103 protein-coding genes, 3 tRNA genes, 1 other RNA gene and 2 pseudogenes (1 of these 109 only partly in view) are annotated in these 113,727 nt (G+C 58.9%); 58 read left to right on the forward strand and 51 right to left on the reverse strand.

What is annotated here, in order from left to right; all coding sequences use genetic code 11:
* Positions 1–160 precede the first annotated feature (160 nt).
* The 3 genes and pseudogenes from NW816_RS05360 to NW816_RS05370 form a co-directional block, all read right to left on the reverse strand.
* A pseudogene (locus NW816_RS05360) lies at positions 161–894 on the reverse strand (helix-turn-helix domain-containing protein); the annotation flags it as partial.
* Positions 782–1,324 (reverse strand): annotated as a pseudogene (locus NW816_RS05365) (IS607 family transposase); the annotation flags it as partial. The pseudogenes NW816_RS05360 and NW816_RS05365, both read right to left, overlap by 113 nt.
* Before the next feature lie 73 nt (positions 1,325–1,397).
* Complete coding sequence (locus NW816_RS05370; RefSeq protein WP_414357891.1) at positions 1,398–2,780, reverse strand: nicotinate phosphoribosyltransferase; 1,383 nt, start codon at positions 2,778–2,780, stop codon at positions 1,398–1,400.
* A gap of 318 nt (positions 2,781–3,098) precedes the next feature.
* Here NW816_RS05370 and NW816_RS05375 point away from each other — a divergent pair, with 318 nt between their 5' ends.
* Both NW816_RS05375 and NW816_RS05380 read left to right on the forward strand, forming a co-directional pair.
* Positions 3,099–4,160 (forward strand): isochorismatase, encoded by a 1,062-nt coding sequence (locus NW816_RS05375; RefSeq protein ID WP_414408493.1) that lies wholly within the window; start codon positions 3,099–3,101, stop codon positions 4,158–4,160.
* Positions 4,161–4,601: 441 nt separating this feature from the next.
* Positions 4,602–5,906: an ATP phosphoribosyltransferase regulatory subunit gene (locus NW816_RS05380; protein ID WP_414408494.1), complete on the forward strand. Its 1,305-nt coding sequence runs from the start codon at positions 4,602–4,604 to the stop codon at positions 5,904–5,906.
* Here the strand turns inward: NW816_RS05380 and NW816_RS05385 are convergent.
* From NW816_RS05385 to tsaB, 5 genes are all read right to left on the reverse strand, one after another.
* Positions 5,890–6,969 (reverse strand): DNA polymerase III subunit delta', encoded by a 1,080-nt coding sequence (locus NW816_RS05385; protein WP_414408495.1) that lies wholly within the window; start codon positions 6,967–6,969, stop codon positions 5,890–5,892. The genes NW816_RS05380 and NW816_RS05385 overlap by 17 nt on opposite strands.
* 3 nt (positions 6,970–6,972) lie before the next feature.
* Positions 6,973–9,336 (reverse strand): hypothetical protein, encoded by a 2,364-nt coding sequence (locus NW816_RS05390; RefSeq protein ID WP_414408496.1) that lies wholly within the window; start codon positions 9,334–9,336, stop codon positions 6,973–6,975.
* A gap of 469 nt (positions 9,337–9,805) precedes the next feature.
* Complete coding sequence (gene accB, locus NW816_RS05395) at positions 9,806–10,279, reverse strand: acetyl-CoA carboxylase biotin carboxyl carrier protein (RefSeq protein ID WP_414408559.1); 474 nt, start codon at positions 10,277–10,279, stop codon at positions 9,806–9,808.
* A gap of 70 nt (positions 10,280–10,349) precedes the next feature.
* Positions 10,350–10,907 (reverse strand): elongation factor P, encoded by a 558-nt coding sequence (gene efp / locus NW816_RS05400; RefSeq protein WP_414335241.1) that lies wholly within the window; start codon positions 10,905–10,907, stop codon positions 10,350–10,352.
* Positions 10,908–10,973: 66 nt separating this feature from the next.
* On the reverse strand, positions 10,974–11,651 hold the full coding sequence (tsaB, locus tag NW816_RS05405; protein ID WP_414408497.1) for a tRNA (adenosine(37)-N6)-threonylcarbamoyltransferase complex dimerization subunit type 1 TsaB: 678 nt from the start codon (positions 11,649–11,651) through the stop codon (positions 10,974–10,976).
* A gap of 105 nt (positions 11,652–11,756) precedes the next feature.
* Here tsaB and psbA (NW816_RS05410) point away from each other — a divergent pair, with 105 nt between their 5' ends.
* Together psbA (NW816_RS05410) and ruvB are read left to right on the forward strand one after the other, a co-directional pair.
* Positions 11,757–12,821, forward strand: a complete 1,065-nt coding sequence (gene psbA / locus NW816_RS05410) for a photosystem II q(b) protein (protein ID WP_414351839.1) — start codon at positions 11,757–11,759, stop codon at positions 12,819–12,821.
* A gap of 138 nt (positions 12,822–12,959) precedes the next feature.
* Positions 12,960–14,096, forward strand: coding sequence for a Holliday junction branch migration DNA helicase RuvB (gene ruvB, locus NW816_RS05415; RefSeq protein WP_414408498.1), 1,137 nt, complete (start codon positions 12,960–12,962; stop codon positions 14,094–14,096).
* 50 nt (positions 14,097–14,146) lie between these two features.
* Here ruvB and NW816_RS05420 read toward each other — a convergent pair whose 3' ends face one another.
* The gene (locus NW816_RS05420) at positions 14,147–16,840 is read right to left on the reverse strand and encodes a phycobilisome rod-core linker polypeptide (protein ID WP_414408499.1); all 2,694 of its coding nucleotides are present in this window, start codon (positions 16,838–16,840) and stop codon (positions 14,147–14,149) included.
* Between the two features lie 193 nt (positions 16,841–17,033).
* Here NW816_RS05420 and NW816_RS05425 point away from each other — a divergent pair, with 193 nt between their 5' ends.
* Positions 17,034–19,223, forward strand: a complete 2,190-nt coding sequence (locus NW816_RS05425; protein ID WP_414408500.1) for a glycosyltransferase 61 family protein — start codon at positions 17,034–17,036, stop codon at positions 19,221–19,223.
* On the opposite strand, the gene NW816_RS05430 is transcribed toward NW816_RS05425, so the two are convergent.
* The 13 genes from NW816_RS05430 to nifB form a co-directional block, all read right to left on the reverse strand.
* Positions 19,224–19,307 (reverse strand) — tRNA-Leu (locus NW816_RS05430).
* Between the two features lie 156 nt (positions 19,308–19,463).
* Positions 19,464–20,687, reverse strand: a complete 1,224-nt coding sequence (locus NW816_RS05435) for an OFA family MFS transporter (protein WP_414408501.1) — start codon at positions 20,685–20,687, stop codon at positions 19,464–19,466.
* Between the two features lie 131 nt (positions 20,688–20,818).
* A complete protein-coding gene (nifT, locus tag NW816_RS05440) occupies positions 20,819–21,025 on the reverse strand; it encodes a putative nitrogen fixation protein NifT (protein WP_414408502.1) in 207 nt (68 codons plus the stop codon).
* Positions 21,016–21,285 carry a nitrogen fixation protein NifZ gene (locus tag NW816_RS05445; RefSeq protein ID WP_414408503.1) on the reverse strand — a complete coding sequence of 90 codons (270 nt, stop codon included), beginning with the start codon at positions 21,283–21,285 and terminating at the stop codon, positions 21,016–21,018. Before NW816_RS05445 ends, nifT begins: the two co-directional genes overlap by 10 nt.
* Complete coding sequence (locus NW816_RS05450; protein WP_011432085.1) at positions 21,282–21,431, reverse strand: hypothetical protein; 150 nt, start codon at positions 21,429–21,431, stop codon at positions 21,282–21,284. Before NW816_RS05450 ends, NW816_RS05445 begins: the two co-directional genes overlap by 4 nt.
* On the reverse strand, positions 21,421–22,608 hold the full coding sequence (gene nifV, locus NW816_RS05455) for a homocitrate synthase (RefSeq protein WP_414408504.1): 1,188 nt from the start codon (positions 22,606–22,608) through the stop codon (positions 21,421–21,423). The genes NW816_RS05450 and nifV overlap by 11 nt, the downstream gene beginning before the upstream one ends.
* Positions 22,609–22,861: 253 nt before the next feature.
* Positions 22,862–24,397 carry a nitrogenase molybdenum-iron protein subunit beta gene (gene nifK / locus NW816_RS05460; protein WP_414408505.1) on the reverse strand — a complete coding sequence of 512 codons (1,536 nt, stop codon included), beginning with the start codon at positions 24,395–24,397 and terminating at the stop codon, positions 22,862–22,864.
* Positions 24,398–24,462: 65 nt separating this feature from the next.
* Entirely contained in the window at positions 24,463–25,926 is a 1,464-nt protein-coding gene (nifD, locus tag NW816_RS05465; RefSeq protein ID WP_414408506.1) for a nitrogenase molybdenum-iron protein alpha chain, read from the reverse strand.
* 95 nt (positions 25,927–26,021) lie between these two features.
* Positions 26,022–26,900: a nitrogenase iron protein gene (nifH, locus tag NW816_RS05470; RefSeq protein WP_414355674.1), complete on the reverse strand. Its 879-nt coding sequence runs from the start codon at positions 26,898–26,900 to the stop codon at positions 26,022–26,024.
* Between the two features lie 277 nt (positions 26,901–27,177).
* The gene (gene nifU / locus NW816_RS05475) at positions 27,178–28,089 is read right to left on the reverse strand and encodes a Fe-S cluster assembly protein NifU (protein ID WP_414408507.1); all 912 of its coding nucleotides are present in this window, start codon (positions 28,087–28,089) and stop codon (positions 27,178–27,180) included.
* Between the two features lie 56 nt (positions 28,090–28,145).
* Positions 28,146–29,345 (reverse strand): cysteine desulfurase NifS, encoded by a 1,200-nt coding sequence (gene nifS, locus NW816_RS05480; RefSeq protein WP_414408508.1) that lies wholly within the window; start codon positions 29,343–29,345, stop codon positions 28,146–28,148.
* A gap of 39 nt (positions 29,346–29,384) precedes the next feature.
* A complete protein-coding gene (gene fdxB / locus NW816_RS05485) occupies positions 29,385–29,678 on the reverse strand; it encodes a ferredoxin III, nif-specific (protein ID WP_414355671.1) in 294 nt (97 codons plus the stop codon).
* 23 nt (positions 29,679–29,701) lie between these two features.
* Positions 29,702–31,138 carry a nitrogenase cofactor biosynthesis protein NifB gene (nifB, locus tag NW816_RS05490; protein WP_414408509.1) on the reverse strand — a complete coding sequence of 479 codons (1,437 nt, stop codon included), beginning with the start codon at positions 31,136–31,138 and terminating at the stop codon, positions 29,702–29,704.
* 771 nt (positions 31,139–31,909) lie between these two features.
* On the opposite strand from nifB, the gene NW816_RS05495 reads away from it, so the two are divergent.
* From NW816_RS05495 to NW816_RS05565, 15 genes are all read left to right on the forward strand, one after another.
* On the forward strand, positions 31,910–32,203 hold the full coding sequence (locus tag NW816_RS05495) for an Asr1405/Asl0597 family protein (protein ID WP_414408510.1): 294 nt from the start codon (positions 31,910–31,912) through the stop codon (positions 32,201–32,203).
* A 54-nt stretch (positions 32,204–32,257) separates the two neighbouring features.
* Positions 32,258–32,803, forward strand: coding sequence for a ferritin-like domain-containing protein (locus NW816_RS05500; RefSeq protein ID WP_414355669.1), 546 nt, complete (start codon positions 32,258–32,260; stop codon positions 32,801–32,803).
* 42 nt (positions 32,804–32,845) lie between these two features.
* Positions 32,846–33,070 carry a DUF2949 domain-containing protein gene (locus NW816_RS05505; RefSeq protein WP_414355668.1) on the forward strand — a complete coding sequence of 75 codons (225 nt, stop codon included), beginning with the start codon at positions 32,846–32,848 and terminating at the stop codon, positions 33,068–33,070.
* 3 nt (positions 33,071–33,073) lie between these two features.
* Positions 33,074–33,433, forward strand: a complete 360-nt coding sequence (locus NW816_RS05510; protein WP_414355667.1) for a Mo-dependent nitrogenase C-terminal domain-containing protein — start codon at positions 33,074–33,076, stop codon at positions 33,431–33,433.
* Positions 33,424–34,830 (forward strand): nitrogenase iron-molybdenum cofactor biosynthesis protein NifE, encoded by a 1,407-nt coding sequence (nifE, locus tag NW816_RS05515; protein WP_414408511.1) that lies wholly within the window; start codon positions 33,424–33,426, stop codon positions 34,828–34,830. The genes NW816_RS05510 and nifE overlap by 10 nt, the downstream gene beginning before the upstream one ends.
* Positions 34,818–36,155, forward strand: coding sequence for a nitrogenase iron-molybdenum cofactor biosynthesis protein NifN (nifN, locus tag NW816_RS05520; RefSeq protein ID WP_011432072.1), 1,338 nt, complete (start codon positions 34,818–34,820; stop codon positions 36,153–36,155). The genes nifE and nifN overlap by 13 nt, the downstream gene beginning before the upstream one ends.
* A gap of 74 nt (positions 36,156–36,229) precedes the next feature.
* Positions 36,230–36,649 (forward strand): nitrogen fixation protein NifX, encoded by a 420-nt coding sequence (gene nifX, locus NW816_RS05525; protein ID WP_414342057.1) that lies wholly within the window; start codon positions 36,230–36,232, stop codon positions 36,647–36,649.
* A gap of 2 nt (positions 36,650–36,651) precedes the next feature.
* Positions 36,652–36,819: a hypothetical protein gene (locus NW816_RS05530; RefSeq protein ID WP_414408512.1), complete on the forward strand. Its 168-nt coding sequence runs from the start codon at positions 36,652–36,654 to the stop codon at positions 36,817–36,819.
* A gap of 1 nt (position 36,820) precedes the next feature.
* Positions 36,821–37,168 (forward strand): NifX-associated nitrogen fixation protein, encoded by a 348-nt coding sequence (locus NW816_RS05535; protein WP_414408513.1) that lies wholly within the window; start codon positions 36,821–36,823, stop codon positions 37,166–37,168.
* Positions 37,169–37,234: 66 nt separating this feature from the next.
* Complete coding sequence (locus NW816_RS05540; RefSeq protein ID WP_011432070.1) at positions 37,235–37,498, forward strand: CCE_0567 family metalloprotein; 264 nt, start codon at positions 37,235–37,237, stop codon at positions 37,496–37,498.
* Positions 37,495–37,860 carry a nitrogenase-stabilizing/protective protein NifW gene (gene nifW, locus NW816_RS05545; RefSeq protein WP_414408514.1) on the forward strand — a complete coding sequence of 122 codons (366 nt, stop codon included), beginning with the start codon at positions 37,495–37,497 and terminating at the stop codon, positions 37,858–37,860. Before NW816_RS05540 ends, nifW begins: the two co-directional genes overlap by 4 nt.
* Before the next feature lie 42 nt (positions 37,861–37,902).
* Positions 37,903–38,202, forward strand: coding sequence for a 2Fe-2S iron-sulfur cluster-binding protein (locus tag NW816_RS05550; RefSeq protein WP_414408515.1), 300 nt, complete (start codon positions 37,903–37,905; stop codon positions 38,200–38,202).
* A gap of 136 nt (positions 38,203–38,338) precedes the next feature.
* Positions 38,339–38,608 carry a FeoA family protein gene (locus NW816_RS05555; RefSeq protein ID WP_414408560.1) on the forward strand — a complete coding sequence of 90 codons (270 nt, stop codon included), beginning with the start codon at positions 38,339–38,341 and terminating at the stop codon, positions 38,606–38,608.
* 94 nt (positions 38,609–38,702) lie between these two features.
* Positions 38,703–38,960, forward strand: a complete 258-nt coding sequence (locus NW816_RS05560; protein WP_011432066.1) for a hypothetical protein — start codon at positions 38,703–38,705, stop codon at positions 38,958–38,960.
* 343 nt (positions 38,961–39,303) lie between these two features.
* Positions 39,304–40,956, forward strand: coding sequence for a helix-turn-helix domain-containing protein (locus NW816_RS05565; protein WP_414408516.1), 1,653 nt, complete (start codon positions 39,304–39,306; stop codon positions 40,954–40,956).
* A gap of 28 nt (positions 40,957–40,984) precedes the next feature.
* On the opposite strand, the gene NW816_RS05570 is transcribed toward NW816_RS05565, so the two are convergent.
* Entirely contained in the window at positions 40,985–41,194 is a 210-nt protein-coding gene (locus NW816_RS05570; RefSeq protein ID WP_011430671.1) for a TOBE domain-containing protein, read from the reverse strand.
* A gap of 255 nt (positions 41,195–41,449) precedes the next feature.
* Between NW816_RS05570 and modA the strand changes: the two genes are divergently transcribed.
* Both modA and modB read left to right on the forward strand, forming a co-directional pair.
* Positions 41,450–42,211 (forward strand): molybdate ABC transporter substrate-binding protein, encoded by a 762-nt coding sequence (gene modA / locus NW816_RS05575; RefSeq protein ID WP_414382931.1) that lies wholly within the window; start codon positions 41,450–41,452, stop codon positions 42,209–42,211.
* Positions 42,212–42,234: 23 nt separating this feature from the next.
* A complete protein-coding gene (gene modB, locus NW816_RS05580; RefSeq protein ID WP_414408517.1) occupies positions 42,235–44,022 on the forward strand; it encodes a molybdate ABC transporter permease subunit in 1,788 nt (595 codons plus the stop codon).
* 18 nt (positions 44,023–44,040) lie between these two features.
* Here the strand turns inward: modB and cobJ are convergent, their stop codons facing one another.
* A complete protein-coding gene (gene cobJ, locus NW816_RS05585) occupies positions 44,041–45,963 on the reverse strand; it encodes a precorrin-3B C(17)-methyltransferase (protein WP_414408518.1) in 1,923 nt (640 codons plus the stop codon).
* A 76-nt stretch (positions 45,964–46,039) separates the two neighbouring features.
* On the opposite strand from cobJ, the gene NW816_RS05590 reads away from it, so the two are divergent.
* From NW816_RS05590 to NW816_RS05605, 4 genes are read left to right on the forward strand one after another with little or no spacing between them, the layout of a single operon-like run.
* Positions 46,040–46,720, forward strand: a complete 681-nt coding sequence (locus NW816_RS05590) for a hypothetical protein (RefSeq protein ID WP_011432060.1) — start codon at positions 46,040–46,042, stop codon at positions 46,718–46,720.
* A 60-nt stretch (positions 46,721–46,780) separates the two neighbouring features.
* Positions 46,781–47,245: an FKBP-type peptidyl-prolyl cis-trans isomerase gene (locus NW816_RS05595; protein ID WP_011432059.1), complete on the forward strand. Its 465-nt coding sequence runs from the start codon at positions 46,781–46,783 to the stop codon at positions 47,243–47,245.
* A 44-nt stretch (positions 47,246–47,289) separates the two neighbouring features.
* Positions 47,290–47,916 (forward strand): 5-formyltetrahydrofolate cyclo-ligase, encoded by a 627-nt coding sequence (locus NW816_RS05600; protein ID WP_414408519.1) that lies wholly within the window; start codon positions 47,290–47,292, stop codon positions 47,914–47,916.
* Between the two features lie 31 nt (positions 47,917–47,947).
* Complete coding sequence (locus NW816_RS05605) at positions 47,948–48,406, forward strand: FxLYD domain-containing protein (protein WP_414332474.1); 459 nt, start codon at positions 47,948–47,950, stop codon at positions 48,404–48,406.
* Here NW816_RS05605 and NW816_RS05610 read toward each other — a convergent pair.
* Positions 48,314–49,684 carry an amidohydrolase family protein gene (locus NW816_RS05610; protein WP_414408520.1) on the reverse strand — a complete coding sequence of 457 codons (1,371 nt, stop codon included), beginning with the start codon at positions 49,682–49,684 and terminating at the stop codon, positions 48,314–48,316. The two genes, NW816_RS05605 and NW816_RS05610, sit on opposite strands and share 93 nt — an antisense overlap.
* 401 nt (positions 49,685–50,085) lie before the next feature.
* Between NW816_RS05610 and NW816_RS05615 the strand changes: the two genes are divergently transcribed.
* The 10 genes from NW816_RS05615 (at position 50,086) to NW816_RS05660 (ending at position 60,344) form a co-directional block, all read left to right on the forward strand.
* On the forward strand, positions 50,086–51,114 hold the full coding sequence (locus tag NW816_RS05615; RefSeq protein ID WP_099812061.1) for a BMP family protein: 1,029 nt from the start codon (positions 50,086–50,088) through the stop codon (positions 51,112–51,114).
* Complete coding sequence (locus tag NW816_RS05620) at positions 51,086–52,648, forward strand: ABC transporter ATP-binding protein (protein WP_414408521.1); 1,563 nt, start codon at positions 51,086–51,088, stop codon at positions 52,646–52,648. Before NW816_RS05615 ends, NW816_RS05620 begins: the two co-directional genes overlap by 29 nt.
* On the forward strand, positions 52,638–53,687 hold the full coding sequence (locus NW816_RS05625) for an ABC transporter permease (protein WP_414352111.1): 1,050 nt from the start codon (positions 52,638–52,640) through the stop codon (positions 53,685–53,687). Before NW816_RS05620 ends, NW816_RS05625 begins: the two co-directional genes overlap by 11 nt.
* A 6-nt stretch (positions 53,688–53,693) precedes the next feature.
* On the forward strand, positions 53,694–54,650 hold the full coding sequence (locus NW816_RS05630; protein WP_414408522.1) for an ABC transporter permease: 957 nt from the start codon (positions 53,694–53,696) through the stop codon (positions 54,648–54,650).
* Positions 54,651–54,716: 66 nt separating this feature from the next.
* Positions 54,717–55,400: a dual OB domain-containing protein gene (locus NW816_RS05635; protein WP_011432051.1), complete on the forward strand. Its 684-nt coding sequence runs from the start codon at positions 54,717–54,719 to the stop codon at positions 55,398–55,400.
* Positions 55,397–56,014, forward strand: a complete 618-nt coding sequence (locus NW816_RS05640; protein ID WP_414342081.1) for a DUF488 family protein — start codon at positions 55,397–55,399, stop codon at positions 56,012–56,014. The genes NW816_RS05635 and NW816_RS05640 overlap by 4 nt, the downstream gene beginning before the upstream one ends.
* On the forward strand, positions 56,011–56,442 hold the full coding sequence (locus NW816_RS05645; RefSeq protein ID WP_414400650.1) for a DUF488 family protein: 432 nt from the start codon (positions 56,011–56,013) through the stop codon (positions 56,440–56,442). The genes NW816_RS05640 and NW816_RS05645 overlap by 4 nt, the downstream gene beginning before the upstream one ends.
* A 51-nt stretch (positions 56,443–56,493) precedes the next feature.
* Entirely contained in the window at positions 56,494–56,667 is a 174-nt protein-coding gene (locus NW816_RS05650) for a hypothetical protein (RefSeq protein ID WP_414408523.1), read from the forward strand.
* 46 nt (positions 56,668–56,713) lie between these two features.
* Complete coding sequence (gene hflX, locus NW816_RS05655; RefSeq protein WP_414408524.1) at positions 56,714–58,480, forward strand: GTPase HflX; 1,767 nt, start codon at positions 56,714–56,716, stop codon at positions 58,478–58,480.
* A 115-nt stretch (positions 58,481–58,595) separates the two neighbouring features.
* Positions 58,596–60,344, forward strand: a complete 1,749-nt coding sequence (locus NW816_RS05660; RefSeq protein ID WP_414408525.1) for a diflavin flavoprotein — start codon at positions 58,596–58,598, stop codon at positions 60,342–60,344.
* Between the two features lie 107 nt (positions 60,345–60,451).
* Here the strand turns inward: NW816_RS05660 and NW816_RS05665 are convergent, their stop codons facing one another.
* The 6 genes from NW816_RS05665 to NW816_RS05690 form a co-directional block, all read right to left on the reverse strand.
* Complete coding sequence (locus NW816_RS05665) at positions 60,452–60,934, reverse strand: hypothetical protein (RefSeq protein ID WP_414408526.1); 483 nt, start codon at positions 60,932–60,934, stop codon at positions 60,452–60,454.
* A 500-nt stretch (positions 60,935–61,434) separates the two neighbouring features.
* Complete coding sequence (locus tag NW816_RS05670) at positions 61,435–62,085, reverse strand: precorrin-8X methylmutase (protein ID WP_414408527.1); 651 nt, start codon at positions 62,083–62,085, stop codon at positions 61,435–61,437.
* An 85-nt stretch (positions 62,086–62,170) separates the two neighbouring features.
* Entirely contained in the window at positions 62,171–62,512 is a 342-nt protein-coding gene (locus NW816_RS05675; RefSeq protein ID WP_011432043.1) for a histidine triad nucleotide-binding protein, read from the reverse strand.
* Between the two features lie 84 nt (positions 62,513–62,596).
* A complete protein-coding gene (locus NW816_RS05680; RefSeq protein WP_414329426.1) occupies positions 62,597–62,935 on the reverse strand; it encodes a hypothetical protein in 339 nt (112 codons plus the stop codon).
* Positions 62,936–63,686: 751 nt separating this feature from the next.
* Positions 63,687–65,813 carry an NAD(P)/FAD-dependent oxidoreductase gene (locus NW816_RS05685; protein ID WP_414408528.1) on the reverse strand — a complete coding sequence of 709 codons (2,127 nt, stop codon included), beginning with the start codon at positions 65,811–65,813 and terminating at the stop codon, positions 63,687–63,689.
* Positions 65,814–65,845: 32 nt separating this feature from the next.
* Positions 65,846–66,547 (reverse strand): molybdenum cofactor guanylyltransferase, encoded by a 702-nt coding sequence (locus NW816_RS05690; RefSeq protein WP_414408529.1) that lies wholly within the window; start codon positions 66,545–66,547, stop codon positions 65,846–65,848.
* Between the two features lie 77 nt (positions 66,548–66,624).
* On the opposite strand from NW816_RS05690, the gene NW816_RS05695 reads away from it, so the two are divergent.
* From NW816_RS05695 to psbA (NW816_RS05710), 4 genes are all read left to right on the forward strand, one after another.
* Positions 66,625–66,909 carry a DUF2103 domain-containing protein gene (locus NW816_RS05695; protein ID WP_414408530.1) on the forward strand — a complete coding sequence of 95 codons (285 nt, stop codon included), beginning with the start codon at positions 66,625–66,627 and terminating at the stop codon, positions 66,907–66,909.
* 108 nt (positions 66,910–67,017) lie between these two features.
* Positions 67,018–68,460: a TIGR03279 family radical SAM protein gene (locus NW816_RS05700; protein ID WP_414408531.1), complete on the forward strand. Its 1,443-nt coding sequence runs from the start codon at positions 67,018–67,020 to the stop codon at positions 68,458–68,460.
* Between the two features lie 4 nt (positions 68,461–68,464).
* Entirely contained in the window at positions 68,465–71,008 is a 2,544-nt protein-coding gene (locus NW816_RS05705) for a UPF0182 family protein (RefSeq protein WP_414408532.1), read from the forward strand.
* Between the two features lie 106 nt (positions 71,009–71,114).
* Positions 71,115–72,179 carry a photosystem II q(b) protein gene (psbA, locus tag NW816_RS05710; RefSeq protein ID WP_414351839.1) on the forward strand — a complete coding sequence of 355 codons (1,065 nt, stop codon included), beginning with the start codon at positions 71,115–71,117 and terminating at the stop codon, positions 72,177–72,179.
* 533 nt (positions 72,180–72,712) lie between these two features.
* Here the strand turns inward: psbA (NW816_RS05710) and NW816_RS05715 are convergent.
* Positions 72,713–73,015: a Mo-dependent nitrogenase C-terminal domain-containing protein gene (locus NW816_RS05715; protein ID WP_414408533.1), complete on the reverse strand. Its 303-nt coding sequence runs from the start codon at positions 73,013–73,015 to the stop codon at positions 72,713–72,715.
* 664 nt (positions 73,016–73,679) lie between these two features.
* On the opposite strand from NW816_RS05715, the gene bchB reads away from it, so the two are divergent.
* The 4 genes from bchB to coaD all read left to right on the forward strand — a co-directional run bounded on the left by bchB (position 73,680) and on the right by coaD (position 77,173).
* Positions 73,680–75,212: a ferredoxin:protochlorophyllide reductase (ATP-dependent) subunit B gene (bchB, locus tag NW816_RS05720; RefSeq protein ID WP_414408534.1), complete on the forward strand. Its 1,533-nt coding sequence runs from the start codon at positions 73,680–73,682 to the stop codon at positions 75,210–75,212.
* 54 nt (positions 75,213–75,266) lie between these two features.
* On the forward strand, positions 75,267–76,271 hold the full coding sequence (gene galE, locus NW816_RS05725; protein ID WP_414408535.1) for a UDP-glucose 4-epimerase GalE: 1,005 nt from the start codon (positions 75,267–75,269) through the stop codon (positions 76,269–76,271).
* Between the two features lie 66 nt (positions 76,272–76,337).
* Positions 76,338–76,673, forward strand: coding sequence for a divalent-cation tolerance protein CutA (gene cutA, locus NW816_RS05730; protein ID WP_414384006.1), 336 nt, complete (start codon positions 76,338–76,340; stop codon positions 76,671–76,673).
* A 20-nt stretch (positions 76,674–76,693) separates the two neighbouring features.
* Complete coding sequence (gene coaD, locus NW816_RS05735; RefSeq protein ID WP_414355759.1) at positions 76,694–77,173, forward strand: pantetheine-phosphate adenylyltransferase; 480 nt, start codon at positions 76,694–76,696, stop codon at positions 77,171–77,173.
* Between the two features lie 29 nt (positions 77,174–77,202).
* Here the strand turns inward: coaD and NW816_RS05740 are convergent, their stop codons facing one another.
* Positions 77,203–77,562: a pentapeptide repeat-containing protein gene (locus NW816_RS05740; RefSeq protein ID WP_414408536.1), complete on the reverse strand. Its 360-nt coding sequence runs from the start codon at positions 77,560–77,562 to the stop codon at positions 77,203–77,205.
* A 481-nt stretch (positions 77,563–78,043) separates the two neighbouring features.
* On the opposite strand from NW816_RS05740, the gene NW816_RS05745 reads away from it, so the two are divergent.
* Complete coding sequence (locus tag NW816_RS05745) at positions 78,044–79,156, forward strand: ATP-dependent 6-phosphofructokinase (protein ID WP_414332294.1); 1,113 nt, start codon at positions 78,044–78,046, stop codon at positions 79,154–79,156.
* On the opposite strand, the gene hpxZ is transcribed toward NW816_RS05745, so the two are convergent.
* Positions 79,108–79,545 (reverse strand): oxalurate catabolism protein HpxZ, encoded by a 438-nt coding sequence (hpxZ, locus tag NW816_RS05750; protein WP_414408537.1) that lies wholly within the window; start codon positions 79,543–79,545, stop codon positions 79,108–79,110. The genes NW816_RS05745 and hpxZ overlap by 49 nt on opposite strands.
* Before the next feature lie 107 nt (positions 79,546–79,652).
* On the reverse strand, positions 79,653–80,672 hold the full coding sequence (locus NW816_RS05755) for an FHA domain-containing protein (protein ID WP_414408538.1): 1,020 nt from the start codon (positions 80,670–80,672) through the stop codon (positions 79,653–79,655).
* 184 nt (positions 80,673–80,856) lie between these two features.
* Here NW816_RS05755 and NW816_RS05760 point away from each other — a divergent pair, with 184 nt between their 5' ends.
* Together NW816_RS05760 and NW816_RS05765 are read left to right on the forward strand one after the other, a co-directional pair.
* Entirely contained in the window at positions 80,857–81,342 is a 486-nt protein-coding gene (locus tag NW816_RS05760; protein WP_011433781.1) for a CGLD27 family protein, read from the forward strand.
* Between the two features lie 33 nt (positions 81,343–81,375).
* Positions 81,376–82,308: a bifunctional riboflavin kinase/FAD synthetase gene (locus NW816_RS05765; protein ID WP_414408539.1), complete on the forward strand. Its 933-nt coding sequence runs from the start codon at positions 81,376–81,378 to the stop codon at positions 82,306–82,308.
* Positions 82,309–82,314: 6 nt separating this feature from the next.
* Here the strand turns inward: NW816_RS05765 and NW816_RS05770 are convergent, their stop codons facing one another.
* The 4 genes from NW816_RS05770 to rpoD all read right to left on the reverse strand — a co-directional run bounded on the left by NW816_RS05770 (position 82,315) and on the right by rpoD (position 85,119).
* The gene (locus tag NW816_RS05770; RefSeq protein WP_414408561.1) at positions 82,315–82,782 is read right to left on the reverse strand and encodes a molybdenum cofactor biosynthesis protein MoaE; all 468 of its coding nucleotides are present in this window, start codon (positions 82,780–82,782) and stop codon (positions 82,315–82,317) included.
* Positions 82,779–83,570, reverse strand: a complete 792-nt coding sequence (locus tag NW816_RS05775) for an adenosylcobinamide-GDP ribazoletransferase (RefSeq protein ID WP_414408540.1) — start codon at positions 83,568–83,570, stop codon at positions 82,779–82,781. The genes NW816_RS05770 and NW816_RS05775 overlap by 4 nt, the downstream gene beginning before the upstream one ends.
* A 61-nt stretch (positions 83,571–83,631) precedes the next feature.
* Complete coding sequence (locus NW816_RS05780) at positions 83,632–83,826, reverse strand: hypothetical protein (RefSeq protein ID WP_414408541.1); 195 nt, start codon at positions 83,824–83,826, stop codon at positions 83,632–83,634.
* A gap of 84 nt (positions 83,827–83,910) precedes the next feature.
* Positions 83,911–85,119, reverse strand: coding sequence for an RNA polymerase sigma factor RpoD (rpoD, locus tag NW816_RS05785; RefSeq protein WP_414350793.1), 1,209 nt, complete (start codon positions 85,117–85,119; stop codon positions 83,911–83,913).
* A 279-nt stretch (positions 85,120–85,398) separates the two neighbouring features.
* On the opposite strand from rpoD, the gene NW816_RS05790 reads away from it, so the two are divergent.
* Both NW816_RS05790 and metH read left to right on the forward strand, forming a co-directional pair.
* Positions 85,399–85,524, forward strand: coding sequence for a hypothetical protein (locus tag NW816_RS05790; RefSeq protein WP_414383983.1), 126 nt, complete (start codon positions 85,399–85,401; stop codon positions 85,522–85,524).
* Positions 85,525–85,753: 229 nt separating this feature from the next.
* Positions 85,754–89,455 carry a methionine synthase gene (gene metH, locus NW816_RS05795; RefSeq protein WP_414408542.1) on the forward strand — a complete coding sequence of 1,234 codons (3,702 nt, stop codon included), beginning with the start codon at positions 85,754–85,756 and terminating at the stop codon, positions 89,453–89,455.
* A gap of 91 nt (positions 89,456–89,546) precedes the next feature.
* On the opposite strand, the gene NW816_RS05800 is transcribed toward metH, so the two are convergent.
* Entirely contained in the window at positions 89,547–90,338 is a 792-nt protein-coding gene (locus tag NW816_RS05800; RefSeq protein ID WP_011433789.1) for an ABC transporter permease, read from the reverse strand.
* A gap of 460 nt (positions 90,339–90,798) precedes the next feature.
* Between NW816_RS05800 and NW816_RS05805 the strand changes: the two genes are divergently transcribed.
* On the forward strand, positions 90,799–91,563 hold the full coding sequence (locus NW816_RS05805) for a TIGR03943 family putative permease subunit (RefSeq protein WP_414408543.1): 765 nt from the start codon (positions 90,799–90,801) through the stop codon (positions 91,561–91,563).
* Between the two features lie 10 nt (positions 91,564–91,573).
* On the opposite strand, the gene apcB is transcribed toward NW816_RS05805, so the two are convergent.
* Together apcB and truB are read right to left on the reverse strand one after the other, a co-directional pair.
* Positions 91,574–92,077, reverse strand: a complete 504-nt coding sequence (apcB, locus tag NW816_RS05810; RefSeq protein WP_011433791.1) for an allophycocyanin subunit beta — start codon at positions 92,075–92,077, stop codon at positions 91,574–91,576.
* A gap of 239 nt (positions 92,078–92,316) precedes the next feature.
* A complete protein-coding gene (truB, locus tag NW816_RS05815; protein WP_414408544.1) occupies positions 92,317–93,225 on the reverse strand; it encodes a tRNA pseudouridine(55) synthase TruB in 909 nt (302 codons plus the stop codon).
* Positions 93,226–93,311: 86 nt separating this feature from the next.
* Between truB and NW816_RS05820 the strand changes: the two genes are divergently transcribed.
* Positions 93,312–94,328 carry a DMT family transporter gene (locus NW816_RS05820; protein WP_414408545.1) on the forward strand — a complete coding sequence of 339 codons (1,017 nt, stop codon included), beginning with the start codon at positions 93,312–93,314 and terminating at the stop codon, positions 94,326–94,328.
* Between the two features lie 22 nt (positions 94,329–94,350).
* Here the strand turns inward: NW816_RS05820 and trpS are convergent, their stop codons facing one another.
* Positions 94,351–95,346: a tryptophan--tRNA ligase gene (trpS, locus tag NW816_RS05825; protein ID WP_414408546.1), complete on the reverse strand. Its 996-nt coding sequence runs from the start codon at positions 95,344–95,346 to the stop codon at positions 94,351–94,353.
* A 123-nt stretch (positions 95,347–95,469) separates the two neighbouring features.
* On the opposite strand from trpS, the gene NW816_RS05830 reads away from it, so the two are divergent.
* The 3 genes from NW816_RS05830 to gatC all read left to right on the forward strand — a co-directional run bounded on the left by NW816_RS05830 (position 95,470) and on the right by gatC (position 96,860).
* On the forward strand, positions 95,470–95,754 hold the full coding sequence (locus NW816_RS05830) for a chlororespiratory reduction protein 7 (protein WP_414408547.1): 285 nt from the start codon (positions 95,470–95,472) through the stop codon (positions 95,752–95,754).
* A 193-nt stretch (positions 95,755–95,947) separates the two neighbouring features.
* Positions 95,948–96,469: a photosystem I assembly protein Ycf3 gene (locus NW816_RS05835; RefSeq protein WP_414350803.1), complete on the forward strand. Its 522-nt coding sequence runs from the start codon at positions 95,948–95,950 to the stop codon at positions 96,467–96,469.
* 97 nt (positions 96,470–96,566) lie between these two features.
* Positions 96,567–96,860: an Asp-tRNA(Asn)/Glu-tRNA(Gln) amidotransferase subunit GatC gene (gatC, locus tag NW816_RS05840; protein ID WP_414400282.1), complete on the forward strand. Its 294-nt coding sequence runs from the start codon at positions 96,567–96,569 to the stop codon at positions 96,858–96,860.
* Between the two features lie 2 nt (positions 96,861–96,862).
* Here the strand turns inward: gatC and NW816_RS05845 are convergent.
* Positions 96,863–96,934 (reverse strand) — tRNA-Lys (locus NW816_RS05845).
* A 100-nt stretch (positions 96,935–97,034) separates the two neighbouring features.
* Between NW816_RS05845 and ssrA the strand changes: the two genes are divergently transcribed.
* Positions 97,035–97,436: a transfer-messenger RNA gene (gene ssrA, locus NW816_RS05850) on the forward strand.
* Between the two features lie 134 nt (positions 97,437–97,570).
* Here ssrA and NW816_RS05855 read toward each other — a convergent pair.
* Positions 97,571–99,514 (reverse strand): primary-amine oxidase, encoded by a 1,944-nt coding sequence (locus NW816_RS05855; RefSeq protein ID WP_414408548.1) that lies wholly within the window; start codon positions 99,512–99,514, stop codon positions 97,571–97,573.
* 967 nt (positions 99,515–100,481) lie between these two features.
* Between NW816_RS05855 and NW816_RS05860 the strand changes: the two genes are divergently transcribed.
* On the forward strand, positions 100,482–103,142 hold the full coding sequence (locus NW816_RS05860) for an ATP-binding protein (RefSeq protein ID WP_414408549.1): 2,661 nt from the start codon (positions 100,482–100,484) through the stop codon (positions 103,140–103,142).
* Positions 103,143–103,155: 13 nt separating this feature from the next.
* On the opposite strand, the gene NW816_RS05865 is transcribed toward NW816_RS05860, so the two are convergent.
* Positions 103,156–103,228: transfer RNA gene (locus NW816_RS05865), tRNA-Arg, on the reverse strand.
* Positions 103,229–103,437: 209 nt separating this feature from the next.
* Here NW816_RS05865 and NW816_RS05870 point away from each other — a divergent pair.
* Complete coding sequence (locus tag NW816_RS05870) at positions 103,438–103,875, forward strand: hypothetical protein (protein WP_414329770.1); 438 nt, start codon at positions 103,438–103,440, stop codon at positions 103,873–103,875.
* A gap of 102 nt (positions 103,876–103,977) precedes the next feature.
* On the opposite strand, the gene rpsT is transcribed toward NW816_RS05870, so the two are convergent.
* Entirely contained in the window at positions 103,978–104,307 is a 330-nt protein-coding gene (gene rpsT / locus NW816_RS05875; RefSeq protein ID WP_414355736.1) for a 30S ribosomal protein S20, read from the reverse strand.
* Between the two features lie 87 nt (positions 104,308–104,394).
* On the opposite strand from rpsT, the gene NW816_RS05880 reads away from it, so the two are divergent.
* Positions 104,395–105,759, forward strand: coding sequence for a CRTAC1 family protein (locus NW816_RS05880; RefSeq protein WP_414408550.1), 1,365 nt, complete (start codon positions 104,395–104,397; stop codon positions 105,757–105,759).
* Here the strand turns inward: NW816_RS05880 and moaA are convergent.
* From moaA to adhE, 4 genes are all read right to left on the reverse strand, one after another.
* Positions 105,756–106,733 (reverse strand): GTP 3',8-cyclase MoaA, encoded by a 978-nt coding sequence (gene moaA, locus NW816_RS05885; protein WP_414375005.1) that lies wholly within the window; start codon positions 106,731–106,733, stop codon positions 105,756–105,758. The two genes, NW816_RS05880 and moaA, sit on opposite strands and share 4 nt — an antisense overlap.
* A 767-nt stretch (positions 106,734–107,500) precedes the next feature.
* On the reverse strand, positions 107,501–108,541 hold the full coding sequence (locus NW816_RS05890) for a sulfate ABC transporter substrate-binding protein (RefSeq protein WP_414408551.1): 1,041 nt from the start codon (positions 108,539–108,541) through the stop codon (positions 107,501–107,503).
* A gap of 141 nt (positions 108,542–108,682) precedes the next feature.
* The gene (locus NW816_RS05895; RefSeq protein ID WP_414408552.1) at positions 108,683–111,493 is read right to left on the reverse strand and encodes a GNAT family N-acetyltransferase; all 2,811 of its coding nucleotides are present in this window, start codon (positions 111,491–111,493) and stop codon (positions 108,683–108,685) included.
* Between the two features lie 10 nt (positions 111,494–111,503).
* Positions 111,504–113,727: the 3' portion of a bifunctional acetaldehyde-CoA/alcohol dehydrogenase gene (gene adhE, locus NW816_RS05900; RefSeq protein WP_414408553.1), read on the reverse strand. 413 nt of this gene lie beyond the right edge of the window; the window shows 2,224 of its 2,637 coding nt (coding positions 414–2,637); its start codon lies beyond the right edge, outside the window; its stop codon occupies positions 111,504–111,506.

The raw sequence follows: 113,727 nt of genomic DNA on the forward strand, positions 1-113,727 counted from the left end.
AATAAACTGTTTACAGTTTGCTTCTTTCCCAATGTTAACTCTCTCTTCTGTCTGTAAAAAAGCCAATATCTTCTGCCGTTTGTTTTCATCTAAAAAACCAACTTCATCCTCTTTCCACCATAAATTATTCTCTCTATCTTAACATAAGATCAACACGACCTAAGTTCCTGATTTTTTGACGCAAGCGAAACGCTGCTTGCCGCATTCGCCTACGCTTTTGCCTCGGTGCTTGGCTCAGCCTCGATTGCAACTCATCCAGGTAGTGGCACAGCCGTGTTATCCGGCCAAAGTCGCCTTTGGCGATATCCACAAAACCTTCCCCATCAAACCCGGTGAGGAAAGTTCTCACCCCAGGGTCAAGCGCTATGATTCCCGTTGCCAACGAGCACTGCTCGTTCACAGGTTCAGGGAAGATGGCATACCACCTGTCTTTCACCCGCATCAGCTCAGTTCCATGTGCCCATTCTCTGGGCATCTCCTCGGATGCACGAAACGCCAAGCCTCGGGTGAGTTTCGGATACCACGTCCCATTGCGAAAGTTGCCGACGTTGAATTGCAGCGTATGCGACCTGTCCCGCACACTGCGAAACTTCGCGTCCTTGCCTCGATGACCGCGTTCTGCTTGATGTGGCAGGGAGCCTCCTTCACCCACCGGGGCAGGTCGGAGTGCAGGATGATGTCCCGCAGCTTTCTGGCCGCTTTGGGGGCACCGTGCTGGCGCTGATGGGCAATCGCTTGGTTGTAGCAATACCGACACGCTGCTTGCCAATGCTTCCACACCTTAGCCAGAGCGGGTTCGGGATAAATCCTGATCTTCCTGGATTGCAGTTCGGTACTTCCTGAGTCCGCTGAGCCGACGACTGAAGCCGTGCAAAATGGCAAGAATATCCTCAACCCATTCTTGTTGGGGAGAGTGGTCTCGGTGATCGAGAACCACGTTTGCGTCAGCGGAGCGGAGCTCTTTCTCGAACCCGTGTTGACGGCAGTACCAGGCAACAAGCTCAAATCCAAAGCGGCAGAGGCGGTCTTTATGGGCGACCACAAGTGTGCCGACATCTCCTGCACCGATTCGTTCCAGTAGGGCAAGGAACCGTGGTCTTTGGAAGTGGAGACCGCCGCCAATGTCTCCGACCCCTTCGGCTCCAGAATGGAGGCTAACCAATCGAGCAATCTGTCGCTCCAAGTCGGGTTTTTGCGCTCGGCTGATAACTCTGGCGTAGAGAACAATGTGCTTCTGCTTTCCGGGTAACTTGATGTAGCTATCGAGGTCATATCGCCTTGCTCGTCCTGAAGGTGTTCGTACTGCCGACGAGCAACTTCTTTGGGAGTTACATATCGCGCCATGCTGAATACTATGTTCAGCATGGTTCAATGTTGCTTGGATTAGAATCCGCTCCTCAGGCAGTGCCCGCCGAGGCACAGTCCTGACCGAGGGTGTGGTCTTTCAACCGCTGCAAAGTTGCAGTCAGGGCCATGGGCCAGGGATCCGGCTGGCGCAGTTGTCGCACCCCCTGAGGCAGGCGCAGCACAGAAGCGCGGCTGGTGCGGGCAATGGCTTCCAAATCCGGCAAGGGATCCAGCAGCAGCCCTTTTTCCATGACTTTGCGCAACAGCGGTTCGTAGCCGGGGGGCGGGGGCTCGTCGGCATGGCCCAGCAAGTCTCCCTCGGGGCCGCGAAAGATCTGCTTGCGACCGGGAAGGGTGGCTTTGGCAAAGGAAGCTTTGGCCACCGGGATCCCGTTGATTTCCACCAATTTGTACACCCCGTTCACGCCTTCTCCGGTCACCAGGCGGGTGCCCACTCCATAGCCGCTGATGGGGGCCTGGGAGCGATGCAGGCGCTCGATCTCGTATTCATCCAAATCCCCACTGACGAACACCGGGGCTCCTTGAGGCAAAATCTGTTTCACCCGGCGAGAGAGATCTTCCAAATCTCCTGAGTCGATGCGCACCCCGCCGATTTCCCCGCGGGATCCCAGTTGATCCGGGCTTCCGGCTGCAAAAAGCTGGGCTGCCGTGCGCGCCCCTTGGATGGGGTCGTAGGTATCGATCAGCAGCGCAGCCTGGGGAAAGTAGCGCCGAAAGGACTGAAAAGCGCGGGTCTCATCTCCCGAAAGAGCGGCAATGGCCATCACCAGGGAATGGGCCATGGTTCCTGCCGGCTTGCGCCCCAATTTCAGGGCTGCCAAAACATTGGAGGTGGCATTGAACCCTGCCGCCAGAGCCGCCCGGGCTGCCCATAGCCCCGCCTGGGGCCCAAAAGCTCGCCGGGTGCCGAACTCCAGCAAGATGGCCTCATCCCCTGCTGCATCGCGCATACGGGCCGCCTTGGTGGCAATCAGGGTCTGGTAGTTAAAGGTGGACAGCAGATAGGTCTCCACCAGTTGGGCTTGCCAGAGGGGGGCTTCCACCCGCAATAGGGGCTGGTTGGCGAAAATGGCCGTTCCTTCCGGCACCGCCCACATATCCCCCTCAAACCGGCAGCGGGCCAGCAGATCCCAAAAGCGCTCCGGCGCATCGGCGAAAATGCCCGTTTCCCGCAGTGCTCGCAAAGCCTCGGGGGCGAAGCTGAGCTGCTGCAGGTATTCCACCGCCTGGGTGAGCCCCATGGCAATCAGATAGCCATAGTCGGTGGGCAGCCGCCGCACGAACAGCTCAAAGGCAGCGGGCTGAGCCTCTAGCCCTTCCCCCACATAGCAAGCGGCCATGGTGAACTGGTACAGATCGGTTAGCAAGCCATAGTCTTGGGGCTGCAACGACGAGAAATCAGGGCTCAACATGAAAAAACCTCAAGGCAGAAGCCGATGGGGAGCGATGGGATCGAGCAGAGAGCTGTCGCCAAGGTTATAGTGAAACTTACCATAAGTAAGCCTGCCTGTCCGGGATCCACCAGAAGCACCGCAACCCCCGAAAAGCTCGAAAAATCGGTCTCAACAAGACGCCAAATCCAAACTTAGCCGAGAACACAGGCGGCCATCTGGACAAAACCTCTTCCCCAACTTATAGTGAAACCAACCATAAGTACCAGCCCGACTTCCTTTAACCTTAGATCAAGCTTGTGCAAGCCTGGTCAATCCAGCCCCCACCGGGAGAACGCCATGAATGCCACTCTACAGGAGCTAACGGTTGCGGCTCCAGCGGGCCTTCCCCCCCACTTTGATCCGGAGCGGGTGGGGGAGATTTGGCGCGTGCCCTACCAACAGCGGGCAGCAGAAGCCGAGCGCTGGGCCAAGGAGCAAGGGATCCCGCCGGCGGAGGCCGATCAGGTGCGGGTGGGCTTGTTGCTCATTGATGTGCAGAACACCTTTTGCATTCCCGGCTTTGAGCTGTTTGTGGCCGGTTCCAGCGGGTTGGGAGCGGTGGAAGATAATCGCCGGCTTTGTCAGTTCATCTACCGCAATTTGGCCTGCATCACCCAGATTGTTGCCACCCTCGACACCCACACGGCCATGCAGATCTTCCACCCCGTCTTTTGGGTGGACGCACAGGGATCCCATCCTGAGCCGGCCACGGCCATTTCGGCAGCCGATATCCGCTGCGGGCGGTGGCGGGTGAACCCGGCTGTAGCCGCCAGCCTGACCCAAGGGGATCTAACCCGGTTGCAGGTCTACGCTCTGCATTACGCCGAGCAATTGGAGCAGGGGGGGAAATATCCCCTCATCGTCTGGCCCTACCACTCCATGCTGGGGGGGATCGGCCATGCCTTGGTGCCGGCGGTGGAGGAGGCGATTTTCTTTCACGGCATGGCCCGCCTTAGCCAGCCCAGCCTGCAGCTCAAGGGAGCCAACCCCTTGACGGAGAATTATTCCGTACTCAGCCCGGAGGTCTTGACCGGGCCGGAAGGGGATCCCATCGACGAGAAAAATGAGCCTCTTATCCGCCACCTGCTGCAGTTTGATGCGCTGATCGTGGCTGGCCAAGCCAAAAGCCATTGCGTGGCCTGGACGGTGAGTGACCTGCTGCAGGAAATCCAAGCCACGGATCCCAGCTTGGCCAAGAAAGTTTATCTTCTGGAGGACTGCACCTCGGCGGTGGTGATCCCCGGCGTTGTGGATTTCAGCGAACAGGCGGAGGCCGCTTTCGCCCGCTTTGCGGAAGCAGGAATGCACCGAGTACGCTCCACGGATCCCATCCGGGAGTGGCCTGAGTTTCCGCTCTGAAAGACTTATACAACACCGAGCAAAAGCGGACTTTCGCGCAGGTTGATGCTTTCTTTTTGCTTCCACGACCCATGGCCAGTGGTAGAGCTCACCTCTACCACCCCGCCAAAGGGATCTCCACAGGCGCGACTTCCCCGCAAGCTGCAGGTAGTTGCTCCTCGCTCTGAAAGAGCACACAGGCTGAAGGTGGAGCAAACTTTAGCCTAGGCGAAATGCCTACAAAAAATGTGCCAGCCAGCTCACCGGTTTGGCCAATCCACGTCAAGCTGCTATCGCCCAGACCAACAACGTCTGTCGGAAGGTTCGTCAGCGAGGTTGAGCATTGTGCTGCAAGCTAACCGATAGCCCGGTAAATCGAGGACTAGAGGGAAGCCCAAAGATCCCGGTCGATCTCCCTTCCAAGTGGTAGGATGCGGCAGGACAGCCTGTCGGAGTTGCCCTGTGTACAATCGCGTTAGCGGTGCGGAGCACTCTCGCGTCAGCGGTGCGGAGCGCCCTGAAGCCAGTTCTACCGTCTCCAGCAGCCTGCGCCCCCCCAGCGGTGCCCGGGATCTCCTGCCGCGGGAGGTACAACGGCGGGAGAAGCTGGAGGCTCAGCTTACCCAGGTTTTCCGACGCTACGGCTACCAGCGCATCATCACTCCCACCCTGGAGCGGCTGGAAACGCTGCTGGCGGGGGGATCCATCCGTGCCGAGTCGGTGCTGCAATTGCGGGATGGCGAAGGGACGATGCTGGGGCTGCGCCCCGAGTTGACCGCTTCCATTGTGCGGGCGGCAGCCACCCGTCTGGCCGGTGGGCCCTTGCCGTTGCGGCTCTACTACCACGGCAGCGTTTTTCGCAACAGCCGCCGGGAGGAGGGATCCTACAGTAGCCAGGAGTTTTTTCAGTCCGGAGTGGAGCTGATCGGGGCAGGGGGATGGCTGGCAGATGCCGAGATTCTGCTGCTGCTGGCCGATTGCATTCGCTCGATCGGCATCTCTTCTTGTGTAAACGGGACGGAGGCCGCCTGGACGCTGCTGCTGGGAGATGTCAGCCTCACCGAGAGTTTGCTCAGCGCCGTTGCCCCCACGGCTCAAGCGGCAGTGCGCCGTGCCATTGCCCAGCTCGACTACGTTTACCTGGAATCGGCCCCTCTGCCGGAAGCCGCCCGCCAGATTGGCTTGCAGATTCTGGGGCTGCGGGGCCAGCCCGGCTCAGTTCTTTCTGACCTGGCTCAGTTGCCTGTGCCGCCTGAGCGGCTGCGGGATCTGCGGCAGCTCTGCCAGGTGCTGGAGGAACATGGGGTGCGGGTGGTGCTGGATCTGAGCTTGTTGCAAACCCTGGCCTACTACACCGGTATCGTTTTTCAGGCGGTGGCGAGCGGGGAGGTCATTGCTCTGGGGGGGCGCTACGACCGGCTGTACGCCCTCTACAGCCCTCAGCAGGCCAGTCGCGCTGGCGGCGGCACGGAATCCTCGCAGCCGGGGATTGGCTTTACCCTTCTGCCGGATACGCTGCTGCGGCTCTTGCCCCCCGATCCCCAAACCGAGGAGATGGGCTGCAAACGGTTGGTGGTGCCCCTGGTGCCGGCAGGGATCCCGGCGGCGCTGGCCTTGGCCGCCCGCTGGCGAGAATCGGAGGCGGTGGAGCTGGAATTGCTGGATCGGGCCCCTGAAGAGATCGAAGCCTATGCCCGCCAATGTCGGATCCCGGAGATCGCCTGGGTACAAGCCGACGGCAGCTACCACATCACCCACCCGGGCTAATGCTGGCAAGGTTGACCTCCCAACAGAGACGGGGCTGCACCAGTTGCAACAGGTGTTGGCGAATGCGTTCCAACTGCCGGATGGCGCTCTGCACCCCTGGCGCAAACGGCTGACGGGATCCCTGCGCCCAGAAATGCTGCTGCAAATAATCGATCAGCCACAGTTGGGTCGGCAGCTCCAAACCGGCCACCGCCCTGCCCAATTCCAACGCCTGCTGGAGAGAAGAGTGCCAGGGCCAACGTTTGAGTTCCTCAAGGAGCGACGGCGGGATCTGCCGTAGGTGCTGGTGGGCCAGCAGTGCCAAGCCGGGGCTGCCCTGGGCCAAGGCAATCAGCTCGGATCGAGGGATCCCTGCCAGATCTGGGCAACCCAGCCCGCTCAACACCCGGTCGACCTCTTCTGGGCTGAGGCGGCGAAAAGGCACCATCTGGCAGCGGGACAACAGCGTCGGCAACAGCGAGGCCGCCTGGGGGGCGATGAGTATAATATGGGCTGGGCCTGGCTCCTCCAGGGTTTTCAACAAAGCATTGGCAGCGCTTTCCGCCAAGGTTTCGGCTCCCTCCAGCACCACCACCGCTCCCGATCGCGTAAGCGGGACGGAGTCCTTTAGCGGGGCGGAGCCCTTTCGCTGGGCTCGAATCGGCTTGCGGGCACAGAAGCGGGATACCCCCTGCACCTGCTCCAGGCGAATTTGGGGCGGCGAGCGCCGTTGCAAGGTTTGCGCCTCCGGGGAGTCTGCCGCAATTAGGCGGCCTTGGTGCAGGTAGGTGGGGCTGACCCAGTGGAGATTGGGATGGTTGCCCGCCAGCAGCCAACGGCAGTGGGAGCACTTGCCGCAAGGGATCCCGGAGCTGGATTCGCACAAGAGGGCCTGGGCAAACCAACGGGCCATCAGCTTCCGCCCCACCCCTTGGGGGCCCAAGAAGCAGTAGCTGGAAGTCACCCGCCCCTTCTCCAGGGCCGCCACAAGCAGTCGTGCCGCCATCTCCTGCCCGACAATGTGCTGTGGAGGCAAGACCTTCATCCGCTTGACGGTCTCGGCGCTCGGACGGAGTTCTGGCATATCTCAGCATCCGCTGGCAGAAGCTGGCAGGAAATGTTTGCGAAAATACTGCAGCGTCTCCGGTCGCAATAACCCCCGCTCCACCAAGGGATCCCCCCAGTGGGGCGAAGATTCATCCATCGGCGGCAAGGACTCCAGCACTTCAGCAGCCAACAAGTCGGCAGCCTTGAGGAACTCTCCCACCGTGCGGCACCCCGACAAACGGGCAGAATACCCCCCATCCGCAAAGAACTTGATCGTGGTTGCCTTCAGGCCGGTACACTCGCCAATGACCGCGGTCAGCTTGCCCCCCGACTGTTGCCAGCGGCTGAGGATGTCTTGGATCTGGGGCCGATCCAGCAAGCCCGCTGCCTGCAAGTTTTGGAACAGATGCCTGGCCCAGGGGGTGAGTTCCGCCAGCAAAGGATCCGTCGGCGTGTCCTCAGGATTGGCGGGAAGCTCCCCGGCATCGGTCGCAGGTTCCTCCAGTCTCCTCGTAAGGACTGTGTTTCGCTCACGCGAACGTGCTGGCTCATCTTTGGCGGTTGAACCAGAGAAGTTGGCTGCTCTCAACTGGGCTTGGGCTGCTTCGGCGATCAGCTTTTGCTGTTCGTAACTCACCTGCAGCAGACGGTTGCGATTCTGCTCAATCTTGAGGTTCTCCTGTAAAGTCTCCAAGCTCTGTCGGTAGGCCGCTAGCAGCTCTCGCGCATCTCGCAGTTCCACCGTCAAGTTGGCCTGCTGCTGTTGAAGGGCGCTGAGGCGGGATCCCATCGTTTTCAGTTGTTGTTGAGCTTGCTCCAAGGCTTCTTGGCGGGCTTGCAGGGATCCCTCCAGTTGGACAATGCGCTGGTCGGCCTCGGCCCGTTCTGCCCTGAGCTGGTGGATCAGGGCTTGGCTCTGCTGCAGTTGCTCCTCCAGTTGAGCAAGGTGCGCTTCGTAGTCACGGTTGGCTGCCATCAGCTGTGCTATTTCCGCTTGCAGTTGTTGTAGCTGCGCCTGTAAGCTTTCCACCTGCTCTGGGGGAACATAGCCGGAAAGCCGCGCCATTTGGGCCTCGTGCTCTTGCTGTAGCTGGGCGTAGCGCTCTTGCCACATCTGCAAAGAGGCCCTCAGCTCCAAAATCTGTTGCTCTAAAGCGGCAACCTGCTCTGGCCAGAAGGAATCCAGATGCCGGGATGGGGCAGCCTCTGACTCTGCAGCTTGCTGGGCAAGTTGGGCCTGCAACTGATCCCGCTCCGATCGGAGCTGCTGGATTTGATGAAGCGCTGCCTCCAATTGGGCGCGTAGGTCAGCCACAACGCTGCTGGGCACCGAGTCCAACTGGCGTTTCTGCAGAATCTGGATTTGCTCTTGCAACTGCTCCAGTTCCGACTGATAGCAATCTCGCTGGGTTTGCAACTGCCGCTGCGCCCTTTGCTCAGCAGCGCGGGCAAGAGCCAGCTCCGTTTCTAGACGTTGCAGTTGTTCCCGCCAAACCCGCAAATCCTGCTGCAGCGTAGCCTGGTGCTGGAGCTCCGCCTGCTGGAGACGAATGGTGGCTTCCAGTTTTTGAATGCGCTGCTGATACTGGCTTTGAAAATCGGCAATCTGCTGGTTCATGCTGGCCAGGATCCGATCCCATTCCTGTTCCTGGAGCTCGATTTGTAGCCGCAAGGCTTCCACTTGCTTGCGGTAGTCAGCCAAGGTGGCCGGTTGAGGCTCATCGGCAAAGGGATCCGAGGCTGCCGCGGCTAATGTTCCAGGGATGGAATCTCCCCCAACTGCGGATTCGAGACTCGATGGCTGAATTGTTCCCTCGCAAGGGATCTTGGCCTCTTCGGGTACAGCCAAATCCTGGGCCAGAGCTTCTCGGCCAGGAGTTGCCGCTCTTTGGGGGGTAAGCTGAACCTCGGGTTTGGGATCCCTGGCCAAAAAAGGCTGCAGCGCCTCCCACGCATTGGGGGAAGCCATCCGCTGCAGTTGCACCTGGACATCCAAGGCGCGATCCAAAATGGCAGGCTGTACCCAACCTTTCCAGGTGAGGATTTCCCCCAATTTCCGCCCATAGCGACGCTGTTGAGCCAGAGCAACCCGCAATTGCTCGAAATCCAAATGGCCCAGCGCCACCAAAATCTCTCCTAGAGAAAGGGACTGGCTGGGCAGGAAGCGGTAGAGATCAGCCAGAGTGAGCCAGCCGCGCTCGAGACACACTTCTCCCAACTTGAGGTGGTTTTGCTGTTGCTCTCGCAGAGCCTGAGCCAACTGGGATTGGGAGATCAGACCCGCCCGCAGCAAACGCTGTCCCAGCGGTAAGCTCGACTCAGCCCCGTCGGCAGCAGCACCCCGCCCCTCCAGAAAGGGGAATGGGGTAGATCCACTCTGGGAGGAAGAGGAGCGCGGAGGCATCAATAAAGTTCCCAGTTTAGGACTGTGTTGTTGCTGTACTTTAGCTTATCGCCCCTCAGGATAGAGCATAAAGAGATGACAACGCCACATTGCCGTATTGGCATTGTGGTCGTTTCAGGTTAGGGTGAGATGCCTGGGCTGTTGAGAAAAGCCTTTGGCCGGGGGCATTATGGCTCCGCAACGCTGACGCGACAACGCGACCGACGTTTTAGGCGTGGGCGCAGTGTCCTAGTTTGAATTGATGATTTGAATTGATGAATTGAAATGGCCATAATCGGAATGGCCATAGGCCATAATCGGAATGGCCATAATTGTGGACATAACTGACAGACATCAATGTTGGCTCTAAAGCCAACTCACTTTCTTCCTGCTTGAGAGAGAAGTCAAGCTCACCTGGCCCCTCTCGGGAGCGCTGCACCGGCAAGGCAAAGGAAATTGGGTCGCCAAAATCCGGCTTCTCCCTTGCCCACTAACCCGTGGGATCCAACCGCATCAACACCTGCCCAAACTCCACCGATTGCCCATTGCTCACCAAAATCTCGGTCACCACACCTGCCGTTTCAGCCTCGATTTCGTTCATCAGCTTCATGGCTTCGATGATGCACAGGGTTTGGCCCTTGTTCACCCGTTGGCCGACCCGCACAAAGTCAGGTTCACCTGGAGCCGGGGCACTGTAGAAGGTGCCCACCATCGGCGCCGTCACGTCTATCCAATGGCTGGGGGTGGATTTGGGAGCAGTGGGAGGAGGGGGCGCTTCTACAGGAGCAGGAGGAGGCGCAGAGGAGACAATAACCGGACTGGCGGGGGTGGAGGAGAGCTCAGCCGGGATCCCTTTGCGCAAGGTGAGGCGAAAATCTTTGAACTCCAGAGTTAGCTCGGTAACATCGCTCTCTTGCAGAGCGGCCAGAAGAAGCCGAATTTCCTGCCAATTGACGACATCCAAGGGAAAGTTCACTCCTGATGCATCACCTGTCCACAACGGAAATCCATAACCGGATAAGGAGAAGGAGAACTTACTCCCGGCCCAGATAGGTGTCGGTGCGGGTATCGACCCGAATCCGTTCCCCCACCTTGATGAACAAAGGCACCTGGATCTCGGCACCGGTCTCCAGCTTGGCCGGCTTGGTTCCCCCGGTTGCGGTATCTCCCTTCACCCCTGGATCTGTTTCCACCACTTCTAGAACGACCGTGTTGGGCAATTCCACATCGATCACCTGCCCATTCCAGCGCAGGATTGACACTTGCATGTTTTCTTTCAGATATTTCACGGCGGAGCCAATTTGGGCGGCGGTAATTGGAGCCTGCTCATAGGTCTCCATGTCCATAAACACCAAGTTGTCCCCTTCCGCGTAGAGATACTGCATCTCGACTTTTTCGATGGTGGCTGCGGGCAGGGTTTCACCGGCGCGGAAAGTCTTCTCCACAACGTTGCCAGTCTGCATGTTTTTGAGCTTGGTGCGCACAAAGGCTGCTCCCTTGCCGGGCTTCACATGCAGGAACTCGATCACTTTATAGGGAGCTCCGTCAATTTCCACAGAGACGCCAGGGCGCAAATCGTTGCTTGAGATCATGTCAGCAGAGGGATCCGTTGCTTAGACTTCCCAATCTTACCGTGACGATGGGACACTCCGTTCGCGCTAGGGAGACGGAGTCGGATTCAGTCCTCGGAGATCGATCGGGGGCTGGCGACCGTAAAGGGGCAACACCTCCTGCCACTGAGGGCGCAACCCAGCCCGAAAATCGGCGCGGGCCAATTCTGCCAACGCCACCACAGGTGCAGGATCCACAAAATCGGCGGCATTCACGGATAGAGCTTGCGGCCACTGTCGGAGAGTTGCCTGCCAAGCCTCTTCCTCCCAGAGCCGATCGGCCACTTCTGCAGCGACACCCTCTTCTGTCACCCGATACACGCCGCCATACCACTCTTCTCGTTTGGCGTCCATCTGCACCGCCACCGTCAAGGGCTGTGCCGGGGATCCCTGCCAGATCCACACATGGCGGGCTAGGACGGCCAAAGCCGAGTAGCCGAACACGGGGATGCGCAGTTGCTGGCCCAGCAGGCGGGCTACACTCACCCCCAAACGGCTGCCCGTAAAGCTGCCCGGCCCCAAAGCCACAGCGATCCCGGCTACCTGTGACCAAGCCTGACGGGCCAAGAAGTCTCTCAAGCAGGGGTGCAACTGCGCTGCCATCTCCCGATCCAGCCACCAGCTCTGGCTGCGGGGTTCTCCCAGCCCCGGCTCCAACGGCAGCAGGGCCAGGCCCAAAACGGGTGTGGTGGTGTGGATCCCTAACATCCACCGAGGGGCGGACACGATCTTTCTCCCTCTTTCGGGTTGTATTGGGTGGTTGACGAAACTTAACGGATGTTTTAAGGTTAGGGTGTCAATCTTCGCACTTCCTCAGGGAAGTTTGTTCTCATGACTACTGTTATCCAACGTCGCTCAACCAGCAACGTGTGGGAGCAGTTCTGCGAGTGGGTCACCTCCACCGATAACCGCCTTTACATTGGCTGGTTTGGGGTGCTGATGATTCCCACCCTGCTGACTGCCACCACCTGCTTTATCATCGCCTTCATTGGGGCTCCGCCGGTGGACATCGACGGGATTCGCGAGCCTGTTTCTGGTTCTTTGCTGTACGGGAACAACATCATTTCTGGGGCTGTGGTGCCCTCTTCAGCAGCCATTGGCCTGCACTTTTACCCGATTTGGGAAGCCGCCTCACTGGATGAGTGGCTGTACAACGGCGGCCCCTACCAACTGATTGTGCTGCACTTTTTGATTGGGGTGTTCTGCTACATGGGCCGGGAGTGGGAGCTGAGCTACCGGCTGGGGATGCGTCCCTGGATTGCGGTGGCCTACTCGGCGCCGGTGGCAGCGGCCACAGCAGTGTTTTTGATTTACCCGATTGGGCAGGGGTCGTTTTCGGACGGGATGCCCTTGGGGATTTCGGGCACCTTCAACTTCATGCTGGTGTTTCAAGCGGAGCACAACATCCTGATGCACCCGTTCCACCAGTTGGGGGTGGCCGGCGTGTTTGGTGGGGCGTTGTTTAGCGCCATGCACGGGTCGCTGGTGACCTCCACCCTGATTCGGGAGACCTCGGAAGAGGAGTCCCAGAACCTGGGGTACAAGTTTGGGCAAGAGGAAGAGACCTACAACATTGTGGCGGCGCACGGGTATTTTGGCCGGTTGATTTTCCAGTATGCGTCGTTCAACAACAGCCGGAGCCTGCACTTTTTCCTGGCGGCGTGGCCGGTGGTGGGGATCTGGTTTACGGCGCTGGGGATCAGCATTATGGCGTTCAACCTGAACGGGTTCAACTTCAACCAATCGATTGTGGACAGTAACGGTCGAGTGGTGGGGACCTGGGCAGACGTGTTGAACCGTGCCAACCTGGGGATGGAAGTGATGCACGAGCGGAATGCGCACAATTTCCCGCTGGACTTGGCGGCGGTGGAAGTGGCGCCTGCGGTGCGTGGCTGATGGTCTGACCTGACGGCTTGACAAAAGCAGCCGATCCCCTGGCCAATGCCGGGGGGTCTTTTTCTTTTTTTCTGCAGCAATCTTGCCTGGAGCTTTTCTGGGGTTAAATTGGGGCCATTGCCTCTGTGACTTAGGAACATGGCAATTATTTCTTCTCGAGATGCAGGCCAGAACGCTGAGAGCCCCAAGCGGCGGCAGCAAAAGTCTTCAGCCTGGAGAAAAGAAAGCGAGGAGTTGAGCCTTGCCGGGGAAAGGGAAGCGGATCCCTCTGCCCTGTTGCAGCCGCAAGCCCACCTCGGTGAAGCCCAGGAAGAATCGCTTCGCCCGCGCACTCTGGCGGAATACATCGGCCAGACGGAACTTAAGGAAGTGCTTTCCATTGCCATTGCAGCGGCCCGCGCTCGCCAAGAGCCCTTGGATCACCTGCTGTTCTACGGCCCGCCCGGCTTAGGCAAAACCACGGTGGCGGCAGTGCTGGCGGCAGAAATGGGATCCCAGTTCTACATGACCACCGCGCCGGCTTTGGAGAGCCCCCGCGACATTGCCGGGTATTTGGTGCGCTTGAAGCGGGGGGATGTGTTGTTTATTGACGAGATCCACCGCCTGCCCAAGGTTACAGAAGAATTGCTCTATCCGGCGATGGAGGATTTTCGTCTTGATATCACCATTGGCAAAGGTCGCTCTGCCCGCATCACCTCTCTGCCCTTGGAACGCTTTACCCTCATTGGGGCCACAACCCGCATTGGTGCCCTCACTTCTCCGCTTCGGGATCGCTTTGGCCATGTGCAACGGCTGCGCTTTTACGAGCCTCACGAGCTGGTGCAGATCGTGCTGCGCACGGCTCGCCTCTTGAATGTCTCCACCGATCCAGAAGGGGCTGCAGAGATCGCCCGCCGTTCTCGGGGCACACCCCGCATTGCCAACCGCCTGTTCAAGCGGGTGCGAGATTACGCCCAGGTGCGAGGGGATGGCCACATTAGCCAAGAAGTGGCAGCAGCCGCTCTGGAGCTGTTCCAGGTGGATCCCATGGGTTTGGATTGGATCGATCGCAAGCTGCTGACGGTGCTGGTGGAGCAGTTCGGTGGAGGGCCAGTGGGCTTGGAGACGATGGCCGCGGTGACGGGTGAGGATCCCCAAACCATTGAAGAAGTGTATGAGCCTTATCTGCTGCAGATCGGCTACCTGCAGCGCACGCCCCGGGGTCGAGTGGTTACCCCTGCTGCGCTACGGCATCTGGGCTATGAAGCCCAGTCTCCTCTGCCTTTGTGGAGCTAATTTGTCTTTCCCTTCTCCCGCAAGGGGAGAAGGGGTTGAGAGCTCCATATCTAGCTGCGGTCATTGCCCACAGGGCTGAAGCTGGGCACCACCAGCTCGCGGTTTTGCTTGGTAAGGCGACCGTACAGCTCCTGCGTGTTGGGGAAGTTGGCCGCCGGCAAGGTGGGGAAGCGGCGATAGGGCACCGTGTCCTCGCCGAAGAGATCCCGATATTCCTGGGTGTTCAGCAAAGCGCGCACAAAGGCTTTCACCCCCTGGGTGGCCAAGATCTGGTTGTACTTGCGGATCTCCTGCTGATTGAGGGGCGCACGGCCCAGAAAGTGCTTGGTGCCCAGCTCGATCACCTTGGTATTGGGATAGGGGGCATAGAACTCGGAGCGGTACAGCTCTGAACACCCCAGCGCCTCGATGAACTCCTTGACGGTGATCTCGCCGTTGCGCAGCTTGGACTCGGCGGAGCTGAGCTCGGCACTGATGTTGTAGATGTCCATATCCCGCTCGAAGACCTGCCGATAGGCGGCGCGGATGAGGTTGTTCACTTCCGCTTTGTTGGCCAGGCTGGTGAGCTTGAAGATGGGGATCTCTTGGCGTACCTTGGGCACCCCCTGCTGAGCCCGCCGCTGGATTTCCAGCTCGCCGGAAGGCATGTCCTGGGGCTGGCCCAACTTGACAAATAGCGGAATGTCCTCGTCGGTGCGAATGGGCTTGGTCACTGCCATGTCGGTGGAGCCGGGGCGCATCCGCCGCAGCGCCAGGCCGCCGGGGGTGAGGTAGCGCTCGTAGGGCACGATATCTTCCCCGAAGACCCGCTGGTACTCCTCGCCGTCCAAGATGGCATCCACCACCGCGTAGAACCCCTGCTTGGAGGCAATGTCAAACAGGCGGTTCATCTCTTGCCGTCCGTAGGTGGGTCGGCCCAGTAGCTTGCGGTGGATGAACTCGATGGCTTTGCAGACATACAAGCTGGACCAGTACTTGTTGCGGAAGAGATCCGACTTGGCCAGTTGGCGCACAAACTCTTTGACGGGAATTTCCCCCGACTCCAGCTTGATCTCCCAGCGGGTCAGCCGTTGGCCTTCGTAGGGCACATAGCCGTATACCTGTTGGTAGCAGGCGCGGATCACCGCCTGGGTGGATCCCTCGCTGCCGACAATGCCGGCCCGCACCCCCAGCCGTCGGCTGCGATCTCCCGGAGTCTGGGTGAGCTTGAAAACCTTCGGGCCAAGGCTGCCGGGATCCCCTGCTGCTCTGGGATTGGTGCGCTCGTTGGTGAGGGCAAAGCCGCGCCGGATGAGGATGCGCTTGACATCTTTGTTGAAGGGAGCAGGGCGGGCGCTGAGGGAACGGGTTTCCTTGGGGAAGATGGCCCCAAATTGGATCTCCAGCGGGTCATTGCCGGAGCCATAGGCATGCTGATCCGGCAGGGGCCGGTTGTAGCGGGCAAAGAGGGTAATGAACTGGGGCACCTTGCGGCGGGGGGCAGCGTAGTTGTAGAGGTCGAATTTGGCCCCCCAGTTGGCGCTGGTTTGCGCTTCTACCCCCAGCTTGCGCAGGTAGGGTACCGTCTCTTCGCCGAAGTAGTCTCCGTACTCGCGGCTATCCACCAGCGCGTCCACCAGGCCAGCCAGACCCTTGCTGGAGATGATGGAGAAGTAGGTCTGCACTTCCTCGCGGGTTTCGGGAGCCCGCCCCAGGAAGTGGCGGAAGGCCAGCTCCACGACGCGGCTGTTGATGTAAGGCTCGTAGAACTGCTTGCGATACAGCTCCGATTTGCCTAGGCGGCGAATGAACTCCTTCATGGAGATCTCGCCGTTTTTCACCTTCGACTCCAGGTCGGAAAGCTTGAGGCCGTAGGCGCGGCGGATATCCCGCTCAAACACCTGTCGATAGGCGGCCTTGATGACTTCTTCTTTCTCGGCGTTGGACAGCCCCGGCTTCATGGCAAAAACGGGAACTTTTTCGGCAGCCAAGTTGTAGATCTGGGGTAGCTGCAGCCCTTGCAGAGGGATCCCGTCGGCGGTGCTGGCATTGCGCTGCCGCAGCTTGTCGGAAGGGGCGGGGGCGATGAACTCGCTCAGCAAGACATCGAAATATTGGTTGATGATGGCAACTGCTTCGGCATCTTTGCGGAAGTAGCCAGCCGCCGCCCGTTTCATCTCTTGAATGGCGACAATGGTGGCCTCGGCGGAGCAGGCATTTTCGATGATCTCCCGCAGGCCGCGGGTGTTGACGGCGATGATACTGGGATCCCCGGCCACCAAAGCGTAGGTGACGTAGCGCAAAAACCAGCTCAGATCCCGCAGCGATTTGCGCATGTTGGCAGCCCCGTAGCGGGAGATGTTGATGGGGCGGAAGTTGGGGGGAATCTCCACGCCGCTGGCGCTGAAGATGTTGCGGATGGCCTCGATGAATCCGCCGGTGGATTCCACATAGAAGGCAGTGCCCAGCTTGAAGGCTTCCTTCTCATCTTGAGTAACTTCGGGCCGCTCCAGATAGGCCATGGGCGAGCCCCCCGTGAAGATGCGGTTGGCGGCGCGACTGACGATGATTTCGGAGTTGGCTGCAATCACCTGGGCAATGTCCAGCCGTTTCAGGCCGCTGGAGAAAAAATCCTCGAGGCGATCCAACTCGGTGCGTCCCAGATAGCGATCCTGCTGTTCCGCCTGGGAGATGGTCGATACAGGCACGGTTTGGTACAGACGGGGGCTGGAAACGACTGCGCCAGCGGATACGTTGATACCCATCGATCTCTTAAACTCCGTTTTGATCGAAAAAACTGCCGACAAAGGCCGAGGACAGTGCCATCGAAGGGGGTGAAGAGGCTGACCCACGACTGGAGGAGCATCCCTCTCTGAGCTGAGAAGGATCGATGCCCGATCCCTGAGGGGGAAGCCAAGCCTAGAATACTAGGGGCACGGGCCCAGAGTGGGGAGGTTGTTGCAGTTTGTAACACTGTTTCTCATCCACAAAGACATGGCTCTCAACCCAGCTCTACCCTCCCATCTGTTGTCTTCCGCTTTTCTCCTTGAGGATTGGGAGCAGGGACATTACGAACGCGTTACCCAGGTTTTACAGCAACAGCTCGAGCAGGGATCCCCCTCTCCAGAGCTGTATTGGGAGCTGGGAGCCGCCTATCTCCTGCTGGGTCGGGAACTGGAGGCGCAGCTGGTGTGGCAAGAGGGCTTGGCGATGCTGCAAGCGGGGGGGGTGGCCGAATCCGAGGCCGTCTACCACCTGCTGAGGGGCTTGCAGGCTTTGGCGGAAAGGCTGTGGGAGAAGGGCCATTGGCCGCAGGCAGCAGCTCTGTATCGGCAGCTTCTGGAGGTGGGGGATGGGCTTTCTGGGCTGGAGCCGTCTTCTGGCCAGGCTTTGGCTGCCCACCGCATTGGCCTGACCCAAGAGCGGAGCCGGCTGTGGAGCTCGGCAGCGGAGTGGTTTGAGCGGGCTTGCCAGCAGGATCCGACGGCGGCAGAGAGTTTTTGGCGCTGGGGCTTGGCCCTGATGAAGCTGGGCCGTTTGCGAGAGGCGATTTCCCCTCTGCAGGAGGCTGCGCGGCTGCGCCCTGAGTGGGGGGATCCCTGGGTACAGATGGGCCTGGTGTGGCTGGATCTGCAGGATCCAGTTCAGGCTGTGGGGTGTTTCCAGGCGGCTGAGGCGCGGGGCACCGGGACGGCGCAACTCTACAGCTACTGGGCGGAAGCGGAAGTGCGGCTGGATCACCCTGAGGCCGCTTGGGAGAAGGTTTGCCGAGCGGTGGCAGCGGAACGGAATTGGGTGCAGGCGTGGTGCGAGGGCAGCGGCGGAGAAAGCCCTCTGCGGTCTGGACTGGAGCAGGCATGCAGAGGGGAGGGCCCCGATTGCCTGCTGTACTCGGCTTGGCGGCAGCGTTGGGCTCCAGAAGGCGTTGCCCCTCCAGCAGACTCCTTTTCCCAGAGCACTCCCCCTACAACTGACTTCTGGCCAGTGCCAACCCAAGGCTACCTCACCACCCGACAGTGGCATCAGGCCACGGGCGAAGGGGACTACCAACTGCTGGATCCAGGGGGGGTTCTCTGTCTAAAAGCGCCCCCTGCCGCTGATCCCGACATTTTGCAAAAGTTGCGCCCGCAGCGCATCCCCTTGGCAGAGACCTTTGTCGCCCAGATCCCCCGAGGATCCGTCCACGTGGGCCACTATCCCCGCCACCTCTACGCCAGCTTTGCCAGCGGGGTGCTCACCCGCCGGGGAGAATTGCTCGCCGATCTATCCCTGAGCTTGCCGCCGCCGGAGTTCCTCGACTGGGACTACAGGCCAGATCACCTGCGACACCACCCCCTGCTGGGCTTGCCCCATCTCCCCCCACCGATCCCACTGGATGGCCCCGTTGCCCTTTTGCCCTTGGGGGCAGTTAATTACTTTCACTGGATGGTGGATATTCTGCCGGCCCTCGATATCCTGCAGCGGTCGGGTGCCCTGGAAAAGGACATCCCCATCTTGATCCACGGGTATCAAAGAAAGCCCTTTCAGGTGCAGAGCTTGGCTGCTTTGGGGATCCCAGCCGAGCGCATCCTCAGCTTTGAGCAGTTGGGGGGATCCCATCTGCAAGCCCAGAACCTGATCGTGCCCTCGGCAGGCGCTCCGGTGGGGTGTTTGACGCCCAGGGGATTGGAGGTGCTGCGGCAACTGGCCCAGCCGAGTTTATCCATTGACCCCTTACAACCGCGGCGAATTTACATCAGCCGTCGCTCTGCCCGCTGGCGGCGGGTGATCAACGAAGCGGAGGTGCTGGCCTGCTTGCGCCCCTGGGGATTTGTACCGGTGCAGATGGAAACCCTCTCTCTTCCCGAGCAAATAGCCCTGATGCAGGGGGCAGAGGCGGTGATCGGGATCCACGGGGCGGGCCTGACCAACCTCGCCTTTTGTCAACCCGGCACCACCGTCATCGAGATCTTGCCCAGCAATGCAGTGCTTCCCTATTTTTGGAGTATTGCTCAGGTGGCAGGGTTAAGGTATTTCCCCTTGGTGGCGCCTGTTTGCGATCCGGCTTTGGTGGCTCTTCTTTCCAGCCCCGATTTGGATCGAGAAGATGCCTGGGTTCGGATCCCGGACTTGCTGAATGTGCTGGAACAGACAGGGATCAGGGGATAATGGGATCGGAGGGACTCGAACCCTCACGTTCTTGAGGAACAACGGATTTTAAGTCCGTAGCGTCTACCATTCCGCCACGATCCCAATCTGTCGGCAATAGCCGTACTACTCTACCAAACTGCTTGCCTTGGGGGGGCAAGTCTTTAAGTTGGTTCACCCAGCCCTGCAGTGGAGGGTATGAAGTAGGGGATTGCTGCCCCTGCTGATGGGATCCCTGCTGTGCCCGCTGGCTTGAAGCTCCTACAACTTCTCTTTCAAAAAAACGTTGGCCACCCAGATCCCCACCACCGCCAAGGCGGCCATCCCATAAAAGGTATAGCTATAGCTGCCCAGCCTATCGCGAATTTGCCCCGCGATCATCGTTCCCACCAAGGCCCCAACTCCATAGGCGGTAAACACAATGCCGTAGTTCTGGGCGTAGCGTTCGGGATCAAACAAGCGCAGGGTCAGGGCGGGAGCCATGGCCAGCCACCCCCCCAGGCAAAACCAAAGCAAGGAAAAGGCTACCCAATAGCCCAGAAGGGATCCCTGAGGAGGCAGGAGCATTAGCCCACAGGCCAGCAGGATCAGCCCATAGGAGCCCGTAGTAACCTGATGGGGATGTAATCGATCGGCCAACCAGCCAAACAGAGGACGGCTGATCCCGTTGAAAATGGCGAAGAGAGCCACGCTGTTGGCAGCCGCAGGGGGATCCAGGCCGATCAGCTCTTCCCCCACAGGACCAGAAATCCCAATGGCGCTTAAACCAACCAGGGTGCCGATGGCATAGCAGATCCACAGGCCATAGAAGGAGGGGTTTCTCAGCAGAGGGAGAGAGCGCCTAGAAGCCGGTAGAGGGTGATCTGGGCTGTCCGTGGATTTTCTTGGAAAAGATGGGGAAGGGATCCAATCGGGGGGAGGAAATCTCAGTTGGGTTGCGATCCCCAAGATCACCGCTGCAAAGAGGATCCCCAAAATCAGCAGCGTAGGCCGAGCCCCCAGTGCCTCGATCAAGCAGTTGGCCAGGGGAGCAGTGAGCAGGGGAGATAGGCCAAAGCCGACAATGGTGGATCCCACGGCCAATCCCTTGCGATCCGGGAACCAACGGGCTGCCACGGCCATTGGCACTCCATAGGCTATTCCCACACCGCTGCCGGCAATGACTCCATAGCAGAGGGCAATCCACCCAATGGAGGGGGCGAAGCTGGCCAGCCCATAGCCCAGGCCCACCAAGCTGCCCCCCAGAGCCAGTACTCGGCGGGATCCCCAGCGGGGGATGACAAACCCTGTGATGGGCATGAGGGTAGCGTAAAACACGAGGGCAACGGTGTAGGGCAGCAGGCTCTCACTGGCCCCGATCCCCAGCTCTGTTTCCAGAGGCTTGCGGAAAATGCTCCAGGAATAGACGGTTCCCAGGCAAAGAAGAACCAGGAGCCCCAGGAGGATAAAAAGCCATCTCCCTCCATAGGCTGGTTGTCTATACAAAGTAATGGGGGATCCAACCCTTTTCATGGGTATTTGGAGCTTGTTAGAGCTGAGTTCAACCCATTCTCTCAGCCCTTTCGAGGATGAGCCGATAGGAATAGAATTGCTTGAATTGTTCAGCCAACCGTTGGCTAGAGGCGTTTGGCCTCTACCGTCTTGGGCAGAGACAAAGGCTCCGGCAGCTCCGGGATGGACAATTCCCAACCGTTGCTCAAGGTGAAAATGGTTTCCCCGGCCTCTGAACGGGTGGCCACAACCGACTCTTCCAGATCTTTTTTGGGAACGTAGACCATCAAATGCCCGTAGGCACTTTCGTGCAGGATGACTTTCATAGCCATAGCCCTTTCTCCACAAGTTCCAGCTCTTGGGCACGGCACCCCACCACCAAGCCTTTGGCCAAGCAGTGGACGGCATAGACGTAAAACCGTTGTAGAAAGGTGCCAATGGAAATCACGTAACCTTCGTCGCCCGGAACGGCCAAGATTTTCCCCACCGGCTGGCCGAAGAAGGTGCCATCGTTGCGGATGACCTTACGGATGCGGACTTTGTCGCCCAGCTCAAATTGGGGAGGGCGATCCAGCTCCAGTTCGTCGCTCATGGGGTACCTCCTGTGATTTCTGCCAGCACCTGACAAAGCTCTTGGCGGGTTAGGCTGCGGCCTACTTGGCGCGCCCGTCGAGACACGGCTGCCAAAATGGCCTGAGATTTGGAAGTTTCCTTTCCGGACAAGCGGTTAGACAACATCGGGATGGCTCTCCTCTGGGATGGGTTCTGGAGTGTGTTGCGCCCATTGCGTCAGCGTTGCGCGGCAATAACGGGCCAGTTCCGCCGGTGGGATCGGATGCTTGCAGTGGGTGACGTGCTGCCGCACCTGTTCCAGGAGCTTTTCCAGTTGGCCAGGTGGGATCTGCTCGACAGGGATCCCGTGTTCCTTGAGGATCTGGAGCAGCAAATGCCTGCCGGAGTGTTTGCCCAACACCAGCCGCCGCTGGCTGCCTACCGCCTCTGGCGGGAAAGGCTCATAGGTCTGGGGATCCCGTAGCACCCCTGCAGCGTGAATGCCCGACTCGTGGGCAAAGGCGTTGTCACCGACGATGGCCTTCCAGGGAGGTAGGGGAGCACCGCTGGCCCGCGCCACCTGTTGAGACAGCTCCCGCAGACGGCAGGTATCCACCCCAACGTCGATCCCCAAGGTGTAGCGCAAAGCCATCACCACCTCTTCCAAGGGGGCATTGCCGGCCCGTTCCCCCAAGCCGTTGACGGTGGTGTTCACCGACTGAGCGCCGGCGCGGATCCCGGCTAAGGCATTGGCAGTGGCCATGCCCAGGTCGTCGTGGGTATGCATCTCCACAGGGATATCGATGGCCCGCACCAGACGGCGAATCTGCCTGTAGGTGCTAAAAGGATCCAAAACGCCCACCGTATCGCAGTAGCGGAAGCGCCGACAGCCCCAGCTTTGGGCCATTTGGGCCAACTCGATCACCTGCTCCAGGGGGGTGCGGCTGGCATCTTCTGCCCCCACCGAGACCCACAGCCCTTGCTCCAAGGCCATCTCCACGCATTGGCGCAACTGTCGCAGCAGCCGAGGGCGATCCCCTTGGAACTTAGCGGCCATTTGCCGATCCGAGACCGGCACGGAGATGTGGATCCGCTTGAGGCCGCAACGAATAGAGGCGAGGATATCGCTGGGCACAGCCCGGTTCCACCCCAGCAGGTGGGCCCGCAGCCCCAGGCTGAGCATGGCGCGAATGGCTTCCGTTTCCACAGCGCCCATGGCCGGGATCCCCACCTCGATCTCGGGCACGCCAATGGCATCCAAGAGGGCAGCAATGGAGATTTTCTCGGGGATTTGGAAGGCTACCCCTGCTGCTTGCTCCCCATCGCGCAGGGTGGTGTCGTTGATGGTAACAGAGGAATTCATGGGATCCATCCTCCAAGACCTACGGCCCGCCTAGGCAATCGGTAACCGTCGATGGTGCTCCGCACCGCTAGCGGGACCCCGGTTGCGTCAGGGCAATCATGTCCAGGGTAGAAAGCTCAACCAAGTTGCCGCAGAATTCATCAGATTCCTGTAAGGCTTGGCTGTTCCTCTTAGCGGGGTGGAGTCTTTGGAGCAGGGGATCCTTGACAAAGTCCGACAAAGTCCGGCCTTTGGGATCCCGCTGCTCTGGCCATCAACGAATTAAGTCGAAGGAGATGTCGGTTTTGCCGGGGATGATGCTGCGCCGATCTGCCTCATCCAGAATGGTGTTGACAATCCAGTTAAGGAGGTTGAGCGCCCCCACATAGCCATAGGTGGGATAGCGATGCAGATGGTGGCGGTCGAAGATGGGGTAGCCGATGCGCACCAAAGGCGTGCCCGTATCCCGCCATAGGTATTTGCCGTAGGAATTGCCGATCAGCAGATCCACCGGCTCGGTGAACATCAGAGAGCGCAGATGCCAGAGATCCTTGCCCCCCCAGACGGTTGCCCCCTGTCCATAGGGACTGGAGGCCAGCAGTGCCCGCGCCTCGGCTTCGAACTCCTCGTTGCTGTTGGTCACCACCACATGGATCGGCTCCGCTCCCAGCTCCAGCAACAGGCTGAGCAAGCCCATCACCAGATCCGGATCCCCATACAGGGCTACCCGCTTGCCGTGGATCCACGCTTGGGAGTCCGTGAAAGCATCCACCGCCCGGCCCCGTTCGATCTCCAGCTCGGCGGGAATGGGCTTGCCCGTTAACTGGGATAGCTGCATCAAAAACTCATCCGTGCCCCGAATACCCACTGGCCGCGCCGTCAGGGTGGGCCGACCCGAGGCCTCTGCCAGAAACTCCAGGGTCTTGGGCGTGGTGTAGCGCTGGAAGGAAAAAGTAGCCTCGGCGTTGAGGCATTGGGCAGCCGCCTCCAAAGGGGTTCCTCCGGGATACATGTGGAAAGTGCCGTCGTTGGGCGAATCCAAATAGTCGGAGTTGTCCGCCAGCAGGGTCAGCGGGATCCCGAATAAGCCGAAGATGCGCTTGATCTCCCGCAAGCTGCCCATGTAGGTATCGAAACCGGGGATGACGTTGATGTAGCCATTGCTACCCGTGCGGCCCACCGGCTCGGTGAGGGTGCTGAGAATGCTCTTGAGCATGTTGTCATAGCCGGTGATGTGGGATCCCACAAAGCTTGGCGTGTGGGCATAGGGCACCGGGAAGTTGTGGGGAATAACTCCCTCATTTCTGGCCGTGGTGATGAAGGCTCCCAGGTCATCCCCGATCACCTCCGCCATGCAGGTGGTGCACACGGCGATCATCTTGGGCTTGTAGAGGGCGTAGGCATTTTCCAGTCCCTCGATTAGGTTTTTGAGGCCGCCAAACACCGCCGCATCTTCCGTCATCGAGGTGGAGACCGCCGAAAAGGGCTCCTTAAAGTGGCGGGTGAGATGGGTGCGAAAATAGGCCACACACCCCTGGGATCCATGGACAAAGGGCAGAGTTCCCTCAAAGCCGACAGCGGCGAAGATGGCCCCTAAGGGCTGGCAAGCCTTGGCAGGGTTTATCGTCAAAGCTTCCCGCTGAAAGTTTTTCTCCCGGTATTCCCAAGATTTTGTCCATTCGGCCACCCGGGCCACTTCTTCCGGGGAAGGGAGATCTTCAAAGGTTTGCTTGCACTGCAGAAGCGCCTGATATTCCGGATCTTGAAACAGGCGGGCGTGATCTTTGATGTCTTGGATATCTTGCGGCATGGTCGGTCTCCTAATGAGGGGCAGGGGAAGGAAGGGCCGTTCGCGTTTGGGATCCCGGCGGCAAGCTAGGATTTCCAGGGGGCTTTGACCAGATCCCAGGTGGGGCTATTCAAAGCCAAATCCATATCGCGAGCGAACACGGCAAAGCCGTCGTAGCCGTGATAGGGGCCGGAGTAGTCCCAAGAGTGCATCTGGCGGAAGGGCAAAGCCATCTTTTGAAAGACGTACTTCTCCTTGATGCCGGAGGCGATGAGATCTGGCTTCAACCTCTTGGCAAATTCTTCAAACTCGTAGCCGGACACGTCATCGTAGATGAGGGTGCCATCGTCGATGTACTGGGTGGTGCGCTTGTAGTCGTCGCCGTGGCCGAATTCGTAGCCGGTGGCAATCACCTCCATGCCCAGCTCCCGGAAGGCCGGGATGACGTGGCGGGGCCGCAGTCCGCCCACCATCAGCATCACCCGCTTGCCCTCCAGGCGGGGACGGTACTTGGCAATGATGGCCTCGCTCTGGGGCTTGTACTTGGCGATCACCTGCTCTGCCTTGGCCTGGATGGTCTCGTCAAACCGCTGGGCGATGGCCCGCAGCGACTTGGCAATTTGGGTAGGGCCAAAGAAGTTGAACTCCAGCCAGGGGATCCCGTAGGCTTCCTCCATGTGGCGGCAGATGTAGTTCATGGAGCGGTAGCAGTGGATGAGATTCAGCTTCACCCGAGGGGCAAGCAGCATCTCGTTCCAGGTGCCATCGCCGGAAAACTGGGTCACTACCCGCAGGCCCATCTCCTCCAGCAAAATCCGGGAAGACCAAGCGTCGCCGCCGATGTTGTAGTCCCCAATCAGGGCCACATCGTAGGGGCCGGGCTCAAAGTTGAGGGATCCCTCCTTGGCTTTCTTGTCGGCAATGGGCAGAACCCAGTCCCGCACTGTATCGTTAGCAATGTGGTGGCCCAGGGACTGGGAGACCCCCCGAAAGCCTTCGCAGCGCACCGGTACCACCGGCTTGCCAATTTCTTTGGAAACTCTCTTGGCCACTGCCTCGATGTCATCCCCGATCAAGCCGACGGGGCATTCGGACTGGATGGTAATGCCTTTGGCCAAGGGGAAGAGTTCGCTGGCTTCCACCAAGAGTTTGGCCAGTTTTTTGTCCCCCCCGAACACCACATCTCGCTCCTGAAAATCGGAGGTGAACTGCATGGTAACGAAGGTATCTACCCCGGTGATTCCCACGTAGTAATTGCGCCGTCCCGACCAGGAGTAGTAGCCGCAGCCCACGGGGCCGTGGCTGAGGTGGATCATGTCTTTGACCGGCCCCCACACCACTCCTTTGGAACCGGCGTAAGCACAGCCGCGGGTGGTCATGACGCCGGGGATGGATTTAATGTTAGATTTTACTCCGCAATCTGCTTTGCCCTCGTCATAGACGTTGAGGTGCTTAGCTCTCTTTTTCTGAGCTTTTTCGGGGTAGGTTTCCAGAACCTCCGTTACGATTTTCCGGGTTTCCTCTTTGAGGGTACTTTTCAGAGTAGTCATGAGAACCTCAGCTATTGGGTGTCATGGATAAAAGCCACAGTGCGAGGGGGGGCTGAGGGAGGAAACCAGCTACCCCCAGCCCGTCTTTTCGGGGATCAGACAGGGGCCAGCTCTTTTTCGGTTTTGCCGATGAGGTGGGCGATTTTCTGGTCGTCGTCCAAAACGCCGAACTCTATCAACAACTGCTCCAGCTCATCCATAGAGATGGGGGTGGGGATCCTCAGATCCGTGTTGTTGATGATTTTTTTGGCCAGGGCGCGGTACTCGTCAGCTTGGTTGCAGTTGGGGGAGTACTCGATCACCGTCATGCGGCGCAATTCCGCGTGCTGAACCACGTTGTCGCGGGGGATGAAGTGCAGCATCTTGGTGTTGAGCTTTTCGGCTAGAGCTTCGATCAGCTCGATCTCGCGATCCACTTTGCGGCTGTTGCAGATCAAGCCACCCAAGCGCACGCCGCCAGAGTAGGCGTATTTCAGCACGCCGCGGGCGATGTTGTTGGCCGCATACATGGCCATCATTTCGCCGGAGCAAACAATGTAGATCTCTTGGGCCTTGCCCTCCCGAATGGGCATGGCAAAACCGCCGCAGACCACGTCCCCCAGCACGTCGTAGCAGACAAAGTCCAGATCCTCGTAGGCACCGTTTTCTTCCAAGAAATTGATGGCGGTGATGATGCCTCGTCCGGCACAGCCAACGCCAGGCTCGGGGCCACCGGATTCCACGCAGCGCACCCCTCGGTAGCCGGTGAGAACCACTTCTTCCAGCTCCACGTCTTCTACGGATCCCCGCTCAGCCGCCAGGTGAAGGACGGTGGTCTGGGCTTTGCAGTGCAACATGAGGCGGGTGGAATCGGCCTTCGGGTCGCAGCCGACGATCATGATCCGCTGCCCCAATTCGGCCATACCGGCAACGGTATTCTGACAGGTGGTGGATTTGCCGATACCGCCTTTGCCGTAGAATGCAATTTGTCTCATGGTTCAGTTCTCCTAATGAAGACTTGAGGAAAAACTTGAGGGCGACTTAAGGGTTAGAAATCTCTTGCCAATGGGCGCAACTGGTCGCATTAGCGAGACGGGATCCTTACTGCAAAGGATTTCAGCTCGCGGGAAGGCAGCCTTGGATCCCTTGGAATCCAAAAGCAAACCGGTTGAACGGTGGGGCTCTCCCGAATCGAGGCAGGAGATGGGGGAAGCGACGGGGAGTAACAGTGGGGCAGATCATAGGGCTCTCAGGCTTATCGAGAATGGGGAACTAGAGGGCATGCACGGTTAAGGTGGGCCACACCTGTTCTTGCAGGCGGGTTTCGATGAGCAACCGCAGGGTGTTTTGCTGGCTGGGGCAGGTGGTGCAGGATCCCTTGAGGCGCACCCACACCTGATCCCCTTCCAGGTCGTACAGCTCCACATCGCCGCCATCGGCCAACAGCAGCGGGCGAACTTCCTCCTCCAGGACGGCCTGAATGCGGGCGATCTTTTGCAAGGTGGTGAGGGGAGAGGGAGCAGCGGGAGAGGGCTCTGTCTGGTTTTGGGAGTTCCCTTTTGAATTTCTTGAATCTTCTGAAGGGGTTGCGTCAGTCTCGGCCAGAACAGCGGCAATCAGGTCTTCAATCTGGGCCAGGCAGGAGCCACAACCGCCGCCCGCTTTGCTGTAGGCTGTTACTTCCTCAGCGGAGGTGAGGTGGTTTTCCCGGATCAAGCGGCGGATCTTTTGCTCGCTGACGCCAAAGCAGGAGCAGACCAAAGCGCTGTCATCATCCGTGTGGTCAGGCAGAGGAAGGCCGCGATAGCTGTAGATGGCTGCCTCCAGAGCCTCTTGCCCCATCACCGAGCAGTGCATCTTGGCGGGGGGCAGGCCGCCTAGGTAGTCAGCGATTTGGCGGTTGTCGATCCGCAGGGCTTCATCCAGAGTGAGGCCGGTGATCAGCTCCGTCAGAGCCGAGGAAGAGGCGATGGCGCTGGTGCAGCCGAAGGTTTGGAAGCTGGCAGCTAAAATCCGCTCGCTAGCCTCGTCCACCTTTAAGTAGGGCCGCAGGGCATCGCCGCAGGTGATGCTGCCCACTTCTCCAACCACCACCCGAACACCGGGCTCGGAGCTGGGATCCATCGCCCCTTGGTTTTTGGGGTGGTAGAAGAGTTCCAAAACTTTTTCGCTGTAGTCCCACATGGCTGGATCCTGAGTTGAGGATGCGAACGGTCGAGGGAAGATGAGTTTGAGGGGGGTCAGCGGCGAGCCAGTTCCCGTTCCTGCTGTTGCAGCCAGTCTTCCGCCTCGTGGCTGAAGGGGGAGATGGCCCGCAAATGCTCAATGATCCCCGGCAAAACCTCCAGCACCCGCTCCACCTCTGCCGGCTGGGTAAAGCGAGAGAGGCTGAAGCGGATTGAGCCGTGCAAAACGGTGTAGGGCAGGCCCATGGCCCGCAGCACATGGGAGGGCTCCAGGGATCCCGAGGTGCAGGCGGAGCCGGAGGAGGCGCAGATGCCGTATTTGTTCAGCCAGAAGAGGATCGCTTCCCCTTCCACGAACTTGAAGCCCAGGTTGGTGGTGTTGGGCAGCCGCCGGGTGGGGTGGCCGTTAACCTGGATATCCGGGATCCGCTGCAGCAAGCCCTGCTCCAGGCGATCCCGCAGCAGCCGCTCATGGGGATCCCCGAGGTGGGCTTGGGCCAGCTCAGCCGCTTTGCCCAGGGCGATGATGCCCGGCACATTTTCCGTTCCGGCGCGACGGCCCCGCTCTTGATGTCCTCCCAGCAACAGAGAACGGAAGCGAAAGCCCCGCCGCACATAGAGGGCGCCGATCCCCTTGGGGGCATGCAGCTTGTGCCCGGAAAGGGTGAGGAGATCCACTGGCAGGCGCTGCAGATCGAGAGGGATCTTGCCCACCGCCTGTACTGCGTCCACATGGACAACAGCCCCATAGCTGCGAGCCAGGGATCCCACCGCCTCGATGGGGAAAAGCACGCCCGTCTCGTTGTTGGCGGCCATGCAGCTCACCAGGGCAGTATCGCCGGTCAGGGCTGCTTCCAACTCCAGAAAGTCCAGGCAGCCTTGCTCATCCACCGAGAGGTAGGTGACGCGGTAGCCTTGTTTTTCCAGGTGCTTGCAGACGTTGAGCACCGAGGCGTGCTCTACCTGCGTGGTGATGATGTGGCGCTTCTGGGGTTGGGCTGCCAAGGCTGCATAGATGGCTGTGGTGTTGCCTTCGGTGCCGCCACTGGTGAAGACAATCTCCGTCGGGTCGGCTCCCAGAAGGGCTGCCACCTGTTCGCGGGCTTGGTTAAGGGCACGCCCCACCTGGCCGCCAAAACTGTGCATCGAGGAGGGGTTGCCGTAGAAGGTCTGCAAATAGGGCAGCATCGCCTCCAGAACCAGGGGATCCACGGCGGTGGTGGCGTTGTTGTCCAGGTAGATCACGGGGTTCATACAGGCTCCGAATCGATACAAGGTAGGGGTTGGGCAACGTTAAACGGCTTGCGGAGCGTGAGAATGGCACTGCTTTGGGCAAATGCGGGCGCAAGCCTGACAGCCGATGCAGAGGGCGGCATTGAGGATGGTCATCACTTTGCGCTCACTTTCTTCTTCCTCTTCGTTTTCGACAAACTCGCCGTCTTCGTTGAGGGCTCTGAGGGCGAACACACCCCGGCCACAGACCTTGAGGCAACGGCTACAGCCGAGGCAGCGGCTGATATCCAAGCTTTCGATAAACTGTGGGATCCAGGGCAGTCCGCCTTTGGTGAGAGCAGTTGCAGTAGCCATAGCCAAGCTCCAAAGCGAGATTTTTAGGATCGGGGAGATTTGCTGTCCAAGGTCTGGTTGACCAACCAGGTGCGGTAAAACTTGAGGGCCACCGTTTCAATGAGGTCGTAGTCTTCCACCACTTCGATGCCGGCCTCGCGGATGCGCTTCATGGGGCAATCGCCGATCTTGGAGACCAATACAGCTCGGCAATCCCGGATGAGATCCAGAATTTGCTCTAGGTTGTTGTCCTCCCCGGATCCCCCGTGGCAGTACTGCGGGATCTTGCGGTGGCCGACAAACTGCGCCCCACGGGCGTTGACCTCGTAGATCAAAAACTCCCGTGCATGGCCGAAGTGGCGATTGACCAAGCCGCCGCCTTTGCTGGCTACGGCCACCAGGATGGAGGGGCTGTCGGGAGGCAGGTCGGCTGTCCAGTGGGTTGGGGTTGACTGCTGCTGAGCTTGCAGTTGGGCAATGCTTGCCTGGACCTGGCGGCGTTTTTCGGGGTCGTATTCGGGGGTCATCTGCATAAAGCGCTCCTTGGTAAACTCTTGGCTGCGGTCTTCCCCCAGCAGGCCCACCGCGTCCGCCCGACACTGGCGACAGTGGCGCATCATCCGCATGTTGCCGGAGCACCGATCTTGCAGGGCTTTCAATTCCTGAGGGGTGGGGCCCCGCTGGCCGATGAGGCCGAAGTAAGTGCCGTGTTCGGGCGCCGAGATCAGGGGCATGATGTTGTGCAAGAAAGCCCCTTTCTCCTGGATCACCCGGTTCACTTCCAAGAGGTGGGTGTCGTTGATGCCGGGAATGAGAACGGAGTTGACTTTGCAGAGGATGTCTGCCTCCCGCAACAGATCCAGGCTTTCCATCTGCCGCTCGTGCAGGATGCGGGCTGCCTCCACCCCCCGAATGCGCTTGCGTCGCCAGCGGATCCAGGGGTAGATCCTGGCCCCGATCTCCGGATCCACCATGTTGATGGTCAGGGTGACGTGGTCGATGTTCAGCCGTTTGATCTCGTCGATGTAGTCCGGCAACATCAGGCCGTTGGTGGAAAGGCAAAGCTTGAGATCCGGAGCTTTCTCGGCAATGCGGGCAAAGGTCTCGAAGGTTTGCTTGGGGTTGGCCAAGGGATCCCCAGGCCCAGCAATGCCCACCACCGTCAGTTGCGGGATCTTGCCGGCAATCACCAGCACTTTGTGGGCGGCTTCCGCCGGGGTAAGCAGCTCGCTGACCACACCGGGCCGGCTCTCGTTGGCACAGTCGAACTTGCGGTTGCAGTAGTTGCACTGGATGTTGCAGGCGGGGGCTACCGCCACGTGCATGCGGGCGTAGTGATGGTGAGCTGCTTCGCTGTAGCAGGGATGGGTGGCGATGCGTTGCTGCAGATGAGGGGGGAGGGCCTGGCGGGGGCTGCTGCTGCAAGCGCAGGCCGATGGGAAGGGGGATCCCTGGCGGGGCGGAGTTGAAAGGGGCGGCATAGTGGGGTCAACCAGGGGATAGAACGTTACTGGCGGTTATATCAACCGCCCTCTGCCCGCTCCGTTGCACTCAGCCCGGTAGAACTGATCGAGTTTATTGGCTTTGTACTCAAGACCTGCAAAGCCTGATGGCAGGCCAAATCCAACTTTTTTTAGGGGTCAAGGGTCTGGTTTTTCAAGGCCGGGGATGCCGTATTTTGACCCAAAGGGGCGGGGGATCCGGCTGTGGGGAGGATCCCCGGAATCCCTGATTCGACAAGGGCTTGGGGCAATGCTTAAGAAATACTAAAAATCTGCTCAGATGCACTCAAGCGCCGCAGCCTCGGCTGCGTTTTGCATCAATTGCTACGATTTAATATCGTATCAGCCCAAAAGTGTATTGAAAATAGCCGTTTGAGTTTGAGGAAAGATCCCCCTGGGGCAAAGTCCTCGCCAAGGAAGTGAAGACTATTGCGGCGGCAGGCCGTCGGACTTTCTTGTTGTGACAGGGGGGATGTACTCGCTCAAATACCCATACCCTTCCCCAAAAATACCGGATCCCTGCGGGCAAAAGACTCAACCCCCTGCCCTCAGAAAAACTTTTTTTGCCCTCTGGGCCAAGCTTCCAGGGTTTGAGTACATCGGCAATAACTCAATCAATCCTGATCGCCCGCTGCCAAGCCTGAGCCCCTGCAGCCGCTTGCTATAAGCGGGGGATATAAGCGGGGGAACAGAACCCCAACGGTTCTGCCCTCTGCTGAGACTCCCTCCTGCTTCCCAACCGGTGAGCTTATGTTCCCCCTTGTTTCTCCCCAACCGGAAACGGCTGAAGTGCTGCAGGTGCCCCGTTGCGATCGCTGGCGGATTCTCTACCGTCTGCAAGAGCTGGATTTGACCTGTGGCTGTACCTCGACCGGCCAACTGTGGGTGGTGATTCACACCCCCACCGAAGCCCTCCTCGTCCACAGTGTGCTCCGCCTTTTCGCCCTTGACCGCTCTGGCTGGCTGAGTTGGTTGGATCGCTGCTGGTCTCTCCAGACCTGGGATCCCCCTGAGAGATCTGCAGGAGGGGATGACCACCCCTGAACCTCTGCCGTTTGCCTTCTTGCTTCTCCTGTTCACCTCGTTTTGGTAGCGCCAATGACCACTCCATCCCCCTCAACTCGCTCCTTCCAACAAGTCCGAGACAACCCCGTTCACCTGGGACGGGAGATCACGGTTCCCATCTGCGAGGGCCTCAACCTGGCTTGGGCCAGTCTTCAGGGGCTGTATTTGCAGTATCTGAAGCACCATCTGGTTGTCGAAGGAGCAGAGTTCTACTCAATTCATCAATTTTTCAACGAAAGTCTACAGGAAGTTCAGAACCACGCCCATGAGGTGGGGGAGCGCCTGAACGGCCTGGGTGGGATCCCGGCCTCCAGCTTTGCCAAGCTGGCGGAGCTGTGCTGCTTCAGCCCGGAAGGGGACGATGCATTGGCCGTGCGGCCCATGCTGGAAGCGGATTTGCGGGCCGAGCAAAGCCTGATCGATCTGCTGCGTCGCCAGGCGGCTCTGGCGGAAAGTGTTGGGGATCGCGCCACCCGTCACCTCTACGAGCAGATTTTGCTGCAGACAGAAGAACGGGCCTTTCACCTGGCCCACTTTCTCGCTGCCGACAGCTTGGTTTTGGGCTTGTCCCCACCCTAGCCTGCCCATTCACGCCCACCTCTCGTTTTGGGAGACTCTGCCATGCTTACCCCCGATCGGGCGCCGCTGCTCCAGTTTTTGCAAGTCGAGCTTGGGATCCCGGAATCCGCCCTCACCTTCGCCCTGAAACGGCATGGGTGTGAACAGGGCCCCCTGCCGATGATCCTCTGGCATTACGGGCTGATTTCTTTGGAGCAACTGGAGCAGATTTTTGAATGGTGCGCTCTACGTTCCCTTGTTACAAGTCCTACCCATTCGGAGGTTTAAGCCATGACTTATCCCTACCCTTCTCTTCCCTATCCCAGAGTCGGCAACCCTTTGGGATGGCTCGGCCTGGTTTTTAACCCAATTTTCAGATCTGCCCTGCAGTGGCCACGCCGCTGGCTCAACAGCATTGAAATTCGCGGATCCCGGCAGGCCCGTTGGATTTGTCGTTTGATCCCGGCTTCCTGTCCCTTTGAGCGGGATATCCGACTGGGATCCCGCACCGTCCACATTCCGGCCCTCTGTCGCATCAACCCCCTCTACGAGGAGATCATCGCCCTGCGGCTACGGGCGGCGGCTTATCTGGCCGAAGCTGCGGCTCAACCCCAGCCCCCCTCTTCTCAGGAGATCCCATCATGCCCATGATCAGCCGAACCAAAGTGGCGGAGCTGCTCAACGAGACCGCCTGCGAGCACAACCACAAGAAAGACGGCAAAGGCAAAAACAAGGTCTGTGCCGAGCAGGCCAAGCCCGGAGGAGCGCAGGGAGGCTGTGCCTTTGATGGGGCCTCGATTGCCCTGGTGCCGATCGCCGATGCCGCCCATCTGGTGCATGGACCGATCGCCTGCAGCGGCAACTCTTGGGGGACGCGGGGCAGCCTCTCTTCTGGCCCCCAGCTTTATCGGGTGGGCTTCACCACCGATCTGAGCGAGAACGAGATCATCTTCGGGGGGGAGGAAAAGCTGTTCCAGGCCATCCTTGACTTGCAGGCCAAATACCAGCCTGCCGCCATTTTTGTCTATCTCACTTGTATAACTGCCCTCATTGGCGACGATGTGGAGGCCGTGTGTCAGCGGGCCAGCCGCCAGCTTGGGATCCCGGTCATTCCGGTGAATGCGCCCGGCTTTGTGGGCAGCAAAAACCTAGGCAACCGTCTGGCCGGAGAAGCCCTGCTGGACTATGTTATCGGCACCGCCTCCCCGGAGTACACCACTCCCCGCGACATTAACCTCATCGGCGAGTACAACATTGCCGGCGAGCTGTGGGATGTCTTGCCTCTGTTTGACGAGCTGGGGATCCGCATCTTGGCCAAGATCACCGGCGATGGCCGCTACCGCGAGATCTGTACCGCCCACCGGGCCAAGCTGAACGTCCTCATCTGCGCCAAAGCCCTGCTCAATGTGGGCCGCAAGATGCAGGAGCGCTACGGGATCCCCTACATCGAGGCTTCCTTTTACGGGCTGCAGGAGATGAGCCACTGCCTAAGGGCCATTGCCCAAGGGCTGAAGGATCCGCAACTGCAGGAGCGTACCGAGGCCCTCATCGAGCGAGAAACTCGCGCCGCTGAGGCGGCTTTGGCCCCCTACCGGCAGCGGCTGGCGGGCAAACGAGTTGTCCTTTATACCGGCGGCGTGAAAAGTTGGTCGATCATCTCCGCCGCTCGAGATCTGGGGATGCAGGTAACGGCCACCAGCACCCGCAAAAGCACCGAAGAAGACAAAGCCCGCATCCGCGAGCTGCTTGGCCAAGAGGGCATTCTCCTGGACAAGGGCAGCCCCCAAGAGCTGCTCCAAGTGGTGAGGCGCACGAAGGCGGACTTGCTCATCGCCGGCGGACGCAACCAGTACACCGCCCTCAAGGCCCGCATCCCCTTTCTGGACATCAACCAGGAGCGGCACCATGCCTATGCCGGCTATCGCGGCCTGGTGAACTTGGCGCGGGAAATCGATGCTGCCCTCCACAGTCCCATTTGGGAGCAGTTGCGACGGCCTGCCCCCTGGGAGACCTCAGCAGCAAAGGAGGTGGGAGGATGGCCCAGTTGATTCAAGAACGCAAGCCCCTCAGCGTCAACCCCCTCAAACTCAGCGCTCCGCTGGGGGCGGCCCTGGCCTTTCTGGGGATCAAGGGCTGTCTGCCCCTCTTCCACGGTTCCCAGGGCTGCACGGCCTTTGCCAAAGCGCTGCTGGTACGCCATTTCCGCGAGGCCATTCCCATGTCCACCACTGCCATGTCCGAGGTGGACACCATCTTGGGAGGCGAGGAGAATGTCGAAGCTGCCATTCTCACCTTGGTGGAGAAGGCCCAGCCGGAGCTAATCGGCCTCCTCACTACCGGCCTCACGGAAACCCGCGGCGACGATATGCCGCGCATCCTGCGAGAGCTGCGCCGGCGCCAGCCGCAATTGCAGGATCTGCCCATCGTGTTGGCCTCTACGCCTGACTTTAAAGGATCCCTGCAAGACGGCTATGCCATCGCCGTCAACAGCTTGGTCAGCACCCTGCCGGAATCGCCGTCGGGATCCGTCCGCCCTGCCCAGGTAACGGTGCTGTGCGGGCCTGCCCTCACCCCTGCCGACGCCCAGGAGATCAAAGAAATGGCGGAGGCTTTTGGCCTAGAGCCGATCCTGGTGCCGGATCCCGCGGGTTCCCTGGACGGACACTTGGGCACCGGCTTTAGGGCGACCCCAGACGGCGGCACCACCCTTGAGCAATTGCGCCAGCTCGGGCGTTCCGGCCTCACCATAGCTGTCGGCGAGAGCATGCGCCCTGCCGCTCAGATCCTGGCCCAGCGCTTTGGCACCCCCTATCGGGTTTTCCCCCACCTGACCGGTCTCAAGGCTGTGGATCCCTTTTTGGCAACCTTGGCCGATCACAGCCAGCAGCCGGTGCCCTCTCGCTACCGCCGCCAGCGCAGCCAGGTTCAAGATGCCCTCCTGGATTGCCACTTTTTCTTCGGCAACCAGCGGATTGCCTTGGCCCTAGAAGCCGATCTGCTCTGGGGGTGGGTGGACTGGCTGCTGGATATGGGCTGTCAGATCCAGGCGGCCATCAGTCCCACACCGGATCCCCACTTGACCACCCTTCCCATTGAGGCAGTGCGGGTGGGAGATCTGGGGGATCTGGAGGAGCTAGCACCCGGGGCTGACCTGCTGGTGGGCAACTCCCACGTGGCGCGCCTGGGCAAGCGGCTGGGGATCCCGGTGCATCGGATGGGGATCCCCATCTTCGACCGGCTGGGGGCCAACCACCTCTGTCAGGTGGGCTATCGCGGCACCCTATCCCAACTGTTTGCTGTCGGCAACCTGCTGATGGAGCAGGAGGAAGCCCGTCACCCCAGCCCACCCCAGGTTTCTGGGCATGGATTCTAAGGGATCCAGAGCTTCGAGCTAGATCCCCCTAGCTCCCCTAAACCCTCAAGTTCACGGTTCTAAGGAGAACGCCTATGCAAGTGGCCTTTACAACCCGCGACGGCAAGCACGTCAATGCCCACTTTGGCTGGGCCAACCAGATCGACCTCTACGAAGTCACCCCCGAAGGCTACCGATTTTGTAAGACCCTCACCTTTGGGGGCAACTTGGAGGCAGATGGCAACGAGGACAAGCTGGTGCCCAAGCTGCAGGCTTTGGCCGATGTCACCCTCATCTACGTGGCTGCCATTGGCAGCAGTGCCGCCGCCCGCCTGATCAACCGCCGCATCACCCCCATCAAAGTGCAGTCGGAAGAAGAATCCATCGAGAGCTTGTTGCAGCGCCTGGTAACCACCCTGCACAATCCTCCCCCCTGGCTGCGCAAAGTGCTCTTGGCCGAGCGCGCCCGCAAAGCCGAAGCCCCAAATCCCTCTACTTCCCCTGCGGAGGTTTAGCCATGACGGTTACCCCTCTTTCCCCCTCGACCAGCCCCATCCTGCAGGAGATCGTCCGCCAGATGCGGGCGGCGGATCCCTACGGCACCTACCGCACCTGGAGGGATGGGCAGGCGGGACAACTGCAGCTCGCATCAGAACTACGGCACCTACCGCACCTGGAGGGATGAGTTGCTGCTCAAGCCCTTTGTCGTCACCAAAGCCCAGAAGCGCCAAATATCCCTGGAAGGGGAGGTGGATCCGGCAGTGCGGAGCCGCATCCTCATCTACTACCGCGCCATTGCCGCCCTGATCGAAAAGGAGACGGGCCTCCTGGCTCAGGTGGTGCTGGATCTCAACAGCGAAGGCTTTGGTTGGGTGCTGGTCTTCTCAGGGCGGTTGTTGTTGGTGGTCAACACCCTGCGGGATGCCCATCGCTTTGGCTTTGACTCCCTCGAACAGCTCAGCGAAAAAGCCACTGCCCTTATCGACAAAGGGATCCAACTGGCCCGAACCTACCCTGAGGTGGGCCGACTGTAGCCGCTTGTCTCCGTCCCGGCAGCCATTTTTTCTTCTTTTTCTTCAGCAATTAGGAGTGCCTTGCCCATGTTGAATGAGAGTGACGTTGAGAATGTTGTGAACGGCCTGGATTTCGAGCCCTTTGAACACCTGTCTGCCGACCAGCTCCGCACCGAGATCAAACGACTAAACAGCAAAGCAGGCCAACTGAAAATGGATCTGCACGATCTGGCCGAGGGGCTACCCGACGGGTTCGAGCGACTCCCCGACTTGGCAGCCCGCACCTATGCCCTGTTTGCCCGGCTGCACACCCTCAGACAACGCTTGAAAACCCTGGAGACCTGCCGATGAGTTGGAACCACAACCGCCGTTGGAAAGACTTCCAATCCCTAGTCAATGCCGAAGATTATTTCGCTTTTTTCGAGCTCCCCTACGATCCGCGGGTGGTCAATGTAAATCGCTTGCATATCTTACGCAAATTTGCTCAGTATCTAGGCCCTCTGGAGTGTTTCCAGGGCAGCGAAGAAGAGCGATTGGAGCAAGCTCGGCAAGCGCTGGAAAAAGCGTACCAAACCTTTCTCACCTCTACTCCGCAGCAGGAGAAGCTATTCCGAGTCTTTCAAGACTACGGTTGTCCAGATGCTGTCGGCGGCTGTGCCGGCTGCAGCTCTTTGGGAGAGCGGGGCGAATGCAGCCCTGGGATCCCTGCCTAAGATCTCTTGTTTACCCCTCGTCAGCTCTCTGGAGACTCCATCATGGCTACCTACACAGTTCACTTGGTTAACCTAAAACGACAGCTTGATACCTATATCTCAGTAGATGAAGATTCAACCATCCTAGAGGCGGCTGAGGATCAAGATGTGGACTTGCCCTCTTCCTGCCGCTCCGGTAGTTGTTCCTCTTGCGTGGCCAAAGTGGTAGAAGGAGAAGTCGATCAATCGGAGCAAACCTTTCTGGATGAGGAGCAAATAGCCAAGGGATTTGTGCTGCTCTGTGTGGCCAGACCTCGCTCCAATTGTACGATTCGCACTCACCAGGAAGCTTACTTGGTTTGATAGATCGCTGCTTCCAAGCTGCTCGCAAATGGACTCGGGCAAGGCTCAAATGGCCTCTTCTAAGATTAGGGATCCCTGTATGTTGGCCCCGTCCACGGTTCCTAAGATCTCAATAACCATATCTCCTCTCCAACTCATGAAGATTGGAGAAGAAGGTCGCATTTACCGACTGCGCGGATCCGAAGCTGTTTGCACCCAATTGCAGCAAATGGGGCTCACTGTGGGCACCTATCTCCAGGTTATCCAACGTCATCCTGAGTGGATCCTACTCCTACCCAATGGCCAACTTTTCCTTCCTGCTTATTTGGCTAAACCTATCTGGGTTTGCATGGATCCCCGTTGCACCCTAGCGCCTCCCCAAGAACCGAATAAGAAAACAATCTTAAATTTGCCAAGAGCCTTCTAAAATGTAGTCTATTTACCCAATTTTTAACTTGCAATGAGAGACACTCAAGGTAAGCACATCTCTTCATAATCTATCTTGATTTGGGAGCAAAGCTATGAACACCTGTTTGCTACACCTGGGCTCCATCCTTAAAGCTGCTGAAGAGCTTAGCCTTGTGGAAAAGCCATTTCCCAAGTTGCAACACATTCAACTCTGCACAGGGCTCAGCCCAGAAGAAATCGTGCGGGCGCTGGAGCTAGAACCCAATCCCTTGGGTTGGCATCTAGAGCCAAGCCACAACCTTGCCGATGAATCGACGTATTGGGTGGGCGGACGACCTTGTGTCGGCTTGGTTATTGAGCGTTTCGCCTGACACTTGTTGCAGTTCGGATCCCTAAAAGGCTCTCAAGGGGGGAGGAGTAGCCTGCAAAGCCATCTCAAAAGTTCACTGCAAACATTAGAAGTTAAGAGAAAACAAAGCTTTCCAGAAGGTTCACCCTAGACCAAATCTCCCTGGCCTGCCGGGGATCTTTTGAGGTATCGCTCAATCCAGTTCACGAATTGAGCTTAGGAAACAGACCTTAAACTAAGGTCTCTCGCCGGGCTGCCACGGCTTTGCGAGGAAGGTCTCCATGGCCGGGTTTAGGGTTTTGCAGATGCGATAGCAGGCGTGAACAAAGGAGAGCTACAGGGAAACGCTATGGAGTTCGAGGGCTATGGCTTATCAAATCTCAGGGGATTGTATCGGTTGCCACGCTTGCGTAGATAGCTGTCCTACAAAAGCTATCGTTGTCCAGGATGGGGAATACTGGATTAATCCTCTGTTGTGCAATGACTGCGAAGGTTTCTTCCCAGAACCTCAGTGCGTTAGCCTGTGTCCCGGTTCTGCCCCGCAGCCTTATGAAGCCATGAAGGGGCGCAACCGCACGGTCACGGCCCGCATTCGCAGCAGTCCACCTCTATTTTTGAACGGCCATAGCCAGGCTTTTGCTTCGTCAATTGTGGTCTGGGAAGCTTGCAATTTCCTATCTCAATTTCAATCTCTCAACCTGCAAAAGCAGGGAGATAACCAGGTTTACTATCAGAAATCTGTTGGCCACAACCAGGGATCTCTGACCCTAACTCTGTGTTTGGACGGGATCCCACAAAGTGCTCCGATCGATGTGCGAACTGCCTGTTTGCATCTTATTTTTGCTGCCTATGCCGCCGGGTTGGATAGCCCCTGGAAGGAATCCTTTGTTTTCACCGACTCACAATTGGAGTCCTATTTGGGCTGGGATAAACGTAAAGATCTGAGCAAGATGACCCGTCTCCACCTGTTCATGACCTGGATAGAGCAGCTCTGTCGGATTCAAGTCTCCATCGATTGGCCGGATCAGGGGCGGGTGAAGGGGTTTTCGGTACCGGCTGGCCCTCTGTGGAGGCTGCTCAAGATGCATCGCCACTTTCAAAAAGATGAGCAGGGCTGCAACCATCTGGTGGGCCTGACTTGGGCGATTCAGCCCGGCGAATGGACACGGTACTTTCTCAATCGACAAGGGTGCCGCCAGGGGCAAGCCTTTTATCAGTACAGCAGCCTGCCCCTATCCCTGCTGCAGGCCGTGATGAGCCATTGGCAACACCATGAAGGAGCCATGCGCCTGCTGCTGTGGCTGTTGTTCAAAGTGAGGATGGGGCGGCAACAGCGTCTGACGGTGCCCACCCTGATGCGAGTGGCCTACGGGGAAGAGCGACTGCAGGAAGCTTATCTCAATCTCCAAGAACGCAAACGGCTGGTGCGCACCTTTGAAAGCGATCTGGAGGTTCTCAACCACTACGGCCTCAAGCCGGAGTTCGATCCCCTCACCTATCCTTCTTCCATTCAACCCCTGTGGGCTCGCCTGGAAGCTGTGCCCGAGGATGCGGACGAGGCATTGAACTTTTGGATTGAAGATGCCAACAACGGTGGCTTGCTGACGGCTGCCGGGCCGCGGGGCAAGTGGGGACTCTTGATGCAGGCTCGCATTCAACGATTTCATCTGCCCTCCGACTGGCATCGTCGAGTAGTTCAAGAAGCCAGATCCCCGACCCGAGAATCGGGATCCCGGCGGCAGCGTAGGGCAAAGTCTGCGCCTGTTGCAACAGACTCGGATCTCCCTGGCCCTCCCGAAAACCCAAAAGACTTCCCCTCAAGCAAAGCTTTGCGTGGAGCGGATATCTCGGCGGCACGCCAGCAAAAGGGAATCAGCCAGCGGGAATTGGCCCAGAGGCTGGGGCGCAGCCAGAGCTGGGTGCGGGATGTAGAGAATGGGCGGCTTCAGATCAGCCTAAACGATCGCCAGCGCCTTATCAAAGCCCTGTATTTGGATCCCAGGCAACAGCAAGTCTAGGCCAGTCACTCAATTTGCTAATCCACCACTAATCCACGGCGATGACCACATCTGAGGCTTTAATGGCAGCATACGCTTCTTTTCCAACTGCTATACCCAACCGTTCGGCAGAGTGCTTAGAAATAATGGCTGTTATTTCTATGCCTGGTGCAACTTCCAGAACAATTTCGGCATTGACCATGCCCACCTGGAAGCTTTTTACAGTTCCTTTAAAAAAGTTGCGAGTGCTGATTTGCATGACTTCTCCTTTGTTGAACAAGCAGAGCAACAGGGGTGTTGACCGAACTGAACAAGAGAGGAGCTTGCCGGATGGTCATTCAACACCGGTTTCAATACTATCAGATGCTTATCGTTGCCTCTGGGGAGGAAGGGCTGCCAATAGTCTAGATTATGTATCTTAAAGATACAAACTGCAACCTCTAATGGTCAAAGTACCGAGCGATTGGTGGATTTTCCTGTTCTGAAAGTCGTCACGGGTCAAAGAAGAATGGCTATGAAACGAAGAACTGCAATGTTATTCCTGGGGATCCTGGCCGCTCTGGCTTTGAGGTGGGGGTCGGCTCCCGGCTTGGCGCAATCTCAGCCCATTTTGGTGGGGGCTGCGGTGAGCTTGCAACCGGCTTTAACGGAAATCGACCGGTTGTTCACCGCCCGCTATCCCGACATCAAGGTTGAGTACAACTTCGCCAATTCCGGCTCTCTCCAGCAACAGGTGGAGCAGGGGGCTCCTTTGGACGTGGTATTTTTCGCAGCCGCCTCTTTTATGGACGCCCTTGCCAAGCAAAACCTGCTGGTGGAGGGATCCCGGCGAGATCTTCTCAGCAACCGCATGGCTTTAATTGTGCCTGCCAATGCCAGAACCAAGGTTCAGGATTTTGCCGACTTGGTGGCGGAAGAGATCCGGGTTCTGTCCATTGGGGATCTGCAGGCCATGCCCGCCGGACGCTATGCCCAGGAAATTCTCACCGAGGCGGGGGTGTTTGAGACGCTGCGGCCCAAGATGGTGTTTGCCAGCACGGTGCGGGAAATTTTGACGGCGGTGGAGCAGGGCAATGCCGACGCCGGGATCCTGTTTACCTCGGATGCTCAGCTTTCGGATCGGGTGCGGGTGGTGGCTACGGCGGATCCCATTACGCCGATTGTCTATCCGGTGGCCTTGGTGCGCGATACTCCCGCCGGACGGTCTTACTTGGAGTTTTTGACCTCAGGGGAAGCGGCAGAGGTGTTTGTGAAGTACGGCTTTATCCGCCTGTAAGGGATCCCTCTGCAATTGCCCAGATGAGCGACTACGACCTGTCTCCGCTGTGGATCTCGTTGCGGATTGCCAGCTTAGCCACAGCTATCACCTTTGGGGTGGGGACGCTGGCAGCTTATGGGATGTTGCACTACCGAGGTCGGTGGCGCTCTCTCCTCGAGGCCATCTTATTGGCGCCGCTGGTGTTGCCGCCCATCATGGTGGGGTTCCTATTGTTGCTGCTATTTGGTCGGCGAACCCTTCTGGGACAACTTTTGGCCTCGCTGAACCTATCGGTCATCTTCACCTGGTATGCCGGGGTGATCACGGCAGTGGTGGTGGCCCTGCCCCTGATGTACCGCACGGCCCTGGGAGCTTTCCAGCAGATTGACCCGACGCTGGTGGCGGCAGCCCGCACGCTGGGGGCAAGCAGGGCCAAGATTTTTACGCAGGTGCTGATCCCTTTGGCCTTACCAGGGATCCTGGCGGGGATTACCCTCAGTTTTGCTCGCGCTCTGGGGGAGTTTGGCGCCACCTTGATGCTGGCAGGCAACATCCCGGGCCGCACGCAAACCCTGTCCATGGCCATCTTCTTTGCCGTTCAGGCGGGGGACATGCGGGGGGCAGCCATTAGCTCGGCCTTGGTCTTGATGTTGTCCTTGGGGGTGATGACGGCAGTTAACCTTTGGTTTCAGCGACGGCCCTGGCAGCGACCTCCCTCTCGTCCTCTACAGGTTCTCACCAGAAGGGATCCGGATTTCTCAACTCCGGCCCCCCGCCTCTGGGTGGACATTGACAAGAAGCTGCCCCAATTTGAGCTGCAGGCGCAACTGAGCTGCGACGGGCGGCCATTAGGACTGCTGGGGGCCTCTGGATCCGGCAAAAGCCTACTTTTGCGCTGCATTGCCGGGATCGAAACCCCAGATGGTGGGCGCATTTTGCTCAACGAGCGGGCGTTGTTTGACGCCGAACAGGGGATCCGGCTGCCCCCCGCTCAGCGACGGGTAGGGGTGATCTTCCAGAACTACGCTCTGTTTCCCCATCTCACCGTCGCCCAGAACATCGCTTTTGGGATCCCTGCGGGCTTGAGCGAAGCGGAAAAACAAGAGCGGATCCAGGCCCAGCTGCGGTTGGTCAAGCTGAAGGGCTGGGAAAACCGCTATCCCACGGAGCTCTCCGGAGGACAGCAGCAGCGGGTGGCCCTGGCGCGAGCCTTGGCTTCTGAGCCGGAGATCTTGCTGCTGGATGAGCCTTTTTCTGCTTTGGATGCCCACCTGCGCAGCCAACTGGAGCAGGAGATGGGGGAAATCCTAGCGGGCTACAAGGGAGTCACGCTTTTGGTAACCCACAACATTGAGGAAGCCTTCCGCCTCTGCGGGGATCTGGCTGTAATGGAGCAGGGACGAATCATTGTCCAGGGGGACAAGCACCAGCTTTTTGAGGCTCCCCCCTGCCTCAGCGTGGCGCAACTGACGGGCTGCAAAAACATCTCTCGGGCCAGGCCCCTGGGCTCTCAGCGAGTGCTGGCCTTGGATTGGGGCTGTGAGCTGCAGGTACAGGGATCCCCAGCGGGAGAATACATCGCCATCCGCGCCCACCACCTCACCTTCAGGCCCGACGGGAAGCTGCCCAACACGTTTCCCGCTTGGCTGGTGAAGTGGAGCGAGACCCCCCACCGGCTGACCCTCTTCTTTAAGCTGGGCAGCCCTCCTGCCCACAGCCAGGACTACCACCTGCAGGCCGAGGTGTGGCGGGAGCGCTGGCGAGAGGTGGAAGGTTGGGGATCCCCGTGGTGGCTGCAGTTGGATCCCCGGCATCTGATGGTGTTTTGAGTCTGGGCTTAACACCCGTCAAGTGGGTTCTTCGCCCAGGCAATAGCCCCGCGGGGTAATCAGCCGGTCTCCATGGCGAAAGGTCTGAGAGTTGCCGATAAGAACCAGGGTGAGCATGTCCACCTGCTCTGGATCCAGCTCCCCTAGGGTGGTGAGGTGGAGGGTTTCGCCGGGGCGGTAGAGGTTGCGGGCCAAAGCCACGGGGGTATGGGCGGGTCGGGCCTGCAGAAAGATCTGTAGAGCCTTGAAGAAGGGATCCAGCCGCTGCCGCGAGCGGGGGTTGTAGAGGGCCACCACAAAGTCCGCCTGGGCAGCCGCCTGAAGGCGTTTTGCAATCACTGGCCAGGGGGTAAGCAGATCCGAGAGGGAAATGGCGCAGAAGTCGTGCATCAGCGGAGCCCCCAGCCGGGCGGCAGCCGCCTGGAAGGCAGAGATCCCCGGCAGCACCTCCAGAGAAGGGCGGATCCCATCCCAGCCAGAGCGGACCAAGCACTCCAGCACCAAGCCCGCCATGCCGTAAATGCCGGCATCCCCCGAAGAAATCACCGCCACCTTCAGCCCCTGCTGCGCCCAAGCGATGGCCTGTTTGGCCCGCTGCAGCTCTTGGGTAATGGGAGAGGCCTCCCAGATTTGGCCGGGGTGCAAAAGGGGGGCCACCAAGTCTAGATAAAGCTGGTAGCCAATCACCACCTCAGCTTGGGCTAAAGCCAGGCGGGCGGCCAAGGTCAATTGAGCGGGATCGCCGGGGCCGGTGCCAATAAGCCACAGATGGCCACTGCGAGGGGAATATTCCCGGGCAGCGCGGGCAATGGCCAGGGTACAGGCCCCTTCGGTTTTCGAGGTGAAGACCTGCTTGGGGCAGAGGAGGGTTGCTCCCCCAAAGGGCTCTACCTTCTCCGCAACACAGGATGGCCTCTCAGGAACCTTGTCACCTCTTCCCCAAGTCTGACAAGTCTGAGCTGCCAAGAGGGCAGCCGCCTCCGCTACCGAGGGGGTGCCCACCGCCTGCCGCACCGCCTCCGAAGGGTGGGGCACTGGGATCCCAGCCAAAGCCTCTGCCGGGAAAAACTCAATGGGCCAGCCGTGGGCCTGAGCCAGCTCCAAAAGACCCGGCTCGTCTTGCTTGAGCTCTAGGGTGGCCAGGCCGGCAATGGCCTCGAACGCCAGCCCCTGGGCCTGCAGCAGGCGGCGCAGGGATCCCTCTAGCCAAGCGCGGGTAGTGCCCCGCTCGCAGCCCACCCCCACCCACAGCACCCGCGGATGCCAGTGCACTGTCGGGATCCCCGTGGGAGGGGAGAGGTATTCCCCAATCCAGATCTGGGCAACGGGATGGGGAGGAGAGGAGGCCACTAGGGGATGATCTGCCGGCCAAGCTTGTCGCCAAAGCCGCGTGCCGCAGGTCTGGTGAACGGCCACCGGCTCTCCCCGCGTCAAGGCGGCTGCCACCCCGTTCCAATCTCCAGTGCCCCGCCGCCAGCCGTAGGGATCCCCCAGCAAATCCAAAGGCGGGATCCCCAGCCCCTCGGAAGCAGAGGTGAGAACCGGCTGGGCTCCCAAGGTAGCGGCCACCTGCCGCGCCAGGGCATCGGCCCCCCCCACATGTCCCCCGCACAGGCTAATAGCCCAGCGACCGGCTTCGTCTACCACCACCACCGCTGGATCCCGCTGCTTGTCCTGCAAGAGGGGGGCAATGAGCCGCACCACCGACCCTGCGGCCAAGATGAAGAGACAGCCCTGCACCTGGGGCCAGGTTTGGGCAACGGCTTCTGCTAGGGAGCCTGGCGCTGTGGGATCCTTGGGATCCCCGTAAGCCTGCCAGGGGGAGGGCAGCCCCTGCGGGTCAGCTTTGCTCCAGCAGCTCACCTCCTTGCCCAAGAGCGGTATCAGAGAGTTGGCCAACCGGCGGGCGCGCGGGCTGGGGGCAAACAGAGCAAGCTTCATCGAGCGTGGGCCAAGGCCAGGATTCTCCCCGGATCCTATACTGGACATAGAGCCACCCGCGAAGGGACAAGTGCCGATGGTCATCCCACCTGGACTGATGCTGCCCCTAATCCCCCTGGAGGTTTTGCTCTCCACGAAGGGGCTGATGTTTTTGCTGCTATCGGCCTATGGGGGGGCCATGTGGACATTCTTAAGCGGCGCTCCCCGCGTCCACACCATCATCGTGCCGGACTTGGAGCAGGCCAGAGGGTTTTACGAGAAGGTGTTGAAACTGCCGGAAGCGGAGCTGCCCCTGCAGTACTACTACGGCTACGAGCAAAGCATGGTCGGCTACAGCCTAGGATCCGCTTACTTTCCAGGGGATATTGGCCTCAGTCCCCGCTTCGATGCCAAAGCCCGTCCCACCTCTGGGCCCACCCAATTGGATACCCCCGGACTTTGGTACCAACTCTCCGACAATGTTCAATTGCACGTGATCCCTGGCTCTACAGATCCCTATGCGGGGTCCGGTTCCTACGGCAACGCCTCTAGGCCTAGCTCCTCATCTGCTTCTGCTTACGGGACTGTACCGGCAGCGGGCCGCAGCAGCGGCGTTCGCTATCGCCATGTCAGCTATGAGCGGGAGTCCCTTAAGGCCCTTCTGAAGCGAATCAACAAACAAGGGATCCGCAACAGCATTCGCTCCGAGAAGCCCTTCGTCTTTTGGGTGCGGGATCACCAGGGTCAGATTATCGAATTTGCCGAACTGAAAGGCTGACGGGATCCTCTAAGATTGGTAAAGGAAAGCAAAAAGTCGGCGGTGGGGAGACGCCAACGGATGAAACGGGTGCTGCTGCTGGTGCTGGGCTTGCTGTGGCTTGGGGTGTGGGGCGGCCAGCCGGCCATAGCTCTATCGCGGGCCAAGGACAATCCGGTGGTGAGCGTGCAATCCCCAGCCAAGGACTTCATCACCACCGAGTCGGGATTGCAATACTACGATATTGCTCAAGGCAGTGGGCCTTCGCCTCAGCCGGGGCAAACGGTGGTGGTCAACTACGTGGGCAAGCTACAGGATGGCACCATCTTCGATAGCTCCTACAAGCGCAATCAGCCTTTTGTCTTCACCTACGGAGTAGGGCAGGTGATCCGTGGCTGGGAGGAAGGGCTGGCCACCATGCGGGTGGGGGGCAAGCGCTACTTGCGCATTCCGCCGGAGTTGGCCTATGGCAGCCGCGGCGCCGGCGGCGTGATCCCCCCCAATGCCACCTTGGATTTTGAAGTGGAGCTCCTGGCCATCCAGTAGATTCAGATCTTGCAGAGACCGAATATCCAAGCGGCATTGGGCTTGTGCAGGAACTCCCTTCCCCGGAACTGTCTTCTTCTTGGCGGCCCAGTTCTCTGGCAGCAGATCCTGCCCTAGAAAAAGCTCGCCTGCGCCAGCACTTTCGCCAGGTGCGGCAGGGGTTGGACAGATCCCTTATCAGCCAGAAGATCGTGGCTCATTTGGCCTCTTGCCCCCAACTTTTGGCCGCCAAAACCATCCTGGCTTACGTAGCTTTTGGCTCCGAGGTGGACTTGGGATCCCTGTTTGTCCTTTTCCCGGAGAAGCAGTGGGGGATCCCCCGTTGTCTGCCGCGGCGGCAAATGCAGTGGCACCGCTACCAGCCGGCTGAGCTTGTCCCCAACTGCTGGGGCTTGCTGGAGCCTTCTCCCGGCAGCACAGTTATCGACCCCACCGAGGCGGATTTGATCCTGGTGCCTGCCCTGGCCTGCGATCGGTGGGGAAGGCGTTTGGGCTATGGCGGCGGCTATTACGATTGCTTTTTGGCCTCTCTGCCGGATCCCAGTGTGCCCAAGTGGGGCATTGTCCCCCAAGCCTGCCTACTGGAGCAGCCTCTACCTCAGGATCCTTGGGATCAGCGCCTGGATGGGATCCAAACCGAGGAGAGGTTCTACGAGACGGGGATCCCCTAGACTAAAGAGGGTGGGCCTTGGAGGAAAAACGATGAGCCAAGTTTGGAAGCCGGCGCAGTGGCTAACCCAAAAGCTGCGTCTTGTCTGCATGAGCTTTGGCTGTGTGGCATTGGCGGTGCTCTTGATGGGCTTTGGGGCGATCCCCCTGCAACTGAAGGATCTCCACGTCACCCCCTGTCCCGATACCCCCGAATACACCAACCTGGTGACCAGCAACGGCAACCCCATACCGGCCAGGTGCCTGTTCGTCGAAGGCACAGTGGTCAACCGCTCCAAAAATACCCTGCTGAACGCGGATGTCTTCGGTCGGCTTTACGATGCCAACGGCAACGAGGTTCTGCCGGAGCGTACCCGCCTGGGGGCCATTGCAGAAGTTCCTCCCGGCGAGAGCCCTTTTTCAATTCGCATCTCGGTGCCCATAACCAGCCCCCTGCCCCTCACCCTGGAGCAATTCAAGGCCAGCGGCTTCAGCGGTACCGTGCGCCGATGAGGTCCAAAGCTGGCGGCTGAACTCCACCTGGGTGGGGCGCTCAGGCAAATGGAGCTGGGCAACCACAGGCGGGGTTTGGGCGATCAGCCGGCCCCGGCGGAAGACATACAGGCAAGCTGGTTTCAGGCGAATGGCTTCGACGGCATCGGCGGCCTGGAGCACCACCAGATCGGCGTAGCAGCCGGGTTCCAGGCCGTAGCCTTCCAACCCCAGAATGCGGGCCGGGTTTTCTGTTACCGCCAAAAAACACTGGCGCATCTGCTCATAGCCAGTCAGTTGGGCGGCGTGGATGGCCATGTGGGCCACCTCCAGCATGTTGCCGCTGCCCAAAGGGTACCAGGGATCCATCACACAGTCATGACCAAAGGCCACCGTCAAGCCTGCGGCCATCAGCTCGGGCACCCGGGTCAGCCCCCGTCGCTTGGGGTAGGTATCGTGGCGACCTTGGATGACCATATTGACCAGCGGGTTGGCGATCACCCCCAGCTCTGCCTCGGCCATCAGGGGGATCAGTTTGCTGACGTAGTAGTTGTCCATCGAGTGCATGGAAGTTAGATGGGATCCGGCTACCCGCCCCTGCAAGCCCAGCCGCAGCGTTTCGTAGGCCAAGGTTTCCACATGGCGCGAAAGCGGATCGTCGGTCTCGTCGCAGTGCAGATCCACCCGCAGACCCCGCGCTGCTGCAATTTCACATAGGGCCCGCACCGAAGCCGTCCCTTCGGCCATCGTCCGCTCGAAGTGGGGGATTCCGCCCACCACCTCTACCCCCAAATCCAGAGCCTTCTCCAGGAGCTGCACCGCCCCTGGCGAGCGATAGTAGCCATCCTGGGGAAAAGCCACCAGTTGCAAATCCAAGTAGGGAGCCACTTTTTGCTTGACTTCCAGCAGCGCCCGCACCGCCAACAGCTTGGGATCGCACACATCCACATGGGTGCGGATGGCCAGGATCCCACGAGCCACCGCCCAGTCGCAATAGGTCAAGGCCCGCTCCATCACCGCCTCGGGGGTCAACAGCGGCTTCAACTCCCCCCAGAGGGCGATCCCTTCCAACAGCGTCCCCGATTGGTTGATGCGCGGGATCCCATAGGTGAGGGTGGCATCCATGTGAAAGTGGGCATCCACGAAGGGGGGCGACACCAAGCGGTTGCTGACATCAATTTCTTGGGGGGCAGTGGCTTGTAAGTTGCTTTCCAGAGCCACAATGCGATCCCCCTGGATACCGATATCGATTCCCTTGCGGCCATCCGGCAAATTGGCCCGGCGCAAAATGAGATCCATATGTTGTGGCTATTTGTTTGAACTTAGGATGGAAAGAAGCAACTACAGTTGACTGAATGATAGGCCAAATCAGATAAAGATGTCTTAAATTACCTCAAAGCCCGAATTTAGGAAACCAGTTGATTGGGTTATTGCTCACTTTATAAAAGAGGGCTGTAGTCCCCAACAGCATCCGGTTGTGCAAGATATCAACCAAGTAGTCAGAGGGATAATCTATCGAGAGCTGATTTGAGAGGACTTGGCCCTTACATCCATTCCAACCGTCAGCGAAACTTCGTTGTCCATTACAAACAAGCTCCTTCTCAAAAAATTGTATTTCAGGATACATATTTTCAGGGATCTCCCCCTTAGGATAAGCCGAGCAGTAACCCGATCTCGAAGTAACCTCAACAGAAGCGACTATGGCACGTTTAGAACTCTCCCGGCGGGACTTCTGCCTGCGTTCTGGGGCTTTTGTGGCTGGCCTGATGGGGAGCCGCTGGTTGGTTCGCGATGCCGCGGTGGCTCAAGGAACCAAGCTGAAGGTGGCCGGGGTTTATACGGTTCCCATTGAGCAGCAGTGGGTGAGCCGGATCCATAAAGCGTTGATGGCTGCCCAGAAGCGGGGGGATATTGACTACACCTGGTCAGAGTCAGTTTCCAACACCGACTACCCACGGGTGCTGCGTCAGTATGCCGAGAGCGGCGTCCAACTGCTGGTGGGTGAGGTCTTCGGGGTGGAGCGGGAAGCGCGGGAAGTAGCCAAAGACTATCCCAAGGTCAGCTTTTTGATGGGATCCAGCCTCAAGCCGGATCCTGCCCTGAGCAATTTTGCCGTGTTTGACAACTACATCCACGAGCCTTCCTATCTAACGGGAATGGTGGCCGGGGGGCTGACGCGCTCCAAAATTATCGGCATGGTGGGGGGCTATCCCATTCCAGAGGTGAACCGCCTCATGAATGCTTTTATGGCAGGGGCGAGGGAACTGCAGCCGGAGGTGAAGTTTTTGGTCACCTTTATCGGCAGTTGGTTTGATCCCCCCAAAGCCAAAGAGGCGGCTTTTGCCCAAATTGATGCCGGTGCAGATATCCTCTATGCAGAGCGGTTTGGGGTATCTGATGCCGCTAAAGAGAGGGGCGTTTTGGCCATCGGCAATGTGATCGATACCCAGCCTGATTATCCAGAAACGGTGGTGGTCAGCGCCCTGTGGCACATGGAACCCACCATCGACAGAGCCATTGCCGCGGTGAAGGCCGGAGAGTTTAAGGCAGAGGACTACGGGATCTACAGCATGATGAAATATGGGGGATCCAGCCTCTCCGACTGGGGAACCTTTGCCGACAAGGTTCCGGCTGAACTGAAAGCTAAGGTGATGCAGCGGCAGGCAGAGATTTTGGCGGGGTCTTTTGTTGTGGCCATCGATGACAGCGAACCCAAGTCCACCCTCTGACGCGCCTTTGGCTCTGAAGGTGGTGGGCATCACCAAGCGCTTTGGCGCTCTGCTGGCCAACGACCAGATTGATCTTGAGCTGCGGGCCGGGGAGATTCTGGCCATCTTGGGGGAAAATGGGGCGGGCAAAACGACACTGATGAACATCCTGTTTGGGCACTACGTTCCCGATCAGGGTCAGGTGTGGGTGTTTGGTCGGCCCCTCAAGCTGGGATCCCCGGCGGCTGCCCTGTCGGCAGGGATAGGCATGGTGCATCAGCATGTGGTCTTGGCCGATAATCTGTCGGTGCTGGACAACATTCTGCTGGGCACTCAGCCCCTGTGGCACCTGTGGTCTCGGCGGCGAGAGGGACGGCGGCGCATCCAAAAGCTGGCCGAGGAATTGGGGTTGGCCGTGGATCCCGATGCCCTGGTGGGATCCCTGACCTTAGGGGAGCGGCAGCGGGTGGAGATCCTCAAGGTGCTGTATCGAGGGGCGCGGATCCTGATTTTGGATGAGCCTACGGCGGTGTTGACCCCACCGGAAATTGAGCCGTTTTTTCACACCCTACGGCAGATGGCCGGTCGCGGGCTGGGGATCCTGCTGATTTCCCACAAGCTCCAGGAGGTGATGCGCATCAGTGACCGGGTGATGGTGCTGCGCTCAGGGCGGGTGGTGATGACGGGCAAGACGGCTGAGATCCATCCCACAGCTCTGGCGGAAGCGATGGTGGGGCAGCGGTTGGCGGCGGTGGTCAAAGCCCCTTTGTCTCCGGGGGAGACGGTCTTAGAGTTGCAGCAGGTCTCCTGTCGGGTGGGGCAGCAGCATCTGGAGCAGGTTTCTTTGACGGTGCGGCGTCACGAAATCGTGGGTATTGCTGGGGTGGCGGGCAATGGGCAATCCGTCCTGGCAGATCTGATCTGCGGGGTGATCCGGCCCCACCAAGGTCATCTGCATCTGTATGGCCGAGTCCTGCGGCTGATCTCTCCTGCTGAGATGGTGCGGCAAGGCATGGCTCGGATCCCGGAAGACCGCCACAAGACCGGACTGATCGGTTCCCTTAGCCTGTGGGAGAATTGGGTGATCGAGCGCTATCGGGATCCCGAATTCTCGCGGTGGGGGATCCTGCGTCACCGCCAAATCTATCAGCAGGCCCACACCTGGCTACAGACCTACGACGTGCGGGGACTCCAGAGTGGGGATCCGCGGCAGGCGCTCCAGATGCCAGTGCAACTGCTGTCCGGCGGAAATATGCAAAAAGTGATCCTCTCGCGGGAGCTGTGTCGGGATCCCCAGGTAATTGTGGCTCACCAGCCAACGCGGGGACTGGATCTGGGGGCTGTGGCCTATGTGCATGCCCAACTGCTGGCAGCAGCCCGGGCTGGAGCCGGGATCCTGCTCATTTCCGAAGACCTGGATGAATTGCTGAGTTTAGCGGATCGAGTGGCGGTGCTCTATCGCGGTCGGCTTTCCTCGGCAGTCCCGACCCAAACCACAACGGTGACCGCCTTGGGGTTGCGTATGGCCGGGCAGGAGGTGGCCGATGCGTGTTGAACCTCGTTCCACTGTGCCCCTTTGGCTGATCCTGAGTGCGCCGATGGCAGCCATTGTCCTGGCTTTCCTCTCCTGTAGCCTGCTGATCCTGTGGACGGGATCCCCGGTTTTGGCAGCCTATGGAGCTTTGCTGCGGGGAGCGGTGGGATCCCCCTTTGCCCTGAGCGAAACTTTGACGCGGGCCATTCCCCTGATCCTGACGGGATTGGCGGTGGCGGTGTGTTTTCGGGCCAAGTTGTGGAACATCGGTGCAGAAGGCCAGTTTTATGGTGGGGCTCTGGCTGCCAGCCTCTTGGGCACCGCTGGGCTTTCGCTGCCGCGCCCGTGGTTGGTGCTGGTGCTGCTGCTGGCGGGCTGGATTGCCGGAGGGCTGTTGCTGTGGATCCCGGCCTGGCTCAAGACTCAGTTCCAGGTGGACGAAGTGGTGACCACCCTGCTGCTCAATTTTGTCATTCTTCTCGGGATTAGCTATCTCCTGGAAGGCCCCCTCAAAGATCCTCTGGCTCTCGGTTGGCCCCAAGGTCGTGCCCTTGTGGATGCTGCCCTACTGCCGCGGCTGATTCCCCGCAGTCGTCTCCACGCTGGTTTAATCATCGCCCTGCTTGCTGCCCTGGGGGTGTGGGGGCTGGAGCAGTTCACCGTTTGGGGCTTAGAAATGCGAGCCGTAGGCGCCAACCCAGAAGCGGCCAGGTTCCTCGGCATCCCAGTCCGGAGAGTTATTTTATATACCTCACTGCTGGGAGGGGGGCTGGCAGGCTTGGCGGGAGCTTGTGAACTTCTCGGGCTCAAGGGCTATCTCACCTTGGATTTATCCCCGGGCTTTGGCTACACCGGCATTGTTGTTGCCCTGTTGGCCCAACTGCATCCCTTGGGGGTGGTGGGGGCCGCAGTTTTCATTGCCGGGGTTTATGTGGGAGCCGATACCATGGGGCGTAGCTTGGGCGTTCCCACCTATCTTGCCGATGTCATTGTTGCTGCTGCCCTGCTGTGGATGTTGGTCTGCATGGGATTGGCCCGTTATCGTCTGCGCTGGGACTGAGCACCCGTGTCTGCACTCCTGAGTCTAATCAGCTTAATCAGCACCACCAGCTTTTGGGTGGCCACCCTGCGCATTGCCACTCCCTTGCTCTTTGGCACTTTGGGCGAAGTCCTCTGTGAGCGGGCCGGCGTTCTCAATTTGGGCATCGAAGGGATCATGACCCTGGGGGCCATGACCGGTTGGCTGGTGGTCTATCAGGGAGCTGGATTGTGGTGGGGCGTAGCCTTTGCTGCCACCCTAGGTGCCGGCGTGGGCTTGATTCATAGCCTGTTGACGGTCCGCCTTGGAGTTTCCCAGCACGTCACCGGCATCGGCATCACCCTCTTGACCATTAATGCCGCCTATTTTGTCTATCGCATGGCCCTGCCCCAGGTCACCTCTCCTCCCAAAATCGTCCCCTTCAGCCCTTGGCCGATCCCCGGTCTCTCCAGCCTGCCCTTTCTGGGAGAAACCCTGTTTACCCAGCCGCCCCTCACCTACCTCGGCCTTCTCCTGGTGCCCCTCATGGCCTACATCCTCTACCGAACTCCGCTGGGCCTGGCCGTGCGCATGGTTGGAGAAAATCCCCAGGCTGCCGCTTCCCAGGGGATCCCGGTCTATGCCGTTCGCACCGGGGCCGTGATGGTGGGCAGCGCTCTCATGGCGGTGGCCGGCGCTTTTTTAACCCTCTCTGCGTTCGATGCGTTTTTCTTCAATATCGTCAATGGACGGGGGTGGATTTGCATTGCTCTGGTGGTCTTTGCCGCTTGGGATCCCTGGCGAGCCTTGGCAGGGGCATTGTTGTTTGCTGGATTTGATGCCTTGCAATTACGCCTTCAGCAGCTTTGGGGCAGCCGGATCCCCTATCAGTTTTTTTTGATGTTGCCCTATCTTCTCAGTATTGCGGCGTTGATCTTGGTCTCTCGCCATGCCAAAGCGCCCCGCGCCCTTTTGATCCCCTTTCGCCCTGAAGAACGGATTTGACTACTGGACTTTCAAGAAGCCGAAAATTACTCCTATTGAGCCTTTGCCCTTGCCCCAGAAGCCTGTATGTCTTACGTCAAGACGATTGTCTGTTTCGCCAACTCCAGAAAAATGGCCGGTCGCTGTATTGCCGGCAAGGAATGGCAGAACGGAGAGCCAGGAGAATGGGTGCGTCCTGTCAGCAGCCGCCCGTCACATGAGGTCTCTGAACATGAGAGGTACTACGAGAGCGGTGGCGACCCAGAACTTCTTGATATTCTCTGTGTCTCTTGTGATACACCTCAGCCACTACCTCACCAGAGGGAGAACCACGTTATCAATCCAAAGCACCGCTGGAAAAAAGTTGGCCACCTGCCTTGGGAGGATATCAACAGTTGGCTAGACAACCCTGAGAATCTCTGGGGCACTGGCGAGAGCAGCTATGCTGGGTGGAACAACCGGTTAAGTGTCGGGCGAGAAAGCGGAGTTTCTCTTTACCTTGTACCGGTCGAGCATTTGCGTCTGTTGGTTGGTTACAAGGCACCAGGATACCCGAATTCTAAGCGTAGAGTACGCGGCGAGTTTGTATACAAGGGAGTAAAATACTGCATGGATGTTACCGATCCTGTGATTGAACGGGATTTCCTAATGGGCGAAGACGGTCAATATGACATCCCCGATCCGGTGCTGTGTGTTAGCCTTAGCGATCCCTACTTGGGCTATTACTACAAGCTGATAGCGGCTGTTCTCTACTCAGGTCGACTCATATGAAATCAGAGATCTACACGATTGGTCACTCAAACCACGAGATTGATTTTTTCATAGACTTACTGCGCCAGTACAACATCACCGGTATTGGCGACGTTCGCTCACGTCCATATAGCCGTTACGTCCCTCAATATTCACAAGAAAAGTTGAAAAGTGCTTTAGCGGCAGCAGGTATTGCTTACGTCTTTCTGGGCAAAGAATTGGGAGGACGTAGCGAAAATCCGAGCTGCTATGATCAGGGTAGGATTCAGTATGAACGACTGGCAAATGAGCCAGCCTTCCTCGAAGGGATCGACCGTCTGATCCAAGGTTCTAGTCGGTATCGGATCGCACTGATGTGTGCTGAGAAAGACCCTATTGAATGTCATAGATCGTTGCTGGTGGCGCGTAAACTTTTTCAAAGTGGGATTCCGGTCAACCACATCTTGGCCAATGGCTCTTTGGAGACTCATGAGGCTCTAGAATCTCGTCTTCTTGCCCTTTGCAAACTTCCAGAGGGGGACTTGTTTAGAAGTCGGGAAGAGTTTATAGCCGAAGCCTATCTCATTCAAGGCAGGCGTGTCGCCTATCGAGATGAGAAAATGTCAAAAAATGATGAGCGGAGCGCGAGGCCATGAAGATATTTACGATAGGGTTTACGAAGAAAAGTGCAGAGCAATTTTTTAATCGCTTAAAACAGCCTGGTCTGGTTCGAGTTGTTGATACTCGACTTAACAATACCTCACAACTGGCAGGATTCACGAAAAAGAGGGATCTAGAGTTTTTTCTTCACGAGATCTGCAAGCTTGGATATGTTCATTTGCCGGAACTTGCACCAACTCAAGAGATTCTCGATGCTTACAAAGCCAGTGGTGAATGGTCTAACTACGAGAGACAGTTTTTGTCGCTGATGGCCGAGCGTCGCATTGAAGATCAAGTGGATAAAAGTATTCTCGATGGAGGATGTCTGCTTTGTAGTGAAGCTACACCTGAGCACTGTCATCGTAGGCTGGTTGCTGAATATTTGCGCAGAAAATGGGGTGATGTTGAAATCGTGCATCTATGATAACTAAGAGCTGGCACTACGGATTTTTCCGATTTATGCAGCTACTCCGAGTTGCAGCAGGATTCCGGCAACACGGAGCGAAAGGGATCCCTGACTGCCCAACCGATTTGGAAACTCTCTCACCGACAGCAAGCTCAATACAGGGATCCCAGCTTGGGCAGCTCCAACACTGGGCCAGTGTTTGCCGCCGTTGCTTTTGGATCCCAAGTTCCTGCTGTCAGCTAGCGTGTATGGTAGATGAAAGCTTGTTTTTGGGTCTTTCCCCGTCCCCATGCCCAGGGCTAGCACCTCTCGCCATCAGACCGACCCCCGCTTCAGCTCTGCTATCGCTACGCGAGGCTTTCGCGAACAGGCCAAAGGGTTAAAGCCCCACCAACAAAAGCAACTGCAACGGCTCTATCAACTGCGCCTACCCCCCGACCGCTTGGTGACGGTGGAGTTTGCCCAACGGCTGGGATCCCTGACCCAAGAGTTGGAAGGCCGGCCCATCAGCGTTTACCTCAACCGGCGCGGCCAGGTGATCCGCGTAGGGGTGGGATCCCCTTTTGAAACCCAGATTCCCGCTTGGGAATTGCCCCGCCAGGGGGCCGAGCGCCTATCCGGGATCCGCTGCATCACCACCCAAATGGGGGAGGGGGGCCCCGGTCAAAAAGCGCTGACGGCCATGGCTTTGCAGCGTTTGGATGCCCTCATCACCCTTTCCGTGTCCAAGTCAGGAGGGCACCGACGCCGGGGAGGAGCGGCTACGGGCTTTGTTCACCGGGCCTATCTGGCCCATCTGCTGCCGGAGGGAGAGCGCCGTTGGCAGGTTTCTGAGCCTTTGCCTTTGGGGATCCTGGCAGAACAGGATCTGCAGGAGCTGGTGGCGGAGCTGGAGGATGGGTTTCGGCGCCAGTTGACCGCCCGCCAGGTGGATCTGGATCAGGATCGGGCCATCCTGGTGGGGCTGCAGGAGTCCGGGCAGAGCTACGAGGATCTCATGGATGGGTTGGCGGAGCTGAGCCGCCTGGTGGAGAGTGCCGGCGGACAGGTGCTGCAAGCCCTCTGGCAGAGGCGGGAAGGCCCCAATTCGGCCACGGTAATCGGATCCGGTAAGGTGCAAGAGCTGGCTCTGCTGGTCCAGGATCTGGGCGCTAACTTGGTGGTGTTCGACCGGGAACTCACCCCCAGCCAGGTGCGCACCTTGGAAGAGGCGGTGGGGGTGCGGGTGGTGGATCGCAGCGAGGTGATCTTGGATATTTTTGCCCAGCGGGCCAGAACCCGGGCCGGAAAATTGCAGGTGGAGCTGGCCCAACTGCAGTATTTGCTACCTCGCTTGGCCGGTCGAGGGCGCACCATGTCTCGGCTAGGTGGGGGCATCGGCACCCGTGGCCCTGGGGAAACCCAACTGGAAATGGAGCGGCGGGCCATCCAACGGCGCATCGGCAAGCTGCGGCAAGAAGTGGAAGAATTGCGCCACCACCGGCAGCGGCTGCGCCAACGCCGCGAGGGATCCCAAATTCCTGTGGTGGCCCTGGTGGGCTACACCAACGCCGGCAAGTCCAGCCTTCTCAACGCCCTCACCCATGCTGAGGTGTACGCCGCCGACCAGCTCTTTGCCACCTTGGATCCCACTACCCGGCGGCTGGATCTGCCCAACCGGCAGGCGGTCCTGCTGACCGACACGGTGGGATTTCTAACCGAATTGCCAGACCAACTGGTGGATGCCTTTCAAGCCACCCTGGAAGAGGTGACGGAAGCCGATGCCCTACTACATGTGGTGGATCTCTCCCACCCCAACTGGGAGGGGCAAATCGAGGCGGTGGAAACATTGCTGGACGAGATGCCCTTGGCCACCGGCCCCCGGCAACTGGTGTTTAACAAAATCGACCGCCTGGATCCCGAATGGGTAGAGGATGTGCGCCTGCTCTACCCGAAGGCCCTGTTTGTTTCCGCCACCACCGGCCAAAACCTGGATCAGTTGCGCCACACCCTGGCCCAATTTGCTGCAGTTCTAAGCCCCAACCCCTTCGATAGTCAGGAACCCAGAGATCCCTAGAAGCATTCCATAAGGATTTCGCAACTTGCAAATTGCATTTATACCCCCTGTCAACATAAACATTCGGTTACATTGAGATCGAGATTGTTACCCGACTTAAAGTTAGGGAGAGAACATGGCCACCACTGCAGTTGCACCTCAAGTCGCACCTCGCCTGGCCCAGCCCCATCTGACGCTGCAAACTCTGCCCATCGGGGCCGACACCCTTGCCATTCGCTCCCAAGATTGGGATCGGGATCGATTTGACATCGAATTTGCTCTGGAAAATGGCACCACCTACAACTCCTTCTTGATTCGCGGCGAGAAGGTGGCCCTCATCGACACCTCCCACGAGAAGTTTCGCCAGTTGTACCTGGATTGCCTGCAAGGGATCCTAGATCCTGCCCAGATCGACTACCTGGTGGTCAGCCACACCGAGCCAGATCACAGCGGCCTGGTTAGGGATCTGCTGGAGCTGGCGCCCCAGATGACGGTGGTGGCCTCCAAGGTGGCGGTGCAATTTCTGGAAGATCTGGTGCATCGGCCCTTCCAGCGGCTGGTGGTGAAACAGGGAGATCGCTTGGATCTGGGCAAGGGGCATGTCCTGGAATTTATCTCTGCCCCCAACTTGCACTGGCCCGACACCATCCTCACCTACGACCACGGCACCCAGATCCTTTACACCTGCGACGTGTTTGGGATGCACTACTGCGACGATTTCGCCTGGGACGAACATCCCCACCTGTTGCAGGCCGACTTCAAGCTCTACTACGACTGCCTCATGGGGCCCAACGCCCGCTCGGTGTTGTCCGCCCTGAAGCGCATGGAAGCCTTGCCTCCCATCGCTGCCATTGCTACCGGCCACGGCCCCCTACTGCGCCATCACCTGTCCGACTGGGTGGGGCAATATCGCACCTGGAGCCTCGAGCAGGCCAAAGCCGAGCGCCTGGTGGCAGTGTTCTACCTGTCCGGCTATGGCCAGGCGGAAACCTTGGCTCAAGCCATTGCCCGCGGGATCCAAAAAACCGGCATCCAGGTGGAGCTGGCAGATTTGCGGCTGGTGGATGCCCACGAGGTGCGGGAGCTGATGAGCTTGGCCGCCGGTGTGGTGATAGGCATGCCGCCCCAATCAGGGCCTGAGGCCGCCACCACTCAAGTGCTGCTGAAAACCCTTTTGGCCTCTGCCCACAGCAAGCAAGGCTTTGGTCTGTTTGAGTCGGGCGGCGAAGATGATGAGTCGGTGTACCTCTGCCGCAACACCCTGCAGGAGATCGGCGCCAAAGAGGTGTTTGCCCCCATTCTGCTTAAGCAGCCTGCCGGCGAGGCTCTGCTGCAACTGGCCGAAGAAGCAGGTACCGATCTGGGGCAGTGGCTGACGCGGGATCGCAACATTCAGCAGATGAAAGCCTTGGATGCCGACTTGGATCGCGCCCTGGGCCGCATCAGCAATGGCCTCTACATTATCACAGCCCGCAAAGGGCAAGCCACCAGCGCTATGCTCGCCTCCTGGGTAGCCCAAGCCAGCACCGATCCGCCGGGGATCAGCATTGCAGTAGCCAAGGATCGGGCCATCGAATCCTTCCTGCAGGTGGGAGATACCTTCGTGTTAAATGTGCTGCAAGAAGGCCATTACCAACCCTTGATGCGCCACTTCCTGAAGCGATTTCCACCGGGGGCCGACCGCTTTGCCGGGATCAAGACCTACCCTGCTGCCAACGGATCCCCCATCTTGGCCGATGCTTTGGCCTACCTGGAGTGCCGTGTGGTGAGCCGCCTGGAAACCAGCGATCACTGGGTGGTGTACAGCACCCTAGAAGCCGGTCGGGTCTCCAGCCCAGAGGGCCTCACCGCCATCCACCACCGCAAGGTAGGGAATCATTACTAATACTGATAGTGAGCAGTGAGAAGAGAGAAGTGAGAGATAATTTCTCACTCCCAGCCCTTCTCCCTGGGGAAGCTGGGATCCCTGTAGCGAACAGACTCACAAAAACTTCAATAGGACTGCCGATAGACCAACCCACTGGGATGTAGGAAAAAAGGGCTGTCTTCTCCCAGGCGGATCCCGATCTGCTCCAGCTGTTCCCCTTGGCGGGTCGCAGGCCCTAAGGGCAGCCCCTCTGTTCCCTGTTGAATCCTTTGGGATCCCTGCTGGGCTGGCCGATAAGGGACGCTGTTCAAACCTGAGGAAAAGGGATCCGAGGGGGCATACCTCTGTCGCCAGCGCTGGTAGGGGCTGACCGGTTCGGGAAAATGTTGCGTAGCGATAACCTCTGCCTTGTCGAGTGCAGTAGCAGTGTGGATCACTTTCTGGGCTGTCGAGAGAGTAGAGGCAAGTGTTGACGATTCTGACAACTGCAACTGTGAAGAGGGCAGAAGGGCAACCGCCGGACATGGCTCAGCTTGTGCCCAAGCCCCCGGCGCAAAAAACAAGGCCAGAAGGCAGCCGCTCCAGCAAAAGAAGATGGCATGCCGCACGGGAAGATCCCTCCATAAGCTCAACCCAGCCGCTTCTCAGGCCATTTTCTGAAGAGGCAGGACTGAGAGCGCAGCTCCCATCTTGCCCATGCCAATTTGCAGGCCGAGTGACCGGGATCCTCTTGGCTGGGTGATCTGGATCAGCAGACCCACTCTTGACCCAAAAGTGCTGCGAGGCCCCCAGCTCATCCGCACCGCTAGAGCAACTGACTATAGGGGTGTATGGTCATTTCAATTCAAACTTCGATTCAAACTAGGACATTGCACCCACACCTCAAACAGTGAATGATTGAATGCACGAGGCCAGAAGGCTTTTCAAGGACTCCGTCCCGCTGGCGCGATCGGTAGTCCAGGCGTCTCACCCTAAACTGAAACGACCATAAAGCGCGGTGTCCCAAGCGAGATTTCAGCGGCAGGGCAGTCAACTGCTGAAAAAATGTGCTTTGAGTGCCAAAGTTTTGGCTTGTTTCCGCGAACGGTGCCCAAGGGCAAGGAGCATGTCATGAAACCGCGGATTTGCCAGGATGATCTGCACTGCTGACCCGTATATAGGCGTGCCAAGCCAAGTCCAGCAGGCCATCCAACACCGCTGCAGCCACTGCCGGGCCTCCTTTGCGTCCCTCAGTGCGGATGTGGGGCACCATGGAATCGGCTAGCTCCTGCTTGGCTTGCACCACGTTCACAAACCCAGCCGGCGTGGCGATGACCAGAGCAGGGGCCACCTCCTTCTCGGTAATCAGCCGTACCAAGGTGGAGAGGGCGGTCTGGGATTGGCCGATCACAAAGATCGCCTCAGGGTAGCGTTGGGCCAGAGTTTCCAAGCCCCAAGCAGAGCGGGTCTTGTCCCTTTGGGGGCGGGTAATGGCTTCGCTGCTGCAATAGATGGGGTTGGAAAAGGTGTTCTGAACAGCCCAGGCAATGCCCACCTGTACCATCGGCTCATCGACCACAATGGTGGTACGCGCTGCCAAGGCCGCCGCCCCAGCCTGTAAGGCTTCGTTACCAAAACGGATGAGGTTCAAGTACTCAAAGTCGGCAGTAGCATAAATAACCCGACGAACCACCTCATACTCAGCAGGAGAAAGCTCGTGCTTGCCCACCTCCTGGTCGATGATCATCAAACTCTCTGCATCGGTTACGTGCCACTCCATCGATCCCAGACCCCGCCCGCCGTTTATCCTCAGTAATGACAGGATTGTACCTGCAGAGGCTTCAGTTGGTGGGAAAAGCCATTGCTTAGCCCGGAGGCCAGCCCATCCCCCGACCGCCCAGAACGTGAATGTGGAGATGAAAGACGGTTTGCCCGCCGTCTTCTCCTTCGTTGATCACCAATCGGTAGCCTTTATTTAAACCTGCCTCGGCAGCCACCCGCTGAGCGGTCAGCAGGAGATGTCCCAGCAATGCCTCATGTTCGGGCTTGGCCTGGGAAATGCCGGGGATGGGCTCTTTGGGCACCACCAAAATGTGGACAGGGGCTTGGGGGGCAATATCTTTGAAGGCCAGGGCTCTATCGTCTTCGTAAACGATTTGTGCAGGGATCTCCCTGCGAATAATCTTGCCGAAAACTGTGTCGCTCATGGGTGCTCACAAATTAGTTCTGCCCTTAGCCTACCTGCTAACCGCACATTCTCCCACCCAGGTGGCGAGAGTGGCGCTCGGCACCTACTGCTTCAGCAGCCATTCAAATTCCTGCCGCAGTGATTGAATATGCCCCACTCGCGAGACCAACAGCGCATCTCGCCCGGCATCGCGAAAACGAGAGCGCCACAAACTCACCAAATCGGGGTTGCTGCACCAAAAGCGGATAACAGCGTCGACCAACTGATCCAAGTCCCAGCCGCGCCGGGCCGGCACTTCCTCCACGGATCCCAGCAACGCATCGAGGGTGCAGGAGCTGGTACCCAGGTATTCCACCCCACAGGGCCGCTGGGCCAGCTTCTGTTGCTGATGAAAGAACTGCAGAGCAGGGGCGATGCCGATGATCTCGAAGGTGTAAACCATTGGGCTCAGTCCTACAGAGTTTTTTGCGAAAGATTCTAAAAAGGGGGCTAGCAGTCTCAAAACCAAATCAAGGTTGGGATCCCTTCCCAACTATCCTCGATCTGATCCTGGATGTTAGGTATTGATTATACTCAACTTGGGCAAAATGCCAAGGCAAAGGACAGGCAGATCCCTGCGTGGCGAAATACTTTTGCGCCACAGAGGAAGGCTTTGCCTGATGGGCACTCCCTCGTTCAGCTCTGTGTAAATAATCTGTGCAGAAATCTGTGCAGATAAGAGGTAAAGCTGCTAGCAAACACAAGTGAGGACTGCTAGCATCCAATGGGATCTTTTGCTAATTGGCTTTAGCTACACAACTACAGCCCACTAAGGGACCACGGGATACGGTTGTATGGTCATTCTAGGCTAATTGAGACACTCCCCAAGCGTTCCGCGCCGCTGCCGCGACCACCCCCAGCCCCTCTCCCAGAGGGAGTCATCCCTCACCCCCAACCCCTCTCCCAAAGGGAGAGAGGAGTTAGGAAGCAATACAACAGAATCTTTCAGTCCTGTTTAAAATGACTATAAACCTGCTTGTTTTAAACCTCGTTGGGGTCAAGCCTCGTAAACACGATTTTTGTATCCCCCAGTTTGTGAACAGGCTGTATTGTCGCCTGCCTTTTCTGCAGACATTGAAGATTGCGATTTGGGCAAGCAAGAGCACAGGCATCAAAAAACTGGCGTGGCCGCATTCTCCGACCGCGCCACCAGCTCAAGCCCTCTCCTCTACCCAAGTCGGTATTGCGTCTTGGGCCTTTTCTTGAGTGGGGGGGAGTTGAAACTGGATGCGCGGCTGCCCTACCCCATACGTGAGGGTGTAGCTCCACTGCAGGCAGCGCAGCCACAGGCGGGGGTAACGCGCTTCTAGCCAGGGCTGTAGGCGGCGCAGCAGCCTTGGGAGCCAGCCCCTCAGCACAGCAGAAGTCAAGACCAGGCCGGTATAGCTGAGGTAGGTGGGTAGCCACTGGGCAAAGCCTTTGGCCCCTACGGCCTCCCAGATCCACAGCAGCAGCCGTGGGTTTTGCAGGGCAGCTTTGATGGCCATGCGGTTAAAGGCCAGCCAGCCAGCCCGGTCTTTGATGAAATCGTCCACCACCTCCGGCGGCTCGGTGGCGAGAATGCCGAAAAAGCTGTTGAGAGTGGCATTGATGCGCTCGGGGGGCAGCACTTTGCCGGTGGGCACCATCATCCCCCGCGAGAAGAGCCAGGTGACGGCCGAGTTGCCCTGGTAGGCCCGGATCTGGGCTAAGTCCGCCGCCCTGAGCAGGTCGTGGCGCAGCGCCGTATCCAGCAGATCGCACAGGCGGGGGCAATTGCGCACCAGGGATCCAAAGCCGGTAAAGCTAAGGGGCGATTGCATGGCTGCCGCATCCCCAATAAGCAGCACCCGGTCAAACTCCGTCCCGCTGCCGCCAACAGAGTGCTGGGGCTGGCCAAATCGTCCGGGGATATAGCCGAAGGTCGCTTTTTTCCACTGCAAGCGCTCTGGGTCGCAGCGGCGGTATTCCGGCAGAATAGTGAAAAAATCTTCGTACAGTTCCAGCAGGGATCCGGGGTTTTCTGGATGCACCTGGTGGTAGTGGAACAGGTAGAAGGTGAGATCTTCGCCTGGGCCGGGGAACAGCTCCCAAATGAGTTGCCGACCGCGGCTGATGTCCCCGTGGCTGGCCAGAATGTCCCCAAACTGGGGATCCCATACCCCTGGCTCAAACCCCCCCGCAATGGTAGCCCCCACCGTGGGGCAGACGCTATCAAAAGCCCGATGGCGGTAAAGCTGCTGGGCAATGGGAGAGACTGTTCCCATAGCATCCACCACAAGGCGGGATCCCAGCCGAAACTCCTCGCCGGTGGGCAAATCCTTCAAAACCAGCGTGACGCCTTGTTCGCCAACATAGGCCCGCTGAAACTCGGTGCGCTCGTAGATAGCTCCCCCGCAGGAAGTGAGAATTTGGCCACAGAGCTGCAATAGCTTTTCCGCGTCAATGGCCAGATTGAGTACCGTCGGCGTGTGCAAAACGGGAGCGCGAACCGGGCTATTGCCGTCAAAAAACTTGTTGAACCCATCCGTGTATTCCCGCAGGATCAAGCTCTCCATCTGCTCGGCGCTCAAAAGGCCCAAATCCACCAGGGTTTGCAGCTCCCGCCGGGAGATGTTCCACTCGCGGTTCATGCGGCCAAAAGGGAGTCGCTCCACCAAGGCCACGCGGTAGCCCAAGCGAGCCATGGCCGCTCCATAGATGGCTCCCAGCGCTCCTCCCACGATGGCCAGATCCCACTCCACCGGGGCCGGCTCAGGGGCAGGCTGGCGAAACAAGACCGGCTGAGCAGAGCGGTGGGCTGCGTGGCAATGTTGTACTTCTTCCCGCCAGCGCTTTTCCCACCAGTACACCCGCTGCAGGTCAAATTCTCCATTGGGGATCCGGCGAAAATACTTCACCGTTTGCGGGTAGAAAGGCTCAAGCTGATCGAAGATGGATCCCCGGTTCAAATCGATCTGGGGCAACTGCGGGTAGCGGTGGGGAAATTGGCTTTGGATGGCCTGTTCCAGCTCTCTCAGCCAGCGAGCTTGGCGGGGGAAGGGCTGTTCCGACCACTGGAACACCTTGAGATAGGTAGTGTTCAGCCCCGACCACAAGAAAAGGGCCAGCTCAGCGCCGGATCCCTGTAGGCGCAGGCCCGTGGGGGTAAGAACCTTCTGGCTGCCTTGGGGCAGGGGGATACACTCCTGTAGCCAGCGCAGCACTTGAGCACTATCGGGGCAAGGGATCTCGCGGTAGTAAAGGGAAGTAAGCACGGCGCCGAGATAAGAAACCGAGCAAATCTTTACCCATTGTGACATGAGGGGATCCCTCCCTTTGCCGATCCCGGGGATCACCCTCTACCCAGTTGTTCCCCGAGCTGCAGATCGGCAGGGGTATTGCAATTGGTGAGCATCCTCTCAAGAGACTCCGTCCCGCTGTCGGGAACGGTCAGGGGCAGGATGGCTGTTGGCACCTGGGACAACCAGCCCTGAAAGGATCTTCCCCCCGCCTGCAAGAAACTCTCCAGAGAACCTAGCTGCGCCAGGCGATAGAAGCCACACAGGGGCTCCCAGCCCCGCTGACTTTTGGGCAGGGCGGCCACCGTCTGAGGGGGCAGGGCGGCAAGGCGCTGTCGCCAATCCCCAAGAACCTGCTCCTGCAAGCAGGGCAGATCGCAGGCCAGCAGCAGGATCCACTCCGGGGAAGCAGCCAAGGTTTGTAGCCGCCGGATCCCCTCTTGAAAGGCCAGCAGCGGGCCTCGGTGTTGCTCCGCAATGCTGTCCCGACCACGTGGGTCTTGCCCGACCAGGGGGGGAACGTTTTCCCGCCAGAGGTGCCAACCGGGATCCACCACCGGCGCATAGCGCTCCGGCCAGGGGGTGAGGATGTAAACCGCGTCGGCGCAGGCTGCTGCCACCTGAGCCACCCGTCGCAGCAGGGGGATCCCATCCCAAAGCACCAGGGCTTTGTCGGATCCCATGCGGCGGCTGTTGCCCCCGGCCAAGATCAGAGCCACGACCGCAGGCGGGGAATCTTCAGGCATTTTGGACATCCAGTTTTCCACAACGAGCAGCAGGTATTTGTGGAGGAATAGGATAGGGATCCCATCCTCTCCTCACTCTAGCCGCTATGTCTGAGCCCTCTGGTCGTCTGGTTTGGAACCACTCCACCCACATCTCAGGGTTGATCCCTGTTTTGGAACGCCTGACCCGGCAGGCGGGCATTAAAACCGTGACGCCGGGCGCTTTGTCCTGCAGCCGTGGGCGGATCCCCCAGTTGCAGTTGCGGGTTTCGGTGCCGATCCGGGGCGGGTACAAGCTGGTGGCCCGCAAGGAAAGCAGCGTGCAAGAGGTGTTTGTGGTAACAGATCTCAGCCAAACCGAGCTAGAGGCGGCTATTCTCCGCTGTTTGTAGTCAACTGTTTGTAGTCAACCGAGCCTCGTTATTGCTCCGCAACGCTGTCCCGACCCAGAACTTCGTCCTGCTGGGGCAAATGGCACATCAGTTGAGGATGAGTTAGCTATGTCTCGTGCTAGTCTCAAGCCCGCCCGTATCAGCGCTGTTTTACCCGGATCCCTGGCAGCAGAAGTGGGCATCCAACCTGGAGAGGCCCTGGTCAGCATCAACGGCGAACGCCCCCGCGATCTCATCGACTACCGCTTCCTGATCGCTGAGGAGTGTGTAAGCCTGGAGATCTTGAATAGCCAAGGGATCCCGCGCACAGTTGAGCTGGAGAAGGGAATCGACGAGGATCTGGGGCTAGAGTTTGAGACAGCCCTGTTCGATGGCCTGATCCAGTGCGCCAACGCTTGCCCCTTTTGCTTCATCGACCAACAACCTCCGGAAATGCGGGCAACGCTGCACCTCAAGGACGACGACTACCGCCTCAGCTTTCTCTACGGCAGCTACCTCACCCTCACCAACTTGCCTGCTGCCGAATGGGAGCGCATCGCTCGCCTGCGCCTTTCTCCCCTCTACGTGTCAGTGCATGCTACCGACCCGGAGCTGCGCAGCCGCTTGCTCAAAAACCCGCGGGCTGGCCTGATTTTGGAGCAGTTGGCCTGGTTTCGCCAGCATCGCTTGCAACTGCACGCACAGGTGGTGGTCTGCCCAGGCTGGAACGATGGGGATCACCTCACCCGCACACTCCTCGATTTGGCCGCCTTTCGCCGGCCCGTAGACGGGATCCCCACCGTCCTCTCGGCAGCAGTGGTGCCGGTGGGGTTGACGCGCTTTCGCCCCCCTGGTGATGAGCTGGTTCCTGTCGATGCGGCCAAGGCCCGAGAAGTGATCCAGCAGGTGGAAACTTTGCAGGTCGGGTTTCGGCAAACATTGGGATCCACCTTTGCCTGGCTGGCCGATGAGTGGTATCTGCTGGCCGGGCGGGAACTGCCACCGGCAGAGCACTATGAAGATTACCCGCAGCTGGGGAACGGGGTAGGCTCCCTGCGGCTTTTCCTCAGCCAGTTCGAGCAGCTCAAACTGCCGCCTGAGCTCCCTTCTCCCCTCAAGGTTCTGTGGGTGGTGGGCAATGCCGTAGAGCAAGCCTTCCAGCCTGTGGTGGAGCAGATGAACCGCATCCGCGGGCTGCAGTTGGATCTTTTGCCTATTGCCAGCCAATTTTGGGGACAAACCCTGACGGTAACCGGGCTGCTGACGGGCCAAGATGTCTTGAATGCCTTGAAATCGGTTGAAAACTTGGCGGCCTACGATGGGCTGCTGCTACCTCAGATTGCCCTTAAGGATGGGGAGCGCTTTTTGGACGATCTGACCTGGCAAGAGGTGCAGGCCCAGGTGGGGATCCCGGTGGTGCGGGTGGACGGCGGGCCGGCAGGCTTGGTGCAGGCGGTGCAACAGCTAGAACAGGGCTATGCCTACGGCACCCTGTGTTGTTCCGCAACGCTCGGGCGAAGGGAAACTGCACCGCTGACGCGACCAAGAACAGCTTTGAGCCGAGGATCCTGAGGCGATGCAGAGGTTGCGGCGAGGATTGTTTCTGCTGCTGGGGGTGGGGCTGGGGATCCTGGCCATCACGGGCTTGGCGGCTTTCTACGTAGATCTGGCCTGGTTTGCCGAGCTGAATGCCCTGCCGGTGCTGTGGACGCGGGTGATTGCCCGCTGGGGGCTGGGCCTGGGCGCTTTCCTCTTTGCCCTGGCGGTGACGGGATCCAACATCTGCTCCTGCTGGCGGGGGGCAACCTTGGCTGGGGCCTGGGCGATTGCCACAGGTTTGAGTGTTTTCTTTGCTTGGTCTCTTTCCAATCACTGGTTCACGCTGTTGCTCTGGCTCAACCAGGGGCCCGTCGGGGAGTCGGATCCCATTTTCAACCGCGATCTCGGCTTTTTTCTCTTCAGCCTGCCTTTCTGGGAGACGCTGCAGCATTGGTGCTTCAACCTGGTGCTGCTCACCTTGGTTACCGTTGTCCTCATCTACTTGGTGGAGCTGGGGCTTTCCGAGCAACGGCTGACCTTGGCCCTCTCTCTCTATGCCCAGCGGCACCTGCTGATCTTGGGGGGATCCCTGTTTCTCATTCGCGCCTGGGGCCATTGGCTGGAGCGCTACGAGCTGCTCTATTCCACCCGCGGCGTTGTGTTTGGGGCCGGTTTTGCCGATGTGCATGCAACCTTGCCGGCCACGACCTTGATGAGCGGGGTGGCAGGCCTGACGGCGGTGGGATTCTGGGCTTTGGCCCGCCAGGGGATCCGCCTCAACCTTCCTTTCCTCAAGTCCTGGTGCCCTTCCTGGGCCAGCTCTCTCCTGGCGCCGGCCATCCTCTGGGGAGCCTACCTGGGGTTTGGGCTGCTGACCACCCAACTTTACCCCCAACTGGTGCAAACTTTCTTGGTGGCCCCCAACGAGCTGGAGCTGGAACGCCCTTACATCGAGCACAACATCCGCTTTACCCGCGCCGGTTTTGGCCTTAGCCAGGTGGAAGTGCACCCTTTCCCAGAAGAGGGATCCCTGACCTGGGAGATCCTGCAGCAGAATCAACCCATCCTGAGCAACGTGCGCCTCTGGGATGCGGATCCCCTATTGGCCACCTACCGCCAACTGCAAGAAATCCGCCCCTACTACCAATTTCCCTATGTGAATGTGGATCGCTACCGCATTGGGGGAGAATTGCGCCAAGTTATGCATGCCGCCCGCGAGCTGGACTTTGCCCAGGTGCCCCCCGCCGCCCAAACCTGGGTTAACCGGCGGTTTTTCTACACCCACGGCTATGGCCTCACCCTCAGCCCGGTGAATGTGGTGACCCCTGAAGGCCTGCCGGATTTTTTCCTATCGGATATTCCGCCGCGGGTTTCTCCTCGCTACCCTGAGGTGGCCTCCGTCTTGCGGGTGGAGCAGCCGGCCCTCTACTATGGCGAGCTGACCACCACCGATGTTTTCGTGGGCGCTGAGGCGCGGGAGTTGGACTACCCTGCAGCAGAGCGCTATGTGTACAGCAGCTACCGGGGCAGCGGTGGCGTGCCCATTCCCCACCTCTGGCAGCGGTTTCTCTACGCCTGGCATTTTGGCGATCTGCGCATCCTTCTCAGCCGCGAGCTATCTTCTACCACCCGCTTTCTCTATCGCCGCCAAATCCGCGAGCGCATCCGTCGGGTGATGCCCTTTTTGCTCTACGACCGGGATCCCTACCTGGTCATTCAAGGCGGCAAGCTCTACTGGTTTTTCGATGCCTATACCACCAGCAGCCGCTACCCCTACTCGGAGCACCTGCCCGGCTTTCCCTTCAACTACATCCGCAACTCGGTCAAGGCGGTGATGGACGCCTACAACGGCAGCATCGATTGGTACATTGCCGACCCTCGGGATCCCCTCATCCAAGCCTACGCCCGCATCTACCCCACCCTCTTCAAGCCTCTGGAGGCAATGCCGGAGCCGCTGCGGCAACACATCCGCTATCCCCAAGACCTCTTCCGCCTGCAAGCGCAGCAGTTTGCCACCTACCACATGACGGATCCCCGCCTCTTCTACAACCGCGAGGATCAATGGCAGATCCCCGGCCAGTTCCGCAATCGACGGCGCATTCCCATGCAGCCGCAGTATCTCATTCTCACCTTGCCGAGGGATCCCCAAGGGGTTGCAAACCACACTCCTGAGTTCGTCCTCCTCTCCCCCTATGCCCCTGTTAACAAGCAGAACATGGTGGCTTGGATAGCGGCCCGCTGCGACGGGGAAAACTACGGCAAGCTCCTGGTGTACGAGTTTTCCAAGCAACGGCTCATCTATGGCCCGGAACAGGTGGAAGCACGGGTCAATCAGGATCCCTTAATCTCCGAGCAAATTTCCCTCTGGAACCAGCATGGGTCGCGGGTGAACCTGGGCACGCTGCTGGTCATTCCTATCGAGACTTCTTTGCTCTATGTTCAGCCCCTTTACATCGAAGCAGAACAGGGCCGCTTGCCTCAGCTCACCCGGGTGATCGCCGCCTACGAAGACCGGGTGGTGATGGAACCGACTCTCGGCCAGGCCTTAGAAGCCCTCTTTCTGCCGAGGGGCAGCCGATAGAGAAGGGGATCCCTTCTCATTTTTGTATTGGGTGGTTGACGAAACTTAACGGATGTTTTAAGGTTAGGGTGTCAATCTTCGCACTTCCTCAGGGAAGTTTGTTCTCATGACTACTGTTATCCAACGTCGCTCAACCAGCAACGTGTGGGAGCAGTTCTGCGAGTGGGTCACCTCCACCGATAACCGCCTTTACATTGGCTGGTTTGGGGTGCTGATGATTCCCACCCTGCTGACTGCCACCACCTGCTTTATCATCGCCTTCATTGGGGCTCCGCCGGTGGACATCGACGGGATTCGCGAGCCTGTTTCTGGTTCTTTGCTGTACGGGAACAACATCATTTCTGGGGCTGTGGTGCCCTCTTCAGCAGCCATTGGCCTGCACTTTTACCCGATTTGGGAAGCCGCCTCACTGGATGAGTGGCTGTACAACGGCGGCCCCTACCAACTGATTGTGCTGCACTTTTTGATTGGGGTGTTCTGCTACATGGGCCGGGAGTGGGAGCTGAGCTACCGGCTGGGGATGCGTCCCTGGATTGCGGTGGCCTACTCGGCGCCGGTGGCAGCGGCCACAGCAGTGTTTTTGATTTACCCGATTGGGCAGGGGTCGTTTTCGGACGGGATGCCCTTGGGGATTTCGGGCACCTTCAACTTCATGCTGGTGTTTCAAGCGGAGCACAACATCCTGATGCACCCGTTCCACCAGTTGGGGGTGGCCGGCGTGTTTGGTGGGGCGTTGTTTAGCGCCATGCACGGGTCGCTGGTGACCTCCACCCTGATTCGGGAGACCTCGGAAGAGGAGTCCCAGAACCTGGGGTACAAGTTTGGGCAAGAGGAAGAGACCTACAACATTGTGGCGGCGCACGGGTATTTTGGCCGGTTGATTTTCCAGTATGCGTCGTTCAACAACAGCCGGAGCCTGCACTTTTTCCTGGCGGCGTGGCCGGTGGTGGGGATCTGGTTTACGGCGCTGGGGATCAGCATTATGGCGTTCAACCTGAACGGGTTCAACTTCAACCAATCGATTGTGGACAGTAACGGTCGAGTGGTGGGGACCTGGGCAGACGTGTTGAACCGTGCCAACCTGGGGATGGAAGTGATGCACGAGCGGAATGCGCACAATTTCCCGCTGGACTTGGCGGCGGTGGAAGTGGCGCCTGCGGTGCGTGGCTGATGGTCTGACCTGACGGCTTGACAAAAGCAGACGATCCCCTGGCGAATGCTGGGGGATTTTCTTGTTGTTTCCCTGGCGGCAACAGTGAAGTTGCATCCATAGCCGTTTCAGTTTAGGGCGAGATGCCTGGGCTGCCAAGAAAGGCCCCACGATCAGGTGCATTCAAGGCCTTAGGTGTGGGTAGAGCAGGCAGGGTACACCGGCCAGGTAGTGGGGTTGGATGTGGGTCTGGCCAGCTTCTACACCGACAGCAATGGGCAAGTGGTGTCACATCCCCTCGCGACAGCGGGACGGAGTCCTTGGTTTCCGCTCAAACTAGGACACTGCACCCGCACCCAAAACGTTGAATTCATAGAGCCAGAAGGCTTCTCTCAATGGCCTGGGCGTCTCACCCTAACCTGAAGCGACTATAACTCAATTATCCAGACTCCATTATCTAGGCAGACATACCCCAGTTGCTTGAGGATTTGCAACTACTAAAATGTAGTTGCCCCAATCCTGATCCCCGCCAGAATTGACCGCGTTCCCCTATCCTACACATAACGGCTAATGTCTTCTCCTCGCTCCGCCAAAAACGACAAGGCCCGGAAGCGCAGCCCTGCCACCTGGTCGTAGAGGGGGTTGAGCTTACACATGGGCGGAATGTGCATCACCTTATGGCCAAACAGCACCACATCTCGCTCAAAGGGGCAGCGGGCCGGGATCCACCGGCAAAGGAAGTGGGCCAAGCGGGGATCGCGGATGCTGAAGTTATCGATAGCCGATTGGATGGGTCGCAATGGAGCCTGCAACCAGTCGCGCAGGTGAGTTGTAGGTTTGAAGTGCACGGAAGTCATGGAACCGGTCAGCTCCTGAGGAGCTCTGCGAGCACGTTGCCAAGAAATCGTTGTGGAACCCATAAGCTTTCACCTCACACCTTTACCTTTGAAGAAGGAGCAACCTTTGATCGATTACGGCGCATGAAATCGTCAATAATCGACAATTCTTATGCTTTGTGTCGAGTTTGTATTCAGGGAAACATTAGCCATCTCTCTTCCCTCTGTTAGTCTGCCTTCTCCAACGGAAAGCTTGCTTCTGTAAACAAGAATCTCTGCTCAACGTTGTAGAGCTACATGTTTTGTCTCCAAAAGTTAACATGTAACGAAAAATACAAAAACTCCTCTGCTCTTGTCCACCAGCCGATTCCCTGTCAGGATCCCTGAAGTTCCTCAGCTTGGGCTCTGGAGCCAGATGGGTATCCATCGCTCCTATTTCTAGGATGGAACAAGCCCTTTGGGCGGAGTAGGGGGATCCCCGTAATCACACTTGCCTTGGCAGGGTTGTTTTTCTTTTGATCGAGTTTGGCTTGGGAGCGTCTCGGTTGGGAGTTACGGAGGATAACAGCCAAGGGATGCCGGCTGCTGAGCGTTCTACAATGCCAGGAGAGATTCCCAGCGGGTGCACATCCGGCGGTGGGTTGGGATCCTTGATTTTGTCTCTGGCTTTCTTGAGAGGCTGCCCATGAAATTGGCCTATTGGATGTACGCTGGCCCTGCCCATATCGGCACGCTGCGGGTGGCCAGCTCCTTCAAAAACGTTCACAGCATCATGCACGCTCCTCTGGGAGACGACTATTTCAACGTGATGCGTTCCATGTTGGAGCGAGAGCGGGATTTTACTCCGGTAACCACCAGCGTCGTTGACCGGCAGGTGTTGGCGCGGGGATCCGACGAAAAGGTGATTCGCAACATCGTCCGCAAAGACGGCGAGGAGCAGCCGGATCTGATCGTCGTCACCCCCACCTGCACCTCTAGCATTTTGCAGGAAGATCTGCATCACTTTGTCCGGCAGGCCCAGTTGGCCAGTCGCTGCGATGTGGTGCTGGCAGATGTCAACCACTACCGGGTTAACGAATTGCAGGCAGCGGATCGCACCCTGCAGCAGATTGTGGAGTTCTATATCACCAAAGCTCGCAAAAGCGGGGAGTTAGACGGCCTGCCCCAAAAGACGGAGCGGCCTTCCTGTAACATCCTTGGCATTTCCACCCTAGGGTTTCACAATGCCCATGATCTGCGGGAGCTGAAGGTGCTGCTGCGGGATCTGGGGATCCAGCTCAACCTGGTGATCCCGCAAGGGGCCAGTGTCCACGATCTCAAACACCTGGGGCGGGCTTGGTTTAATGTGGTGCCCTACCGGGAGCTGGGGCCGATGACAGCTCGCTATCTGCAGCAGGAATTCGGCATGCCTTACATTGAGATCACCCCGATGGGGGTGGTGGAAACGGCTCGCTTCATCCGCCAGATCCAGAAGATCCTGAATGAGCAAGGGATCCCTGTCGATTATGAAGCCTACATCCAGGAGCAAACGCTGCACATTTCCCAAGCGGCCTGGTTTTCCCGCTCCATCGACTGCCAAAACCTAACCGGCAAAAAAGCGGTGGTCTTCGGGGATTCCACCCACGCGGCGGCCATCACCAAAATCCTGGCCCGCGAGATGGGGATCCACGTGGTGTGGGCGGGCAGCTATTGCACCTACGATGGAGAGTGGTTCCAGGCAGAGGTGGGGGAATATTGCGATCAGGTCTTGATGACAGAGGACCACACCCGCGTGGCGGACGCCATTGCCCAGGCGGAACCTGCCGCGATTTTCGGCACCCAGATGGAGCGGCATGTGGGCAAACGGCTGCGGATCCCTTGTGGGGTCATCTCTGCTCCCATCCACGTGCAGGATTTTCCCATCGGCTACAAGCCCTTTTTGGGCTATGAGGGCGCCAACCAAATTGTTGATTTGATCTACAACTCCTTTACCTTGGGCATGGAGGATCATCTGCTGGAAATCTTCGGTGGCCACGACACCAAAGAGGCAATCCACAAGAGCCTGAGCGCCGATTCCGACCTCGTCTGGACGCGGGAAGCCCAAGCCGAACTGAACAAGGTGCCCGGCTTTGTGCGCGGCAAGGTTAAACGCAACACCGAAAAATTTGCCCGCGAACGGGGCTTGACCGAGATCGGTGTGGAGGTTATGTACGCTGCCAAAGAAGCTTTTGGAGCTTGAAGGGATCCCGTCGGCAGCCTTTATCCTGGGTGCGATCCCTATCTAAGCTGGCGTATGCGTCTCCTGGTTACCGGCGGGGCGGGCTACATCGGCAGCCACACTTGCAAAGCTCTGGCGGCCTCTGGCCATCTCCCCATTGCTTACGACAACTTGGTTTACGGGCACCCCTGGGCAGTTCGCTGGGGGCCGTTGGAGATTGGGGATCTTGCCGACCGGAAGCGGCTTGATCAAGTCATCCAACACTATCGCCCGGAAGGGGTGATCCACTTTGCCGCCTATGCCTATGTGGGCGAGTCGGTGAAGGATCCCGGCAAATACTACCGCAACAACGTGGCCGGATCCCTGAACTTGCTGGAGGCCATGCGAGATCACGGGATCCCTTACCTGGTGTTCTCCAGCACCTGTGCCACTTACGGGGTGCCAGAGCGGATCCCTATTCCCGAAAGTCATCCGCAACGTCCCATCAACCCCTACGGCCAGAGCAAGCTGATGGTGGAGCAGATCTTGCGAGATTTCCAGGTTGCCCACGGGATCCGATCCATTAGCCTGCGCTACTTCAATGCCGCCGGAGCCGATCCCGATGGCGAAATTGGGGAGGCCCACGACCCGGAAACCCACTTGATCCCCTTGGTGTTGGAGGTCGCCGGAGGCCAACGTCCCCACATCACGGTCTTTGGAGAGGACTACGATACCCCCGATGGCACCTGTATCCGAGACTACATCCATGTCACCGACCTGGCGCAAGCCCACGTGTTGGCAATAGAAGCGCTGGCCTCTGGCCGGCCCATACAACCAGCCTACAACCTGGGCAATGGCCAAGGCTTTTCCGTCAAAGAGGTCATTGCCACCGCAGCAGCCGTGACCGGAAGACAGATCCCCATGCAAATGGGGGCGCGCCGCCCTGGGGATCCCCCGCGCTTGGTGGGCGATGCCGGCGCCATCTTTCGGGATCTCAACTGGAAACCTCTCTACACCGACCTGGCCGAGATCATTCAAACTGCCTGGCGCTGGCACCAGAAGCGACCCTACTTTGGGAAAGCCAAGCCCTCGGTGAGCTAGGAACGCCTAGCCCGGCGGGCGATAGGATAGGGAGAAACCGCCCGGCTAACAACTTCCCCGCCCCGCATGGACGACAAGATCACACCCGATACCCTCGCGGTTGTCATGACCACGGTGGGATCCGAAACCGAGGCCCATCGCTTGGCTCATACCTTGGTGGCCGAACGTTATGTGGCCTGTGCCCAGGTCTTGCCCGGGATCACGTCCTACTATCGCTGGCAGGGATCCCTGCAGGCCGATGCCGAGTTCCTCATCCTGCTCAAATTGCCCGCAACTGCCTACCCCCGCCTGGAACAACGGCTGCGAGAGCTGCACCCCTACGCTGAGCCCGAGATCCTGGCTCTGGCAGCCACTCAAGTGAGCACAACCTATTTGGCTTGGGCCCGAGACCAGGTAGGGTGAGGAATAGCACGAGGTTGGCCATGATCGCCCTCTACCCCGGCAGCTTTGACCCCATTACCCTTGGACATCTCGATGTTATCGAGCGAGCCAGCCGTCTTTTTTCCAAGGTAATCGTCGCCGTCTTGAAAAACCCCAACAAAACCCCTCTGTTCAGCCCAGAGCAGCGGCAAGCCCAGATTAGCCTGTCCACGGCCCATCTCAAAAATGTTGAGGTTGATACGTTTTCAGGTCTGACGGTGGCCTACGCCCGTCAACGGGGGGCAAAGGTGATCGTGCGCGGCTTGCGAGTCTTGTCGGACTTCGATGTGGAGCTGCAAATGGCCCACACCAACAAGCTTTTGGCTCCCGAACTGGAAACCCTCTTTCTGGCCACCGCCAGCGAGCACAGTTTTGTCAGCAGCAGCCTGGTGAAGGAAGTCGCCAAGCTGGGCGGCCCCATCGATCACCTGGTGCCCGCTCCGGTGATTCGAGATTTGCGGGAGCGCTTTCCCCCGGCCTGAGGGCTCAGGGATCCCATCTCTTTCCGCAATCAGAACTCAAAGGGCTGCATCCCTGCTGTTACCGGATCAAACCCCACCGGGAAACAGGTGTTGTGATTGTAGAGGGAGCCACTCAAATTGGCTCCTTCCAAGCAGGCTCCCTCAAGGTCGGCATAGCGCAGGTCGGCACAGCGCAGGTCGGCCTTTGCCAGATTGCTGCCCCGCAGGTTGGCGTAGCGCAGGTTGGCCCCATGCAAATCGGATCCCTCGAGATTGGCCCCTCGCAGATCGACCCCCCTCAAAAAGGCATACTCCAAGCAGGACTGGGGAAAATGGCGCTCTCCCCGCTGGTAGCGGCTGAGCAACTCTGAGGCCCCTTGTAGAGCACACTGGGCAATGGTTTGAGTCATGGTACTGCTCCCAAATCAGACTGGATGCCTTATTTCTATCCTCATCCCTATCATCGGGTTGGCCGGGTTTTGATCATCCCTGCTTAACAAATGATTTCAGTTTTTGAGTGGATCGTTGCCCCCAAGTCTTTTTGATTGAAAAGATCTATCCTCAGAGATATCGAAGGCTTTCCCAATCGGCAGCTTGTGCAGCAATGTTTCTTAATCCTTTTTGTGAAGGATGCTTAACGGCTGGGCTTGATCGCCAACTCCAAGCCCCACCGGGAGCGCAAGCTGACCTGATCTTGCTGGGTTGTATGGATCCCTCAACTTCTCCTTTTTCAGCAGGCTCTCGGCCAGAGGGTGTTTCTCCAGGGCCGGCTGAACCGGGATAATGATCGACTGGCTCACATCCGTCGCTTGTATCGAGTAGGGATTCTCTGCAATCGATGTAGACCCATATCTCTGTTCAGTATGTTCACCTTTCTCCAACCAGAGCTCTATGCCCAAACGTAAGCGAATCGGGATCCTCACCAGTGGCGGCGATTGTGGCGGCCTCAACGCTGTGATTCGAGCAGTGGTGCGGCGGGCCCGCGACTACGACATGGAAGTTTATGGCATCAAAGATGCGACGGCAGGGCTCATGGCTCGACCGGTGGAGGCGGAGCTGCTGGATGTGAAGCGGGTTTCCGGCATTTTGCGCTACGGCGGCACCATCTTGGGCACCGTGAACAAAGGCAACCCCTTCGCCTACCCTATGCCCGATGGCAGCTTGGTGGATCGCTCGGCAGAGGTGATCACCGGCTACCACCGGCTTGGGTTGGATGCCCTCATTGGGGTGGGTGGGGATGGCAGCTTGGCCATTCTCCGGCAACTGGCCCTGCAGGGGGATTGGAACTTTGTCGGGATCCCCAAGACCATCGACAACGATGTCGGTGCCACCGAGTACTCGGTGGGGTTCAACACGGCTTTGAGCGTGGCTGTGGAAGCTCTAGATCAGCTCACCTACACGGCCATCAGCCACAGCCGAGTCATGGTCATGGAAGTCATGGGGCGGGATGCCGGTCACATTGCCATCAGCGCCGGCATTGCCGGGGGGGCGCATGTGATTTTGATCCCGGAAATTCCCTACAAGCTGGAGAATGTCTGCAAAAGAATCCGCGACCGCAAAGAGCGAGGCAATAACTTCAGCATTGTGGTGGTGGCAGAGGCGGTTCGCACCGAGTCGGGGGAGCCGGTGACCCACACCAACAGCCTGGGGCAGTCTCTCTACGGCGGCATTGGCCATTACATCGGCAATGAGATCGCCCTGCGCACCGGCATCGAAACCCGGGTTATGGTTTTGGGCCACCTGCAGCGGGGAGGTACGCCTTCTCCTCTGGATCGCCTGCTGGGAGCAGCCTTTGGGGTGGCTGCTGTGGACTTGATCGCCCAAGGCAAATACGACCGCATGGTGGCCTGGCAAAATCGGCGGGTGGTGGATGTGCCCCTGGCAGAGGCCATCTCCCAGTATCGGCGGGTGGAGGTGGACGGGGCTTTGATCGCCACAGCCATTGGCTTGAATACCTATGTGGGCGAGGTGGATCCGCAGCTTTTGCGCAGCATTTCCCCCTGATCTTCCGGCAAAAACGACACGTGGGCAGAGACAATCTTCCAGCCGATATCGGGGAACCTGTACCACATCTGGCTTTGGCGGCCCAAGCGAGGGATCCCGTTCACCAGGCGGCGAAACTCTAGGGTGACCGAGCCGCAATCTTCCCCAAAGGTGACCACCTGCAAACGCAGCATCTCGCGGGCCAAATTCGTGGGAGGGCGCTGTTGGCGAAAAGCCTTGATCTCCTCTCCCCCGTAGAGATTTTCCCCCACCCCAAAGCGCACCACCTGGGGGCCATCCCAAAACAGGCGGGTTAGGGTGGGCACATCATTGCTCGTCAGGGCAGCTTCGTACTGATGGTAGAGTTCGGTTAGCTCTGCCACCACCTCGGGGCGATTCACCACACTCATGGGCCGGGCTCTCGTGCAATCGAAATGGGATCCTATCGGCTCCAGGAGCAGCAGGAGGTTCTGGAAGAACAGCGGGATCCCATCGTGCGGCAAGACATCTCTAGGATCTAGGGGCTGAGAACGGCTTGCAAAGACCGCACATCGCAGTAGTACACCTGATGGCGGTGGGCATACCCCTTCAGCTCTACGGCCTGATGCGAGAAGCAGGTGGCCGCCTGCCCCAGTTGTTTGGCCAAGCAGGTGTAGGTGTCCTGGCTGACCGCCAAGTCGGCGTTGAGGGTGCGGGTAGCGCTCTCGATGCGAAAGGCCAAATTCACCGTATCTCCCAGAGCCGTATATTCTTGGCGGGTGTTGTTGCCCACCTGGCGCACGATCGCCGAGCCTGTGTTAACCCCTGCCCCCAGACGAATGGGAGAAGGCAGCGGAAACTCACCGTTCAGTTGCTCGGTCATTTGAAACAGCTTCGCTATGGCCTGCAAAACCGACTTCACATCGAGGTGAATTCCCGGCGCTTCAACTCCTCCCAGGGGAGCGGTGTTGGCCTGGGGCACATGGAACCAAACGGCCATAATGGCATCGCCAATGTATTTATCGACAGTGCCCCCGTACTGCTGAATGATATCCCCACCCCGCCGGAACCAATCGCCCATCACCTGGGAAAGCAGGCGCTCGTCCAGTTGTTGAGTCAGTTGTCCGTACCCTCGCACATCGACCACCGCCACCGAGATCAGCCAGCGGGTTTGTAAAACCAGGGTGTCCGAAGGTTTGGCCGCGGGGCTGGGTTCTGAGCTGGCCAGGGATCCGCTGTGGAACTCCAGCTGGGATTGTCCAAGGGTGAGGTGATCCCCATCCTGCAGCAGGGTGGGAATGCTGACGCGGCGATTGTTGACAAACGAGCCGTTGCGGCTGCCCAGATCGATGAGATAGATGCTGTTGTTGTCGAGGTATTGCAGCAGGGCATGTTGGCGGGAAACGCTGGGATCGCTCAAGACGATGGCGTTGTCTTCATCGCGGCCTAGGGTCCAAGCGGTCGCTCCCGAGAGAATGTGTTTCCTCTGGCTGCCATCCGGCTCTTTTAAGATCACGTAGGGTGCGGCAGTGGCGGCAGATTCGCTCGTGACGCTCATGATGGGATAAGTTGTAGACGCGACCACACTTCAATAAATACGATACCCCGCTCCCCTTCGGTTGATCGGGAAGATGCCTGGGCTGGATTTCTAGGCTGTCTTCGTCGAGAGATGGAGGTCTGAGGATGGGCTTGGCGGGGGGCCAACCCGACCGATATCATTTTATGTAGATACGTTAAGGTCTATGCTGGATCCCTCCCATCCCATTCCCGCTGAGCAACAGCCGCTCCGGCAATATGCAGAGCTGAGGGAAGCCTTTCCTTTTTCCTGGCCTGCTTTGGGGTGGATCCCTTACTTAAAACGAATCTTTGGGGTTTGGGGAGCTGTTGTGCTGGCGGTTTCCCCGCTGGTTTGGAGCAGCTTTGCCGGAGATTGGGGCCACTTTGTCTCTGGGTCGGTGCTGGGGGCCAATGTCTTGCTCGGCCTGGTGTTGCTCCATCTCTACTTGGGATGGGCTTATGTGCGGCGGCGCTTGGTACAAGCCCAGATTCCCTATGAAGAAAGTGGCTGGTACGATGGGGCGATGTATGCCAAGTCAGAAGAGGAGCTGGCTCAGCATCGGCTGATTGTCAGGTATCAGATTGATCCTGTGTTGCAGCGCCTGCGACGGAGCTTGTGGGGCGTAGTGGGCTTGAGTGGGTTGGTGGCCCTGCTGTGGCCTCTGGGGTAGGCAGTTGGTTGGCTGTTTTTAGGATCCCGGACAGTGCACATCACTTCTGATCTGGCTCAAACCTTGCGACCCACCGCTGTGGCCATCGGGAACTTCGATGGCTTGCATCTGGGCCATCAGAAGGTGCTGCAGCCGATTCGAGATTCTCTTCAGGGGGTACGTACTGTCCTCACCTTTCATCCCCATCCCCAGGAAGTCTTGACGAGGCGGCCTCAGCTGTTGCTCACTCCCCCTGCCGAAAAGCTGGATCTGTTGGCGCAAATGGGCTTTGAGCAGGTGGTACTGCTCCCCTTCACCCCTGCATTTGCCTGCCAGCCCCCCCAAGAGTTTATCCAAACGGTACTTGAACAGGGCCTGCGCGTTCGCCATCTCAGCGTCGGTTGGGATTTTTGCTTTGGCCACCGTCGCTCCGGCAACGCCCAAACGCTCCAGGCTTGGGGATCCGAGCGCTGCATTCCGGTGGAGGTGATCCCGGAGGCGAAACTGAACGGGGAACGGGTGAGCAGCTCTCGCATTCGAGCTGCCCTGGCGACCGGGGAGGTGTCCACTGCCGAAGCGCTCTTGGGTCGCCCCTATCGTCTGATGGGAGAGGTGGTGCAAGGGGATCAGCGGGGCCGACAACTGGGCTTTCCCACCGCCAACCTCCGCTTGCCTCCGGAGAAGTTTTTGCCCCGTGATGGGGTGTACAGCGTTTGGGTGGATGTGCCTGCTGCTGCGGCAGCTCTGCCTGGGGTGATGAACATCGGCCATCGGCCCACCTTTGCCGGTTTACAGCACACCGTCGAGGTGCATCTGCTGGATTGGACAGGAGATCTCTACGGGCAAGAGGTGCGGGTGGCGCTACGGGGCTTTATCCGCACAGAGCGGAGATTTCCCACGGTGGCAGACTTGGTTCAACAAATTCAGCAAGATTGCCAAACGGCTCGTCAGCAGTTGGGCTTGGCCGAGCAAGTGGGTATGGTCTAAAGAGATCTACCTCCTTTCTGAAGAGAGCTCGCAAGCACCGATGCTCACCCAGGCGCTGCTACCATCTCGCCAGTATTCTTTTTTCCAGATGGGGGCGTTGTGCTTGAGGGTGTCGATGGCAAATTGGCAGGCGGCAAACCCTTCGGCCCTATGGGGGGTGCCTACCGCCACCAAGACGCTGATCTCGCCAATGCGCAACTTGCCGATGCGGTGGTGGATGACCACGCTGTTGGCGTCTGGCCAGCGCTGCTGAATCTGTCGGGCAATGTCGGCGAAGACCTTCAGGGCCATGGGCTCATAGGCTTGGTATTCCAGGTAATCGACAGGGCGGCCATTGGTGTTGTCTCGAACGGTACCGCTCATCACCACCACGGCCCCATTGCCCGGATGGGAGGCCTCTTGGTGGACACGGTCGATGGACAGGGGAGCCAGGGTGATCTGGAAGGAAGTCTTCAGGACGGTCAGGAGATTCATGATGGCCCAATAAGGGATCCCCACAGCAATGCTATCGCTTCTGACCATTCCACCGTAGCCCCGTAGGTGTCCCCCGTGTGCCCTCCCAACTGGCGGTAGATCCAATAGCCCACAGCCCAAGCTCCCAGGGCGGATCCCAGCGTCCAGAGCAGCAAAGGGGGCCAAGCCAAGAGCCCGACCCAGCCCAACCCCCCGGTGATGGCCAGCAAAAGCAGAGTGCCCGGCCACAGGGATCCCGGCAAGGAGGTGGAGTCCTTGAGGAAGCGGGCGGATCCCTGCTCGCGCAGGTAGGGGTACAGGGCAATGGCGAGCAACTGGCCCCAACGCCCCCAAGCAGGCACCAGCAGCAAGAGGGGCCAAGGTTGAAGGCTACTCAGGGCAGCAAATTTCAGCAGCAGCACCAGCACCAAGGCCAGCACCCCATAGGCCCCAGTGTGGCTGTCGCTCATCACCTGCAGGCGGCGGGATCCCTCCGGGTCTGCCTGGGCTGCCGGTTGCGGATCCCCTGTGTGGGGAGGCTTGTGGACATTGATCGCCAAGCCATCGGCAGTATCGGCCACCCCGTCCAGGTGCAGTCCACCGGTCAAGAGAACCCACAGGGCCAAGAGCAAAGCGGCCCGCACCGGATTGGGGAAAACCTGCAGCAGGATCCCGGCCAAGGAGAGGATCCCGCCCAGCAACACACCTACCCCCGGCAGCCAGGCGGCAATGCCCTCAAACGACAACTCCCCCACCCACCCCAGAGGCAGGGCCGTGTAGAAGGTCAAAGCTGCCCAGAAGCGCCGCAATCACTCCATCCTTGAGTTCTGTGCAAAGGGATCTGCCAGTCCAGCCCTCTTGGAGAGACGCTCAGGAATCCTTGCGAACGGTGCGCCCCACCACAATGGTGAGCTTGACAATGGTGAGCTTGGCCACCAAAGCTCCGATGGCGCCCACCGCGGCCAACACCAGAAAGAGGGCTGCTTTTTCAGAAAGACTGGGATCCGCGGAGTCTGGTTCGAGTTCATGCTGAAGATCCTCCATCGCGCGGGTTGGCAGTTCCAACTCAGTCTGCCTTAGGGGGCCGGGAACTCTCTTGGATCCCTTGCCCCGGCTCTCCCTGAGAGCTAGAAGGAATGGGCCCCAGAGTCACCGGATGTATTCCTTCAACACGCTGTTGCGGTTGGGGTGGCGCAACTTGCGCAGAGCCTTAGCCTCGATCTGCCGGATTCGCTCACGGGTGACATTAAAGATCTGGCCGATTTCCTCCAGAGTTTTCATGCGGCCATCATCCAAGCCGTAGCGCAACTTCAACACATCCCGTTCGCGAGCGGTGAGGGTTTCCAAAACACTTTCCAGATCTTCTCTGAGCAAGACTTTGGCCACCCGATCCTCCGGCGTCTCCCCATCCGACTCGATAAAGTCTCCCAGCCGAGAATCCTCTTCCTTGCCGATGGGGGTTTCCAAAGAGATGGGAAGCTGGGCCGACTTGGCGATAAAGCGCAACTTCTCGATGGTGATCTCCATGCGGGTGGCGATCTCCTCTTCGGTGGGCTTGCGGCCCAATTCCTGGGAAAGCAACTTGGTTACCTTTTTGATGCGGGAGATCGTCTCGTAGAGGTGGACAGGCAGGCGAATGGTGCGGGATTGGTCGGCAATGGCGCGGGTGATGGCCTGTCGAATCCACCACGTCGCATAGGTGGAGAACTTGTAGCCCTTCTCGTGGTCGAATTTCTCGGCTGCCCGAATCAGGCCCAGGGATCCCTCCTGAATCAAATCCTGAAAAGACAGGCCCCGGTTCATGTACTTTTTGGCGATGGACACCACCAAACGCAGATTAGACTGCACCATCTTTTCTTTGGCCCGCCGCCCCCGATGCAACCGCCGCCGAAATTCCGGCAAGGACATCTTGACCTCTTCTGCCCAGAGGGTGTCCGGCACCTCTTCTGGGTCTGACCAGAGGCCCATACGCTGAAAAACGGCCTCGCGAGCGCGCTCTAGCTCCAGCAGATCGGCAATTTTTCGGGCTAGCTCGATTTCTTCATCGGCCCGCAGCAGCCGGATACGCCCAATTTCTTGCAAATAGACCCGGATAGAGTCATCGGTGTAGGGCTTTTTCTTACTGGCCGCCTTGCGCTTTGAGCGACCTTTGGCACCGGCGGCGGCAGTCTCTCCATCCTCCTCTGCTGCCTCTTCGTCGTCATCCTCATCAAAAGCATCAGTGTCACCGGTATCCAGTTCGCTCTCGAGGGTATCTGTCTCGGTGTCCAACTCCAGGGCGCTGGAAGGTGGATTTTCCAGATCCGGTTCGAGAAGAGCTGTTTTACCCGATTTCACCAATTCCTTTGCTTGAGCCATGCTGAGTTCCTCGTGATCCTAATCACAGACAACTAAAGGTGACTAAGGGAGCTTAGACGCCAAAGGGAGAGGAGCAAGTTGCAGCTCTGCTGCATCCCACAACGCCAGAGTGAGGGAGCCGATATCCGCAAGCCAAAGCCTGACTTGCCCTAGGCCAGCCTGCCCGCTTCTGAATAACCGATTGCTCGGGTCAATCTGGAAGCAGATATCGCTCATGGAGCTCAACTGAACTGGCGCAAGACTCGTCTTGATGGACGGGGCCTCTCGAGGTGGCGAAAGGTGGATCTTTCTCTTCGCCAATCCTGCGACGAGGTGCGAGGCACTTCACTGGGGGGGCAGAACATTCAGCACCTCAACCACTCCAACCCGCGAGGAGAAGATCGCTCTACAGCAGGCGGCAAGTGACCCTGGGAGGAACACTTGCGAGCAACTGTAGCCGTTCACACCAAAACGTCTTCCCTAAATTAGCCCGACCTGGGGGAAACAGCAACGGGGCAGGCAAAGAAAATGTTAAATTCACCTCAACAATGGCCAAGATGGGATCCCTGGCCCCTCGGCCTAGTCCGAGCAAATGGCTCGATGCTAACTTAAATCAGGCTCTAGGTCGATGACACCCTGCCTGACTTTGACTTCTATGACCCATCCCTTCCTGCAGCATCTCCAGGAACGTGTGATTGTCTTTGATGGGGCGATGGGATCCTCCCTCCAGGCCCAGAACCTGACGGCAGCGGATTTTGGTGGGCCGGAGCTGGAGGGTTGCAACGAGATGCTGGTGCTGACCAAGCCGGAGGCGGTGGAGCGGGTACACCGCGGCTTTCTGGAAGTGGGGGCCGACGTTGTTGAGACCAATACCTTTGGGGCCACCTCCATCGTTTTGGCCGAGTACGGGATCCCGGAAAAAGCCTACGAGCTGAACGTGGCGGCGGCGCGACTGGCCAAGCGGGTAGCAGCCGAGTTTGCGACGCCGGAAAAGCCCCGTTTTGTGGCCGGCTCCATTGGCCCCACCACCAAGCTGCCCACCCTGGGGCACATCAGCTTTGATGAGATGCGGGCTGCCTACGAGGAGCAGGTGCAGGGGCTAGTTGACGGTGGGGCGGATCTGCTGATCATCGAGACCTGCCAGGACATTTTGCAGACCAAGGCGGCCCTGGTGGCCGTGCAGCAGGAGTTTGCCCGACGCGGGATCCGCCTGCCGGTGGTGGTGTCCCTGACCTTTGAGGTGCAGGGGACAATGCTGGTGGGCACGGAGATCGGGGCGGCCCTGGCCATCCTGGAGCCCTATCCCATCGATGTGCTGGGCCTCAACTGCGCCACTGGCCCAGACAAGATGGTCGAACACATCCGCTATCTGTCCCGCCATTCTCCTTTCCCCATCTCCTGCATCCCCAACGCTGGCCTGCCGGAAAACATCGGCGGCAAAGCCCACTACAAGCTCACGCCGGAGCAGTTGCGCTTCCACCTGGAGCACTTTGTGCGGGATCTGGGGGTGGCAGTGGTGGGAGGCTGCTGTGGCACCCGTCCCGAGCACATTGCCGCCTTGGTGGAAGCCGTGCAGGGGTTGCGGCCTAAACGCCGCTCCGTCGAGCGCATTCCCGCTGCTGCCTCGATCTACACGCCCCAGCCCTACCTGCAGGACAACTCGTTTTTAATCATCGGCGAGCGGCTGAATGCCAGCGGCTCCAAAAAGATGCGGGAGCTGCTCAACGCCGAAGACTGGGACGGCCTGGTGGCCCTAGCGCGGGAGCAGGTGCGGGAGGGAGCCCACATCCTGGACGTGAATGTGGACTACGTGGGCCGGGATGGCGTGCGGGATATGCGGGAGCTGGTCTCGCGGCTGGTTACCCAAATCCCAATTCCCCTGATGCTGGATTCTACCGATTGGCAAAAGATGGAAGCGGGCCTCAAGGTGGCGGGGGGCAAGTGCCTGCTCAACTCCACCAACTACGAAGACGGGGAAGAGCGCTTCTTCAAGGTGCTGGAGCTAGCTAAAACCTACGGCGCCGGGGTGGTCATCGGCACCATCGACGAAGAGGGCATGGCCCGCACCGCCGACAAGAAGTTCCAGATTGCCGAGCGGGCCTATCGCCAGGCGGTTGAGTACGGGATCCCGCCCTACGAGATTTTCTTTGACCCTTTGGCCTTGCCCATTTCCACCGGCATCGAGGAAGACCGTAGCAACGGGGCAGCCACCCTGGAGGCCATCCGCCGTATCCGCCAGGCTTTCCCGGAGACCCACATTCTCTTGGGCATTTCCAACATCTCCTTTGGGCTCTCGCCGGCAGCCCGCGTGGTGTTGAACTCGGTGTTTTTGCACGAGTGCCGTGAAGCTGGGCTGGATGCCGCCATCGTCAGCGCCGCCAAGATCCTGCCCCTGAACAAGATCCCCGCAGAGCAGCAGCAGGTGTGTCGGGATCTGATCTGGGATCGGCGGCAGTTTAACGCCGTTCGCGTTAGCGGGACGGAGTCCTCGGGCATTTGCACCTACGATCCCCTGGCGCGGCTGACGGAGCTGTTTGCGGGAGTTTCCAGCCAAGAGCTGCGGGCAGCCAGATCCCTGGCCACGCTGCCTCTGGAGGAGCGCCTGCGGCGGCACATCATTGACGGGGAGCGGATTGGCCTGGAGGAGACCCTGGCGGAGGCACTGCAGAAATATCCTCCCCTGGAGATCATCAACACCTTTTTGCTGGATGGCATGAAGGAGGTGGGGGAGCTCTTCGGCGCTGGCAAAATGCAACTGCCCTTTGTGCTGCAGTCGGCAGAAACCATGAAAGCGGCGGTGAAATACCTGGAGCCCTTCATGGAAAAGGTGGGAGGGGAAGTGTGCAAAGGCACTCTTTTGATTGCCACCGTCAAGGGGGATGTCCACGATATTGGCAAAAACTTGGTGGACATCATCCTCACCAACAACGGCTACAGGGTAATTAACTTGGGCATCAAGCAGCCGGTGGAAAACATCATCGAAGCCTATGAAAAGTACAAGGCCGACTGCATTGCCATGAGCGGCCTGTTGGTGAAATCCACGGCCTTTATGAAAGAGAATTTGGAGGTGTTTAACGAGCGGGGCATCACCGTGCCGGTCATCCTAGGAGGGGCGGCCCTTACCCGCCGCTTTGTGGAAGAAGACTGCCGCCAGACCTACAAAGGCCAGGTGATCTATGGCCGCGATGCCTTTACTGATCTGAACTTTATGGATCGGCTAATGCAGGCCAAGGCTGCTGGCCGCTGGGATGACCGGCTGGGTTTTCTGGACGACCTAGAGCTGGGATCCCCCTCTGCCAACGGCCAAAAAGAAGCTGCTTCCACTCTTCTAGAGGAGACAGATCCCACCCTGCCTGCTCCAGAGGTGACTGTGGGTGCTACTCCTGCCCTTGCCATCTCGGCTGGCAACGGCGGAACGGAGACCCCACCCCCAGACACCCACCGCTCCGAGGCGGTTGCCCTCGAGACCGAACGGCCTATCCCGCCCTTCTGGGGATCCAAACTTCTCGCCTCGGATCAGATCCCCTGGCCAGAGGTCTTCTTCTACATCGACAAGCAGGCCCTGGTAGCCGGCCAGTGGCAGATTCGCAAGCCCCGCGACCAGTCGGCGGAGGAGTTTGCCGAGTTTATCGCCACCCAGGTGGAGCCGGTGATCGAGCGCTGGAAGGAGCGAATCCTGGCTGAGGATCTGCTGCACCCCCAAGTGGTCTACGGCTATTTCCCGGCGCAGGCGGAAGGAAATACTCTAATCCTGTTCGACCCGGCCAGCTTCCCGGAGCTGTTTGCCCTGGAGCCCGACTCCACCACCTACTTCCAACTGCCGACGGTCGAGCGGCCCCAGCTTTCTCCCCAGGTGCGGGAGCTGGCCCGCTTCACCTTCCCCCGCCAAAAGAGCGGCCACCGCTACTGTATCGCTGACTTCTTTGCCGATCGCTCCACTGGCCTAGTAGATGTCTTCCCCATGCAGGCGGTTACGGTAGGGGCAGAAGCCACCGCCTATGCCCAGCGCCTGTTTGCCGAAGGCCAGTACACTGACTACCTGTATTTCCACGGCCTGGCTGTGACCCTGGCGGAAGCCCTGGCGGAATGGTGCCATGCCCGCATCCGGCGGGAGCTGGGGTTCGGCCACGAAGATAGCCCCGACATCCGCAAGATCCTGCACCAGGGCTATCGGGGATCCCGCTATAGCTTCGGCTATCCGGCCTGCCCCAACATCGCCGACCAACGGGTTCTGCTGCAGGTGCTCCAGGCCGAGCGCATCGGCCTGACCATGGACGAGAGCGATCAGTTGGATCCGGAACAGTCCACCACCGCCATCGTTGCTTACCATCCGGCAGCCCGCTACTTCAACACTTAGGCTTAGGCCCTCATCTCCAACCTCTCTCAGGGGGAGAGGGGGAACTGTCGAGAACGGCTAGCGGGATCCCAGGCAGGAGCGGCTGTTCGCGTCAGCGGTGCGGAGCACTCCGCAGGGGGAAGCCCACGACCAAGATCAAGGTAACCAGAATGATCAAGGTGGAGAGGGCATTGATTTCCGGGGTAACTCCTCGTCGCGCCGTGCTGTAGATCAAAATTGGCAAGGTCAGGCTCTCCGGCCCACTGGTAAAAAAGGAGATGACAAAATCATCTATCGAAAGGGTAAAAGCCAGCAAAGCGGCAGCTTGGATCCCTGGCATGGCCAAGGGCAAGGTGACATAGCGTAGCTTTTGCCAGGTGTTTGCATAGAGGTCATAGGCTGCTTCTTCCAGGGCGGGATCCAAAAGTTGGAGACGGCTGCGCACCACAATAGCCACAAAAGCAATCTGAAACGTAATGTGGGCCAAGATCATCGTCCCCAAGCCCAGCTCAAAGAGGCCCGTGTAAAAGCGCACAAACTGGTAGAACAGCAGCAGCGCGATGGCCATCACAATATCGGGGACGATCACCGGCAACAGCATCAGCCCCTGCAGGATCTTTTTACCGGGGAAGCGATAGCGATACAGCCCATAGCCCAGCAGGGATCCCAGCAGCGTGCTGACCAGCGTGCTGACCAACGCCAGGACGAGGGTATTTTGCGTGGCCTGCCAGACCAGGGCATTCTGAAACAGGGAAAGGTACCAATCGAAGGTAAAACCTGTCCACGCCAGGCCAAAGCGGGCTCGGTTAAAGGAGTAGACGGCGATCAGCAGAATTGGCAGGTAGAGAAAGCCATAGATGGCATAGCTGACTCCCCGCAGCCAGGTGGGTATCCTTGCCAACATTCGGCCAACATTCGTGTGTGGTATCTCAGTTGTCTCTATCCCACTGTAGAGCAGACCGCCAAAATTGCAGCAACTCCCTAGGCTTTATACATCAGCCTGCAACCCTGTCTATCACGCCAAAGTCCGTGCCAATGTGAGGTTATCTGTGGCTGGATTTGTTGAATTGATGATGGGATCCCTGAAGCTGTAAAGACGGCAATCAAAGAACGTGAGCCAAACGAAATGTTTTGCTGTTCGCGTTAGGGGGACGGAGTCCTTGCCTTATTCGGGCAACCCGATACCTGTGACTGGGAAATTGGCAGCACAGGCATTCCCCAACGCCGGCAGTGGGCACCTCCGCGAGGATTGCTAAACTTAGGCTCGGAGTGGTGTGAAAAAGCTGCAACCCATGCCCAAAAGCAGTTCTGGTCGTCTTCGAGAAAAACAAAATCCAGAGGAACCGCACGCGAAAACCAAGGGTATGTCTCGGCCTGTCGGTCGCGTCAGCGGGACGGAGTCCAAACCGTTGCGGTGGGGCAATACAGCCTACTGGGAGGCGGTTGGGTTGATGTTGCTAGGGATCCTGCTGATCGTCTATCGCTGGCGGGGCACCCTGCTGATGTTGATCAATCCCGGCTACGTGAATGTGGCGCTGTTGGCCGGGCTGTGTCTGTTGGGCTTGGGGATTGGCCGTTGGCGAGGAGCCAAAGTCCCTTCTTCTGAAGTCCATTCCTCGCTACTGGGGCCGCGGCTGGGCGCAGGACTGTTGATCCTGACAGCACTGCTGGGGTTTTGGGTCGAGCCACGCCCGCTCTCCAGCCAAACTGCCCTCAACCGAGGGGTATCTCCCTATCTGGGGGTATCTCGTAGCCAGCCGCAGGCTTTTCGCCCCAAGCTCGACCCGCGTCAGCGAACTCTGCTGGACTGGGTGCGCACCTTGGATGTCTACCCGGATCCCTACACCTATGAAGACCAGCCGGTGCGGGTGCAGGGGTTCGTCATTCCTGACGAGCGACCCGACCACTTTGTTATTGCTCGGTTTTTGGTTAGCTGCTGTGCTGCCGATGCTTACCCTGTGGGCTTGCCGGTGCGCTGGCCAGAGGCAGAGCAGTTAACTGCCGACAGTTGGCTGCGTCTGGAGGGGCGCATGGCCGTGGAGCAGCGGGATGGATTATCTCAGTTGGTGATCGTTGCCGAGCGGCTGGAGCCGATACCGGTGCCGGCCAATCCCTACGCCGACGAGTGAGAGTAGGCGCTCAGATATCGGTTTCGCTCAGCTTGGCGCTCAGGTAATCGAAGGGCTCGGCCACAAAGCTATAGTCTTCGCCGGAGCCAAGCAGCTCCAGGGTGCGGGTTTTCATGTTTTGGATCCCAATCACCGTCGGGGCGATGGGCACACCGAGGGAGTTGTAGGTCTCCCGTAAGCCGGCCAAGACTCGCTCATCCAAAATGCTGTTGTCGGCAGCCACCAGCGCGTAGGAAGCGTAGCGCAAGAAGTAGTCCATATCCCGCAAACAGGTGGCATAGCGGCGGGTGGTGTAGGCGTTGCCTCCCGGACGAATGAGATCTGGCACCTGGGCGAACATGGCCGCAGCAGCCGTTTTGACGATATCCACTGAGTTGAGATTGATCACGTTCACGGCCTTGATGCGCCGCAGCCCCGAGTCATAAAAAGCCTTGAGCGCATCCATTGCCTCCCGATCCAAGTAGCGGCCCGTCAGGTCGTAGGTTTTGATCAGTGTGGTTACGGCATCCCGCATATCCCCAGCTCCATTCTTGTGACTTTATTTTGTAAAGTAGCTTGAGATGAAAAAATGAGAAGAGATTTTGCCGGACAACATCCAAAGGTCAACCTTGGAAAATCGAGCCACAGCCCGGCAACGGCGACGCTTCAGGCTCCCCTTCGCCCTCAGAAGTTTAGCATGCGGGGGTTTCTTTCCCACTTCCCTCTGAGACAATGGCCAATGTTGTTACGAAAATGTAACTTTTCTGCAACACTCTAGGGATCCGGCGGCAACACCCGCAGCGGCTTGAGCTGGCCTGCCTGACCATACCCCAAGCCCAAAAACTTGCCCTCCTCATCCAGCACCCGCAAAGTAGGGGCATCGACAACAGGCCGGTCGAGGAGAATGGCCCGACCCTGCAGCCACTGCTTCGCTTCGGCGGAAGAGAGTTCTACTGCCTCCCAATCGGCAAATCCCCACTCAATGGGCAACAGGGCGGCAGCGGGATCCGCGGATCCCTGCCATTTCTCCAGGGGCAGGCTTTCTGCGATGCGAAAGGGGCCACTTTGCAGCCGTCGCAGCCGGCTCATCAGCCCTCCACAGCCCAATTTTTCCCCCACATCGCGGGCAAGGGCACGAATGTAGGTGCCGGGGCCACAGGCAACTTCCAGATCCACTTCCGGAAAGTCTCCGGCTCGCCAGCCCAGGACCCGCAGTTGCTGAATAACCACCCGTCGGGGTTCCAACTGGAGTTCCGCAGCCTCTACGCCGGCCCGGGCCAACTGGTAGAGCTTTTTCCCCTGGCGCTTAAGGGCGCTGTAGAGGGGCGGTACCTGCCAGATCTCGCCGGTAAACTCCCGCAAACACTGCTCCACCTGCTCGCGACTCAACCCAGGACAAGGGGATCCCACCCGGATCTGCCCTTCGGCATCGTCGGTGTCGCTGCGCTGTCCCAATCGGAAGGTTGCTTGATACACCTTATCCCCCGACAAAAACGACAAAAAGCGTGTTGCCCGTCCCACCGCAATCGGCAAAACCCCCGCTGCCGCCGGATCCAAGGTGCCCCCATGCCCCACCTTGCGGGTGCGCAAGACCCGCCGCACCACTGCCACACAGTCGTGGGAGGTGAGCCCCGCCGGCTTGTCCAGGTTGAGAAAGCCCTCCAGGGATCCTATGCCAGGCATAATATGCATCAACAGTTAAGATTTGTAACTGAGCTGCCCCAGCGCTTAACATGGGGTTAACTTTCGTCTCCAAGTTTGAAGCACCTATGGCTCAGTCTGACCTGTTCTTTCAGCCTATCTGGCAACGCCTCCTGATGATTGCCCCCTTTTTCCTGTGGGGCTCAGCAATGGTGGTGATGCGAGATGCCCTCTCCGAGACCACCCCCCTCTTCATTGCCATTCTGCGGTTGCTGCCGGCAGGGATCCTGGTTCTTGCCTTTCGGCTCTGGCAGGGGCGGGGCTCTGCGGCCTCTCACGCCTGGCATCCCAGAGGGCTGCGCGGCTGGCTATGGGTGTTGGCGTTTGCGCTAGTGGACGGCACTTGTTTTCAGGGATTTTTGGCCCAAGGGCTGAAAGAGACAGGGGCAGGCCTGGGATCCGTGCTAATCGACTCGCAGCCGCTGGCGGTGGCTCTGATGGCCACCTGGTTTTACCGCGAGCGGATGGGATCCCTGGGCTGGCTGAGCCTGGGGCTGGGAGTTTTCGGCATTGGCCTCATCGGCCTATCCGGCGAGGGATCCCTGCAGTTGGGGGCCGGCGTCGTTTGGATGTTGATGGCCTCCCTGTCGATGGCCATCGGCACCGTGATGATGCCCAAGGTGGCGGAGGTGGCGGATCCGGTGCTGGCGACGGGCTGGCACATGGTGTTGGGCAGCCTGCCGTTGATCCTGCTGTCAGCACTAACAGAAACCCAGCAATGGCAACACCTGAGCGGGATCCACTGGCTGGGCCTTCTCTACGCTTCGGTGATGGGGAGCGCCTTGGCCTATGCCCTCTTCTTCTATTTCGCCTCCCAGGAAAACCTCACCGAGTTCAGTTCCCTGACCTTCCTCACCCCCATCTTTGCCCTGCTGTTTGGCAGCACCTTTCTGGGGGAATCGCTGACGCGGCTGCAATGGCTGGGAGTGGGCATCACTCTGGTCTGTGTGTACTTGATTAACCACCGGCAAGAATGGCAGGAGCGCCTCCACCTGGGCTGGAAAGGGATCCTCTCAGAGCTGGGTTTAGACTGGCTGGTGAGCGCCTTGAGCACCGTCGAGATCCGCGATGGCAACCCCGACTGATCAAAGCTTGGGCAGGGATCCCTTAGGGGGGCAAGAACCCCATGGCCTCTCTCACCCTTTGTAGCGTTTGCTCGGCGATGGCACGGGCCTTAGCGGCATTCTCCCGTATCAGAACGAGCAGGTGGTCCGGGTTGCTCCACAGTTCCCGGTAGCGCTGCTGAATGGGCTGCAGGGCGGCGATGATGCTGTCGGCGAGGAGGGGCTTGAACTGTCCCCACCCCATCTCGGCACACTCAGCCGCCACCGCCTCCTTGCTTTTGCCGGAGGTGAGCATGTAAATCGTCAACAAATTGTGGGCTTCGGGACGAGCCGGATCGTCAAAGGCAATGCCCCGAATGGGATCGGTCTTGCATTTTTGGATCTTCTTGCGGATGGTATCTGGGTCATCCAGCAGATGGATACGGCTGAAATCCGAGGGATCCGACTTGGACATCTTCCGCGTACCATCGGTCAAGCTCATTACCCGCGCCCCCTCCGGACGAATCAGGGCCTCTGGGATCAGAAACACCTCTCCAAAACGGTCATTGAAGCGGCGAGCGATGTCCCGACACAGCTCAATATGCTGCCGCTGATCCTCCCCCACTGGCACATACTTGGGTTGGTAGAGCAAAATATCCGCCGCCTGCAAAATCGGGTAGCTGAACAAGCCAACGCTGGTCTCCTCTCCCTGTTTTTCTTTCTTCTCCTTGTATTGGATCATGCGCTCCGCCCAGTTCATGGGGGTGATGGTGTTGAACAGCCAGGCCAGCTCCGTATGGGCAGGCACGTGGGACTGGACGAATAGCACGCAATGCTCCAGGCTGAGACCGCAGGCCAAATAAAGGGCAAACAGCGAACGGGTTCGCTCCCTCAGCAGCTTAGGATCCTGAGGAACGGTGATGGCGTGTTGATCGACGATGCAAAAAAAGTTCTCGTAGTGCTCCTGCTCGGCCACCCAGTTTTTAATTGCCCCCAAGTAGTTGCCCAAATGCAGTTCGCCAGAGGGCTGAATGCCAGAGAGGGTGCGCGGCTTGGCCATAGGGAAAGCAAATCTCAAACGCCAACAAGACGGAGGACAAGAGCAAGGAAAGTCTTTTTCAGGATATCAAGAGAGGCGCAACCCGTTGGTTCATGATGGAAAAAAGACGCCCAACCCCACACCATGTTAGACTCAGAACCCGAACTGTTACGTGCTGCCAACCACTATGTGCTGCTGATCCCGGGCTTGCCGGAGCAATTTCTCAGCCCCGAGGAATTGCAGGAGTTTCTCATGCGGCTGTTGCAGGAACATCCCCACTTGGTGGATGCAGATCTGGCCCGCTATCCCACCCCTCAAGCGCAGGCACAGCGGCTGATCGACACCGCCTGTGAGCTCGAGGTTTGCCCCGGCGAAACTGTGCAGTGGCATCCTGTGCGCCTGAGCAAGCGCTCCTCGACACGGTCTTAACAGGCTCGGAAGTTCCTTGACAAGGCCGTTTGTGGCCTCGTTGCAGCAGCGTTGCAGTTCCCCTCCCGCAGGCATAGCAAAAACCTCACCAGAGGTGGGGCGGGCAGTACGGGGTTGTGTTTCGGATCCCGCCTTGGGCGTGATACAACGCAAGAGTAGAGATCCTTAGTCCTAAACTTAAAAGGGGTCAGCCATGCCGCGCAGCATGAAGAACGACAACTTCATTGACAAGACCTTCACCGTCATGGCCGATCTAATTCTGAAACTGCTGCCAGGGGTGAGTTCCGAGGAAAAGAAAGCCTTTGCCTACTACCGGGATGGCATGGCCGCTCAGAGCGAAGGAGAATACGCCGAGGCCCTAGAAAACTACAGAGAAGCCCTCGCCCTCGAGCAAGGGGAAGAAGACCGCAGCTACATTCTCTACAACATGGGCCTGATCTACCAGAGCAACGGCGAGCTTGACAAAGCCCTCGACCACTACCACCAAGCTCTGGAGTTAAACCCAAGACTTTGCTCTGCCCTGAACAACATTGCCGTATTGCTGCACCACAAGGGCGAGCTGAGCCTGCAAGCCGGGGATGAGGAAACAGCAGAGGCCCTGTTCAACGAGGCTGCCCAGTACTGGATTCGGGCCATTCGCATTGCCCCCAACAACTACATCGAGGCCCAAAACTGGCTGAAAACCACCGGGCGCGCCAACCTGGAGGTGTACTGAGCTTTCCTGCAGAAGGACTCCGTTCCGTTAACGCGAACGGTTGATCTCGGCTACCCTGGGCTAAGTCAAGTCGATAATCTGGGAGCCGGAGGAGAGGATGCTGAAACGGGAAGAAGTCCAACATGTTGCTCACTTGGCTCGTCTGGAGCTGACCGAGGAGGAAGAGATCCAGTTCACAGAGCAGCTAGCAGACATCTTGGCCTACGTGGAGCAACTGAAGGAGCTGGACACGGAGGGGGTAGAGCCCACCTTTCACGTCCTGGACATGGAACTGCCCACCCGCCCCGATGAAGTCGAGCCCTACCCGGATATCGAAGGGATCCTGGCCAACGCCCCTGACCGGGCAGACATGTTCTTCAAGGTGCCCCGCATTTTGGAAGAAGAAGACTGACATGGGTCGGCAGGGATTCGAACCCTGGGCCAATCGGTTAAAAGCCGAGTGCTCTACCGCTGAGCTACCGACCCAAGTTTGCAGCTTTGTCATATTAGCAAAGCTTCTGTCACATTCGCAAAGGTTCTGGCCGTATCCCCAAAAATCTTGCTATGCTGGACTCAAGTCAACCCTGGGGCTGTAACGGTTTCGACGGGGTGGCGAACATGGGTTCATGAGGCAGGTCGGGATTGAGCTTATCCCGTTACCACCAGGCTCAAAAAAGTACGTGCGAACAACGTCGTACCCTTTGCTCGTAAAGCGGCTGCTTTGGCTGCCTAAGGCTCAGTAACCGAAAACTTACTCTGAGCTCGAGGATCTGCTCACGACCCCGTTAAGTGGGCGGATCACAACCCCAACGGGTGCAGCTCTCTACTCCGGCTCCGTCGAGGGAGAGACCAAGATCAGGCGGAGAACTCCCATCGCCGGGATCCAAGCGGCGATCCCCGCCTCGAGGGTCAAAGAGGCTAAACCTGTGAATGAGTGATCCCTCAGTACCCATCTCGGACACGGGTTCGACTCCCGTCAGCTCCATTTCCCAAAGTTGAACAATGCCCAGAAGTTCCTACACAGCAAGGCTTCTGGGCTTTTTGATATTCTTGACAGCCCACCCAAATCCGTTGGATCCCGATTCGGTCAGCGCGATGAGGGACAGGGGGTGGATATGGCGCTCACTGCTGGTTGGAATGACTCAAGCTGCAGCAGCCTTTGATCTTTGGCGGAGGCGGGGGCACATCCAAAGCCGGGTTGCACTCAAAGAAGCCTAGGGGCTTGAGCATAAAGCCGATGTAGCTAGCCGGCATCACTGGCCAGTCCTCGGTGCGGGGGAAGTGATTGCAGCCAAAGCTATACCAGAGCACCAGGCGGGTGTTTTCCAGGGATCGGTTCGCTTGCGTCCATTTCACCAGCCCTTCGCCACCGGGATGTTGGTTGGGGTAGTTCCCTGCTGGGAACTTCTCGCCGGGATGGTAGGGCGTGGCCCAGAGGTGGTGGGCCAGGTATCCTGCCCGTCGGTACAGCCAAGAGTTGGGGTGGGCCAAAAGCTGGACGTTTTCCCCCGGCATCAGTTTGTAGGCCACCGGCTGTCCCAGGCGGTTGTGGCGATTGGGGTTGACAATCTTCCAATAGCGGCCCCGCAAGGGATCCACCGTTTGCTTGGCCTCCTGCTCGGCGCTCAGCAGGGTAGAGCGGGCGCGAAAGGCGTTGCCATGGGGGTTATCTGGCCCCAGAGGCAGAGGTTCTGCATGCACTTCGTAGAGGGAATTGCACGGCCCATCCACTGCCATATCCAGGCGAACGGTGAAAAAGTGCTGGTGGTTGAGGCCGGACAATTGGGGTGCCACCAAGACGCCGAACTCCGGCTCTTCCCCCGGCAACGTAGCGCAAGTGTTGATAATGCCGGTGAGCTTGGCTTCAAACTCCAGCGTGCCGTCTTGGTAGAAATACCAGAAAAAGCCGTAGTCGTAGTTGCCAATGGTGGTGAAAAAGGAAAGCACCAGCCGCCGCGAGCGCCGCACCTGCGCCCGTTCCGTGCGCCAGTCGGTGTGCTTCCAAAGGATGCCAAAATCCTCCTCGTGCATGCAGACGGCATTTTTCAAAAGCATGGGCTCACCGCTGTTGGTGGGCAGCCAGGCATCGAAGTAGTAGATTTCCCCCAGACAGTCGCAGCCCAGCCGCAGGGAGTTGGCCTGCATCCCGATGCCGTATTCCCCCACATCGAAGGCATTTTTGCGGAAGTGGGGATCCCGCGGATCCCCGTAGGGTACCACCATCTCTGCTACCGAAGCCCGATAGAGAATGGGGCGAAGGCGGCCTTGATCCTCATAGCTCACTTGGTGCAACACCAGCCCTTCTCGCGGGTTAAAGCTGATGCGCAGATCCCACTTCTGCCAGCGGATGTGGTGCCCCTCCACCTGGAAGCTCACCCCTTGGGGCTGAGTGATTTCTAGCGGCTTCAAGTCTTGGCGAAAATCTTTGAAAAACAGCTCGTCGAAGTTACCGGGCTCCGGTGGCAAGGGCCACAGACCCCGATCCTCCACCTTGACGACTTGCATGCGGTTGAGGTCAATCCAGGGATAGAGACCCTCGATGGGACGGGCATAGCCGTTATCGCAAGGGGAAGTGCGCAGGAAACACAGGCCCCGCACCAGCCGCTTTTTCGCCTCTTCCGGGATCCCAAAGTAGCCCACCGTCCAGTAGTCCACCATCACCAAATCCACATCGGCAATGCCTCGGCGCTGCAAAGCCGCTAAAAACTGGGGATCCTCCTTGAGCAGGCGGTCGCAGGCGTACACCTCATCATCCAACAGGGGGGGCTGCACGCCCGCAATGAGCTGCCAAGAGCGCACCTGCTGTGTTGACAGAGAGACCACCGCTTCGTAGGTGTTGCCAGCGGCGGGATCCAAAAGCACCACAAAAGCCTGCCGATCCCACGGCTGCCCCGGCTGCCAAGTTTCCATCCAAGGCCGATCCGGCTCGTGTAGCTGGATGGTTACAAAGCGCCACTGAGAACTGAGGGGCCGTTGCCGGCGCAGGATCTGCACCACCTGCCGCATTTCCTCGGCGCTAAGGGGATCCAAGGGGTGGCCTTGGGGCAATGAAGCCTGGCCAAGCAAAGCAGATTCACTCGACTGGCTATGTCGATCCAAACTGGGAGAAACTTTACAAACCACAGCAATAACCTTGAATTCTTCGGTTGGAAAATGATTGAGTTGAGCTAGGAAAAAATAGGGAGAAGTCTGCTGAGAAAGGTCAAAGGGATCCCTTCGCTCGCCATGCCGCGGGCCAGCCCATCAACCCAACTCAGAGAATCCAGAAAACCTAACAGCAGGCTAAACAGACTATCCTGTTACCATCGCCAACATCGGGCAACTTTGCAAGAGATACCCGGGGAAAGGAAAACTTAAGCCAAAGCCCAAGGAAGTGAAGACAACCTCGGCCCTGCTAATTGTCCAGATCTAGCAATCTTCTGTTTCCCCGTCCGCTAACCAAATGAAGAGGGCAACGGCACCTTGAGAAGCCGCGCCAGGGCGAACAGGAAACCGTCAACCCATCGGGAAAATCTGAATACAGGTCTTACTACAGATAAACCCAAACTCGAGAGCAGCAGAAACTTTCTGAGATTAAACGCCAGGCTTAGCGTTGCATAGAACAGCATAAAAAAGAAGAAACGCTTCACGCAGGCTAAGGGCAAGCTCACACCGAGAAGGCACAACCCAACGTCGACCTCTCCCGAAAACGCAAAAATGTCTCGAAACCTGCCCTGACCCTACCTGCCAGGGGGATCCCACCACTTGGGATCCGAAATGCAACTGACGATACTATAGCAGAGGCACCCCCCTTTCCCACAAGCCCGGCCCAAAGCCTCCCGGTTGCATCAGCAGGGTGTGACCCTAGGCCTTCTCCCCGTGAAGTTGAAGTCCAGCTCAAGTTGAAGGTTTGGTGTCGGAGAACACATATCTAAGAGTTACCCTGAAGCCATGCTTAAGGTTAGGAATTTCTAACAGTTCGAATAGTAGGATCCCTCACGTCTCCTGAAAATCGTCCACAATGAGGCAGGGCTCATAGAATCTGGTGAGGGAGATGGCTTCAACTCGATACCGCCTGGTGCCGGTGCGGCCAGGAGACGGCAGCTTTTATCCAGAGCATCTCTATTTGGCCTTAGAAGCCACCCAACTGGGCTATTGGCAACTGGATTTGCGCACCTGGGAGTTGATTGCCTCTCCCCAATGCAAGGCCAAATACGGGCTGGATCCAAACCAAGGCTTCACCTTAGAAGTGTTTTTGCAGTATGTTCACCCGGAAGATCGCCAAAGGGTGAAAGAAGCTTTGCAGACGGCTGGGCCCAGGGCGGTAGAGGGGGATCCCAACTTTTCGGTGGAATATCGGGTTTACCAGGCCGACGGCCAGATGCGCTGGCAGCTTTCCCAGGGGATTGTGCTCTTGGGGCCGAAAGGGGATCCCGGCGAGATTGTCGGCGTGACCCTGGACATCAGCGAGCGCAAGCAATTAGAGATCACCTTGGCCGAGCGAGAGCGCCACTATCGCCAGCTCCTGGAAGCCCTGCCCGACATGCTGCTTCGTCTGGATCGCCAGGGCCGATGTCTGGAGTTCAAGCCGCCCAGCCATTTTTCTGTCCCCCATCCCCCTGCCTACTACCTGGGCAAAACTCCTGAAGAGCTGTTTCCTGATACCGGTTGCACCGGTGGGGCGGAACCCATAGCCCAAGCCATTCGCGAGCATCTGGAGCTGGCCTTGGCAACCCGGCAAGCTCAAGAGATCGAATACCCCTGCCCAGAGGGATCCCCTCAGCCCCAATATCGCCAGGCCCGCATCGTTCCCTTTGGGGAAGATCAAGTGCTGGTGATCATCAGAAACATCACCCCTCGCAAGCAAGCTGAGCTGAAACTGCAGCGGCAATTGCAGCGAGAAAGACTGTTTAATCAGCTCATTCAGGCCATCAACACCTCTCTGGACTTACCCACCCTATTTGATGTGGCGGTGCGGGAAGTGGGGGCAGTGTTGCAGGCAGCACGAGTTACCCTTTATCAGTACCTGCCCGCTGAGGCCGTGTGGTTGGGCATTGCCAGCCATAGCCGATTTCCTAATTTGCCCAACAATCTGAACCTGCGACTGCCGGATAGCAGGGATTTTATGGTTTTCGATCATTTGAAACGGCTGCAAATTTTTCATGTCCAGGATCCGGAGCAGATTGCCGATCCCTTTGCCATTTATGAGAAGCGAGAATACCAACTGGGCCCTTGGCTGGTGATCCCGGTGGCTTGTCAGGAACAAATGTGGGGCGGGCTATCGCTGCGGCGCCTGACTTCAGATCCGGATTGGCAAACCGATGAGATCGAGTTGGCCAAGGCCATTGGGGATCACCTGGCGGTGGCCATTCAGCAGGCAGAGCTTTATCAAAAGCTGCAACAGACCAATGCCGAATTGGATTACCAAGTACGGGTGCGCAATGCAGAACTCCGGCAAGCCTATGACTACGAAGCTCTGTTGCAGCTTATCACCGAAGAAATTCGATCCACCTTGGACGAACAAAAAATCTTGGAAACGGTGGCCCGAGAATTGGCCCTCAGCTTGAACCTATCCAATTGCGCCATTGCCCTGTATGACCCAGAGCGGCAGGTCAGCGTTTTGGCGGTGGACTATTTGGCCGGAGAAGGGATCCGGCGCTTTCCCCTGGAGATCCCGTTTGCAGATTTTGCCGATGTGCTTCGCCAGCTCCGGCGCGGACAGCTTTGCCACTTCAGCAATCTCCATCACCCCTGCTGGCCCAACCACGACCGCTACACCCTGATCATCGTTCCCATTTGCGACAAAAGGGATCTGACAGCTCAACACGAGGAACTGCTTGTTTTGGGAGATATTTGTGGATCCCGTCCACCGGGGCAGATATTTACCGAGCGGGAACAACGGCTTATCCAACGGGTAGCCGGCCAATGTGCCATCGCCATTCGCCAAGCACGTCTTTATCAAACGATCCAGCGTCAGGTGCAACAGTTGCAGGAGCTCAACCAACTCAAAGATGAGTTTCTGCACATGGTCTCCCATGAAATGCGCACGCCTCTCACCAACATGAAGCTGGCCATTGGGTTTTTATCCAAAGCCAACCTAACCGAGCGGGAAAGGCGCTACTTTCAAATTTTGGAGATGGAGACCAACCGCGAGCTGGAGTTAATCAACGACCTGTTGGAATTGCAAGCCCTCGAATCCGGAAACAAAGCCCTCAGACTTACCTGTTTATCTCCCCAGGAGTGGATCCCCAATCTTTGCGAGCCCTTCCGGCTGCGGGCTGCGCAGCAAGGCCAACAGTTCCAGGTGGAATGGGATCCCGACCTTTGGCCCCTCTGCACGGATGAGAGCTTCTTGTCGCGGGTGGTCAGCGAGCTTTTAAACAATGCGTGTAAGTACACCCCCACTGGGGAAAGCATCTATTTGAGTGTGAGCCAGGCTAACTCCAATGGCCGTCCCGGCTGGCTGATCACGGTGCGCAATACAGGGGTGGAAATTCCTGCAGAAGCGTTGCCCCGCCTTTTTGAAAAGTTCTATCGCCTCCCCCAGTTGGATTGCCGCAACGCCGGGGGAACGGGCTTGGGTCTATCGCTGGTTCAAAAGGCAGTGGAGCTGATGGGCGGATCCCTGCGGGTAGAAAGCCACTCTCGGCAGGTGATGGTTCAGATGTGGTGCCCCCATCAGGGCAGCTTGTCGGAAACCCCAAGCAAGGCTTAGAGGGCAAGGCCAGCGCCTTGCGCAGGACTCGAACCTGCAACCATCGACTTAGAAGGTCGGTGCTCTATCCATTGAGCTAGCAAGGCCGAAGAAAAGGGTGCAGAGCCATTATATCCCCGACCAAGTTCCCAATCCCCAACCCTGCCCACCTGCCTCTGGCTTGGATTTCCGCAGTGTTGCTTGGGCAAATTGCGCGGTTTGCCTTAGGGAGCCAGGGCGGGATCCCATGTGACCGAGCTTTCCCGGCGCAGACCCGGCCAAAATGGGTTTTGAGGTGTTGAACATCGGGATCCCCATGCCATTGCTCCCTGATCCTGGCTCAGTTGGGCGAAAGAAAGCTTCTTCCGGCACTCAATCCCTGTCTCCGGCAGCCAAGCGCCTGTTGCGCCTCTATCACGGTGGTAGCTTCATCTTTCTGGGCCTGCTGTGGCTGGTAGTCGGGATCCCTAGCCTTTGGGCTTTGCGAGCGGATATAGCCCGCCTGTGGGATTACTTTACTTGGACGGGCCTGCGATATGCCTTGTTTCACCGCCCAGGATGGCCGACTTTGGGGTTGTTGCTCTGTGTCAGCTTCACGATGGGGATCCTGATTGCCCAAAGCCGCTATGAGCTGTTCGGCCTGTATCCGGTGGAGCGTCTCATGCTGGAGCAGCAATCCCGCTGGATCCTATCCTTGCCGGTGTGGCATCCGCTGCGGCGCTGGTTGGTGCGCAGGTTGGATACTCAAGATTAGGTTTTGGCTGCTACTTGGGATCCCTGCCGGCATTGAGGCAAAATCTCGTTTGCGTGCGGCTGAAATCCCGCACAAGCACCACTTCCGAAGCAGCAGGAGAAGTCAATCACGCCCACCCAAAGCCTCAGCCTGGGATTTTTCCGAGGAAGCCACAGATAGCTTCACAATTCGGGCCAGCCGAGCCTTACGACGAGCGGCTGTGTTTTTGTGCAGAACGCCGGTTTTGGCAGCTTTATCAATGCGGCTGAAAGCAGCACTCATCGCCGCCTGGATTTCCTGCAGAGTTTCTTGCTGTGGGTTGGCAGCGTAGGCAGCCGAGAGGGAGATCACTTTCTTCATCAGAGCGCGCACCATTGCTTTGGTGGCTTTGTTGCGCAGCCGATTCCGCTCTGCGATCTGAACGCGCTTGATGGCAGATTTGATGCGTGGCATGGTTGAAAGGGAAGTTTCGGCGAAGATCCAGCATACCATCAGAGCTGGAAGCTCCACCAGTTCCTGTTGCTCTCTGATGAGATCCCCATGTTTCAAGATTGCAGCTCGCAGATCCGCTTCAACCCACCTGCCCTTTTCTATGGGGTTGCCGCCTGCGATTTGGATCGGGATGGGGCCTTTGAGCTGTTCGTGTGCGGGTTCCGTGGCTCGAATCGGGTCTTGAAGTGGGATGGGCAAGCCCTGGTGGATCAAGCAGACGACACCCTGGCCGATGCAGGGCGCATGGCAATTGGGGTGGCTGCTGCCGACTTTGACGGGGACGGGCAGGAAGAACTTTATGTCTTGAACACCGATACCTTCGGCGGGCGCAAGCGCTTTGGGGATCGCCTCTTCGACTGGCAGGGATCCGCCTGGGTGGATCTGTTCTCCCTGCCGCAAAACCAAGATGCCCTCAACTTGACGGCAGGTCGCTCTGTAGCCTGTGTGGATCGTCTCGGCCAGGGGCGCTATGGATTTTTCGTGGCCAACTACGGCGGCCCCATGCGCCTGTATGAGCTGGCCTCCAACCAGATGATCGCCGATGTAGCGCCGGAAGCGGGATTGAATCGGGTGACGGGCGGGCGGGGTCTGGTGGCCTTGCCCTTGGTCTCGCAGCGGATGGACATTTTTGCCGTCAATGAGCAGGGACCTAACTTTCTGTTTCGCAACCGGGGAGATGGCACCTTTGAAGAGATTGCCGCTGAGGTGGGCCTGGCGGATCCGGACGAGCACGGACGTGGCGTGGCGGCGGTGGATCTGGATGGGGATGGACGGCTGGATTTGCTCTACGGCAACTGGGAAGGCCCCCATCGCCTCTGGATCCAGACCCCCAGCGGTTTTTTTAAGGATGTAGCCCCCCCTGAGCTGGCCAGGCCCTCTCGCATTCGCACGGTCATTGCTGCCGACTTCGACAACGACGGCTACCCAGAGCTGTTTTTCAACAACATCGGCGAGCCCAACCGCCTGTTTGCTTGGCGCTCCGGCCGTTGGCAGGCCATTGACATTGGAGATGCTGCCGAGCCGCAGGGATTGGGGACAGGAGCAGCGGTGGCCGATGTGGATGGGGACGGTCGTCTAGAATTGTTGATTGCCCATGGGGAGTCTGGCGCCCAGCCTCTCAGCTTCTATCGCCCTCAGGCCAATGCCAACAACTGGCTGAGGGTTCTGCCCCTCACCCGCCAGGGAGCCCCGGCCCGCGGCGCGTTGGTAAGGCTGCTCACCTCCACCCGTACCCAGATCCAGGCCATCGACGCCGGCAGCGGCTACCTCTGTCAGATGGAGCCGGTGGCCCACTTTGGCCTGGGATCCGAAACAGGGGTCAAGGAAATCCAGATCCAGTGGCCGGATGGGAAACAGTTGCAGGTGGCCCACCCACCGGTCAACCAGCTTTTGCGGATCCCTTATCCCCGCTAGCCGCCAATCTGAGACATGGTGCGCCGGTAGGATCCCTGGCTGCCGGTGTCCCGCCCTTTGAAGTTGATATCCGGCTTGATGTCCAGCAGTTCTCGCACCTGCTGTCTTAGCCTTTCGGCAGGGATCCCAGCTCGCAGCGGATCCCGCAGGTTGATTTGGCCGGATTCGTTGAGCAGGCAAGGGCGCAGCCAACCGTCGCTGGATAGCCGCATGCGGTTGCATCGATCACAAAAGCACTCCGACATCTGGCTGATAAAGCCCAAGGTGCCTTTTGCCCCCGGGATTCGAAACACATCCGCCGGCCCATTGCCGGCCACAAACCCAGGTTCCAGGCCAAAGCGAGCGCGAATTCGCTGTCGCAGCACCTCAGACTCCACCCAGCCGGCCTGCTGAAAGAGGGCGGCATTGCCAATGGGCATAAACTCGATGAAGCGCACATGCCATTGTCGCTCCAGAGTAAGGGCAGCCAGATCTTCCACTTCCGATTCGTTGAGCCCAGGGATCACCACCACATTCAACTTGAGGGGATCAAACCCCACTTGGTGGGCAACTTGGATCCCGGCCCAGACCTGCTGCCAGCGATCCCGCCCTGTGATCAGCCGAAAGGTCTCGGGGTTGAGGGAATCGAAGCTGATGTTGATGCGGCGCAGCCCCGCTTCATAGAGGAGTTGGGCCTTTTGGCTGAGGTTGAAGCCGTTGGTGGTAAGGGACACATCTCTCACCCCAGGCAGGCTGCACAGGGCCCGGATGAGATACTCCAGCCCCGGCCTCAGCAGGGGTTCGCCGCCGGTGAGGCGAAAGCAATCGATCCCCAAGGGCAAAAACACCTCTTGAACCAGCGTAAGGATTTCCTCATCAGTCAAGCGCTCTGGGGCTTGCAGCCAGGCCAACTCTGCCTCGTCGGGCATGCAGTACTGGCAGCGGAAATTGCAGCGATCGATCAAGCTGATGCGCAGATAGTTGACGGTCGGCATGGCAAGCTGGGCCAGGAAAAAAATGGCAACCTTTCCCCTCAAGGGCACTTTCCGTCGCTTTTGGAAAACCTCCCAGAGTCTTCATCCGTGAAGGCAGCGAGAACCGTCTTGAGATTTTAGCTGGCGGGGGCAACACCTCCAGTTTGCAGGATACTGCGAGGATTGAGGTGCAAATCTCTACCCAGATTCATTGCAGTGCTTCGCGTGCAGCAGGGGTGGTGAAGCAGCGAGCCAGCAGAAAGAACAATCCCTCCATCTCCGCTGGCTGCTCAGCCTATGGCTTTTGTGTGATGACCGACAAAGGCGCACCGCCACAGGAAGGCAGGCAGCAGGTGGTGATACACAACGCGCCCATCACAACCCTGACCATGAGTCCACCCTCAAGGCGCAGGGTGCTGGGCAAGCCTATGGTGGAGGCCGGTCATGGGCAGTTCCTGAACTCGGCGCTGCCCTGGGTTGGGTTCAAGCGGGGCAAGGCTGGAGCCAGAGAGAGGGCGGCAGGCACCTCTCAGGAGTGTCCGGCGTGGGGTGAGGCGCTGAGAACCCGCTGGTATGAGTGCTCTTGTGGCTGTTGGCTGCCCAGGGATGTTGCCGGTGGGATGGTGCTGCGGGATCGGGTTGGGGAGCGCGGTGAGGTGCTCGCCAGGGGGACGAAGTCCTCAAAGGCCCCTGGAGAGGTTCTGGCGGGGATGTCCTCTAGGGCATCGGGTCAAGACTCGGTGAAGGGGGAATCTCCTGCTACTTGCTTTGCGTTAGCGGGATGAGCGTCAAAACTGGGCTTGGATGCGGTCAAACAAGGCCCCATCGGCAAAAAAGCGGTTTTGGACAACCTCCCAGCCTCCCAGGTCGGCGACGGTAACCAGCTTCTCAACAGGAGGGTACCGCCAGGCAAACTCTTGGGCCACCGTCGGCTCCACCGGGCGAAAGCCCACCTCGGCAAAGGCCCGCTGCGCTTCTGGGGTGAATAGGTAGTCCACAAAGGCTTCGGCCACGGCACGGGTACCTTTGCGATCCACATTGGCATCCACCACGGCTACGGGGTTGTCGATGGAAATGTTGGGGTCGGGCACCACATAGGACAGGGATTGGCCGCGCAAGCCCGCCAGGATCACCTCATGTTCGTAGGTAATCAGGGCATCCCCTTGCCCTTTCTGGAAAAAAACATCGGTGGCCTCCCGCGAGTCCCGCGGCAAAATACGGACATTTTTGTAGACCTGGGTGGTGAAGGCCAGGGCCTGAGGTTCAGGGACAGCGCTCCAGAGGGCTAAAAAGTTCCAGCGAGCCCCCCCTGAGGTTTTGGGGTTGGCGGTAACCACCTGCAAGCCTGGCCGAGCCAGATCCGGCCAAGAGCGGATCCCCTGGGGGTTGCCTTCCCGCGTCACAATCACCGCCACCGAGCGGGTGACGATCCCTTGGTTGGGGGTGCGGGCTTCCCACCCCGGCTGAATGAGACCGGCAGCCACGATGCGCTCCACATCCAGGGCCAGAGCCAAGGCCACCACATCGGCATCCAGCCCGTCGATGACCGCCCGCGATTGCGTTGCTGAGCCGCCGTAGCTGCTTTCTACGCGCACCCGTTGCCCCGTTTTCGCCAGCCAATCGGCCTCAAAAGCAGGGATGATCTGCCGGTAGGCATCCCGCGTCACCGCAAAAGAAGCGAGGAGGATCCTGACTTCCCCCTGCAATCCCCCCCCTCGGCCACAGCCGCCAAGGCCAAGCAGAAGGCAGAGCAGCAGGGATCCCATCCCCAGCCACCGTCCCCCGCTCGCCAGCAGCCTCTGGATCCCGCCTGTCTTTGTAACCTCCATAGCCGTCCTCAAAACCTCGGGCCGCCCTCGCCCCCAGCCTCTCTCCGACAGAGGGGCTCCGCTTGCTGTAGGCGGAAGGAGCAGGCCCTTGTTCCTATTCTACGGTAAGCCGGTCGGCAAACCGTTTTTATTTAAGGATCCCTAGGCAGGACAGGGGGTGGGGATCGCCGCATCGACAGCGAGATCCAGCGTGGCCTTGAGAATGCCAGGATCCTCTGGAGAAGGGCGCAACTGAAACCCCAGCCGCTGACACAGGCGGCGCATCGCCTCGTTTTCGCAAAGAACCTCGCCGGTGAGGTGCTGGATCCCTTCGCAGCGGGCCACCTGAATGAGGCGGGTCAACAGCTCTGTGCCAATCCCTTGCCGTTGGTAGGGATCCGCCACCAGCATGGCAAACTCTGCTTCTTGGGGAAAGCCATGTTTTCTGGAGAGGCGGCTGATGCCGAGGATTAAGGACTTCGTCCCGCTGGCGCGGTTGGCTTTTGGCTCCTGTTTTTCGGCCACCAGGGCGATCTCGCGGTCGTAGTCGTTAAAGCAAATGCGGGTGAGGCGCTCATGGGCGATACGGGCGCTGTATTTGATCGGGTGGAAGTAGCGCAGATAGACGCTGTAATCAGAGACGTGGCGGTGAAAATCGATCACCAGAGGCTCATCTTCGGGGCGGATGGGGCGGATGGTGATGCCGTCCCGGAAGGGCCAGATGTACTGGGTGGGGTAGGGGCGGATGGCCAAAGGCACCTGGGGATCCTGCTCCGTTCGCAAAATAACGCGGGCATCGAGGGCCACCAACCCCTTGGCAGAAGCCAGCAGCGGGTTGATGTCAATTTCTCGGATGTCCTGCTGTTCGGCCACCAGTTGGCTAAAACGCACCAAGAGCTGTTCTAGGGCCTCCAGATCGACGGCTGGGCGTCCCCGCACCCCCTTGAGGGCTTTGTAGATGAGGGTGTTTTCCATCAGACGCCGGGCCAAGGTGGTGTTGAGGGGGGGAAGGCCGATGGAGCGATCTTGAAACACCTCCACCAGTTGTCCGCCACTGCCAAACAGCAACACCGGCCCAAATTGGGGATCCTGGCTGCTGCCCAAGATCAGCTCGTAGCCATCCGTGCCCACCAAAGGACTTTGTCCCGCTGCCACAAAGGGCTGCACCGTGACCCCCTGGAAGTGCTCGGGCCCCGCTTTTTCGGTAACGTTGCGGTAAATTTGCCCAAAAGCCCGCCGCACCGCCTCGGCATCGGGCAGGTTGAGCTGCACGCCACCCACCTCGGTCTTGTGGGTGAGGGTGTGGGAGTAGAGTTTCACCACCACCGGGTAGCCCATAGCCTCGGCAGCTTCCACCGCCGCTTCGGGACTCTCAGCCACCCGCGTCGGCACCACCGGGATCCCGTAGGCGGCCAGGATCTCTTTGGACTCCGCCTCGGTTAGAAGCGTTCGACCTTCCCGCCGAGCTTGGCTAAAGGTTTGCTGCACCTTGTCGCGCTCTACCGCTGTTGAAGGGGGCAGAGTGGGGGTCTCGTAGAGGGCCTTGAGGTTGTAGCTAAATCGCCACAAATAGCCGAACACCCGCGCCGCTTGATCCGGGTAGCGATAGGTAGGGATCCCGGCCTGGTTGAGGATCTGCTCGCCGACATCCACGCCAGCTCCCCCCATCCAACTGGCCAGAATGGGCTGCCGGGATCCACTGCGCCGCCAGGTCTCCACCACTTTCTCGGCAGTGGCCGTGGGATCCGTCATGGCTTGGGGGGTGAGGATGACCAGGCAACCCTGGCTGCCGGGATCTTGCAACACCACTTCCAAAACTTGGGCAAAGCGCTCCGGATCGGCATCCCCCAAAATGTCAATGGGATTGCCGTGGCTCCAGTGGGGGGGCAAGATCCGCTCAAGCTGCTCCAGGGTTTGGGGAGAAAGCTCGGCCAGGGATCCCCCGGCGCGAATGAGGGCATCGGTGGCCAGCACCCCTGGCCCGCCGGCATTGGTGAGGATGGTCAGGTGAGGGCCCTGAGGACGGGGCTGTTTGGCCAGCACCTCCGCCAGGTCGAAGAGATCTTCAATGTGATCCACCCGCAGCACGCCGCAACGGCGGAAGGCCGCATCCAAAACCGCATCGCTGCCAGTAAGGGATCCCGTGTGGGAAGCCGCTGCCTGGGCCGCCGCTTGGGTGCGTCCGGCCTTGATGGCAATAATGGGCTTGCTCAGGGCCACTTCGCGGGCCGCCGACAAAAAAGAGCGAGCATCCCCGATGGATTCCATGTATAGGACGATGCTATGGGTGTGGGGATCCTCGCCCAGGTAGTCAATCAGATCTCCCCAGCCCACATCCAGCATGGATCCCAGAGAGATAAAGGCACTGAAGCCCACATTTTCCTGCAGGCTCCAGTCCAGGATCGAGGTGCACAGGGCCCCACTTTGGCTGATGAAGCCCACATTGCCGGGCCGGGCCATCTGGGCAGCAAAGGTGGCGTTTAAGCCCGTGTGGGGGTTTTGGATCCCTAGGCAGTTGGGGCCAATCAAGCGCAGCTTCCCAAGGACTCCGTCCCGCTGACGCGATTGGATAGTCTGCTGAATTTGCTTCTCCAGCTCCCAGCCAGCAGGGCCCGTTTCCTTGAAGCCTGCTGAAAGAACAATGGCGCCCTTGACCCCGGCTTCTACGCACTCCTGCACCACCTTGGGCACCCCCGCTGCCGGAATGGCGATAATGGCCAGATCCACCGGCTCCGGCAGAGCGGACAGCCGCTCGTAGGCCCGGATCCCCAACACCTGGTGCCGCTTGGGATTGACCGGGTAAACCGTGCCGCCAAAGGGGTGGCTAATGAGGTTCCACAACACCGTCCGCCCCACGCTGCCCTCCCGCTCCGTGGCCCCCACCACCGCCACCGAACGGGGCAGAAAAATGGGATTCAGGGGATGGGATCGGGCCCTCCAGATATCCACACTGGGATCCAGTCGTTGCCACATACCCTACTCCTTAGGCCAACACTGGTTCCGGCTGGTGGTAGAGGGCAGAATCCACCCGGCAGCCCCGATAGGCCAAAACGTACAGCTCCTTCATGTCTTGAATGAGGGGATAGCGGGGGTTGGCGCCGGTGCATTGGTCGTCAAAGGCTTGCTCCGCCATCGCCTCCAGACGGTCGTAAAACTCCCGCTCTTTCTCCCCCAGGGCCTCGCGAATGGTGGCCGGGATCCCCAGTTTCCGCTTGAGTTCTTCGATGGCCTCGATGAGGCGCATGACCTTTTCATCGTCAGAGGACTCCGCCCCGCCCAACTGCAGGTAATCGGCAATTTCAGCGTAGCGGTGCTTGGCGTTGGGATAGCGGTATTGGGGAAAAATGGCCTGCTTAAAGGGGGCGTCGGTGGCGTTGTAGCGGATGACGTGGGTAATCATCAGGGCATTGGCCAGGCCGTGGGGCAGATGGAAGGTGGATCCCAGCTTGTGGGCCAGGGAGTGGCACACCCCCAAAAAGGCGTTGGCAAAGGCCATGCCGGCAATGGTGGCGGCGTAGTGGACTTTTTCCCGCGCTTCGGGATCCTCGGCGCCCTTCTCGTAGGCCCGCGGCAGGTAGGTCATCAGGAGCTTGATGGCCTGCAGGGCCAGCCCATCGGTAAAGTCGCTGGCCATCACCGACACATAGGCTTCCAGAGCATGGGTGAGGGCATCGATGCCGCCGTAAGCCGTTAGCTTCTTGGGCATCTTTAAGGTGAGATCCGGATCCACAATGGCCATGGTGGGGGTGAGGGCGTAGTCCGCCAGGGGGTATTTGATCCCCACCCGGTCATCGGTCACTACGGCAAAGGGCGTCACCTCGGATCCCGTGCCGGAAGTGGTGGGGATGCAGATGAGCTGAGCTTTTTGCCCCAGTGGCGGCAGCTCGTAAACCCGCTTGCGGATGTCCATAAAGCGCATCGCCAAGCCATCAAACTCCACCTGGGGCTGCTCGTACATCAGCCACATCACCTTGGCCGCATCCATCGGGGATCCCCCGCCGACCGCGATGATCACATCCGGTTGAAACTGGCGCAACTGCTCCAGACCGCGATTGACGTTGCTGAGGGTGGGATCCGGCTCTACATCGTGGTACACATCCCAGCTCACGCGAATCTCATCCAAAACCTGGGTGATGGGATGCAACATGCCCAGTTCAAAGAGCGGCTTATCGGTCACCAAAAAGGCGCGTTTTTTGCCGGCCAATTCCCGCAGAGCAATGGGTAGACATCCGGGCTTGAAGTAAATCTTGGGCGGGATCCGAAACCAGAGCATGTTTTCCCGGCGTTGGGTCACGGTTTTGAGGTTGAGCAGGTGATGCGGCCCCACATTGTCGGAGACAGAGTTGCCCCCCCAAGTGCCACAGCCCAAGGTCAGAGAGGGATCCAGCTTGAAGTTGTAGAGATCCCCGATTGCCCCCTGGGAAGAGGGAGTATTGATCAACACTCGCGCCGTTTGTAGGGCATTCTCAAAGTAGGCAATATCGTCTCGATTGGCGGGATCTGTGTACAAAACAGAGGTATGCCCCCTGCCCCCGAAATTGACCAGTTGAACGGCCACTTCCACAGCAGCGTGAAAATCCTTGGCTCGGTAGAGGGCCAGAACAGGGGCCAATTTTTCGTAGGAGAAGGGCTCCTCCGGCCCCACCTTCTCCACTTCCCCAATCAGCAGTTTGGTGCCTTCGGGTACCTGGATACCGGCCAGGGCAGCGATGGTCTGCACCGACTGGCCCACAATGGCCGGATTGAGGCGACCGTCTTTGAGAAGGATGCGGCGCACTGCTTCGGTTTGTTCCAGATCCAAAATGTAGGCCCCCCGATGGCGAAACTCGGCCTTGACCTGCTCGTAGATGGCATCCACCACCACCACTGCCTGTTCTGAGGCACAGATCATGCCGTTGTCGAAGGTCTTGCTCAACAGAATCGAGCTGACGGCTGTGGGGATGTCGGCACTGGCATCGATCACTGCCGGGGTATTGCCCGCTCCCACCCCCAAAGACGGGTGGCCCGAAGAATAGGCCGCTTTGACCATGCCAGGCCCGCCGGTAGCCAAGATCAGCTTCACCTCAGGATGCTGCATTAAGGCCTGAGAAAGCTCGATGGTGGGCTCGTCGATCCAGCCGATCAACCCCACAGGAGCGCCCGCTGCCTCGGCAGCTTCTCTGACCACTTTGGCCGCGGCAATGGTGCATTGTTTAGCCCGCGGGTGG

The sequence above is a fragment of the Synechococcus sp. W55.1 genome (assembly GCF_047461655.1).
Lineage (GTDB): Bacteria > Cyanobacteriota > Cyanobacteriia > Thermostichales > Thermostichaceae > Thermostichus.

Bases quoted from the DNA above. Each gene is read 5' to 3' on its own strand.
- NW816_RS05370 (WP_414357891.1), bottom strand. From the start codon at position 2,780: ATGTTGAGCCCTGATTTCTCGTCGTTGCAGCCCCAAGACTATGGCTTG.
- NW816_RS05375 (WP_414408493.1), top strand. From the start codon at position 3,099: ATGAATGCCACTCTACAGGAGCTAACGGTTGCGGCTCCAGCGGGCCTT.
- NW816_RS05385 (WP_414408495.1), bottom strand. From the start codon at position 6,969: ATGCCAGAACTCCGTCCGAGCGCCGAGACCGTCAAGCGGATGAAGGTC.
- NW816_RS05390 (WP_414408496.1), bottom strand. From the start codon at position 9,336: ATGCCTCCGCGCTCCTCTTCCTCCCAGAGTGGATCTACCCCATTCCCC.
- efp (WP_414335241.1), bottom strand. From the start codon at position 10,907: ATGATCTCAAGCAACGATTTGCGCCCTGGCGTCTCTGTGGAAATTGAC.
- psbA (WP_414351839.1), top strand. From the start codon at position 11,757: ATGACTACTGTTATCCAACGTCGCTCAACCAGCAACGTGTGGGAGCAG.
- ruvB (WP_414408498.1), top strand. From the start codon at position 12,960: ATGGCAATTATTTCTTCTCGAGATGCAGGCCAGAACGCTGAGAGCCCC.
- NW816_RS05420 (WP_414408499.1), bottom strand. From the start codon at position 16,840: ATGGGTATCAACGTATCCGCTGGCGCAGTCGTTTCCAGCCCCCGTCTG.
- nifT (WP_414408502.1), bottom strand. From the start codon at position 21,025: ATGGCTATGAAAGTCATCCTGCACGAAAGTGCCTACGGGCATTTGATG.
- NW816_RS05445 (WP_414408503.1), bottom strand. From the start codon at position 21,285: ATGAGCGACGAACTGGAGCTGGATCGCCCTCCCCAATTTGAGCTGGGC.
- NW816_RS05450 (WP_011432085.1), bottom strand. From the start codon at position 21,431: ATGTTGTCTAACCGCTTGTCCGGAAAGGAAACTTCCAAATCTCAGGCC.
- nifV (WP_414408504.1), bottom strand. From the start codon at position 22,608: ATGAATTCCTCTGTTACCATCAACGACACCACCCTGCGCGATGGGGAG.
- nifK (WP_414408505.1), bottom strand. From the start codon at position 24,397: ATGCCGCAAGATATCCAAGACATCAAAGATCACGCCCGCCTGTTTCAA.
- nifD (WP_414408506.1), bottom strand. From the start codon at position 25,926: ATGACTACTCTGAAAAGTACCCTCAAAGAGGAAACCCGGAAAATCGTA.
- nifH (WP_414355674.1), bottom strand. From the start codon at position 26,900: ATGAGACAAATTGCATTCTACGGCAAAGGCGGTATCGGCAAATCCACC.
- nifU (WP_414408507.1), bottom strand. From the start codon at position 28,089: ATGTGGGACTACAGCGAAAAAGTTTTGGAACTCTTCTACCACCCCAAA.
- nifS (WP_414408508.1), bottom strand. From the start codon at position 29,345: ATGAACCCCGTGATCTACCTGGACAACAACGCCACCACCGCCGTGGAT.
- fdxB (WP_414355671.1), bottom strand. From the start codon at position 29,678: ATGGCTACTGCAACTGCTCTCACCAAAGGCGGACTGCCCTGGATCCCA.
- nifB (WP_414408509.1), bottom strand. From the start codon at position 31,138: ATGCCGCCCCTTTCAACTCCGCCCCGCCAGGGATCCCCCTTCCCATCG.
- NW816_RS05495 (WP_414408510.1), top strand. From the start codon at position 31,910: ATGTTCCCCCTTGTTTCTCCCCAACCGGAAACGGCTGAAGTGCTGCAG.
- NW816_RS05500 (WP_414355669.1), top strand. From the start codon at position 32,258: ATGACCACTCCATCCCCCTCAACTCGCTCCTTCCAACAAGTCCGAGAC.
- NW816_RS05505 (WP_414355668.1), top strand. From the start codon at position 32,846: ATGCTTACCCCCGATCGGGCGCCGCTGCTCCAGTTTTTGCAAGTCGAG.
- NW816_RS05510 (WP_414355667.1), top strand. From the start codon at position 33,074: ATGACTTATCCCTACCCTTCTCTTCCCTATCCCAGAGTCGGCAACCCT.
- nifE (WP_414408511.1), top strand. From the start codon at position 33,424: ATGCCCATGATCAGCCGAACCAAAGTGGCGGAGCTGCTCAACGAGACC.
- nifN (WP_011432072.1), top strand. From the start codon at position 34,818: ATGGCCCAGTTGATTCAAGAACGCAAGCCCCTCAGCGTCAACCCCCTC.
- nifX (WP_414342057.1), top strand. From the start codon at position 36,230: ATGCAAGTGGCCTTTACAACCCGCGACGGCAAGCACGTCAATGCCCAC.
- NW816_RS05530 (WP_414408512.1), top strand. From the start codon at position 36,652: ATGACGGTTACCCCTCTTTCCCCCTCGACCAGCCCCATCCTGCAGGAG.
- NW816_RS05540 (WP_011432070.1), top strand. From the start codon at position 37,235: ATGTTGAATGAGAGTGACGTTGAGAATGTTGTGAACGGCCTGGATTTC.
- nifW (WP_414408514.1), top strand. From the start codon at position 37,495: ATGAGTTGGAACCACAACCGCCGTTGGAAAGACTTCCAATCCCTAGTC.
- NW816_RS05550 (WP_414408515.1), top strand. From the start codon at position 37,903: ATGGCTACCTACACAGTTCACTTGGTTAACCTAAAACGACAGCTTGAT.
- NW816_RS05555 (WP_414408560.1), top strand. From the start codon at position 38,339: ATGAAGATTGGAGAAGAAGGTCGCATTTACCGACTGCGCGGATCCGAA.
- NW816_RS05560 (WP_011432066.1), top strand. From the start codon at position 38,703: ATGAACACCTGTTTGCTACACCTGGGCTCCATCCTTAAAGCTGCTGAA.
- NW816_RS05565 (WP_414408516.1), top strand. From the start codon at position 39,304: ATGGCTTATCAAATCTCAGGGGATTGTATCGGTTGCCACGCTTGCGTA.
- NW816_RS05570 (WP_011430671.1), bottom strand. From the start codon at position 41,194: ATGCAAATCAGCACTCGCAACTTTTTTAAAGGAACTGTAAAAAGCTTC.
- modA (WP_414382931.1), top strand. From the start codon at position 41,450: ATGAAACGAAGAACTGCAATGTTATTCCTGGGGATCCTGGCCGCTCTG.
- modB (WP_414408517.1), top strand. From the start codon at position 42,235: ATGAGCGACTACGACCTGTCTCCGCTGTGGATCTCGTTGCGGATTGCC.
- cobJ (WP_414408518.1), bottom strand. From the start codon at position 45,963: ATGAAGCTTGCTCTGTTTGCCCCCAGCCCGCGCGCCCGCCGGTTGGCC.
- NW816_RS05590 (WP_011432060.1), top strand. From the start codon at position 46,040: ATGGTCATCCCACCTGGACTGATGCTGCCCCTAATCCCCCTGGAGGTT.
- NW816_RS05595 (WP_011432059.1), top strand. From the start codon at position 46,781: ATGAAACGGGTGCTGCTGCTGGTGCTGGGCTTGCTGTGGCTTGGGGTG.
- NW816_RS05605 (WP_414332474.1), top strand. From the start codon at position 47,948: ATGAGCCAAGTTTGGAAGCCGGCGCAGTGGCTAACCCAAAAGCTGCGT.
- NW816_RS05610 (WP_414408520.1), bottom strand. From the start codon at position 49,684: ATGGATCTCATTTTGCGCCGGGCCAATTTGCCGGATGGCCGCAAGGGA.
- NW816_RS05615 (WP_099812061.1), top strand. From the start codon at position 50,086: ATGGCACGTTTAGAACTCTCCCGGCGGGACTTCTGCCTGCGTTCTGGG.
- NW816_RS05620 (WP_414408521.1), top strand. From the start codon at position 51,086: ATGACAGCGAACCCAAGTCCACCCTCTGACGCGCCTTTGGCTCTGAAG.
- NW816_RS05625 (WP_414352111.1), top strand. From the start codon at position 52,638: ATGCGTGTTGAACCTCGTTCCACTGTGCCCCTTTGGCTGATCCTGAGT.
- NW816_RS05635 (WP_011432051.1), top strand. From the start codon at position 54,717: ATGTCTTACGTCAAGACGATTGTCTGTTTCGCCAACTCCAGAAAAATG.
- NW816_RS05640 (WP_414342081.1), top strand. From the start codon at position 55,397: ATGAAATCAGAGATCTACACGATTGGTCACTCAAACCACGAGATTGAT.
- NW816_RS05645 (WP_414400650.1), top strand. From the start codon at position 56,011: ATGAAGATATTTACGATAGGGTTTACGAAGAAAAGTGCAGAGCAATTT.
- hflX (WP_414408524.1), top strand. From the start codon at position 56,714: ATGCCCAGGGCTAGCACCTCTCGCCATCAGACCGACCCCCGCTTCAGC.
- NW816_RS05660 (WP_414408525.1), top strand. From the start codon at position 58,596: ATGGCCACCACTGCAGTTGCACCTCAAGTCGCACCTCGCCTGGCCCAG.
- NW816_RS05670 (WP_414408527.1), bottom strand. From the start codon at position 62,085: ATGGAGTGGCACGTAACCGATGCAGAGAGTTTGATGATCATCGACCAG.
- NW816_RS05675 (WP_011432043.1), bottom strand. From the start codon at position 62,512: ATGAGCGACACAGTTTTCGGCAAGATTATTCGCAGGGAGATCCCTGCA.
- NW816_RS05680 (WP_414329426.1), bottom strand. From the start codon at position 62,935: ATGGTTTACACCTTCGAGATCATCGGCATCGCCCCTGCTCTGCAGTTC.
- NW816_RS05685 (WP_414408528.1), bottom strand. From the start codon at position 65,813: ATGTCACAATGGGTAAAGATTTGCTCGGTTTCTTATCTCGGCGCCGTG.
- NW816_RS05690 (WP_414408529.1), bottom strand. From the start codon at position 66,547: ATGTCCAAAATGCCTGAAGATTCCCCGCCTGCGGTCGTGGCTCTGATC.
- NW816_RS05695 (WP_414408530.1), top strand. From the start codon at position 66,625: ATGTCTGAGCCCTCTGGTCGTCTGGTTTGGAACCACTCCACCCACATC.
- NW816_RS05700 (WP_414408531.1), top strand. From the start codon at position 67,018: ATGTCTCGTGCTAGTCTCAAGCCCGCCCGTATCAGCGCTGTTTTACCC.
- NW816_RS05705 (WP_414408532.1), top strand. From the start codon at position 68,465: ATGCAGAGGTTGCGGCGAGGATTGTTTCTGCTGCTGGGGGTGGGGCTG.
- psbA (WP_414351839.1), top strand. From the start codon at position 71,115: ATGACTACTGTTATCCAACGTCGCTCAACCAGCAACGTGTGGGAGCAG.
- NW816_RS05715 (WP_414408533.1), bottom strand. From the start codon at position 73,015: ATGACTTCCGTGCACTTCAAACCTACAACTCACCTGCGCGACTGGTTG.
- bchB (WP_414408534.1), top strand. From the start codon at position 73,680: ATGAAATTGGCCTATTGGATGTACGCTGGCCCTGCCCATATCGGCACG.
- galE (WP_414408535.1), top strand. From the start codon at position 75,267: ATGCGTCTCCTGGTTACCGGCGGGGCGGGCTACATCGGCAGCCACACT.
- cutA (WP_414384006.1), top strand. From the start codon at position 76,338: ATGGACGACAAGATCACACCCGATACCCTCGCGGTTGTCATGACCACG.
- coaD (WP_414355759.1), top strand. From the start codon at position 76,694: ATGATCGCCCTCTACCCCGGCAGCTTTGACCCCATTACCCTTGGACAT.
- NW816_RS05740 (WP_414408536.1), bottom strand. From the start codon at position 77,562: ATGACTCAAACCATTGCCCAGTGTGCTCTACAAGGGGCCTCAGAGTTG.
- NW816_RS05745 (WP_414332294.1), top strand. From the start codon at position 78,044: ATGCCCAAACGTAAGCGAATCGGGATCCTCACCAGTGGCGGCGATTGT.
- hpxZ (WP_414408537.1), bottom strand. From the start codon at position 79,545: ATGAGTGTGGTGAATCGCCCCGAGGTGGTGGCAGAGCTAACCGAACTC.
- NW816_RS05755 (WP_414408538.1), bottom strand. From the start codon at position 80,672: ATGAGCGTCACGAGCGAATCTGCCGCCACTGCCGCACCCTACGTGATC.
- NW816_RS05760 (WP_011433781.1), top strand. From the start codon at position 80,857: ATGCTGGATCCCTCCCATCCCATTCCCGCTGAGCAACAGCCGCTCCGG.
- NW816_RS05770 (WP_414408561.1), bottom strand. From the start codon at position 82,782: ATGAATCTCCTGACCGTCCTGAAGACTTCCTTCCAGATCACCCTGGCT.
- rpoD (WP_414350793.1), bottom strand. From the start codon at position 85,119: ATGGCTCAAGCAAAGGAATTGGTGAAATCGGGTAAAACAGCTCTTCTC.
- metH (WP_414408542.1), top strand. From the start codon at position 85,754: ATGACCCATCCCTTCCTGCAGCATCTCCAGGAACGTGTGATTGTCTTT.
- NW816_RS05800 (WP_011433789.1), bottom strand. From the start codon at position 90,338: ATGTTGGCAAGGATACCCACCTGGCTGCGGGGAGTCAGCTATGCCATC.
- NW816_RS05805 (WP_414408543.1), top strand. From the start codon at position 90,799: ATGTCTCGGCCTGTCGGTCGCGTCAGCGGGACGGAGTCCAAACCGTTG.
- apcB (WP_011433791.1), bottom strand. From the start codon at position 92,077: ATGCGGGATGCCGTAACCACACTGATCAAAACCTACGACCTGACGGGC.
- truB (WP_414408544.1), bottom strand. From the start codon at position 93,225: ATGCCTGGCATAGGATCCCTGGAGGGCTTTCTCAACCTGGACAAGCCG.
- NW816_RS05820 (WP_414408545.1), top strand. From the start codon at position 93,312: ATGGCTCAGTCTGACCTGTTCTTTCAGCCTATCTGGCAACGCCTCCTG.
- trpS (WP_414408546.1), bottom strand. From the start codon at position 95,346: ATGGCCAAGCCGCGCACCCTCTCTGGCATTCAGCCCTCTGGCGAACTG.
- NW816_RS05830 (WP_414408547.1), top strand. From the start codon at position 95,470: ATGTTAGACTCAGAACCCGAACTGTTACGTGCTGCCAACCACTATGTG.
- NW816_RS05835 (WP_414350803.1), top strand. From the start codon at position 95,948: ATGCCGCGCAGCATGAAGAACGACAACTTCATTGACAAGACCTTCACC.
- gatC (WP_414400282.1), top strand. From the start codon at position 96,567: ATGCTGAAACGGGAAGAAGTCCAACATGTTGCTCACTTGGCTCGTCTG.
- NW816_RS05860 (WP_414408549.1), top strand. From the start codon at position 100,482: ATGGCTTCAACTCGATACCGCCTGGTGCCGGTGCGGCCAGGAGACGGC.
- NW816_RS05870 (WP_414329770.1), top strand. From the start codon at position 103,438: ATGCCATTGCTCCCTGATCCTGGCTCAGTTGGGCGAAAGAAAGCTTCT.
- rpsT (WP_414355736.1), bottom strand. From the start codon at position 104,307: ATGCCACGCATCAAATCTGCCATCAAGCGCGTTCAGATCGCAGAGCGG.
- NW816_RS05880 (WP_414408550.1), top strand. From the start codon at position 104,395: ATGTTTCAAGATTGCAGCTCGCAGATCCGCTTCAACCCACCTGCCCTT.
- moaA (WP_414375005.1), bottom strand. From the start codon at position 106,733: ATGCCGACCGTCAACTATCTGCGCATCAGCTTGATCGATCGCTGCAAT.
- NW816_RS05890 (WP_414408551.1), bottom strand. From the start codon at position 108,541: ATGGAGGTTACAAAGACAGGCGGGATCCAGAGGCTGCTGGCGAGCGGG.
- NW816_RS05895 (WP_414408552.1), bottom strand. From the start codon at position 111,493: ATGTGGCAACGACTGGATCCCAGTGTGGATATCTGGAGGGCCCGATCC.